The organism is Gynurincola endophyticus (genome assembly GCF_003991195.1).
GTDB lineage: Bacteria > Bacteroidota > Bacteroidia > Chitinophagales > Chitinophagaceae > Gynurincola > Gynurincola endophyticus.
Genome location: NZ_RCWL01000004.1, coordinates 288,356 through 386,257, shown reverse-complemented (window position 1 = coordinate 386,257; position 97,902 = coordinate 288,356). Strand labels below are relative to the sequence as shown.

At 38.8% G+C, this 97,902-nt stretch carries 76 protein-coding genes and 1 tRNA gene (1 of these 77 running past the window's edge); 40 read left to right on the top strand and 37 right to left on the bottom strand.

Features of this window, described 5'->3' with window-relative positions; all coding sequences use genetic code 11:
• Together D9O48_RS10540 and D9O48_RS10535 are read left to right on the top strand one after the other, a co-directional pair.
• On the top strand, positions 1–984 hold a 984-nt coding region (locus D9O48_RS10540), incomplete at its 5' end, for an RHS repeat-associated core domain-containing protein (RefSeq protein ID WP_148114543.1).
• A 4-nt stretch (positions 985–988) separates the two neighbouring features.
• The gene (locus tag D9O48_RS10535) at positions 989–1,438 is read left to right on the top strand and encodes a hypothetical protein (RefSeq protein ID WP_126972929.1); all 450 of its coding nucleotides are present in this window, start codon (positions 989–991) and stop codon (positions 1,436–1,438) included.
• A 433-nt stretch (positions 1,439–1,871) separates the two neighbouring features.
• Here D9O48_RS10535 and D9O48_RS10530 read toward each other — a convergent pair whose 3' ends face one another.
• Entirely contained in the window at positions 1,872–2,750 is an 879-nt protein-coding gene (locus D9O48_RS10530; protein ID WP_126972928.1) for a pirin family protein, read from the bottom strand.
• A gap of 388 nt (positions 2,751–3,138) precedes the next feature.
• Entirely contained in the window at positions 3,139–3,555 is a 417-nt protein-coding gene (locus D9O48_RS10525; RefSeq protein WP_126972927.1) for a DUF6157 family protein, read from the bottom strand.
• Between the two features lie 331 nt (positions 3,556–3,886).
• Here D9O48_RS10525 and D9O48_RS18740 point away from each other — a divergent pair, with 331 nt between their 5' ends.
• Positions 3,887–4,048, top strand: coding sequence for a hypothetical protein (locus D9O48_RS18740; RefSeq protein WP_158624866.1), 162 nt, complete (start codon positions 3,887–3,889; stop codon positions 4,046–4,048).
• A gap of 388 nt (positions 4,049–4,436) precedes the next feature.
• Here the strand turns inward: D9O48_RS18740 and D9O48_RS10520 are convergent, their stop codons facing one another.
• Positions 4,437–7,424 carry an AsmA family protein gene (locus D9O48_RS10520; protein ID WP_126972926.1) on the bottom strand — a complete coding sequence of 996 codons (2,988 nt, stop codon included), beginning with the start codon at positions 7,422–7,424 and terminating at the stop codon, positions 4,437–4,439.
• Between the two features lie 512 nt (positions 7,425–7,936).
• Here D9O48_RS10520 and D9O48_RS10515 point away from each other — a divergent pair.
• The 4 genes from D9O48_RS10515 (at position 7,937) to D9O48_RS10500 (ending at position 12,374) form a co-directional block, all read left to right on the top strand.
• Positions 7,937–8,959: an LLM class flavin-dependent oxidoreductase gene (locus D9O48_RS10515; protein WP_126972940.1), complete on the top strand. Its 1,023-nt coding sequence runs from the start codon at positions 7,937–7,939 to the stop codon at positions 8,957–8,959.
• Positions 8,960–8,968: 9 nt separating this feature from the next.
• Positions 8,969–10,054 carry an NAD(P)-binding domain-containing protein gene (locus tag D9O48_RS10510; protein ID WP_126972925.1) on the top strand — a complete coding sequence of 362 codons (1,086 nt, stop codon included), beginning with the start codon at positions 8,969–8,971 and terminating at the stop codon, positions 10,052–10,054.
• A gap of 564 nt (positions 10,055–10,618) precedes the next feature.
• Entirely contained in the window at positions 10,619–11,437 is an 819-nt protein-coding gene (locus D9O48_RS10505) for a DUF2490 domain-containing protein (protein WP_126972924.1), read from the top strand.
• Between the two features lie 13 nt (positions 11,438–11,450).
• Positions 11,451–12,374, top strand: coding sequence for an MORN repeat-containing protein (locus tag D9O48_RS10500; protein WP_158624865.1), 924 nt, complete (start codon positions 11,451–11,453; stop codon positions 12,372–12,374).
• 104 nt (positions 12,375–12,478) lie between these two features.
• Here D9O48_RS10500 and D9O48_RS10495 read toward each other — a convergent pair whose 3' ends face one another.
• Complete coding sequence (locus D9O48_RS10495) at positions 12,479–13,507, bottom strand: hypothetical protein (RefSeq protein ID WP_126972922.1); 1,029 nt, start codon at positions 13,505–13,507, stop codon at positions 12,479–12,481.
• Positions 13,508–13,891: 384 nt separating this feature from the next.
• Between D9O48_RS10495 and D9O48_RS10490 the strand changes: the two genes are divergently transcribed.
• Both D9O48_RS10490 and D9O48_RS10485 read left to right on the top strand, forming a co-directional pair.
• A complete protein-coding gene (locus tag D9O48_RS10490; RefSeq protein WP_126972921.1) occupies positions 13,892–14,767 on the top strand; it encodes a pirin family protein in 876 nt (291 codons plus the stop codon).
• Between the two features lie 59 nt (positions 14,768–14,826).
• Entirely contained in the window at positions 14,827–15,141 is a 315-nt protein-coding gene (locus D9O48_RS10485) for a GNAT family N-acetyltransferase (protein ID WP_126972920.1), read from the top strand.
• 75 nt (positions 15,142–15,216) lie between these two features.
• Here the strand turns inward: D9O48_RS10485 and D9O48_RS10480 are convergent, their stop codons facing one another.
• Both D9O48_RS10480 and xyl3A read right to left on the bottom strand, forming a co-directional pair.
• The gene (locus D9O48_RS10480; protein ID WP_126972919.1) at positions 15,217–16,242 is read right to left on the bottom strand and encodes an NAD(P)-dependent alcohol dehydrogenase; all 1,026 of its coding nucleotides are present in this window, start codon (positions 16,240–16,242) and stop codon (positions 15,217–15,219) included.
• Between the two features lie 380 nt (positions 16,243–16,622).
• A complete protein-coding gene (xyl3A, locus tag D9O48_RS10475) occupies positions 16,623–19,241 on the bottom strand; it encodes a xylan 1,4-beta-xylosidase (protein ID WP_126972918.1) in 2,619 nt (872 codons plus the stop codon).
• A 459-nt stretch (positions 19,242–19,700) separates the two neighbouring features.
• On the opposite strand from xyl3A, the gene D9O48_RS10470 reads away from it, so the two are divergent.
• The 16 genes from D9O48_RS10470 (at position 19,701) to D9O48_RS10395 (ending at position 36,664) form a co-directional block, all read left to right on the top strand.
• Complete coding sequence (locus D9O48_RS10470) at positions 19,701–20,048, top strand: hypothetical protein (protein ID WP_126972917.1); 348 nt, start codon at positions 19,701–19,703, stop codon at positions 20,046–20,048.
• A 264-nt stretch (positions 20,049–20,312) separates the two neighbouring features.
• Complete coding sequence (locus D9O48_RS10465; protein ID WP_126972916.1) at positions 20,313–24,011, top strand: DUF5977 domain-containing protein; 3,699 nt, start codon at positions 20,313–20,315, stop codon at positions 24,009–24,011.
• Between the two features lie 53 nt (positions 24,012–24,064).
• The gene (locus D9O48_RS10460; RefSeq protein WP_126972915.1) at positions 24,065–28,501 is read left to right on the top strand and encodes a DUF6443 domain-containing protein; all 4,437 of its coding nucleotides are present in this window, start codon (positions 24,065–24,067) and stop codon (positions 28,499–28,501) included.
• A 5-nt stretch (positions 28,502–28,506) separates the two neighbouring features.
• Positions 28,507–28,791, top strand: a complete 285-nt coding sequence (locus D9O48_RS10455) for a hypothetical protein (protein WP_126972914.1) — start codon at positions 28,507–28,509, stop codon at positions 28,789–28,791.
• Positions 28,792–28,802: 11 nt separating this feature from the next.
• Positions 28,803–29,093, top strand: a complete 291-nt coding sequence (locus tag D9O48_RS10450; protein WP_126972913.1) for a hypothetical protein — start codon at positions 28,803–28,805, stop codon at positions 29,091–29,093.
• A 254-nt stretch (positions 29,094–29,347) separates the two neighbouring features.
• On the top strand, positions 29,348–30,307 hold the full coding sequence (locus D9O48_RS10445) for an RHS repeat domain-containing protein (RefSeq protein WP_126972912.1): 960 nt from the start codon (positions 29,348–29,350) through the stop codon (positions 30,305–30,307).
• A gap of 11 nt (positions 30,308–30,318) precedes the next feature.
• A complete protein-coding gene (locus D9O48_RS10440; protein WP_126972911.1) occupies positions 30,319–30,777 on the top strand; it encodes a hypothetical protein in 459 nt (152 codons plus the stop codon).
• 360 nt (positions 30,778–31,137) lie between these two features.
• Positions 31,138–32,097, top strand: coding sequence for an RHS repeat domain-containing protein (locus D9O48_RS10435; RefSeq protein ID WP_199750551.1), 960 nt, complete (start codon positions 31,138–31,140; stop codon positions 32,095–32,097).
• A gap of 9 nt (positions 32,098–32,106) precedes the next feature.
• Positions 32,107–32,733: a hypothetical protein gene (locus D9O48_RS10430; RefSeq protein WP_126972910.1), complete on the top strand. Its 627-nt coding sequence runs from the start codon at positions 32,107–32,109 to the stop codon at positions 32,731–32,733.
• Positions 32,734–33,229: 496 nt separating this feature from the next.
• A complete protein-coding gene (locus tag D9O48_RS10425) occupies positions 33,230–33,658 on the top strand; it encodes a hypothetical protein (protein WP_126972909.1) in 429 nt (142 codons plus the stop codon).
• A 57-nt stretch (positions 33,659–33,715) separates the two neighbouring features.
• A complete protein-coding gene (locus D9O48_RS10420) occupies positions 33,716–34,165 on the top strand; it encodes an RHS repeat domain-containing protein (RefSeq protein WP_126972938.1) in 450 nt (149 codons plus the stop codon).
• A complete protein-coding gene (locus D9O48_RS10415; RefSeq protein ID WP_158624864.1) occupies positions 34,137–34,520 on the top strand; it encodes a DUF4329 domain-containing protein in 384 nt (127 codons plus the stop codon). The genes D9O48_RS10420 and D9O48_RS10415 overlap by 29 nt, the downstream gene beginning before the upstream one ends.
• A complete protein-coding gene (locus D9O48_RS10410) occupies positions 34,517–35,176 on the top strand; it encodes a hypothetical protein (RefSeq protein WP_126972907.1) in 660 nt (219 codons plus the stop codon). The genes D9O48_RS10415 and D9O48_RS10410 overlap by 4 nt, the downstream gene beginning before the upstream one ends.
• 62 nt (positions 35,177–35,238) lie before the next feature.
• Entirely contained in the window at positions 35,239–35,619 is a 381-nt protein-coding gene (locus tag D9O48_RS10405; RefSeq protein ID WP_126972906.1) for an RHS repeat domain-containing protein, read from the top strand.
• A gap of 44 nt (positions 35,620–35,663) precedes the next feature.
• Positions 35,664–36,197: a hypothetical protein gene (locus D9O48_RS10400; RefSeq protein ID WP_126972905.1), complete on the top strand. Its 534-nt coding sequence runs from the start codon at positions 35,664–35,666 to the stop codon at positions 36,195–36,197.
• A gap of 5 nt (positions 36,198–36,202) precedes the next feature.
• Entirely contained in the window at positions 36,203–36,664 is a 462-nt protein-coding gene (locus D9O48_RS10395) for a hypothetical protein (RefSeq protein ID WP_126972904.1), read from the top strand.
• Between the two features lie 298 nt (positions 36,665–36,962).
• On the opposite strand, the gene D9O48_RS10390 is transcribed toward D9O48_RS10395, so the two are convergent.
• From D9O48_RS10390 to D9O48_RS10375, 4 genes are all read right to left on the bottom strand, one after another.
• Positions 36,963–38,171, bottom strand: coding sequence for a retroviral-like aspartic protease family protein (locus D9O48_RS10390; protein ID WP_126972903.1), 1,209 nt, complete (start codon positions 38,169–38,171; stop codon positions 36,963–36,965).
• A gap of 157 nt (positions 38,172–38,328) precedes the next feature.
• Positions 38,329–38,721, bottom strand: a complete 393-nt coding sequence (gloA2, locus tag D9O48_RS10385; RefSeq protein WP_126972902.1) for an SMU1112c/YaeR family gloxylase I-like metalloprotein — start codon at positions 38,719–38,721, stop codon at positions 38,329–38,331.
• Positions 38,718–38,960 carry a hypothetical protein gene (locus tag D9O48_RS10380; RefSeq protein ID WP_126972901.1) on the bottom strand — a complete coding sequence of 81 codons (243 nt, stop codon included), beginning with the start codon at positions 38,958–38,960 and terminating at the stop codon, positions 38,718–38,720. The genes gloA2 and D9O48_RS10380 overlap by 4 nt, the downstream gene beginning before the upstream one ends.
• Positions 38,950–39,561, bottom strand: coding sequence for a hypothetical protein (locus D9O48_RS10375; RefSeq protein WP_126972900.1), 612 nt, complete (start codon positions 39,559–39,561; stop codon positions 38,950–38,952). The genes D9O48_RS10380 and D9O48_RS10375 overlap by 11 nt, the downstream gene beginning before the upstream one ends.
• Before the next feature lie 549 nt (positions 39,562–40,110).
• Between D9O48_RS10375 and D9O48_RS10370 the strand changes: the two genes are divergently transcribed.
• A tRNA-Leu gene (locus D9O48_RS10370) sits at positions 40,111–40,194 on the top strand.
• Positions 40,195–40,412: 218 nt separating this feature from the next.
• Here D9O48_RS10370 and D9O48_RS10365 read toward each other — a convergent pair.
• Positions 40,413–41,381 (bottom strand): winged helix-turn-helix domain-containing protein, encoded by a 969-nt coding sequence (locus tag D9O48_RS10365; RefSeq protein WP_126972899.1) that lies wholly within the window; start codon positions 41,379–41,381, stop codon positions 40,413–40,415.
• Between the two features lie 169 nt (positions 41,382–41,550).
• Between D9O48_RS10365 and D9O48_RS10360 the strand changes: the two genes are divergently transcribed.
• Complete coding sequence (locus D9O48_RS10360) at positions 41,551–42,216, top strand: YceI family protein (RefSeq protein ID WP_126972898.1); 666 nt, start codon at positions 41,551–41,553, stop codon at positions 42,214–42,216.
• 90 nt (positions 42,217–42,306) lie between these two features.
• Here D9O48_RS10360 and D9O48_RS10355 read toward each other — a convergent pair whose 3' ends face one another.
• From D9O48_RS10355 to D9O48_RS10340, 4 genes are read right to left on the bottom strand one after another with little or no spacing between them, the layout of a single operon-like run.
• Entirely contained in the window at positions 42,307–43,449 is a 1,143-nt protein-coding gene (locus tag D9O48_RS10355) for a DUF3322 and DUF2220 domain-containing protein (RefSeq protein WP_126972897.1), read from the bottom strand.
• The gene (locus D9O48_RS10350; RefSeq protein ID WP_126972896.1) at positions 43,449–46,832 is read right to left on the bottom strand and encodes an ATP-binding protein; all 3,384 of its coding nucleotides are present in this window, start codon (positions 46,830–46,832) and stop codon (positions 43,449–43,451) included. Before D9O48_RS10350 ends, D9O48_RS10355 begins: the two co-directional genes overlap by 1 nt.
• Positions 46,807–47,406: a DUF4194 domain-containing protein gene (locus D9O48_RS10345; protein WP_126972895.1), complete on the bottom strand. Its 600-nt coding sequence runs from the start codon at positions 47,404–47,406 to the stop codon at positions 46,807–46,809. Before D9O48_RS10345 ends, D9O48_RS10350 begins: the two co-directional genes overlap by 26 nt.
• 1 nt (position 47,407) lies before the next feature.
• The gene (locus D9O48_RS10340; protein WP_126972894.1) at positions 47,408–48,874 is read right to left on the bottom strand and encodes a DUF3375 domain-containing protein; all 1,467 of its coding nucleotides are present in this window, start codon (positions 48,872–48,874) and stop codon (positions 47,408–47,410) included.
• Positions 48,875–49,221: 347 nt separating this feature from the next.
• Here D9O48_RS10340 and D9O48_RS19030 point away from each other — a divergent pair, with 347 nt between their 5' ends.
• A complete protein-coding gene (locus D9O48_RS19030) occupies positions 49,222–49,470 on the top strand; it encodes a hypothetical protein (protein ID WP_233589230.1) in 249 nt (82 codons plus the stop codon).
• Positions 49,471–50,042: 572 nt separating this feature from the next.
• On the opposite strand, the gene D9O48_RS10330 is transcribed toward D9O48_RS19030, so the two are convergent.
• The 8 genes from D9O48_RS10330 to D9O48_RS10295 form a co-directional block, all read right to left on the bottom strand.
• On the bottom strand, positions 50,043–52,979 hold the full coding sequence (locus D9O48_RS10330; protein WP_126972893.1) for a DEAD/DEAH box helicase: 2,937 nt from the start codon (positions 52,977–52,979) through the stop codon (positions 50,043–50,045).
• Positions 52,976–53,764, bottom strand: coding sequence for a Hachiman antiphage defense system protein HamA (locus tag D9O48_RS10325; protein ID WP_126972892.1), 789 nt, complete (start codon positions 53,762–53,764; stop codon positions 52,976–52,978). Before D9O48_RS10325 ends, D9O48_RS10330 begins: the two co-directional genes overlap by 4 nt.
• Positions 53,765–53,779: 15 nt before the next feature.
• A complete protein-coding gene (locus D9O48_RS10320; protein WP_126972891.1) occupies positions 53,780–55,582 on the bottom strand; it encodes an ATP-binding protein in 1,803 nt (600 codons plus the stop codon).
• 3 nt (positions 55,583–55,585) lie between these two features.
• Positions 55,586–56,902: a hypothetical protein gene (locus tag D9O48_RS10315; RefSeq protein ID WP_126972890.1), complete on the bottom strand. Its 1,317-nt coding sequence runs from the start codon at positions 56,900–56,902 to the stop codon at positions 55,586–55,588.
• 50 nt (positions 56,903–56,952) lie between these two features.
• A complete protein-coding gene (locus D9O48_RS10310) occupies positions 56,953–60,687 on the bottom strand; it encodes an AAA family ATPase (RefSeq protein ID WP_126972889.1) in 3,735 nt (1,244 codons plus the stop codon).
• Positions 60,684–61,934, bottom strand: coding sequence for an exonuclease SbcCD subunit D C-terminal domain-containing protein (locus D9O48_RS10305; RefSeq protein ID WP_126972888.1), 1,251 nt, complete (start codon positions 61,932–61,934; stop codon positions 60,684–60,686). Before D9O48_RS10305 ends, D9O48_RS10310 begins: the two co-directional genes overlap by 4 nt.
• 318 nt (positions 61,935–62,252) lie before the next feature.
• The gene (locus D9O48_RS10300) at positions 62,253–62,768 is read right to left on the bottom strand and encodes a hypothetical protein (RefSeq protein WP_126972887.1); all 516 of its coding nucleotides are present in this window, start codon (positions 62,766–62,768) and stop codon (positions 62,253–62,255) included.
• 570 nt (positions 62,769–63,338) lie between these two features.
• Positions 63,339–65,027 carry an RluA family pseudouridine synthase gene (locus tag D9O48_RS10295; protein WP_233589229.1) on the bottom strand — a complete coding sequence of 563 codons (1,689 nt, stop codon included), beginning with the start codon at positions 65,025–65,027 and terminating at the stop codon, positions 63,339–63,341.
• Between the two features lie 274 nt (positions 65,028–65,301).
• Between D9O48_RS10295 and rmuC the strand changes: the two genes are divergently transcribed.
• Both rmuC and D9O48_RS10285 read left to right on the top strand, forming a co-directional pair.
• The gene (gene rmuC / locus D9O48_RS10290; RefSeq protein WP_199750550.1) at positions 65,302–66,837 is read left to right on the top strand and encodes a DNA recombination protein RmuC; all 1,536 of its coding nucleotides are present in this window, start codon (positions 65,302–65,304) and stop codon (positions 66,835–66,837) included.
• 381 nt (positions 66,838–67,218) lie between these two features.
• Positions 67,219–68,178: an arsenic resistance protein gene (locus D9O48_RS10285; RefSeq protein WP_126972885.1), complete on the top strand. Its 960-nt coding sequence runs from the start codon at positions 67,219–67,221 to the stop codon at positions 68,176–68,178.
• Positions 68,179–68,391: 213 nt separating this feature from the next.
• Here D9O48_RS10285 and D9O48_RS10280 read toward each other — a convergent pair whose 3' ends face one another.
• Entirely contained in the window at positions 68,392–69,783 is a 1,392-nt protein-coding gene (locus tag D9O48_RS10280) for an MFS transporter (RefSeq protein WP_126972884.1), read from the bottom strand.
• Between the two features lie 116 nt (positions 69,784–69,899).
• On the opposite strand from D9O48_RS10280, the gene D9O48_RS10275 reads away from it, so the two are divergent.
• Complete coding sequence (locus D9O48_RS10275; protein WP_126972883.1) at positions 69,900–70,385, top strand: Lrp/AsnC family transcriptional regulator; 486 nt, start codon at positions 69,900–69,902, stop codon at positions 70,383–70,385.
• Positions 70,386–70,526: 141 nt separating this feature from the next.
• Here D9O48_RS10275 and D9O48_RS10270 read toward each other — a convergent pair whose 3' ends face one another.
• Both D9O48_RS10270 and D9O48_RS10265 read right to left on the bottom strand, forming a co-directional pair.
• Entirely contained in the window at positions 70,527–71,072 is a 546-nt protein-coding gene (locus tag D9O48_RS10270) for a dihydrofolate reductase family protein (RefSeq protein WP_126972882.1), read from the bottom strand.
• Between the two features lie 19 nt (positions 71,073–71,091).
• A complete protein-coding gene (locus D9O48_RS10265) occupies positions 71,092–71,715 on the bottom strand; it encodes a GyrI-like domain-containing protein (RefSeq protein ID WP_126972881.1) in 624 nt (207 codons plus the stop codon).
• 326 nt (positions 71,716–72,041) lie between these two features.
• On the opposite strand from D9O48_RS10265, the gene D9O48_RS10260 reads away from it, so the two are divergent.
• Positions 72,042–73,247, top strand: coding sequence for an NAD(P)-dependent oxidoreductase (locus tag D9O48_RS10260; protein ID WP_126972880.1), 1,206 nt, complete (start codon positions 72,042–72,044; stop codon positions 73,245–73,247).
• On the opposite strand, the gene D9O48_RS10255 is transcribed toward D9O48_RS10260, so the two are convergent.
• The 3 genes from D9O48_RS10255 to D9O48_RS10245 are packed head-to-tail and all read right to left on the bottom strand — an operon-like array spanning position 73,244 to position 76,238.
• Positions 73,244–73,957 carry a tRNA1(Val) (adenine(37)-N6)-methyltransferase gene (locus tag D9O48_RS10255; RefSeq protein ID WP_126972879.1) on the bottom strand — a complete coding sequence of 238 codons (714 nt, stop codon included), beginning with the start codon at positions 73,955–73,957 and terminating at the stop codon, positions 73,244–73,246. The genes D9O48_RS10260 and D9O48_RS10255 overlap by 4 nt on opposite strands.
• Positions 73,957–74,961, bottom strand: a complete 1,005-nt coding sequence (tsaD, locus tag D9O48_RS10250; protein ID WP_199750549.1) for a tRNA (adenosine(37)-N6)-threonylcarbamoyltransferase complex transferase subunit TsaD — start codon at positions 74,959–74,961, stop codon at positions 73,957–73,959. Before tsaD ends, D9O48_RS10255 begins: the two co-directional genes overlap by 1 nt.
• Before the next feature lie 32 nt (positions 74,962–74,993).
• Entirely contained in the window at positions 74,994–76,238 is a 1,245-nt protein-coding gene (locus tag D9O48_RS10245; protein ID WP_126972877.1) for an ABC transporter permease, read from the bottom strand.
• A 116-nt stretch (positions 76,239–76,354) separates the two neighbouring features.
• Here D9O48_RS10245 and D9O48_RS10240 point away from each other — a divergent pair, with 116 nt between their 5' ends.
• From D9O48_RS10240 to D9O48_RS10220, 5 genes are all read left to right on the top strand, one after another.
• On the top strand, positions 76,355–77,224 hold the full coding sequence (locus tag D9O48_RS10240; RefSeq protein WP_126972876.1) for an aldose 1-epimerase family protein: 870 nt from the start codon (positions 76,355–76,357) through the stop codon (positions 77,222–77,224).
• 164 nt (positions 77,225–77,388) lie between these two features.
• The gene (locus tag D9O48_RS10235; RefSeq protein WP_126972875.1) at positions 77,389–78,981 is read left to right on the top strand and encodes a peptide chain release factor 3; all 1,593 of its coding nucleotides are present in this window, start codon (positions 77,389–77,391) and stop codon (positions 78,979–78,981) included.
• Position 78,982: 1 nt separating this feature from the next.
• The gene (locus tag D9O48_RS10230) at positions 78,983–79,486 is read left to right on the top strand and encodes a GNAT family N-acetyltransferase (protein ID WP_126972874.1); all 504 of its coding nucleotides are present in this window, start codon (positions 78,983–78,985) and stop codon (positions 79,484–79,486) included.
• Between the two features lie 45 nt (positions 79,487–79,531).
• Positions 79,532–80,107, top strand: a complete 576-nt coding sequence (locus tag D9O48_RS10225) for a Crp/Fnr family transcriptional regulator (RefSeq protein ID WP_126972873.1) — start codon at positions 79,532–79,534, stop codon at positions 80,105–80,107.
• Between the two features lie 77 nt (positions 80,108–80,184).
• Positions 80,185–81,315, top strand: a complete 1,131-nt coding sequence (locus D9O48_RS10220) for an FAD-dependent monooxygenase (RefSeq protein WP_126972872.1) — start codon at positions 80,185–80,187, stop codon at positions 81,313–81,315.
• 199 nt (positions 81,316–81,514) lie between these two features.
• Here the strand turns inward: D9O48_RS10220 and D9O48_RS10215 are convergent, their stop codons facing one another.
• A complete protein-coding gene (locus tag D9O48_RS10215; RefSeq protein ID WP_126972871.1) occupies positions 81,515–82,486 on the bottom strand; it encodes a TQO small subunit DoxD in 972 nt (323 codons plus the stop codon).
• Between the two features lie 525 nt (positions 82,487–83,011).
• Positions 83,012–84,355 carry an adenylosuccinate lyase gene (gene purB / locus D9O48_RS10210; protein ID WP_126972870.1) on the bottom strand — a complete coding sequence of 448 codons (1,344 nt, stop codon included), beginning with the start codon at positions 84,353–84,355 and terminating at the stop codon, positions 83,012–83,014.
• Positions 84,356–84,454: 99 nt separating this feature from the next.
• Here purB and D9O48_RS10205 point away from each other — a divergent pair, with 99 nt between their 5' ends.
• Positions 84,455–85,195, top strand: a complete 741-nt coding sequence (locus D9O48_RS10205; RefSeq protein WP_233589228.1) for a menaquinone biosynthetic enzyme MqnA/MqnD family protein — start codon at positions 84,455–84,457, stop codon at positions 85,193–85,195.
• 257 nt (positions 85,196–85,452) lie between these two features.
• On the opposite strand, the gene D9O48_RS10200 is transcribed toward D9O48_RS10205, so the two are convergent.
• The 4 genes from D9O48_RS10200 to D9O48_RS10185 are packed head-to-tail and all read right to left on the bottom strand — an operon-like array spanning position 85,453 to position 90,929.
• Positions 85,453–86,298 carry a glycosyltransferase family 2 protein gene (locus D9O48_RS10200; protein ID WP_126972868.1) on the bottom strand — a complete coding sequence of 282 codons (846 nt, stop codon included), beginning with the start codon at positions 86,296–86,298 and terminating at the stop codon, positions 85,453–85,455.
• Positions 86,299–86,308: 10 nt separating this feature from the next.
• Positions 86,309–87,247, bottom strand: coding sequence for a glycosyltransferase family 2 protein (locus D9O48_RS10195; RefSeq protein ID WP_126972867.1), 939 nt, complete (start codon positions 87,245–87,247; stop codon positions 86,309–86,311).
• Positions 87,222–88,418, bottom strand: coding sequence for a glycosyltransferase family 4 protein (locus D9O48_RS10190; protein WP_126972866.1), 1,197 nt, complete (start codon positions 88,416–88,418; stop codon positions 87,222–87,224). The genes D9O48_RS10195 and D9O48_RS10190 overlap by 26 nt, the downstream gene beginning before the upstream one ends.
• 39 nt (positions 88,419–88,457) lie before the next feature.
• A complete protein-coding gene (locus D9O48_RS10185) occupies positions 88,458–90,929 on the bottom strand; it encodes a YfhO family protein (RefSeq protein WP_126972865.1) in 2,472 nt (823 codons plus the stop codon).
• Between the two features lie 166 nt (positions 90,930–91,095).
• Here D9O48_RS10185 and D9O48_RS10180 point away from each other — a divergent pair, with 166 nt between their 5' ends.
• Positions 91,096–91,818: a queuosine precursor transporter gene (locus D9O48_RS10180; protein WP_233589227.1), complete on the top strand. Its 723-nt coding sequence runs from the start codon at positions 91,096–91,098 to the stop codon at positions 91,816–91,818.
• Here the strand turns inward: D9O48_RS10180 and D9O48_RS10175 are convergent.
• Complete coding sequence (locus D9O48_RS10175) at positions 91,813–92,313, bottom strand: GNAT family N-acetyltransferase (protein WP_126972863.1); 501 nt, start codon at positions 92,311–92,313, stop codon at positions 91,813–91,815. The genes D9O48_RS10180 and D9O48_RS10175 overlap by 6 nt on opposite strands.
• Before the next feature lie 72 nt (positions 92,314–92,385).
• On the opposite strand from D9O48_RS10175, the gene D9O48_RS10170 reads away from it, so the two are divergent.
• Complete coding sequence (locus D9O48_RS10170) at positions 92,386–95,202, top strand: hypothetical protein (RefSeq protein ID WP_126972862.1); 2,817 nt, start codon at positions 92,386–92,388, stop codon at positions 95,200–95,202.
• A 506-nt stretch (positions 95,203–95,708) separates the two neighbouring features.
• Here the strand turns inward: D9O48_RS10170 and D9O48_RS10165 are convergent.
• Positions 95,709–97,902, bottom strand: partial view of a valine--tRNA ligase gene (locus D9O48_RS10165; RefSeq protein WP_126972936.1) — the 3' portion only. The gene runs 407 nt beyond the window's last position; the window shows 2,194 of its 2,601 coding nt (coding positions 408–2,601); the start codon falls outside the window, past its right edge — the gene reads right to left on this strand; its stop codon occupies positions 95,709–95,711.

Below are 97,902 nucleotides of genomic sequence, written 5' to 3'. Positions count from 1 at the left end.
TTCAGTTTAAATGATTACTATGTATTTGGCGCTACCAAGCGTTGGAGTGGCAGTGAGGGGTACCGTTATGGGTTTAATGGCAAGGAGAATGATGATGAACTCAAGGGCGATGGGAATAGTTTAGATTTTGGATCAAGGATATATGATTCCAGGCTAGGTCGTTTTTTTAGTGTAGATCCAATGACGAGTAAATATCCAGATTTGTCTGCTTATAGTTTTGCCGCTAATTCACCAATATGGCTTATAGACAGAGAAGGTAAAGAACCTGATCGAAATCGAGCGGGAACGATTGAGCAGGCTACTGCTCAATGGTCAGGTTTAAAAGTTCAGACTGTAAGCAGTATTCGAGAGTATATTCAGAATGATAAAAATGCTGTAAGATATATTTATACTGAAGAAAGAGGTTGGATAGATCTTTTACACTATTTCGGTACTTTGCAATATGGAAAAATACCGATGGACATTTTAGAGCCCGTTAGTGGTAATCATTTTTTCCAGAATAAGTTTTTCGGACCTGGTGCTAATGAAAGTTATTATTCTTATGAAGATTTACCTTCTAATCAGTTTGCGTATGATTCAAAAAACTTATTTGAAAGAGAAAACGACAGAGTAGGAGCATATAAAAAGGGAGGTTCATTAATTGAGTCTGTAAGGGAGAATTTCGAAGTAGCTAAAGCTGTAGCTCCAGAATCTGCTCCAAACTGGAAACAGATACCTTTTATGGACCATGGAGAAAGAAAAAGGTTACCAGAAATAAAAGGTAACAAGGAATCTTATTTGAGCGTAGGAATACCTGGCGCATCTGCTACAGTGAAAAGTAGCACGCCTGTGTATTATACGAAAGATGAAAAAGAAAAATTACTACAAACAGGATTGTATGTTCCACAAAATCATAGTAGAACCCCCTACAATTTAAAAAACTTTCCAGCTGCACCATCTAGTATTGAAAAAGGAAATAAACAAAAAGGCATAACAGGCCACTAATTTTATGAAAAAAAATTTAACTTTTGCAATTATATTTTCTTTATGTTGTTACTCTTGTAAAGAGATTCAGTTTAATTTTGAATTTGAAATGAATAAAATAGAATATCAACAGGTTGTTGACTGCTTATTGGAAAATTATTACTATTTATATGATTCTACAACATTAGAAAATTCAGTATCCCTTTATTCTTACCAAATGATTGATCGAAATTTATGCCATCAAAAAGCCATATTTTTTGATAAAAGATTAATAAGTTATGTTAGTATAGATAGGGATAGTACTATATCTTTTTACTCAGAAGTGCAGAAAGGCATGATGTCTAAGCAGTATATCTTAATGTATGCATTAGATAGCTCTAATGTCTTTAAGAATGTTCCGAATACGGCTAAATTAATAGGAAAAAAGGATGAAGGGTGGTACGAGTTTTATAGAGTAATCACTATGGCTGATTAGTAATCCATTCTTTCCCCGATCGCGCCGAACTCTCCGGTGCTTAACTAAACATTCATCATCGTCAATAAATAATTTTTAAAACCGCTATACTATACCGGTTTTTCTATTGTATACAGGTAGGAAAGTGTACTAGGTAAATTGAAGAAAAAATTGTATCTTACAATAGTAGGCTATTCTTACCTTTTACCTATTATTTATATCTTATATTTCCTATCAATATCATTCAGCTGAATAGAATTATTGGTGTACCAGTGTGCGACGCAACCGGTGCAGCATATTGATAGGCAGTTGATATAAAAATATATATTGCTATAATCAGTTGTAGTAGCTATTCTGTTGTGATGAATGAGTACATTCAGAAATGAAGAAACCGTCGTATTACCGAGATAAAGCTAAATCTCTTCATTCCTTAATGGTTTCTTCTTCTGTTAACTTAAACTTTTCTTTCCGGAAGCGGTACAAAACCGGTTTCGCCAATCACTTTCGGAAAACGTTGTGCTTTCCAGTCTTCTTTTGCCTGTTCGATTCTTTCTCTGGAAGACGAAACAAAGTTCCAGTAAATAAAACGTTCTTCAGGAAACGGTTCTCCCCCGAAAATATACACTTTTGTTCCGGCAGCAATTTCAAAAGTACACAAATGAGCATCCTGTGTAATCAGTAAAAAACCAGGCTCGTAGGTATGACCCTGATTTTTAATACTGCCTTCTACAATGTATAAACCACTTTCGCCATATAATTGATCTACCAGATCTACGGTCGCATTTTTTTCCGCTTTTATTTCGAGCATGAATAGTTTGCTATGGGTTGGAACGGGCGATTTTTTACCGGCAATTTCTCCGGCAATTAATTTATAGGTAACGCCGTCTTCCTGCCATACCGGTAACTGATCGGCAGCGATATGCGCAAAGGAAGGGTCCATCTCTTCCAGGTCTTTCGGCAGTGCAATCCATATCTGTAAACCATGCAGGTATTTATCTTCGTGCCGGAGCCTGTCGGGCGTTCTTTCAGAATGCGTAATGCCTTTACCGGCAGTCATCCAGTTCACTTCGCCTGGTTTTATCTCCAGGGCGTTGTTAAGGCTGTCGCGGTGCATAATGGCACCGTCAAACAGATAGGTGAGGGTAGATAAGCCGATATGCGGATGGGAGGCTACATCGAGATTCTCATTGTCTTTCATACAGGCCGGACCCATGTGATCGATAAATACAAACGGTCCGACTGATCTTTTTTGTCTGAAAGGTAATAAGCGTCCCACCAGAAAATTTCCGATGTTAGCAGCCTGTTCGGGTAGAATAATATCAATATTTGACATAGAATAATCTTAATAAATAAACTTAATTCAAGTTACAATAAAATAATAAAAATTAATAATTAATAATGGTTACGCAGTTCTTGCGCTGAATATCCTTTGCTGTATTCAATAACAAAGAACGATTCTCTACTTTCAATTTTTATTCTCCATTTTCAATTAAAAGAGCCGGTGTTGTTTATTGATGTAAACATGAAGAAAATGAAGAGATGAATAATCCTAAGAACAGCTTCGCTGCTTCATTCCCTTCATCACCTTTAGTTTTCTTCATGTTTCAAAAAAATCAACCAAAAGGAATCTTAATTTATTCGTATTAATGCATGCATTCTCTTCCTCACAGATTTTGAAGAGTTGTTCTCCCCTTTCCCTTTTAAATTTTTCATTTTCCTCCTTAACTCTTCTTATTCCTCATTGCTTTCACAATTGTTACCATATCTCCGGATACAAAATTTTTATACTCTTCCGAGCCACATCCGTATATAGCCATTTTACCTTCTTCGTTAAAATGGATACCCCAACCGTACTTTTTTGTTAGTGGAGAGGCTCTTAAACAGGGTTGCCCTTTAGAGAATAGTTTTTCTCTTGCTTCGACATAATCTGCTTTGTTGATATTATTCTTTTGTGCGTACACCTGAAACACTACATCATCGGAAGTGTATTTATAAGGATTTTCCTGAATTAAATTGAATTGCAATGCTGCGATACTGGGCGCTTCTTCTTTCATCGGAGGAATTTTACCTTCTTCTTCGTTACAGTCTTCTGATATCGCAATAAAGGCATTGTAATAATTCGTCGTATGAACTTTCATGAACGTTGAAATTTTGAAATCGTAGGATCAAATGTTTCACACGGTATCCTATCATAGAATGATAAACATTTATCCAGCGGAATGAAAACAAAAATCCGTGTGGAGTTAATATACGATTTTTTTTGCTTTTATCCAAAAAAAGTGTTGATAGTGTGCATTTTACGATAAAATATTGATTTTAAGCATGGAAGATAATAGTAAGCTTCTTTCAATTCAACAATTGAGTCAGCGCAGATCTGCGCAGTGTTACATTGAAATGATACAGTAACCTATCTGCGAAATCAGCGGGCTGATTGCTGTAGCACTTTATTAACGATCAATTATACATAAGATGATTATTTCTTTTTTATTGGCGGCCAGCTGCTGGATGTTGAACACGTCTTACAAGAAGGCTATTCAGAAAACTGATACTGAAATTACTGTACCGGTCGATATTGCTTTTCAGAGTATGGTTACAGACGGACAAAGAGGTGTTGCCGGAGTGGTAGTATAAACAATAACCGGCTAAATTTCTTAATTTCTCCTGTGTTTGAAAATGGTAATGGGAAACATGAAGCAAATGGAGGGAATGAAGGTAAAGCGGTGCGGAAAACAGCACTTCATTCGCTTTTAATCTTCATTATCTTCATGTTTTAAATTGCAATTACCAGATAGAATTAAGTAAAGCGAAGCGACAGGAGTTTCTTAATTTCTCCTGTGTTTGAAAATGGTAATGGGAAACATGAAGCAAATGGAGGGAATGAAGGTAAAGCGGTGCGGAAAACAGCACTTCATTCGCTTTTAATCTTCATTGCCTTCATGTTTTAAATTGCAATTAACTAATAGAATGAATTAAGTGAATAATTGTTGATCGGTTTAAACTCAAACTATTTTTATTTCATCTAAAAATTCAGCTGATTGAGAATGTCTTCTTTCTGTTTGATAACAGAACTGTCAGCTTTCCTTTGTAAACGCTCATTATCGGTGAAATAACTTTTGTATTTAGCTTTGCTCAGCCTTATTTTGAAATTATCATAAACCCCTGTTACATCTACTCCTGTTTTGAATGGAATGGGAGATTTTAAAACTGAAATATGATAATCATAACTAAAGTCTATATTTTGTATCCCCCCGACTGCTAACTTGTAACGGTCGATCTCTACATAAGAAGGTAATAGTTCGAGCTTGTTGTCATGAATTAACATTTCCATGTTCAGTTCTTCAATCGGGTTCTTCTCCTTTGATTTGAACATTAAAGTTTTTGCCAGCTCTCTGAAAGTTTCACTATCGAAAACCATGATATTTTTTGCCTGTAGTGCGGCAATTCCATTGAGCGTCGGTGTATTGATCATCAGGTATTCATCCAACTTTGATTTTCCTTTGATTCTGAAATCAACCTGCCCTTCGAATGATTTTGTGATAGGAAAAAGTGTATCCAGAAAGGGAAGCATTTCACTGAGCTTGTCCATTTCGATATCATGAATGTTGAACTCGAAATTAACTTCCGCTTCTTTTTCATTCAGATAAGTATAAGTAATATTACTAGATAAATCGGCAGCCAGTGTTTTCATTTTGAAATCTGATAACTGAACGTTCCCGTCTTTAATAACTACAATGCCGTGAATATCTTCAAGGTCCATATGTCCGTAACGAAGCTTGTTAATATTGGTTTTGAAGGTAAAGTCAAGATTGCCAGGTAGTTTGAATACATGTTTTTCCTGTAAGCTGTCAGGAATTGCTTCGTTTACCAGTATTTCCGGTTCGTCGTTTAATGTTGTATCCTGATTGTTGTCTGTAAGTGTAGTGAACACGCCCATGAGTTCATTTGCATCGAGGTAACCGGATTGTACAGTTAATTTTCCGGTAGTTTTTCTGCCGTTGTTATTACTCAGCCCCATGGCGTTGTCAATAAAACCGGTTAATACAATATCAGAGTGTCCGAAAATAACATGTGAGTTTTTTAATTCTATCAGTTCCTTTTTAATGGTAAGCGTAGAGTTTTCCATCTTCACCGGCATTTTAAAGGTGGGAGAGTAGGCGATGAGTTTGGTGAAGTGTATACCACCCATGGGTTCCCATTGCTGATCGTTGTTTTTTTGTAGCTTCACTCTGTACTTACCATTGTTAATACCTACAAAACGTTTGTTGTAATAAACACCCAGGCTATCCAATTGAAATGTTGATGTAATTACATTTTTTAAGGGATCATTTTTATAAGTTTCCAGATTCGCTGTAATGTCTCCGCCCATCCATTTAATACGCTGTCTGCGCCCTTTGTTGTAAGTGATATTGCCGGTTTGTATCTTGGTTGATAAAGTAGATTTATTGGAATCTATACGATTCAGTTTAAAATCTAAACCAAGGCTATCAATGATTAATCTTCCGTATTGTTTACTCAAGGTAAGTGCATCCGTAATCTGGATATTTCCTACCGCCACTTTTTCACTTTCATAATGGCTGTCAAAATCCAGGCGTTTTATTTTTAAAGAAACAGAATCTTTGGGTAAATTGATGTTAAGATCATTGGCTATCATCGTTCCTTTAGCAAACAGCGAGCTCAGATCCTGCTCTTTGACTTCCTTCACATCAAAACTGGTTTCAATATTCAGATTTACGATTCCATCCGCTGTAATATCCGGATGAAAAGGAATTACATCATGTAATTTGGTTAAATCAATATTTCCTTTGAGTTTGGTTTCAAGAAAAGGATGTTGAAGCAGGTCGGTTACTTTTGCAGTACCGCTTAACCCGATTCCTAATCCTCTCACGTCAAGTGTTTTTAATGTCAGTTGCGATTTTTTCTTATTGTTAAAGTCGATAGTCAGGTTTAAATCGGTAGCAATATGGTTGATAGATCCGGGATAATCTTTGTATTTAAATTGACCGTCCCCGATACTCATATTCAGAACGGTAGTAGGGTAATCATCTTTGCCGTAATATCCTTTAATGGTGGTTTCAAAATTGACTTTTCCTTTTATATCGATTTTTTCTTTCTGAATAATTTTTTCAGGTATGAGCGCCAGTACCGAACGTAAATCAGGTGCTTTTAAATGCAGTACGAGATCGGTATTTATTTTATGTGCTATTGTATCTGTTTGCAATGAACCTTCAACTGTCAGGTCAATTCCATTGACGGTAATACCTCCTTTTTCAAAGATAAGTTTACGTTCTTTTTGTAAAAAATCTAAAGTAGTATTGATACCAATACTGCTGTGCCGCAACATAACAATACTGTCTTTCATCAAATCTATTGACGGTACGGAAGCCGTCAGGTCACACATAAAATGATCTTTGAGATATTTCATTTTAAACCCGGCCGTTAAACTGTCAATAGTTAACAGATCATGCGTTTGTTCGTTAATATAGTTGATATGTATATTGTCGAGCTTCAGTTTCTTGAGGTGTAGCTCCTGTATAGTGAAATCAGAAGTAGAATCAGTTTCGGTAGAATCTGACTTGAATGCAATGATATGATCCCAGTCACTGTTACCGTTTTCATCAATTGAAAGATTGAGGGTTGTATTGCGTAACGTGATATTTTTTATATCTATTACATGATCTTTATATAGTTTTTTGGCATTGAAAGTTGTTTTACAAGATCCGATCTCCAGTAAAGTACCACTTTCAGAACTTAGTTTGCCACCATGTATTTCTACCCCCAGATAAGGAAAGGTAGAAAAGAAAGTAAGCTCTGCTTTTGCACACTCAAATCGGCCGTCAATATTTTCATTAACAATTTGAACCAGTTGCGGTGTTAACTTTTCAGGTGTAACAATAAAGTGTATCAGAAAACTGATTCCTGCCACCAGTAACAGAAAAAGCGATAGGATAGTCCATAATGAGATGCGTAAAGCTTTTCTCCATTTACTGATTTTTTTTGTTTTTTTCATTGATATGCGGGATTGAGGTCAGCTAACAAAAATAGATGTATAAATGTTAAAAGAATTAAAACGTATTATTAGAATATGCTAAGAGCCATTCACTTCTTATTAAAATGGCAGAATGCTGATTTTATTATAAATTCAGGAGAAAATTAATAAAAGAATTGAAAATGATAGCTATATACGAAGTTATTTGTTAATACTGAGAAACTTTATCGGCAAATTGAGTGTTGGAAACTTTCCCGGGTCAGGTTTTGGGTCTGGCAGCAATTTGTTAGTAATATTGAATACCTGTACAATGTATACGCGATAAAAATGTGAAGCCATAAGCAAAGTGGTCACTGGTGTATGTTGTTGTATGGATGGTAATCAGGAAGCGATCGTGTAAGAACTATTTTTAAATAAAGTTGTTATATTGATGACGGAACAGGCATTATATTCTGCATCCGTTTGGAGAGATAGCGATCTCCGGTTGAAATTGATTTAATTTAGTACGGTAACATAAATTACATTGTGGAATGATGAAAAAGATTGGATTTTTATCGTTTGGCCATTGGGCCAATCATCCCGCTTATAGTACAAAGACTGCGAGTGATACGCTCTTGCAATCTATTGATCTGGCTGTAGCGGCTGAAGAGATTGGTATTGATGGGGCCTACTTCAGGGTGCATCACTTTGCTAATCAATTGGGTTCGCCGTTTCCTTTATTGTCGGCTATCGGAGCCAGAACCAGTAAGATAGAAATTGGTACCGGAGTCATCGACATGCGTTATGAAAATCCATTGTATATGGTAGAAGATGCCGGTGCTGCGGATTTGATTTCGAGGGGCCGGTTACAATTGGGAATCAGCAGGGGTTCGCCCGAGCAGGTAATTGATGGCTGGCGTTATTTCGGGTATGAGCCCGCTCAGGGAGAAACAGATGCTGATATGGGGCGCAGGAAGGGACTGGAGTTTCTTGAAAAGTTGAAAGGCGTAGGATTTGCTGAGCCCAATCCCAACCCTATGTTTCCCAACCCGCCGGGCTTGTTGCGGATAGAACCGCATTCAGAAGGACTACGTGACCGCATCTGGTGGGGCGCAGCATCTAATGCTACCGCTGTATGGGCGGCAGAAAATGGCATGCACCTTCAAAGTTCAACCTTAAAGTACGATGAAAGCGGAAAGCCTTTTCATGTGCAGCAGGCCGAACAAATCCGGTTGTATAAAGAAGCGTGGAAAGCTGCCGGGCATCAACGCACACCACGCGTTTCAGTGAGCAGATCTATTTTTGCGCTGGTCAATGATCAGGACCGTTATTATTTCGGACGTGAAAGAAATAGCGGTGACCAGATAGGTATGATCGAAAAAGACAGGCGTGCTATTTTCGGTAAAAGTTATGCAGCCGAGCCTGATCAATTGATTAAAGAATTGGCAGAGGATGAAGCCATCAGTGAAGCAGATACATTGTTACTCACCATTCCTAATACATTGGGTGTTGATTATAATGTGCACGTGCTTTCTGCTTTTCTCGAACATGTAGCTCCGGGATTAGGGTGGCGTTAAACACTTTTCATGGTAAATAATGTTCGTTTCAAAACACGTATAGTAATAATTGGTGCCGGGCAAGCGGGACTTTCCGCTGCCTATCACCTGAGGATGCTTGGCTGGGAAATCGGACGTGATTTTGTCATTCTCGATGAAGCACCTCAGCCCGGAGGAGCCTGGCAGTTTCGATGGCCTTCGCTCACTTTGACTACAGTAAATAAGATACATGACCTTCCCGGAATGTCTTTTAAAGAAACGCTCGGAAATAATGCAAAAGATGAAGTGCAGGCAAGTGTGGCCGTTCCCCATTATTATGACCTGTACGAGAAAAAATTTGGAATTAAAGTCTATCGCCCGCTAAAAGTAGAGAAAGTGTTTTTGCAGGATGAACGTTTTTATGTGGACACTCCTGAAGTATTGTTCTCATGTTTGGGAATCATCAATGCTACCGGTACCTGGGAAAATCCTTACATTCCTGATTATCCGGGTGCAGATTTATTCGAAGGCGAACAATTACATACGAAAGATTTTAAAACAGCCACTTATTTTAAGAATAAACATGTGATTGTTGTTGGCGGAGGAATCTCCGCCATTCAGCTTTTAGACCAGATTTCTAAAGAAACTACCACTACATGGGTTACCCGACGTGCTCCGGTATTCAGAGAAGGACCCTTTGATGATATGGCCGGACATGATGCCGTTGCGATGGTAGAAGAACGTGTGCGAAAAGGATTAGTTCCTTTATCTGTTGTTTCCGTCACGGGTTTGCCCGTAACACCTGCGATAGAGGCAATGAAAAAAAACGGTGTGCTGAACCGTTTGCCGATGTTTAAAGAAATTACAAGAAATGGGGTAAAATGGGAAGATGGCAGAGAAGAAAAAGCTGATGTGATACTTTGGAATACAGGCTTCAAAAGTTCTTTACAACATCTGGATGCAGTTTTACCCAGAGAAAAAGAAGGCGGTATTGTGATGAGTGGCAGACTGGCAACGATGGTAGCAAAAGAGCCGCGTATACATCTGGTGGGTTATGGCCCTTCTGCATCCACTATTGGTGCTAATCGTGCCGGCCGTGCTGCCGTAAAAGAATTAATAAATACACTAGGATTGTAAAAAGAGTAAATAATAATTATTTTGTATTTAAGTGATAGAAACATGAATAAAAATATAGATAACAATGAAGAGAATGAAGTTGCAGCTTAGCTGCACTTATCGTTGTTTTATTTGCTTCATTTTCTTCATGTTTGCATTGAAAAACTCTTGAATAATTAACTGCCGCTTTATACCAGCCCCAATAATATTTTTAAATTTCTTAATTGCTGAATGGTTTAAAACCCTTATACAAACTGCTAAGTATTATTAAACTGATTGCATTATCAAATTTTGTAACTTCTACGAAATATTCTGAACATCAGTACTTTAAATAGGTGTTCTCATCAAATTCTAATTATATCTTCATTAAAATCTTATAACTCCAACTAAAAACTGCTATAATTTCGTTTATGGCAAAAAAATTGTGGCCAAACAGCCTTGAATATTTTAGTCAGATAGTTGCTAATGAATGTGTGTTGCGTAACAGAATAACTATTTTGATAGATGATAAATATCAGCTGAATCTTATTAAGAAATTAATAAAGAGCACATAAAGGCGAACGATTTTTTGAAAATAAACTATCTATGAGAAGTTATTGTTGGCGAAAATTTATTTGTTTACTTGTTTTGTTTATTTGTTTTTCTATTGAGTCTGATGCGCAAACTGAAAGAGAATCAGAGTTGGAAGAAACCGGTTTATGGTTTGGTGCTTACATCCGTGTTAAGCTGTCTGATAAACTCGGGTATTATGGAGAACACCATCTTCGATACCGCAATAGCCTCGAAAATGTAAGTTCTTTTGTTGGCAGAACGCGTCAATCTTATAACAGAGCCGGATTAAGTATTCAGTTTAGTGAGCATATGGAAGCGATTATCGGACCAACATTAGTCTGGAACTATTCTCCCGATCCGGATAACCCGGAGCTTGTAAACTCTACTATAGAGCCGAGAATCTGGACGCAGTTATTGTATAAGAATAAAGTAGGTAAAATCAATTTTTACCATCAGATAAGAACCGAACACCGTTGGAAGAAACCTGATCATCTGAAGGACTCAGATTTTGATTATACAGATCGCTTCAGGTATAAATTTTTCCTTTACATCCCACTGAATAAACCGGTTATTGAAAAAAATACACTTTACTTTTCTCCCAGTGCTGAACTGTTTATGGAATTCGGAAAGAGTAAAGTCTTTAATCCGTTTGAAGATTTCAGAACGTATAACGGATTCGGTTACATCTTAAATAATAATGTAACTTTTTTTGCCGGGCATATGTGGACGTATGGACAAAAATCCAGCGGTTACCAATATAAAACCAATCACATTCTTCGTTTTAACGTATTTATTGGGCTGGATGCCCGAAAGGCCGATCAGAAAATGCCGCCGATTAATATGGGTTATTAAATTGCAGAAATTTATGAAGAGAAATATACTTTTTGTTGTTTTAGGTATGATGATAATTGCTTTAGGCGCACTCTCTTATTATTATCATGAGAGCAGTAAGAAAAATGCTATTGCTGTCACTTCTTTAAAAACAGCGCATCAATTATTATCCGATTCTTTACAGGTCATTCATCAAAAACAATCTGCCGTCATTGAACTGATCGATAGTTTGATGAAAGCTGAATTCATCAGTTACCAGGATGACAATAGTTCCTCTTTAACCATTGAACATGTTCGGGAAAGTCTTTATCAATTAGTAGATAGAATTGATGAAAAAGAAAATTCTCTTAACAAATTGCAAACGATCAACTTTCAGTTCGGGAAAGATCTGATTGCAGAGAAAAAGAAGTTACAATCGCTCGATTCAATATATAACAAAGAAAGTTTTGTGTGGCAACAGCAAAAGAATAATTTCCTGACCAGATTAGAGCGTGAAGAAATGACCAAGCAGACCTTACAGAACAGCAGAGATAGTATTCTGGCTTCATTCGGAAAACTGGTGTATAAAAATGTTGCAGGCATCGAAGTGACGTATGTCGGTAATAAAGTTCACAATAAAGCAGAAGGCTTTGGAATCGGACTGTACAGTGCAAAAGGTACTTATGTGGGAATGTGGCACAACGGCCGTCGTCATGGAGAAGGTATGTACAAATGGTTAAACGGTGATAAATACGAAGGACGTTATTATCAGGGAACCAGAGAAGGCTTTGGTATTTACTATTTCAGTGACGGTAGTCGCTTTGAGGGAGAATGGAAAAATGATAAACGAAACGGTGAAGGAGTATTTTATTCGGCAGATAATAAAGTGCTGGCTAAAGGAACATGGAAAGATGATAAGCGATTAAATGTAGAAACGATTAAAAAGCCTGTTTTGCCAGAAGACGTGGATCCAGCATAATACAGGGTTCAATACAGCTATTATTTGAAATAAGCCGGAGTGATTTTTATCACTCCGGCTTATTCATTTATAGTAGAACAATATATTTAGTAAACCACTTTCTGCTAGAAGAAAGGAGTTCCTACATGATTCCATTCATTTGAAATGAGGTCACCATGTACATATTGATAAATAGTACCGCTTAAACTTACTTCCCAGTAAGGGGTTGCTATAGGACGCGCATTACCTGCATAACCACCTAATACTACATCAACGTTAGACGTTGTGGTAAATGGTGCTGAAGACTGTATACCGGTAAAAGGTATAGTAGCTTCGAGTGTTCCGCATGGAGGGTATACATTTCTCAGATAGATATTCTTATTCAGGTTATATGAAACCGTTCTGCTTTCACCGGCAGGCCTGTAGTTGTTATTGTTACAATTTCTCCATTCCATTTTAATACGTAAAAGTATTCTTACGTAAAAGCTGTTGATAGTACCACATCCCGGATCAGAAAAAGTATTCCAGTTGTCTACTATTCCGACAATTTCATGTACGAACTTTCTGCAACCTGTACCCTGAGTAGAAGACTGTTGTGTGAAAGGGCGTTGATAACTGGCGTCTAAAAAGTTTAAAGGATAATTGATGGTTTCCTCTTTAGGGGCATCGAGAGTGGTAATGGTGCTTAAAGAATACTCACCTTTGCTGACTGCTAATAAAGTATTTCTTTTGATTTTTCTCAGCAGGTCGCCCTGATCAGCACCTACATAATATTTAACACCCTGGTTATACCATACAATCGTATCACCTACCTGAAATTCGCCGTCTTTATTTAATAATACCTGATAGGCAGTAGGTAAGGCTAATAAACTTTCTTCTTCTTTGCTAGGATTGTAATTGTCTTTCCAGTTGTGTGAATAAGTTCTGAAAGATGCATGCTGGCGCTGACTTTCCCAGTCTTTTAATTGCTGGTCATTTAGTTTTTCTACCTGTTCAAGTGTTTGAAAAAGTTCTTCCACATTGCTGAATACTAATCTGGAAGATACCTGTTGTTCCTGAACATATTCGTTTTTCTTACAGGCACTAAAGGTGAGCAGAGCTAAAAAAACGAAAGAAACATAAGAAAATGATGGGGCGTTTACAAGTTTTTTCATAATGATAATTTAGTTTTGAATGTTAATCATATGTACAGTCTAAGTTATCTAAATTCGGTTGTGTATGATCGGTATTTTGTGGAGATTGGTTCAGTTTACGTATTTTAATATGATCATTTAGTAAACACGAATACGATCCTGATAACAGCTGATGCAGTAATGTTGTATGACAAAATCTGCCTGTTGATTGTACCGGAAAGGATATTTACAGTATTATTAAGTGATTAATCTGAAATTATTAAATGCTTATACCTATCAAGCGAAGATTTATCTGAAAAATTTCAGCAAATGACGGTCTGATTGTCGCATTCTCCGGAAAATGGTAATTAACATAGGTCAATGTTTAGTTGATCTGCAACCGCGACCTTTGTAAAAAGGTAAATAATGAATACAAAAACTGTTAACAAAATAGTAAAGCCTCAGGCGCCTCATTTTGTAGGAGATGGGTTCAGAGTACATAATTTTATTCCGGGTATTGCCGGAATGGACATGAAGAGTATGGATCCTTTTATTATGCTCGATTACAATTCAAAATTCAATTTTCCTCCTTCTGCTATTCCGAAAGGAGTGGGCGTGCATCCGCATAAAGGTTTTGAAACCGTTACCATTGCATATAAAGGACGGGTTGAACACGGAGACAGCAGTGGTGGAGGTGGTGTGATAGGAGAAGGTGATGTTCAATGGATGACAGCAGCTTCCGGAATTTTACATAAAGAATTTCATGAAACGGAATGGAGTAAAAAGGGTGGTGAGTTTCAAATGGTACAATTGTGGGTGAACTTACCTGCAAAAGATAAAAAAACTGCGCCTAAATATCAGGCACTGAAAAACAACGACATTCATCGTGTTAAATTGCCAGAAGGATCGGGCGAGCTTGAAATCATTGCGGGTAATTACGATGGTGTTACCGGTTCTGCCAGCACTTTTTCACCCGTTCATTTGTATAATCTGAAGGCTAAAAAGGGAGCAACCGCTCAGTTTTCTTTTCCTGCTGATTATGCCACCTTGTTGTTGGTATTAGAGGGAAGCATTCTTGTAAACGGAGATAAAAGCGCACCAGCTGATCACGTTGCTTTGATGAATAAAGACGGAGAAGCGTTTAACGTAGAAGTTACTGAAGATGCTGTGGTATTAGTACTGAGCGGACAACCCATTAATGAACCGATTGCACATTATGGCCCGTTTGTGATGAATACCCAGGCTGAAATTTATGAAGCCATCGAAGAATTTAATAATGGAAAATTCGGTACATTGTCTTAATAATTCACGCAGTTTAAAAAACTGGTAATTAATTGTTTTAAGTCTTTAAAAAATTAATAATGAAAGAAGAATATTTACATATACCGCTAAACAGAAATGTTGAAGACGAAAGATTTGAATTAACTGTTGAAGGATATACTGCTTTTATTGAATATGATGAAAAGGAGCAGGGTTTGAGATTGTTACATACTGAAAGTCCTGAAGAATTGGCCGGCCGGGGCGTAGCCACCGCATTGGTAGAAAAAACACTTGTGTATCTGGAAGGGAATAATTACAAAATTGTTCCGCTGTGTCAGATGGTTTTTGCCTATATCAAAAAACACCCTGAATGGAAAAGAATCGTTGCAGATGATTTTTTACCTCGCTTTCATTAGGATATAAATATTTTATTTCAATAGTATTAAAAAGGTAAGCAGCTGCTTACCTTTTTATATATCTGTTAGAATATTTTATGGAACAAGCACTGCACGGCCTTTGATTTTTCCTTGTCTTAACTTGTCGTAAACTTCCAGTGCCTGATCTAATTTAAATTTTTCGATTTCAATATGGATTTTCTTTTGCCGTGCTAAACCGACCACTTCCATCAGTTCGGTACGTGAGCCCCAATATGGATTGCTCATATTGACACCAAATGGGAGTCCCATCATGTTGTACTGAAAAAGGCCGCCGCCAAGTCCAATGATGGTCAAATCACCGTCTAGTCCGACTATTTTTGTTCCTAACTCAATCGTTGGTGAAGCACCTACAAAATCAAGTACCACTTTGGCTTTTTTAATTCCTGTAATTTTATTGATTTGCGTTGCTGCGTCAGCATCTTTTGAATTTACTACGTGTGCCGCACCCAGGCTTTTTGCAAACGCTAACCGGTCGGCAGTAATATCGCAGGCAATGATGGTCGCACCTGACATTTCTCTTAAAATCTGTAGAGCTACGTGTCCCAGTCCGCCAATTCCGATGACCACAACGTATTCATCCGGCATAAGTTTGTTTAAAGAGCGTTTAATGGCTGCATAAGGCGTTAAAGCGGCATCGGTAAGCGGTGCGGCAATCACCGGATCAAGGTCAAAAATCGGCACCAGTAAGCGCGACGAAGGTACCAGCATGTATTCAGCCATGCCACCGTTTAAGCCTAATCCTCCGCCAAATGCCTGTTCTGATTGATGATCACAATAATTTTCTTTTGATTGCTGACAGGGTTTACAATGCCCGCATCCCCAGGGGCCATACACCAGAACGGCTTCGCCTTTTTTGTAGTCTTTAACAGCGGGGCCAACTGCCTCCACCCAACCGGCGTTTTCGTGCCCCAGAGTAAAAACAGCACCGGATACCACACCGTCATCAATGACGTGTAAATCTGAGTGACAAACACCGGCACCGCCGATTTTCAACAAAACTTCATCGCCCTGTGGTTGTGGAATTTCCAGATCATTGACTACTCTGACATCCTTATGTCCGAAAAAACGTACTGCTTTCATAATATTAGGTATTAAGTGATGGTGGTGTTATGCGGATAGGGTGGTTTCGATGGAAGGGATTATAAATTTATCATTTTTGTCTGAATCGAAATGTTAATGTGTTGTTGAGAGGCTAGCGGTGGTTATCATCCGTAATGGTTGTTGTGGATTAAGCCGATTCCGGTTAGCAGCACACCGGTTACCCAAAGGGAAATGCCTGCTAATGAGTAATACCGACAGATTTGGAAAATTCAATAATTTTTCGTATCTTATTAGAAGGGGCTGTAGTATTTTTTTATTAAGCATCGGACATCGTCCGGCACCAACTATTGGTGCCACACCAGACAAAGTTTGGCGCCAACTATTGAAATATTAGCGCCGCAGTGTCCGGTGTAATGCAATTAAAGAATTCTCATCTTAATTTTTTTCAGATCTTTATTGTCAGAACTGCCTCCCACATAAATATTGTAATTACCTGAATTCGTAGTCATTTCCTGCTGAAATTCGTCCCAATACTCCAACTCTCTGGCGGTTAGTTTGAAAGTAACCTGTACAGTTTGTCCGGCAGCAACCGATACTCTTTGTACACCTCGTAATGCTTTTACCGGACCATCTTTATCATTTTCGCTATGCACATACAGTTGTACAATTTCATCGCCGTTTCTTTTACCGGTATTGGTAACAGGTATGGTGAGTATTACTGAATCCTGTGCTTTCATGCCGGTTTTGCTCAATATGGGATTACCGTATTTAAACGTTGTGTAGCTCAATCCGAAACCGAATGGAAACAGTGGGGTAGCAGTAAGGTATCTGTAGGTACGCCCTTTCATATCGTAATTCTCAAAATCAGGTAACTGAGTGGTGTCTTTATAAAAAGTAACCGGTAGTCTTCCTGAAGGATTATAATCTCCGAATAGTACCTCTGCAACTGCTTGTCCGCCTGCCTGGCCCGGATACCAGGCCTGTAAGATGGCTTCACAGTTTTTGACTTCTTCGGTTAAGCCGATTGGTGAGCCTGAGCAGTTAACCATGATTACTTTTTTGCCTGCTTTTTTCAGTGCTGCGATGAAGTTCCGCTGGGTAGCGGGTAGTTCGATATCGGTACGGTCGCCGCCTCTGAAGCCCGGTAGATTAACACCCATTTCTTCTCCTTCCAGTTGTGGTGAAATGCCTCCCACAAAAATGATGACATTGGCGTCAGCTACTTTTGCTAATGACTTTTGAATATCAATAGCTTCTTTAAAACCGATGTCAAAATTCAGCTGCGCATCGCCCATGTTATGTGCAAAATCTATTTGTAAGTCGTAATTTTTTCCTTTTTCTACATTCATCGAATGAGTGAACTTTCTGCTTCCATGTCCGGTTTTGATATTCTTTACTTCTTTTCCGTTAACGAGCAGGCTGACAATGCCGTTGACATAAAAGTCAAAAACGACAGTTCCTGATTTATTCGGTTTAAATGTACTGTTGTATTGCGACGAGAATCCGGTAAGGTTTACATTCGGTGCAAAAACAGTAGCGCCAGAGGTACAGAAAGTAAAAGCATTGGTGAGTTGTTGGGTGGCTGCAACGGTACCGCTTTTGTTTTTAGTATTCCAGTATTTTGCTGTAAAGCCTTGCTCTTGATCAGAGAAACATTGATTCAATGCACTTTGCAGAATCATGTTTTCTACGAGGCCGCTCCCTTGTTCGTATATGAGTGGGTAGTTATCACCTAAAGCGTTGCGGATTCCTTCTAAAATTGTAATGGTATTGGGTGGAGTACCGGTGTAGTTGCCCCATTGCATTACTGAGTCGTCGGCGTTCGGGCCCATTACGGCTATTTTCATACCGGTGCGCTGTAATGGCAGGATATTGTTTTTGTTTTGCAGCAGTGTCATTGATTTGCGTGCCATTTCAAGGGCTATCTCATGATGTGCCTGTGAAGCGATGGTTTCAGCGCTGATAGAAGCCCACGGGCTCATCGATGGTGGATCCATTTCTCCTAATCTGAAACGTGCGAGTAAAAGTCTTCTTACAGAAACATCCAGTGCTTCTTCTTTGATATGTCCTTTATTAACAGCGTCCACCAGTGCTTTATAGCTGGTACCGCAATCAAGGTCAGTTCCACTTAAAACAGCTGCAGCTGAGGCGGTAGCGGCATCGGCATGTGTCATATGGGTATTTTCTTTGTAAAAGTCTGCGATGGCGCCGCAATCAGCTACGACGACGCCTTTAAAGCCCCATTTTTCTCTGAGTATATTAATTAATAGTTGATCGCTTCCGCAGCACGGATCACCTTCAAAACGGTTATAGGCGCACATAACTTCCTGCACATTTCCTTCTTTTACCAGTTTTTCGAAAGCAGGTAAATAGGTTTCATACAAATCGCGGGGTTTGATATTGGCTGCGTTGAAAGAGTGACGGTTCCATTCGGGGCCTGAGTGTACTGCAAAATGTTTGGCACAGGCATGCAGCTTATCATACCCGTTTTGAGATTTACCCTGTAATCCTTTTACTGCTGCTAAACCTAGCATACCGGTGAGGTAAGGGTCTTCACCGTAGGTTTCAATACCGCGTCCCCATCTGGGGTCTCTGAAAATATTAATAGTGGGTGTCCACATAGTGAGGCCTTCGTATCGCCCGTAACTGTTTTTAGCCGAATAAACATTGTATTTGGCACGTGCTTCATCAGACACTGCACTGAAAACTTTTAACACGGCATCCTGATCGAACGATGCTGCCATACCGATCGGTTGAGGAAAAACGGTGGCCAGACCGGCACGGGCAATGCCGTGTAAAGCTTCGTTCCACCAGTTATATTCCTGAATACCTAATCTGCTGATGGGTTTGGAAACATCCTGCATTAAAGTTACTTTCTCTTCAACAGTTAATCGTTTTAATAAATCTTCCACACGGGTTTCGAAATCGAGTGAACTGTTTTGAAAAGGGTATTGCTGACAAAAAGTAAATAAAGGTGCCAGGCATAAAAGTAAGCAATAAGCGAAAAATCGGATGTTCTTAGATGCAAGTGTCGTCATTGTAAAATAAATTTCTATAGCAGCGTTAAAAATAACAAAGATGTATTAGTGAAATACAGGAAGAATCATCTCTGTAAGAGTCAAACAAATTACGTATTTATTTTGAAGGGCAACCGATATAAAGAGAGAAATTACTGATTGAATAATAATTACTTTTTGTTGCATGTGATAGTTACAGAAATAGTATCTTTTGTTGCGTTGTGTTGCATTGGCAATATAACAGAAACTGAATACTCCGGTAATGTTTAAAATGGTGTTGATGATCTCTGAAAGTTTCTGTTATATAAGGTATTTTAAATTTTTCTTTGTGTAAGAAGTAATTTATTATAATCTTTATTATTTGAAGAATGAATGAGATTTTAAAAATGATCTATTATGTTTTCGTATTAGATATTGTATTGATATGAATGTTGTTTTTTTATGTTTATTACTTTTATATTTGTGTTAAATGGATTTGTTATGAGTAAAATGTTTTTAACCTTTTTTTTATTGATTGTTTCGTTTATTGGATATTCACAGTCAGATAATCCTGCTGTAATATATAGATCAAATCTGGTAACAGATAGAATGAATGATAGCCTGTTTTTAAGTCCGTCTCAAAAAGATAGTATTTGGAGTATGACTGCCAGATTATTAAGAGAGACTGAATTGCTTTTCAGTCAACAGATGAACAGCGATTCTCTGAAGAAGTCCATTCAGTTAGTTGAAAATAAACGGGATGGTTTATATAAGACTGTATTAACTGATGAGCAGTTTTTAAAGTATAAAAAACACAAAGTAAATATCGTGTATGGCGATAATCAATAGTTAGTATAATTTTTTATAGCAAAAAGCCGGTTTTCCGGCTTTTGTTACTTTTATATAGTATAGATTTTACCTTTTCGTGATCTTTCCTGCTGTTAATAAGATATGGGTAGATAAAGTATTTGTTATCATTTGTCAAGTATGTAATTATCTTTTTTAAATCTTACCTGTAAAGAAAGTGTTTTGTATATATTTGCGATGAATAATGTATTTATATGATTTATTTCATATGTGACAAATTTTTCTATCTATTTTCCAAAGTGTATTATGAAGTGTTTTTTGTATTCGTTAATATTTTTGTTGTTTACTGTAGTTTTGTTTCAGCAAAGTTTTTCCCAGTCTTCTCTTTCTGCTGGTATGAGTGGTGCCAAATCTTTCCCAACTCCGGATGTTGCAAAAATTTCTGAACATGGCCTGTATCCGGCGAGTCCTTTTAACGGAACTGTACAAATAGGTATTCCTTTGCATACTGTTTCTTATAAAGAACTGGTCATTCCGATCAGCATTAATTATTCTACCGGTGGAAATCAGGTAGAAGAAAGATCAGGCGTTGTAGGCCTTGGTTGGTCAATTATGACCGGCGGATCGATTTATAGAAAAGTAAACGGTCTTTATGATGAACATGGTAATAACAATCCTGCAGGGGGGCATGCTTTTAATCTTGGCTATTACTATAATGCCGGAGCGTTTACTACTGATTTGAAAGATACTTCAGAAGTAAAAAAATATGTAGCTGATTTGACAAATCAGGTTACAACACCTTATCAGCTTAAAGAATCTTCTCCTGATGAGTTTATATTTAATGTAAATGGAATGTCGGGAGTCTTCTTTTTTTATCAGGAAAATGCATCGGCTCCGGTCAGTATAAAAATAAGAACTAATGGAGATTATACTTTCAAGGCTGAAATTGTTGCTATAGAGAATAACATAACATTTTATGATTATAGAAATATTAATAACAATGTAGCGTATTTTAGGCAAAGCGAAAAAGCCATACGTCAGATAAAATTAACTGATGATAAAGGCGTTCAATATTTATTTGGAGGGGATTCCAGTTCTATTGATTTCAGTAACTCATCATCCGGTATAAATGATGATTATTATAATATACCAACAACGTGGCATCTTACAGAAATGATATCGCCCTATGGGTACAAAATTCAATTAGAATATGAAAAGAAAGGAAGAACAATTACGCACAAAAGGCAACGAATAGGTGATGCCTATCATACGGTGCATGATCTTACAGGAGTCTATTTTAATAATCACTTTTTCAAGTACAACGAATTTAACATAAATACGTATAATGAAATGGTGGTTACTTCGGATACGTATATTCTAAATTTTCCTTCACACATTAAAAGGATAATTGCTCCTAATCAGACGGTGGATTTTAATTTTTCAAGAACCAATGATTTGTTATATGATTTAGGATATGGAGATAACTCTTTTTCTAAATCATTTAATATTATTAATAATTTAATAGAATCAGCAAGTCAGTCTTATTGGCAAAAGTTAAATAGCATTGTTGTTAATGACAGCTTTAAAATTTTTAATTTTTATTACAGAGATACCAGCAATGCCAGGTTGAGACTGGATAGCGTTTCGTTTAAAGGTGAAAAAGCCTCTACTGTTGGTGAAGTTTATAAGTTTAAATATAATAATACGCAACTCCCTCCTTATGCTTCCAGAAAGAAGGATCACTGGGGGTATTATAATGATGTAGAGTATATCTATGATGCCAATTACTTTTCGATGCGTTCACCGGACGCTGAAAAAATGAAAGCTGAAGTTTTGGAAGAGGTTATTTACCCGACCGGTGGTTTTTTAAAACTGGAATATGAACCTCATCAGTATAAAAAAGTAGCCCAACAATATCCTTTTGTGGTTAGGGATACAGCAGATAATCAGATGGCAGGTGGCCTTAGGATTAAAAAAATGACCGCACTGGCAGATATACAAAGTACTCCTGTTGTGAAGGAATACTTTTATACTACTAATTATTTAAATGGAGGTCTGGCTTCTTCTGGTGTATTATCAGGAGTTCCCAGTTATACAAAGTCTGGTAAAGGTAGAAGTGTTTTTAGTTTTGACCGTTCCTGGTTAGACATTTATTTTACTGTTGAGTATTATTTTATGAAAGGGTTCGATAATAACCTGTATCCTTTATTTTCTACGAATGGTTCAAATGTTACTTATAGCGAAGTGGTTGAAAAAGTTGGTGATAGTAGCTATATAAAATACATATACTCGAATCTGGATAATGGTTATATGGATAAAGAACCTTATATGGTTTATGGTAATTATGATGCGCCTTATTATGACCAGGGATTTGTTAGCCTTGAACTCTTTCGGGGCCTCAACCTTAAAACAGAGTATTTTAATTCAGGTAAGCAATTGTTAAGATCTACTGAGTATGATTATTTTATAGATACCAGTTCTATATATAAAGTTCCTTACCTTCATAAAAATTATATTTCTGTCGGATCGCTGGTTATCTTGTCGAGGATCTCTTCTCTGGCTTTTTTTACTAAACCAGCTTTATTGAAGAAAACTACAGAAAAGGAATATATACCTGTGTCGGGTGTTCAGTTAGAATCTAAAGTTGAAAATATTTATCTGTTGCAGAAATATCCTTCGATGAACTACCTGTTAGACAATTATAAACCAGTTGAAGTACTTAGCATGAACGCTGTAGGGGATACGATTAAAACCACCGTGGAGTACCCCTATCACCTGGAAACCACATTTCCCTACTCTCTAATGGTTTCAAGAAATATTGTTTCTCCTGTTATCCGGAGCATTGACTCAAACATAACCGGACGGAAGGAAATTAGCCGTGCAAAAGTCGAATACTATTCTTTTTTCAATGATGCTTTTGTTGCTCCTAAGATTTTTAGTAAATCTAATGGAGGAGATACGCTTTCAGTAGAATTAACTATAGATGCTTACGATTACATGGGAAATATTCTGCAACAAACAGATAGAAGCAGCGTTCCGAATACTTTTTTGTGGGGATATCAGGGAGAATATCCAATAGCTAATATAATGGGTGCTAGTTGGGAAGTTACAAAAAATCATATTGATACTTCTTCATTTTATAAAATGAGCAGGCATCAGATTAATCATCAGATAAGTAATTTAAGAGCTGCTTTTCAGTCAAATCTTTTAGTGAATGCAACTACTTTCGATTTCAAACCTTTGGTCGGTATGATTAAATCTACTGATAGCCGGGGATTGAATACTTTTTATGAATATGATGATTTGCATAGATTAGCCCGTATTAAAGATAATGATGGAAATATTATTAAAAAGTATTATTATAATTTGGCTAGTCAACCGGATGAGAATTTAGCCAATAGTATTGTTTTTTATAATGCCTATCAGGAACAGTCTTTCAGGAAAAACAATTGTACTTCAGGCGGTATTGGTGATGATAAAGTGTATAAAGTACCTTATGGTATGTTTTCGTCTCTTGTGAGCCAGCACCAGGCAGACTCTCTGGCAATGAAATACCTTACTGATATGAACGGGCAAAATGATATCAATACTGTAGGTGGATGTACATGGTATAATATTGAGGAGGTTAGAACTTACTACAAGCAATGTGGCCTGAACTCGGATTCCGGAAGTGCTGTTATTTATACTGTACCAGCTAATAAATACAGTTCAAGGGTAAGCTATACTGCTGCAAGAAATCTGGCAATTGCTGAAATAAATGCCAATGGGCAGGCTTACGCAAATGCTAATGGTATTTGTATTTATAATTGTTCTGTAAATAGTTGTGATGAGGGCTTGATGAAGCGATGTGTAAATGGCAGTTGTGAAACAGGTATTCAAACAATGATTAATTGTGAGTATGATTTTATGATGGGGAGATATGTTGTTTGGTATGTGTACATGTTTAGCGATTTGCATCCTTCCCGAGCTTGGTTTGAGTACTCTGATGAACCTTGTGATTGGTAATTCTTTTTGTAAACTGACTACGTTTTATCCTAAACTCTTACAACCTTATTATAATGTTATTGAAGAAAAGTTTATTATCTTCTTTATTCCTATTCATGTTCAGTTCACCGTTATGGTCACAGGCACCACGCCCGCAACCTGCCGTGTATACAGATAGTGCAAAGAACTATGTGCGCAGCTGGACGGCCGTAAAACCCACAACGGATGCGGGCCAGTTTACAGTCACCACTCCTGTGACTACCGCTCAGATGCAAACGGTGTATTATGACGGCCTGGGCCGCCCGATTCAAACGGTGCTCAAACAAGGTTCACTGATCACCGACTCGCTGAACCCGACCAGTGCTGCCGGAGCGGTAGACCTGATCAGTATGCAAGTGTATGATGCATATGGCCGTGAGTCGTATCAGTACTTGCCGACGCCTGCAATGGCTACGGCTAACAATGCGCATGTGAACAACGGTTTTTTCAAAAGAGACCCTTTTGTACAACAACACAACTTTTATTCGAACAGTGATCCTCACCAGAACCCGATTGCGGGCCAGGGAGAAACTTATTATTATAACCATACAAAATATGAAGCCTCTCCGTTGAATCGTGTGCTGGAAAGTTTTGCGCCGGGTAATAACTGGGTAGGCACGAGCCACCTGACGGAGAAAAACAGCCGCCGTTCTGTAAAAGCTGATCAGTGGTTTAATACAGCTATTGATAGTGTACGCATCTGGCGGGTAACGGATGTGGCCAATAACTGGGGCACCTATCAATCACCGGGCGTTTATCAACCGGGACAATTATACAAAACGATTACCACCAATGAAAATGGCCATCAGGTGATTGAATTTAAAGACAAGCAGGGTTTATTAATTCTAAAAAAAGTACAAATTCTGGCCGTTGCTGATACAGGAATGGGAAATGGACATACCGGCTGGGCAAATACCTACTATATCTATGATGATTTAAACCGGCTGCGTTGTGTGGTACAACCGGTAGGGGTGAATCAGATTCGCTCTAATTTTATTTTGACCAATAGTGTGCTTTTAAATGAACAATGTTTCCGCTATGAGTATGACGGTCGTGGTCAGCTGATCCGTAAAAAAGTGCCGGGTAAAGGTGAGGAGTATCTGGTGTATGACAACCGCGACCGGGTAGTAATGACGCAGGACGCTAAGATGCGTGAGGAGAATGCGAACCGCTGGCTGGTGACGCTCTATGATGCGATCAACCGTCCGGTAGAAACGGGTATCTATACCAGTGGATCATCCATTAGTTTTGAACAACACCAGATCAATGCAAGAGCCACCACCGGTGCTTATCCTTTTGCGGTTGCGCCGGGCAGTGGGTGGGAATCGCTGAGTAAAACAGGTTATGACGGCTATGCCGGTATGCCTGTAGTAGCAGGTATGGATAGTACTTATCAGAGTAGCTGGAACAGCTATCTGCAACCAGCCAGTATGAGTGTGTACCCCTATGCCGTAAAGCCGGTAGCAGTATACATGGTAAAGGGATTAACCACCTGGACACAAACCAAAATACTGGGCACAAATCAATGGATGACCAGTGTATTGCTTTATGATGACAAAGGCCGTGTGATTCAAAGCAAAACAAAAAATGAATGGGGCGGGGTGGATGTGCTCACCACTCAATACAGTTGGGCGGGTGCAGTATTGGTAGTGGTGGATAAAAAAGCAAAAGACGGAACGAGTGCCAATGAAATCGTTTCTGTGAATTATCACACCTATGACGAGTTAGGGCGATTGGTACAAACAGAAAAGCAGGTCAAACAGCATGCAGTGGCCGTAGCGGGCAATGATGTTCGTAAAACGACCACTGAATTACGCTACGATGCTTTAGGGCAACTGCGGGTAAAAAGTTATGGAAAAAATCCGCGTAATACGTCCCGTGCACTCGAACAGCAAGTGTATGACTACACGATCCGCGGTTGGTTGCTGGGGGTGAACCGTGCAGAACTGAGTGCTAACAGCGATGGAACGGGCAGTTTCTTTTCGTTTGACCTGGGTTATGACAAAGCCGTCAATAGTACCAACCGTGATTACCAGTGGTTACAGTACAACGGTAACATCGCCGGAATGACGTGGGAGAGTAAAGGAGACGGTTTTAGAAGACGATATGACTTTACCTATGATGCCTCTGGGCGCCTGCTTCGTTCGCAATTTGCCCAGAGTTCGAATAACAATATTGCCTGGGATGCCAATAGTGTGAATTATTCGGTCAATATGGGGGGCAGTACCACTGCAACGCCTAACCAAGCGTATGACCTGAATGGTAATATCCTTCGCAGCACGATGTATGGTTACAAAATAGGGTTGCACGTAAATACACCGATTGATCAGCTGAGCTATACTTATGCGGAACACTCCAACAAACTGTTGAAAGTAACGGATGCGTCCACAACGCCGTTCAATGGGCGGTTAGGTGATTTCAAAGACGGTGAAAATAGCGGCGATGATTATGCCTATGATGTAAACGGCAGCCTGATCAAAGATGGGAACAAAGGCATCGATTCTATTCTTTACAATTACCTGAACCTGCCTGAGCGGGTGGTGATGAAAAATGGTCAGGGTCATATTGTTTATCAGTACAATGCCGGGGGCGTAAAGTTATCCAAAACGGTGGTGGAGTATAATGCCACGATCGACAGTTTACTGACCGATATAACCACTGTGACTTACTATAACAGTGGTACGATATATGAGTCGAAGCAATATAGCCATGCGACCTTAAACGATCGCCTGGGTTATTTAGCGCAATTGCAGTTCATCTCTTTTGAAGAAGGCAGAATCCGCTACACAGCGGCAAAGGGTAGTGATTCGGCACGGCTGTCGTATGATTATTTCTTAAAAGATCATTTAGGGAATATCCGTTCGGTGATCACCGAAGCACAACAAACGGATTACTATGTGGCCGCTACGATGGAAGAGGCGGCGGCTGTGGTGGAAGAAGCATTGTATTATAACCTGCCTGAAACGCGGGCAGATAAACCGGCGGGTTATCCTTCTACAGGGGGAACCAAAGTGGCTAAAGTGGGTGGCGGTACGGCAGAAGCGGTGATCGGTCCGGGTAAGTTATTAAAAGTGATGGCGGGCGATAAAATCCATTTAACGGCCACGAGCTGGTGGCAGAGCAGTGCTACGCCGGTGAATAGTTTAAGCCCTTTAACGCCGTTGCTCGATTTATTACTGGCAGCTATTCCGGGAGGCAGCAGTGGCAAGGTGGGAGTGGGTGATTTAACGGAAGGGATGTTAACGACTCCGATTATTAGCTTTCTGAATGGCCGCAATGCCAATACGCCTGCAAAACCGAAAGCGTATGTGAACTGGATATTGTTCAATGATCATATGCAGTATGTACCGGAAGGCAGTGGCGCGGTGGTGGTGGGCAATAGCGGTGTATTAACGACGCATGTGCGCAATAATATCGAAGTACCTAAAAATGGTTATATTTACGTATATGTGAGTAATGTATCGGAGAATATACCGGTGTATTTTGACAACCTGCAGGTAACCCATGAACGAGGGGCTTTGTTAGAAGAAACACATTATTATCCGTTTGGATTGGTGATGCAGGGCGTCAGTAGCAAGGCCTTAAAGTTCGGCGATCCGGTTAATAAGTTTAAATACAATGGAGGTTCAGAATTAGAAAATGAAGAATTTCTGGAACTTCGTGGTTTAGAGTGGTACACTACCGAACACAGGAAATATGACCCTCAATTGGGCAGATGGCACCAGATAGACCCCAAGCCGGAGAAATCCTTCAGCTTGTATGGTGGCATGCTGAATAACCCGATTCTTTACAATGATCCATTAGGAGACTCTATTCCTTGGGGAAGAGTATGGGGGGGAGTTCGTTTGGTAGGAGGAGCAAGTGTAGCGATATTCTCCTTGGGAAGCGCTTATGTTTCAGGAGGTACTGTTTCGCCTTTAGCAGCTGTAGGTTTTGGTTACGGAGTAGACCAAATGCGTGTAGGGTTTAATGAAATGGTTTATGGTAGTAAGGAGAAGACAATAGTAGAAACCGGTGTTTCCAGTGTGTTGCAGGCCGTAGGTGTCAGTGAAAACGTAGCGGACAAAGTAGGAGCAGTTGCGGATGTAGCTACCGGATTAGTACTAACCAGCGGGGTCGATTTGATGAAAGTCGGTGGATTAGGAAAAACCGCAGCACCCTTAGCTTCAACTTCTGAAGTTGCCGCTAAGAGGGGAACGGAAGCATTAGTTGCTACAGGAACTCAATGGAGTAAGCACTCTTTACAAAGATTAGCCGAACGAGGGGTTACTCAAAAAATGGCAGAAACAGCGATAAGTAAGGGACAGAAATTCTATGACCCGCTTAATAAATCAATAAATTATGTTTTGCCTAATGGTTTTGCAAGTGGAAAAAGTTTATTAGTTGGAACAAATCCTTTGACAGGTCAAGTAACAACGGTGCTTAGGAGTAGCAAAAATTTAATCAATAAAAGGTTCATACCAATAAAATAAATCCTATGAAATCTACAATTGAAATAATAGAAAGCCTCCATAAAATTATTTTAGAAAGAGAGCCTATTAGAATGGAACTTATCAAATCTTTCCAAAATAAAGTTTGGGAAGATGAAAGTATTAAAGATGAAACTCTAAATGAAATCTTATCAGGACTTGCCTACGATTTGGATTTTTATGAACCGAACGAGGATTGGAGAAATGAAGACCCAAGTTATTATGGAGATGATCGTTTGGAAAAAGAAATAAGAATAGCCATTCAAAAATTGCAAGCATTAAATCCCGAATAGAAACCTTAAAAATGAATTTACTTCTAAAAATATTATTTTTTGTACTTACAATATTTCAAACAAATATTTGTGAGGCAAAAGTAGTTGTTTTTGCAGGTGTAATTTTAGAAACAATATTTTCGAATACTTTAAATTCGGGAAAAAGTAATCTTGAATTAAAAAGAGTATTTTCAAGAAACGACTTAGCTAATACTTGTAAAAATGATAGCGGTTTAGTAGATTATAGAAACAGGGGTATAAGTACTGCACGAGTTGCCGCTAAGACGGGAACTCCCCCTCTCGCACCGGATTGTATCCGGTGAGCATAGAATAGTACTTTTTAAGTGAAAAGAATATCTGATTGTTAATGACGACAGGCTTGAAAGCCTGTCGTTATTTTTTTTTCGAGAGGATAAATTGTATAGTTGATATAGTATGACCGATTTTGATTTTTCAATATTTTTTTTGTATCTTATTAGACTGGGCTAACCCCACCGAAAGAACCGCAGTACAATCAATATCAAAATAAAAAACTTATATTAGTTGCTAAAGGCATTTCTATTTTTGGGGGTTGGTGATGCAGGGCATCAGTAGCAAGGCCTTAGGATTTGGAGATCCTGGAAACAAGTTCAAGTATAACGGCAAAGAAGAACAGCGTAAAGAGTTCAGCAATGGCAGCGGATTAGAGTGTTTAGATTATGGTGCCCGAATGTATGATGCGCAGATTGGGAGATGGGGCGTGGTAGATCCGTTAGCAGATCAGATGCGCAGGCATAGCCCGTACAATTATGCCTTTGATAATCCGATTAGGTTTATTGATTCGGATGGGATGGCGTCTGTTGATGATTACTATAGTAGGAAAAATGGAAAATATTTGGGTTCAGATGGAGCTACTTCTACTAACTTACGATTAATTGATGATGATAAATTTAACGAGCTAAGGTCAGGACATGGGGGCACTGTTAGCGAGACTGCAACAAGTGAATTACAATCCTCCAGTACTCTTATTACTATTGATGATGAAACTATTCAGTCAAATATGCAAGAGGTTAGGGATAAGTCAAGAGGAGGGAAAGAACATCAAATGTATATAATATTAGACCTGAAAGCAGCTAAAATAACATCTTTTATGGGTAATTCCGGTAGTAATAGTAAAACAGAATTTGAGTATTACCCTGCTCCTGGGTTAGGTACCAATATGCCTGTAGATCAGGCTGGAAACAAAATGACATTTAATGTTATTTTAGGAGGTGTGCATGGGCATCCTGATTCAGAAGAAGCAGGAATTGTGACTCTACCAACAATGTCTAAAGATTATGATCTACCTACTGCAGTTAATCGTCAGGTTCCCATTTATGGTATAGATGCAATGAAACATACTGGAAAAGCCGGCACTTCAGGTAGTATACATCGGGCCAACCCTGATGGAACAATAAACAATAATATAGGAAAGACAAAAGGGAAAGGTATTGATACATTTAATATAGGGAGAAATGCTCTGGAAATATGGGGAAGAAGCGGTAAGCCGAAAATTTAAAACAATTTATTATGTATAAAATTTTAATTACAGTATTTCTTTTTCTATATACTGATATAGCTAATGCTCAGAAAGGAAAGTTCATTAAATATTACTTTCCTGATAGTATCGAGATTTTGATAAATACACATTTATCTAGTAAGAACCAACGAAGTGATATTAAAAATATCTGTTTAAAACTAGATAGTGAGGATGATTTATACAGATTAATAATAATTGAAAACATAGATGTAAAATCTTCTACATTTTATTGGAAAAAAAGGACTAATAGATTTGCTGTTATTAATAGTAATTTAATTCCTCTCATCTTTGATTTGGATGAAAAATTTAGTGCGCCTTTTCCACAAACATTCGGAAATTATGGGAAAAGGGAAGGTGAGATTAGAAAAGTCTCAATAATTTATCATGGTCCAATTATTTACTTTAATAGTTATGGAGAAATAATAAAGGTTGCAGGTTTCTTAAATTGACTAACCCTCCTCGCTTGCGTTGGACTCGGGCTGCGTCCGGTGTATAATGTAAAAGCACTTTTATTTGGAGAAGTTTTCAGATAATATAATTTACTTTACAACGATAGGATTTATCCCCCCCTCCCCCCTCGCGCCGGATTGTATCCGGTGTGCATAGAATAATACTTTTCAAGTAAAAAATATCTGATCATTGAATAGCGACAGGCCATAAAGTCTGTCGTTGTTTTTTATACGATAGTGTAAGTGTTATAGTTTGACTGATGTTGAACTTCCATTATTTTTTTGTATTTTAGTAGAATGGGCTAAGCCCACCGGAAAAACCGCAGTGCAATCAATGTCAAAGTAGAAAACTTATATTAATTGCTAAAGGCATTACTATCCATTGGTTTAGTGATGAGGGGGATCAGTAGCAAGACCTTAGGATTTGGAGATCCTGGAAACAAGTTCAAGTATAATGGTAAAGAAGAACAACGTAAAGCGTTCAGCAATGGCAGCGGATTAGAGTGGTTAGATGATGGTGCCAGAATGTATGATGCACAAATTGGCAGATGGGGTGTGGTAGATCCGCTGGCAGATCAGATGCTCAGGCACAGCCCGTACAATTATGCGTTTGATCATCCGATTAGGTTTATAGACCCGGATGGGATGAGTCCTTTAGATTGGATAAAAAATAAAAGTACTGGTAAATATGAATGGAATAAAAGTGTTACATCCGTATCAAATACACCTGAAGGTTACTCTTATATAGGTAAAGAAGATAATTCAATATTAAAAGATTTAGGTTGGAATATAAATTCTAGATCTCAATCTACGACTACAATTGGATATATTGCTTCTGATGTTGAACCTGGTAGATATGTTGTCAATAATATGGTGAAAGTAAATGTAGAAACTACTGTTATGGTTGGAGCCTCAGTCTCTTTAGTTAGGGGGGCGGATGGAAGTTTTGTAAAAGAATTTGAAGGAGTTGTTATTGATCTAATTAATGTGAATAGATATACTGGTAGTGATGAGATTACGACAGTAGGAGATGCATTCCTTTCTTTTAATGGAAAAGATTATTCTACTAATCTTCAAAAAAATAAACCTGGTGAATCACAGATTAGAGGAGCTAATTCAAGTATTAGTAAAGAGAGTATTTTTCTGCCCGCTTCGGAGTTGTCTAGTGGTAAAGACTTCCCTAGTATTAAAAGTAGTGGTTCGTGGTGGCATACAAAAAGTAATGGTACTGGAATTACTCCATTAGTTTTAACTCATTTATTACCTGTTGCGAAGAAATATGAAAATAGGTTCCCTACTGTCTTTGCCGGAAACAAATAATAAAAAATAATGTTGAAAAAAAGAATAAACCAATTAGTTGCATTACTAGGATTATGTTTTATAATTGGTAATGGTTGTGGAGATCAATCAATAAATAGTACAGTCTGTCATGAAAGACTTAAGAGTTCCTCAATATATTTAAGTGAATATTATGCCAATAAAGTAAAAGATAATTTGATAAAGGGGTTAGTAGATGTAGAAATTGCTATCAAATGTTATGAGACAAAAGCTGCAGCAATTGAATATAAAATTATGATAATAGCCTTATTGGAAGATTATAAAAAAGGTTATGAGTTTCTAGACTCATTGAATACGGAGGATTTTTCCTACAGCTATAAAAGAGATATGGGAAAGTTTTACTTTCTTGCTAAAGAATATGAAAGAGAAAGTGATTTAGTGAATCGTAATCAAATGCTAGAAAAAGCAATAACAACGATTGATATATATATACAAAATGAAGCTAAGGAACATTTTGATGAAAAAGTATATTATGATTTATTTTTTTTAAAGAGAGAAATATTAAATAAAGATAGTATTCTTTTTGAACTAGACTCACTGATCGTAAGATTTCCAGAAGATAAAGAATTTATTAATATCTTGAAAGAGACGTTTACGATACCTCACAATTTTAATTAATTATGTATATTCATCCCTCGCGCCGGATTGTATCCGGTGAGCATAAAATAATACTTTTTAGTTGAAAAATATCTGATCATTGAATAACGACACGCTATAAAGTCTGTCGTTGTTTTTTTATACGATAGTGTAAGTGTTATAGTTTGACTGATGTTGAACTTCCATTATTTTTTTGTATTTTATTAGAATGGGCTAAGCCCACCGGAAAAACAGCAGTGCAATCAATATCAAAATAAAAAACTTATATTAGTTGCTAAAGGCATTTCTATCCTTTTTGGTTTGGTGATGCAGGGTATCAGTAGCAAGGCGTGTCTGGAGCCGGAGTATCAGCCCAAACAAATAAAAAAGAACGATGATGAGTTTATTTTTTTAAATTTCGGATAAAGATTTTCTGTCAATTAAGAATAATGTATTTGTTGAATCGAGTATTCCTGAGCTTAAAAAAAAGGGATTTCAAAAGTCCCCTTTTTCAACTTCTTGGTTTGGAAGAAACAATATGAGTGACTATACTTATGAGTTATGTCGAATCTCTAGTGATTCTCATTTGGAGTATATAATAGTTCATATTCCCAAAAAAGACCGTTGGATACAAATATATTTAAACGTTTTTCAATTATCACCAACTCTCACTGATATCAGAAAATTGAATGGAATAGACGGTCTAAATTACCGTTTAATTCCAAATTCTAACACAGAAATGAGACTTAGAGCAGATGAATATAAAGTACCACCTTTGATTCTTATACTATTTTTACCAAAATATAAAATTAGTAGAAGTTTGTGTAGTTATAGCTCTAATGGAAAAGTAAAGAAAATTACAAACTTAATTAAAGGAGATATGGCGAATATAGATTTTTTTATAAAACGTTGGCATGAACTTTATAAACCTGTAATAACAAATTGGGAGGGCGTTCGAATAAAATAGTTTGATATCCCCCCCCTCGCGCCGGACTGTGTCGGGTGTATGATGTAAAAGTGTTTGATGCAGGGCATCAGTAGCAAGGCTTTAGGATTTGGAGATCCTGGAAACAAGTTCAGGTATAACGGCAAAGAAGAACAACGTAAAGCGTTCAGCAATGGCAGCGGATTAGAATGGTTAGATTATGGTGCGAGGATGTATGATGCACAAATTGGCAGATGGGGCGTGGTAGATCCGTTGGCAGATCAGATGTGCAGGCACAGCCCGTACAATTATCCCTTTGATAATCCGATTAGGTTTATAGACCTGGATGGGATGACACCGAGTGATCCTGGCGATAAATTTAAAACTATAATTCTGGCGGCACTTGACTTCAGAAAATTGTATAATGATAACTCTATAGTTGAAAAAAGTGAATATGGTGCTACAATTTATAAGGGAAAAGATAAAGATGGGAAAGTTTATTATAGTTATTCAGTTCCTAATGCTGCGGAAGGTATCTGTAAGAGTTAGCGATGCTCCCGAAGGAACAGTTCCCAAGGCTGATATACATACACATGGAAACTCTTGGGGAAAAGGTACTGCACATAGTGATAATAATTTTTCAGGCCAGGACAAAGAGGGAAACCGTAATGCAGGTATTGATGGATATGTTGTTACACCTGATGGGTCATTGAAGAAATATGATCATAAAAGTGGTAAGGAAAGTATCATTTCTACAGATATGCCGAGTGATCCAAAAGACTTTATACGAAAAAATGGTCAAGGACCTTGGCCATACAATAAGAATGAACCTAAAGTTGACCTAAGAAAAGAGAAAGAAAAAAGACCATCAAAACCAATTATTCAATTAAATTTTTTTGAATGAGATTATTCATTGTTATAATTACTTTGATTACCGGATGTCAATACAAAAGCTCAAAAGTAATTGATAGATTTCAAGAAGAAATAACAGATATTAGAAAAGAAAATTATTTTTTGGACAATGCATTCCCCAGTTTATTAACTGAAGAAAATATTAGAAATGATTCATTTTTTACAAATTGGTTTTCTGAAGTTTTATATTCATTTAACGAACCTAATTTGTATAAGTATAAAGGGAGAGGAGAAAGTATACGATTTGTTTGGCTTCCCACATTGCGAAATCCTTTCTTAATAAGATTAAACAACTTCAATGACACCATTACAGTGAGTATTAAGAGAATACCTCCCTATCAAAATGAAAGTCAAAAAATTAATTTTCTTAAAGATACTGTTTACTCTGTAGTGTCAGATACATGGGACGAATATCTGATGCTGCTAAAGGATAATGATTTTTGGTCTGAATCAAAAACTATTGACTATTCTAATCAAACCAAAGACGGTGTTTTCTGGCTTTTAGAATGCCGACTCTCTGATAAATACCACTATATAATTAGAGAAGAGGAAGGCGATTTTTCATCTAAACATGTATCAAATTATGTAAGATTTATCTTAAGTCTGTTAAATGAAGAAAATGCTCTAAATAAGTATTTTTTAAATTAATTCTCATCGTGCCCCGCCGCTCGCGCCGGACAGTGTCCGGTGTATAATGTAAAAGCACTTTGATGCAGGGCATCGGTAGAAAGGCTTTAGGATTTGGAGATCCTGGAAACAAGTTCAATTACAATGGCAAAGAAGAACAACGTAAAGAGTTCAGCAATGACAGTGGTTTAGAATGGTTAGATTATGGTGCCCGAATGTATGATGTACAGATCGGCAGATGGGGAGTGATAGATCCGCTGGCAGATCAGATGCGCAGGCATAGCCCGTACAATTATGCCTTTGATAATCCGATTAGGTTTATTGATTCGGATGGGATGAGTCCTTTCTCTGCCCATACAGACAAAGATGGAAATGTGATAGCTGTAATTGATGATGTGGGGATAATGGTGTATATAGACATGGGGATAATCGTGACGGTAATGCTCCTACTGCATATCAGATAGGAAAAAGGCAAAAAAAACATGGAACATCTGCTAATGGTGAAAAAATGGGAGAAACCTGGACTAGTTTTGGCTTTGCAGATTTTGACCAGTATGAAAGAGGTAACATTGTTGCGGCAAAAGGTGCTAAAATTGATTTTAATTCTGACTGGGCAATGCAGGAAGTTAATAATATTCTAGATCAAGATCCTTCTGCGTTAGAATACGCTTACAATGCAAGAGGAGGCGAAGTTTGGGATATTAAACTTAAAGCCCCTAATAATAATGTTTCTTTTGGATCAAAATTATTCGGTAAACATGCGTCAGCCAGAGATGCAGGAAATTTTGCAGCTGGAGCAGTGGGCGCTAATTCATTTTTGACGGATAATCAACTTGATTATGTTTTTGGAACATATAATCAATCCGGTAATTCTGTTAAGAATAGTGTAATTAAAGTTGTATCAGATTTATTGTTTTCATTTTTTCCAGATACACAAGGAATGGCAGACTATAGGATTAATAACACTATTAAACATGGAGAACATCCTTTATCAATGGATGGTATTAAAGCTGGCCGAAATTATATAAAGAACAAAAAATAGAACTAATGAAAGTAAACTTGTTTTTCATTATTGTTATTATCATGTTTGGTTGCTCTGATAATAAAAAATTGGTTTATTACAATTTTAATAATATCTGGCTGACAAGAATTGATGATGGGGGGAATTCTAAGTTTTTTTATGGTATAGTTTCAGATTTATCTATCGATGAAAATTTTAATGTAGACTATTTTGGGATAAATAATGGAATGCAGGCTTATTTTATTTTTGATTCAGATAGTAGTATTTGTATAATTCCCGTAATGGGTGAATTTAAACAAATAAAAAAAGATGATAAATTTAGGGTGTGTAATTATACTAATCTGGAATTTATTTTGTTAACAGACAGTATCTCGGGTAATTATAAGAATACTTTATTTATTTCAAATATATTGTCACTTGAGAGAACGCATAATGCTAAAAATAAATCTAGTGTTACAATAATTGATAAAGGATTACCAAAAAAATAAGTTATTATATTAAAAAATCCCCCCTCGCGCCGGATTGTATCGGGTGTGCATAGAATAATACTTTTTTAGTTGAAAAATATCTGATATTGAATAACGACAGGCCATCAACCCTGTCGTTTTTTTTGTTAAACGCATTATTGTCCTTTTGAATGGGAAATGCATGATATTATTAACCTCATGGATTTAAGGTTAATTTCCTGTATATTTTGAATAAAAAACTCCGGCTGAAAAACCGGAGATAATTGTTAAAAACAAAAACTAACAATTTATACGAATGAATGCTTATAGAATGCGAATTTTATTTTGAGAATTCTTTCAGGTATGCCGCATAATCAGAATAAGGGGTATTGGTTCTTTTGTTAGGAGACAGATAAATAGCTCCATTCAGATTATCAAGAATCACATTGAATTTACTCAACACCTGGTTACCCAACAAACTGCCTCTTCCTCCAGGCTTTGACGGATCGGCTGCATTGGTAACAATATCATTAATTTTTACACCACCCACTATCGCATCTAAACGGATAATTTTTTTTCCATTGATGAGCTGCAACTCTTCCAGCTCTTTCCAGTATTTCTTCTGTTGTGTGAAGTCTTCACCGATTAACATCGTTCCTTCACGGCCTGTATCGAATAAAAACCAATGGCTATACAATTTTTCTTCGTGTTGAAAGTATACTTCCAGTTTAGGGCGGTGTTGTTCAAACAATACCGGTTGGGTAGCAAATCTTTTAGCCTTCTTAGGTAATCGTTCATGTACTGTCAGCAATTGAAGGTCATAGTCAATTTCGATGACCTTGTCTCTGAATAAACTATTACCGATAATCAGGTCTTCATGCGATTGCATATTACTTACTTCTGTAAAAGGAACTTCCTGCCAGCTAAGTGCTCCGATTGTTAATTGATTACCCGTACTGGTTTTGGAGAGGTTCGTGCCCTGTGTATTGTTTACCAGCGTTTGTGAATTGAAAGTAAGTCCGGATTGGCTAGCAATGGCTTTATTAATACAGGTAGTACCGGCACCTAAATCAAACTGAATCTTAACGGAGCGCTCGTTGTTGAGTTTCCCCTGCAGATAAATGCGTGAACCGATGATCTCAAAAGGAATACTTACAGGATATTCTTGTTCAGTATTCGCTTTAATTGCAGTAGGCTCATCTGCTGCTTTAAATTGAATATGACAGGAATCTTTTTCATTCAGCAGTACAATAAAGTTAAACGATTTACCATATTTACTGTTAAAATTGATCTCACCCTGATCGGTTTTGAGCGTGGTAATTCCTTTTTTACGGGGAATATTTATATAGTAAATGTCAGGATTAGCCGAAGGTTCTAACCGCCAGTTCAATCGAATGTTTTTACCGTCTTTGATCACAACGTTGTCGATTGATGATTTGATAACGGGAACCTTTTTTTGTGCTGCTAAAAAAAAGGGAATGAGTATTAATAAAAATATTAACGGTAATGAATAAGTGGTATGCTTAAATGTGTATTTGTTGTTTTTCATTGCTATACTGAAAGGTGTTTTGTGCCTTCCGGAAGCTAAATTAGCAACAACAAATGTTGTATTTTAATGAATGTGACGAAACAGGGTGGAATGATGTCGAGCTGTACTACAATTGTGACAAGTGAAAAACCGGCGGGGTAATTTTTTATTCATCTATTCATGAAGGGATCTCGTAAAATTCTATCGGCAGATTATCGGGATCACTGAAGAAAGTGAATCTTTTTTGTGTAAACTCATCTGTTCTGACCGGTTCGGGTTCTATATCGTGTTGCCGGAGGTGTTCAATAGCCGCTTCTATATTATCAACCGCAAATGCAATGTGCCGCAGACCGGTAGCTTCAGGACGTGATACCCTGGCCGGGGGATCCGGAAATGAAAACAGTTCTATCAGGTATTGTTCGTTCAGCGACAAATCAAGTTTATAAGAATCTCTCTCAGCTCTGTAAACTTCCTGATCAATCTGAAAACCCAGTACTTCGGTATAGAAGCGTTTGGATACTTCGTAATTACTGCAGATAATAGCTATATGGTGAAGCCCGGTGATTTTCATTTTCGTGATTTAATTTCATGGTTCAGTTGTTTCCAGCGGAATAATACCGGAAACAGCGACAACATACTGGCCGGTAAAATCGCTGCTAAAGTATACTTTTTAGTGGTTACTATGAGGTATAAAAGGACGCAGAATACCAATATTAACACTACTGCAATACCGATCATGGCACTTTTAAGAGTTTTTTGTTGCCTGTGCAGTTCTTCAATGCTGTATTCAGATAAAGGGTTACTTTTCATATTTTAAAGCTTTATTGTTGACGAGTTCAATGGTTCTGATTGCTCCAACCGGAGAAATTTTTATATGCCGGTCGCCTTTTGAAACATAGAAATAATAAATACTGTTAGAACCTACCAGATAAATATCTTCCACATCGCCATTATTGAAATTCATTTTTCTGTCATATTCGAGTTGATTACCGACAATTTTTTGAGAAACTTTTTTCCCTTCACCAAATCCAATACCTACAAAAAAAGTAAACAAGGTAACCGCCAGAAACGGAGTGAACAAATCGCTGAAGTGTGTTTTGATTTCGTTGTCGCTCAGGTTTTGTTTATTGTATAATCCTGAAAAGATCTGTGCCCATTTATGATTGCTCTTTTTTGATAGAAGAGTAAGGAATAAGTAAGAAAAAAGTAGCATAAAAACAACGGCTCCCAGTAACACCGGATGTGCAGCCATATCTGCAATCGGACTGATCAGGATATCCGTAATGGTTGAATAATTGAGAATATTAATACCTAACTGATAATAAAAGATACTTTCTTTAAAAATTCCGAGTATGATCAGGAAGAGGTATCCGAAGGAAATTAGTTTTTGCAGGTTAAGCGACAGTTTCATTGAAAAGGGGCTTGCTTTTTTTCCAAGCGAACTAATATACGATAAAAATGAAAAATTAAGAATGGAGAATTAAGCATTGGGGAAAATGGAAAGTGTAGAATAACCCTTAGTAATTGTGTACGTCCCTGATCCATGTTGACCGTTTCCATTTTTTAACTTTCAACTCTCCATTCATCTGCGTAGCCATTTTCAATTTCCCATTAAAATATTATGATTTACAAGCACCTATACATGCACAACATTTATATTCGTTTAAATGCCTATAAATTAGTATCTTATTATAATAGACCTGTATCTTTCAGTACTGCTGATAATGTATTTATCTACAGCCTGTCTATTCTCCGGCATTTTCTCTAGAATTTACTCATTTGAACAATTTGTTTCCGCTTCGCCAAAAGAGGGCGAAAGCAGTATATTAGCTTTCTTACGGCTGGTAGGGGAGGTTTGTTACCAATTCAGTTCCAATAAAATAGGACCGGAAAAATGAAAAAAAATTTGGCTGAAAAAGAATTGGTTTGTAATATTGCATCCCCTACAATTAGAGAATGAGCCCAGATGGCGGAATTGGTAGACGCGTCAGACTCAAAATCTGGTTCTCGCAAGGGAGTGCAGGTTCGATTCCTGTTCTGGGCACGCTAAAAGCCCCCGAAGTATACTTCGGGGGCTTTTGTTTTAAATATCTTCAATCAATTGATAAAGTTGCATTGAGCGTTCAAATACTTATAAGTATTTGCTGTATTTTCCACTTATCCTGAAAAGAATAAAAGGTATTTGTATGAACGTTTTGAATAGGTATTGTACGATACATTAAACTGAAAAACTATTCAGGGGTATTATTGTATGGAGGTCGATCAGAATGGACGTATGACCAGCTTGTAGCCTTTGCCATGCACATTCAGAATCGTTACCTGTGGGTCAGCCTGCAATTTTTTTCTCAATTTCGAGACGAACATATCCAGGCTCCGGCCAACGATGACGCCTTCATCTTCCCACACTTCTTTCATCAATTGATCACGATCTATTATTTCCTGCTGGGCGTTGGCAAATACATGCAACAATTTGGCTTCTTTCGCTGTAAGCGCAATGATAGCAGAGCCGGCTACCAGTTGCTGACTTTCCCGGAAGAACAGCAGGTGCCCAATAGCAATGCCGGTTGGAGTAACAACTTCCTGCGACAAATCTGGCTGAGAATTTATAGGTGCCGGAATATTCATCTTTATACTGTCAGAGGTATCCGGAGATGGCATATTGCCTGCCCTGACGGCAGTTTTTCTTTTTCTGTACAGGACGCTGAATAATAAACTTATTGAAATAGCTGCGAGGCTACCTGTCAGCAAGCCGCTTGAAAACAGATTGATGCTGCCGGCTTCGGTTGCTGTAAACCTGATCCTGATATTATAACAAGCTTTTTCCTGCTGGCGACCCAGACAGGGTACGAGATCGCGGGTACTGTCTTTATATACCTGGAATCCGAAGATCACTTCGGAAGAGGGGGAGCAATGGATTACTTCTACGACATAACCGGAAGGCAGGTTGTTGGCAGCTATTACCTGACGCACAGTAGCCACCAGAGTATCGGGCACAAAAGCAAAAGGTGCGGCAAACCGGATCAGGTATTCGTTACCCGCCAATTCTTCCACAGGGAAGATACGCGAAGAAGAGTCACCGGCTTTTAACAGCAACTGGTGACCAATCTGCCGCATCACCAGGGTTTCAGTTGCCTGATAGGTGTTGGGCAGGGCCGCCCGGCCACGAATGGCTGTCCAGAATACAAGCACAATAAGCACGGTGCCTATTGCCAGTAAGGTTTTCCTGTTCATACTTAAAATTACATCATTCCATGCGAGCCCCGGCGGCGCTGAAAAGATTTTACATTCGTTTACAAAGTTTTTACGACGTTTTTACTACTCCCGCTGCCAGACATTGTAGGTTTGTTTCAACAACCTTGTCTCCTTTGTTTTCACTTTCATCATCACATAAAAACTTTTTATGAGGTCAATCTTATTTTTCGTCTGTGCACCCTTTTGTCTGCTCCTGGGCGTCGCCTGCCGCGATCGCTCAACGGCGGCTATTGCTATTACAGCGTCGGCTCCTTCTACGCCGGTAGGAAATGCAGTAGGTTATTCTCTTGTTATACCGGAAAGCTTTGTTAATTGGAAAGGCATGAATGTTCTGGGAACAAATGAACATCAAGGCTATATCAAACCACTGACAGGCAACCTGGCTTTCGATGTTAATGACATCATTGTAGGAGGCTATTTTGAACTGGATATGAATACAATTACCCTTACTGACAGGAAAGACACCAGCAGCGATAACGGGCTGGTATCGCATCTGAAAGACCCTGACTTCTTTGATGTGGAGAAGTACCCCAAAGCTATTTTTCAATTAACCAAAGCAATTAAAGGTTCGAACGATTCCTCTTACGATATTACCGGCCAACTAACTTTGCTGACCATCACGCAGGAAATTCGTTTTCCGGCTACGATTGTCAGGAACTTAGAGGATATCGTTGCAACAGCTTCGCTCACAATAGACCGTACGAAATGGGGGATAACTTATCAGTCAGGTAGTTTATTAGGATTTGTGAAAGACGGGTTGCTGCAAGACAAGATTCCCGTGTCACTGTTTTTACGGTTTCACCGGCAGCAATAGCGGGCCTACTTAAGGTAAAGCCGGAGATTTTCTCCGGCTTTACCTTGAATAAAGTATTATTTATTGTCTTAATATTGATACTCTTAAATTTTAGACTGGTAAACGGTTTATAATGTTTTGAACATGCAAGTGGGTAATTCGTTCTTGTTCTAATCTTGTATTGTTTTGTATTAAAAAATGATACATATCTGCCTCCTCTGAATTTAAAAGAGGTAAACTAATTTGCCTGTATTCAGAATGCACAGAAAATGCTGAAAATTCACTGTAGGTATTTTCATCCATTAAAAAACTTCTGGCTTGACTATAATATTGTCGTATCATATTCAACATTTCAAAACCTGCTGCGTCTAGGTCAAACCAACAATATAACTCACAATCAGCCAGCCAGGGAATATGTTTACTGATCCGGCTTTTAAATCCTTCCCCAAAGATGGCCACGCTGTTTTTTATTTTAGGAAAGGAACGAAAACAAGCTCCATTTTCAATAATAAATACTTTTTCTGGCTGCCAGGAAAGTAAGGCTGCATCATCTATAGTAAGTGCCAACTCATTGAACCCAAGGGTAGATTTTAGTAAGTCATCCAATACCCTGACCTGAGTATAGATATTGGGACGTTTTATATTGTATCTGCCAGAGAAGTCATTTTCCTTTACGTTGATTTTTTCGGCAGGTAAAATCTTATCCAGCATTTTTTTTAAAGGCTTATTATTATCCTCAATAAACTTTGTGTGCACCTGTATGGGCAATTCACGAAGATAAAGCGAATGTGGAGGGTCATAATCCCAAAAATAACGGACTACTTTTAGCAGGTCGGGCATTATGTCTGCATAAGTTAAAAGAAAAGCAGGTTCTTCTTTTACCCAGCCTGCATTGAGCGGAAAGAAATCTGCAATGAGTTCGTATGCTTTTTTTATTTTTGAAAAGTCTTTTTCCCGCTTCGTAAAAAAGAGATAATCCTCCAGGTTTTCGTAGTATATTTTAGCAGGAATTTTTTGTTGAGATCCTTGTATTTTTTTCATTTTCCATGTTACAGTATATCCTTTACCCTTTACTTCTTTTGATTGATTATAAAGAGGTACAATAGCACTGTGCAGGTCATTAAAGCCGGTTTCTTTTATCTTTTTGTCAGATGGTATAACCAGTGGAAAAGGATTTTCTCCCTTTAATACAGCAGCTGCTATTTTAAAGAAATGTTTACCGGATTTATCAAAAAGTTCCTGGGGTGTTATCATTATGGATCTTGTTTAAAGTTTTCTTTTTGTTCATAATATTGTTCCATCGTCAGGTTATACAGCACTGAATTTTTTTTATTTTTAATCTCTACAAAATGCACCGCATGAATATAAGGTTCTGCTATATTTATTTTGTCTAATGGAGTTACTACCAATATCTGAAGATTTAGCTGTTCACAGAATTCCATTAAGAAACGGCTTTTCTCAGGATCCAGCTTGCTGAAAGCCTCATCTACCATTATGAAGCGGAGGCTTTTGTGTTGTCGCCCCTGCTGAAAAATACCAAACTGATGTGCAATGGCTGCTCCCAGGATGGCATAAGTAAATTGTGCCTTTTGGCCACCCGAATAGCTGGCGGTGTTGTCATGGTATTGTTCTGATTTATTCTCTGCCATGGAGTATTCTCTTGCCCCAAAAGTGAGCCAGTTACGTACATCACTTACCTTCCTGCGCCAGGTTTCCTCTTTTTGCAATTCTGTAATGAGTTTTTTTATTTGCTCAAATACCTGTTGCCGGTAATTATCGTCTTGCTGGGTAGCATACTCCAACGCATTAGGAATCGCAGCACTGAGCTGTCCACGAAAAATATTGATTTCATTTTCTCCGCGCAGTGTACGGTATTCCAGTTGAAGGTAAGTATCCGGGTTGCGATTGAAAGTTATTTTCTTTAAAGGAATGTTTAGCTCATCGATCATACTCTGAATCTTTTCCAGTTCCACGTTAAGCCAGGTACGGTAGCTGGTGAGCGCGTCCAACATGCTTTTATCCATGTATTCGCGGAACCTTTTTTTATGCTCAACCAGGCGCTGCGTTTGTATAGTGTTGTAGAGCTCTTCAATATCCTCTATACTTTTAAGATCAGCGCTGATGTTGATCACATCGCCCTGCCAGGTGGGAAACTCTCGTATTATTTTTTCATCCGGGTGTACAAAAGCTGCGATGTCCTTTATAATCTTTTGCTGCAGTTGGTTAATGGTATTAGTAGCGCTTTTTTGTCGGTCTGCCAGCATTCTTGCAATCTGCCGCATCTTAGTTTCAAATGCTGCCAGGCTCTGTTCCTCGCTGATGTCCATTTCTTCTTCCTGCAGAAATGCCCGGATCGATTGCTCTCCTGCACCAGTTAGGCCATCAAAATCAAGACTTAATAACCGGGCATTTTTTTCATTATAATCAGTTTCCAGTTTGGTCGTTTTCCTCAGCAAAGCATCTCTTACTTCATTTTCCTGTTTTAATGAGATTTCTGTGCTGCTTATCTGCGCTACAATAAGCTCATAAGCCTGCGATGATTTTTTTAGCTCCGTTATCTGTTTATTTAACGATACTATTTTTTCTGCATGCCGCTGCCAGTCTATCTCGTCGTAGTTTTGGTACCGAAGTAAGTGAGTAACAGCAAGTATGGTTTTATTAATGGTGTCAATGCGTGGGCTTATGTCCCTGATTTTGTCGCCAAAATGCTGATAATTCGATTCTTCCTGCAGTTTCTGTTGTTGCAGGTATTTTATGGTTTCCCGGTTATCCCATCCCAGGCGGTATTTTCCTTTATGCCATTTGCCGGGACGATCATCTTTTTCATGGCGGTTTACATTCCGCATCAATCCATTGGAAGTGATGGCTTTTGGGGATCCATAAAACACATCCAGGTCATCGGTACAGTAATAGTTGAATCGTTCCAGCAGGGCGGTTTCCATCCAATCTTTATAAGCCGATTCCTTAAACTCAAGTTTACTGACCAGGTCGTTACCATCAGTAGACCATCGGACTGGTTGTATCCTTTTCTGTTCTATTTTCTGGTACACTAATTTGGTTCGCATATCATTGTTGTAAATAAAATGATTGACAGCCTTTATAAATTTTTCCGGTACCAGTAATTGCATGGAAAAGTTATGTAACAGCCGCTCAATAGCATCTTCCCATTTTTGTTCTGCCGGTGTTACCTTTATAAGCTCCCCCGCAAAAGGAAGTTCCGTTTCTATTACACTCAGCAATTCCGTAAGGCGTTTCCTGGCCTGTACGAGTTCATCGGGAATACGGTTTTTCCGCTCCAGCAGCGAGTCAATTTGCTGTTGCAGCTCCTTTATTTTTGTTTCTGCGCTTTCCTGTTCAATTTTCCATCTCGTTTTTTGTTCCGAAAGAGCTTCCTGTTCTTTGGGCAGTGTTGTACTTAGGTGTTCGGCCTGGTTATAATTGCCATTAAACGCGTCGCTGCCGGCAGGCAGGTCCAGGTTTAGTTGTTTGCAAGTGGTTTCATAGTGTTTGCATGCTGCTGACTTATCATTCTTTTTACCCGTCTCTGCTTCTATACTCTTGTTCAGCAAGGTCACCTGGTGGTCTATGTTAAGGGCAGCTCTCTGGGAGATCAGCTGGTCTTTTTCCCGGTCCAGCTCCTTTATTTTTTCTGTAACCAGCCGCTCTTCTTCGCGGGCTATTGTCGTATCCCGCTCTATCTGGCTGATATGTGCGGCCAGCAGTCCATACTCTAATTTATCGCGGTAAAAAGGCATTTGTTCTTCCACAAAATCCAGGCTGGATTTCCGGCTGTGTTCGGTATACAAGGTTTCTTTACGGGTAATAATAGGCGTAAGCAGCTCCAGTTGTTTTTCATCTTTCTGTATGGCTTTATGGCTGATCAGCAGATCACTGTAATGCTCGTACAGATTCTTAAACTGCTCTTCAGCATCTGATTCTTCCAGCATTTCCTGCCGGATAAAGTTAGTAAGGTCGCCCAGCACTTTAATACCCACTGTCTGACTAAAGAGCGACAACGCTTTGTCTTTTAAACCAAACAGGTCGCTAAAGCGGGTAGCATATTCTTTAAAGCTGTTGTAGAGTTCTGTTTTGGGAAACTGGTTTTTAAGTTTCTTTTTCCAGTCGCCCCGCATATCAAAATGGTCTTTTCCGAAATGGTCGTTAATGTTGATCAGGTAGGGAGCAATAATGAATACCTTTTGCAGGCCTCCATTGTTGTACCACCTTATTTGTACCAGCGTTATAGTGTGCTGCGTACCCGAATTTTGAAAACAGGCCAGCAGCACGGAGTAAGGGTTATCTGCTTTTTGACGCAGTTGCTCAGTTTTTGATTTATCTTCTGCTTCGGAAAAAGTTTTACCATAGTAGCCCCAGAAGTAGGAGCTTTCATCTCTTTCCTTCTTCGATTCTGCTCCTGATGATTGGTTGTAAAACCGCTTGCCGGTGGGCACTAGTAGGGTAAGCAGCGCATCGATCAAGGTAGTTTTTCCACTGCCGTTGGCACCGGTCAAGAGCGAAGTACGACCATCGGGCTGCAATTTGTAGACTTTGCCATTAAAGGTGCCCCAGTTAAATATTTCGAGGTACCGCAGCCTATAGCCATTATCTGCATTATTGTTGCTGAATAGTGTGGACATAGTCGGCGAGCTTTTGTTTTATTTCTTCCAGCTTTTCGTTGCTGATGAATGCTTTTACGATGCGTTTTATTTCGTACTGGTTATTGTCTTTATTTGCGGTATCTTCTCTATTTAGTTTGAGAATTCCGATATTAAGAAGCGCAGTGATGGGTTTGGATAAATCGCGCCACAACTTGCTTTTGTTGGTTTGCTCTTTGTAAAACAATTCAATACGCTCCTTCATCTCTTTTTGTGTAAGGAAATATTTGTTTCCCTCACTGCGCACATCAAATTCTTCCAATCCTTCCCGCAGCATTACCGCCAGAAGGGTTGCCTCGTAATTCAGCGCCTGTTTTTTCATCAGGCGGGGTAACGGATTTTCTTCGTCTTCCGCTGCGTCCGGTTGTACCAATCTTGCAAATCCGTCCTGCTCTGTTATAATTAATTCTATTCCGATTTTTCCAAAAAACTCCTGTATAGCTGATTGCCATCCCAATATATCTCGCCAGGTATTTTTATCATCAGCATAAACGGGACCCTGCAATAATTTGATGACGGCAGCAGCATAAGGTGACCGTTGTATTTTCGGTTCCATATCACTGTTTTATTGGTTTTGTATAAATAATCATAGGCACATTTACCCAACGTTCGCCCACCAGTATCGGCTCTTTTGCATCCTCGATAATAATGTGGTGACTACCCTCGGTTGCCAGCGAAAAGTAACCCACCACTTCACTCAGGCCATTCTCTATACCATAAGTATCAACAATTTCTTTTAAAGTTGTCTGGTCTTTTGTTTCCAACATTTGGTCTATTCGCTGTTGCAGCTTTTTCTTATCAATGGTAAACTGGTCAAACAATACTTTAAAGTCAACGGTTTCTTCCTCGTCGTTATTGTTATCAGGAAACAGTATATTAGTGGTAGTATTCCGTTCCTCACCGGGTTGCCAGCGGTCAAAAAGGTTGATATTGGGTTTATCTTCAACGAAAAAAAAATCGTCGTCTTTTAACTTCACATCAATCAGTTCAAAAGCCATTTGCCGTATGTCGCCAATCAGCTCCATAGCCCTTCTCCGTTCCAGGAGGTTTTTTTCTGATAATACGCGGCTTATTTTTTCACTTAGTTTTTTGTTGGCATCAATTACTTTTCGACCGGATACGTGCAGGTAGCGTTTCAGGTTTTTGAGGAATTTGTCGTTGTTATAGTCAATATTGTTTTCGGAAAGTATCTGGTACAGCCGATCGGTAAGTGCGTTAAATTCCTGCTGTCGCTTTTCGTTCATCAAAAATTCCCAAAAAGCTTTAAAGCTTTTTCCCTGCGGCTTTTGATCTATATCGTCTAACGCGTCCAGTGCAAATACCAGCAGGGTACCTTTGGCTACGTCGCGTTCGGTATATTTTCTTTGAATGTCTTTACGTATCTGTTCAAAATTTTGCTCCACTTCCGAAAAATCCGCCAACAGTTCACGAGACATTTTATTGAGGTCGTAAAACTGCTCTTTAATTTCTGTTTCGTCAAACACGCTGGGCTTTTTACCCAGCCTGATCAGGTTAATTTCGTTTTCTATTTCCCATTTCTTTTTCTGCAGTTCTTCTATGCGGGCCTCGGGATCTTCATTGGTTTGTTCCACCATTTTTTGCAGCTTAAAGAAAATATCTTTAAACCGGCTGTTGGTGCCTATGTATTCGCGTGGTGCCAGGTCTTCGAGCCATTTCAGTACTTTAATGGTGTCGGGTGTGAGTTCATGCAGGTCTTCGCCATCGTCGCCGGGATATTTGCGTAAATAACCGCTGTTGCTCCATTTGTCAATGTATTGTGCTGCTCTTAAGGCGAAGTCGTCAAACAGCGTGGCAGCATCCAACTCCTCATCTTTTTCCTGATAAGACAGGTCTTCCATATACCCTTCCAGTTTGCTGCGCAGTTCACTGTTGGCAATAGTGGTAGTATTAGCATCGGCAAATACTCTGTGCAGGAAGGATATTATAAAAGGCGCATTACGGGCCCGCAGCAGCAGCAGGGGCCTGGCCGTTTTAAATTGCTGAATGAGTGATTCGAATGTCATGTTTACAAATTTTAGCTTACCGGTTGGGTGATGAATAGCATGGTAAACTGTTTTACAAGTAAGGGTTTAATCATGAGTAACAATGATTGCATAATCATTTGTACACTGCCCGCCTGCTGGTTATTTACACAGAAAATACGTAGTTTACATGTCAAATAAATTTAAAATTTACTGCTATGATACATACCGCTACTCCTACTAACAAAATATGCGAATGACGCAATGTAAAACGTTTCTGAGAAATACTTGGCATCAATCAGGATGCACTGGCTGCAGAACTGGGCGACGACTGGAACCAGCAAAAGGTATCGCTGCTGGAACAGAAAGAAACTATTGATGCGCCCCTGTTGCAACAAATTTCTGCGGTACTAAAAATACCCGTTGAGGCTTTCCGGAATTTTGATGAGGAACAGGCGGTGAATGTGATTGCTAATACTTATTCTTTCCAAGACTTTAAAGACAATGCCGTTGCATCAGGATTTACCTTTCAGCCATCTTTCAACCCTGTTGATAAGATGGTTGAGCTATACGAACGTATGCTGCAACAACAAAAGGAAATGATCGACAAGCTGGAGAAGTTGATTGAAAAGAAATAGTTTCTTTACCAGGGCGTGCCCCCTGCCCGTTTTACATTTATCAAAGAACTACAAAAATAGTGTGGGCAGGGGTCGGGCTATTCGCTGCAAGTCCTCGCTCGTCCCTCGCTGCGGGCTTTCCGCTGCTATCCCTCACGCAGGTGTGTGTGTAATTATATCCTCTCCAGAATAAACCGCCGCACATACTCTCCCATTGCTTCCGTTCTATAGTTCAAAAACAGGTTCTCATCCTTTTTATCATAATAGTTCCAAATGGTGTCACAGTTAGTGCTGTCCAATATAAACTCTTTTATGTGGTAGTCATTCCCTCTGAGAATTCGGATGGTATTTTGGTATTCTGCCCCATTAAGTTGTTCGGCCATAAATAGGAAATCTGAGTACCATTCAAATGAATCAAATATTGTAAAACTTCAACGTGGTAGTCTTTCCCGAATTTTGATTTCTCACCAAAAGAACAGCTAAACGATTATGTCTTTTTAATTTTTCTATTTTTTTTATTGGGGTTATTACTTTTATCCTATTGCCCTATTTTCTAAAGTTCTTAAATTAATTTTCATATACTACCTATAATTCTATTCAAAATAGTGTTCTAATAAAGTCAAAGACATTATCGGCACCCTCGTTTCCAAATAAGTTAATAATGACGTTTGATTGCTTAAAATAATTGTTTTAAGTTCCTCCTGATCGGCATAGTTTATTTCATTTTGAAGAAACCAATCCGCTATTTGCAATACTAATATCCTGTCAGGAATATTGATTTCTGTTAAATCTAATTTCAGGCGGTCATTTAACCCGTATATCACGTAGTTGGACCAATTAAGAATGGCTTCAGAAGTGCCTTCTTCATTATCTCTACGTTTTGTTTCAATGTACTTTATTATAGATGCAGCTAGGTTTTGTAGTTCATACTCAAGAAATTTTATAAAAATCAGAGTTTCGTCAACGGTTTTGCCCAAACTTTGAGCTACTTGATGGTACCAGCCTCCATTCATCCATGTTATCAAAGCTTCAATAAACCTATCTCTTGATATCTCCAACGGGATAGCACCAGTGAAATCATTAAGCTGGTACATAATATCGAATATGAAGTCTATCCATTGATTATCTAACGGACTAAGTGTTTGTGAAAGAAAATCTTGCTGGTAGTTCACTAATTCCTCAATTCTACCAAACGATCTTAGGGGAATACCGGTGTACCTTATCAGTCCGATACTTCCATTTTCGATTGTAGGTCTTACTCGTTCCGTCCGTAAAGTAAAAAGCTCTCTTAACCTGTTTTGTAACGCATTGTCACTTTGGTAAAAAGTCAATGTATTTTCAATTAATGTATTGATTTCCTGCTCCAGATTTTCAACAGGAACATCCTCAGCTAGCAATTGAATAATTGAGTTATCAATATAGTTAGCCTCTTTTAACTGGTCTAATAGTTCATTACTTAAAGTAGTCTTGTTTCTTGTTATATAACGTTCAATTATCTCAACAACATGGTATAAAAACCCCTTAACTTCCTCCAGGTTTCTGTTGGTCAGTACATCAGAGAGTATAGCCCGGTCATTAGGGTTAACGACTATTACCGTACCCTTGGTTTCCTTCCCTGCTCTACCGGCCCGACCTATAAGGTTTTTTAAATCCCTTTTTTCTAAAGGCACAATTCGTCCTAAATGTTGATTGAATCTCCGTGCTGTGCTAATTACTAAGGTTTTTATAGGTAAATTGACTCCTTCCGCTAAAGTATTGGTACATATTAAAAGTTTAATCCTCTCATTTCTTACAGAACTTTCTATAAGTTCTCTGACAAATTGAGGTAAATCGCCGTGATGATATAAAAAGCCCTGGCTTACACATAAAGTCAGTAAAAAGTCGTTCCCAAAAATGTATTGAAAATACTGCCCCAATATTTCAACTTCTTGAGCTATACAAAAATCAATAGGCTTCGGCAACGAAGTGTTAAGTTGAGAAATTACTTCCGATGCGATGCCGGACACACCTTGCGTTGAACCTTTAGTTGGAGCAAATATTGCAACAGCTCCTGAGTTTAACGACTTAAGCGCCACCGCAACAGTTTTCGATTTATACGTTCTTGCTTTATAAGTACTGTCGGAGGTAATAAAATCTTGTGGAGATAGAAAGCGGTTTAAAATATATCTTGTTGGTAGTTCTTCATGAGGATTTACATCCAGATTAAAACGAGTTTCATCTATTTCATCCAGAAACGCCAGTTCAATTTCGGTAGGTCTGTAATTTGAACGGGCAATGTCTTCTTCTGTTCCGCCAAGCCATGAGTTTATTACTTCTATGTTGGGAATAATTGCTGACAGGAAAACAAACCTCCTTTCTACAGATTCATTATTTTTTAGTCTTGAAAGAAGCAATTCATAACTGATCCCTCTTGACGTATTATCTATTAAATGCCCTTCATCACAAATTACTGTCCGAAAAGTGTCAAGAATTCCTGATAAGCCCAGCTCTATAGCCATGAATTTTTCAGGCGTGGATATCAATACATTTGACTGTTCAATACTAATACGATCCGAGTCTGTTACAATATTACCCCCATAAATAGTTTTGACCTTTATTCCCAACTTAGAAGTAAGGTTGCGGCCCAAATTGTTTTTTAATTCTGATGCTAAAGCACGAAATGGTGCTAAATAGAGTATTTTACTCTTAGGGTTTCTCGACACCTCGTTGTAAATAACTAATTCTGCTATGGAGGTTTTGCCAGAACTGGTGGGGGTCTGTAAGCTGAAGGCCCGACTAAAAGTTAATAGGCCTTTTCTTATCGCCCCTTGTTGGGATGGAAAGAAACTCCAAACCTGAGGGTTTTTTGCTACGTTGAAACGGACATACGCCTTCCAGTCTATTCCGTCTGCATTTTCCGTCAGGTCATGCCAAAGATTATTGGTAGAAAATTTCTTAAGAACAGCTCTTGCAATGTAAGTAAGGACAAATAAATGACTTTCAATTTCATGGTTGGGACTAAGAATATTATCGAAAGTCTCCTGCAAATTTGCAATTGCTTCTCTATTTCCTTCTCGCAAATATTCCAGAATATAATGAAAGTAATGATTCTCCTTAGCTTGTTTTCTTGTATAATTTCTTGACAAAAAATAGTAAATAAATCTCTCTATATGTGTCTGGAAATAATCTTGCGAAAATGGTTTTAATAACAAAAATGAGGTAGCCGGGAAATCGGCAAGATAATATAATGAGGCAACGTAGAGCATATTACGACTATAATTCACGCCGGAAAAATTCTCTCTTTTACCACGTAACGAATATACTTCAAGCCCTTTGGCTAGCGAAAGCAAATCTTTTTTTACCTCTTCTGATTCTTCTTCTCCAAATTGTTCAAGAACGTCTTGCAATTTGGTCAAAAGCGAAATATAAAAATCGTGGGGCCTGTTATAAAAAGTATAGTTTGCCTGATCTTCATTAGCAACATTATAATCGATAAATGCCTGCCATGACTCCGACTGTGCAATCCACCGCTTAAGCTCTTGGTAAATCATGTGTTTGGTATTTGGTTATAAGTAAGTTCGTATCCTCCTTTTAAGTCTTCTATTCTTATAAGTATTACCTCAAAAGTATCTTTAATATCCTCTGGTATTGCCGTTACATGCTTAAGATGGTCATCTGCAAATGCGCCATCGACTGTTGCAATAGCCTTGAAGTGTTTTAGAAAAGAAGGATATTTGACCACATCCATAAAACGCTCTAATTGATTTACAGCTTGGGCATTTCTATCATCCTTGTAACGCGTTTTTATATGGAAAAGACTTTCACTCAATCTACTTACGTAGTCTTTATACGCATCATCAATTGCTTTTTGGAGTGAACTTTCAGTGCCATTTGGTTTAGTCGCTCGAGCCTTGGATTCAATCGATACTAAACAATCATCCGGACTTGGTGATTTATCGTCATTTTGACAAAAAAGAATTACATCGGTAAAGTGGGCAGGGTTATTTTTACTCTCTTTCCATTTCCACTTTGGTGGTCTTAAATGTGATGCCGGTAAATATTTTTCAGGGATAATGTAATAACACAAAATTTCTGAAAACTCTCCGGACATGATAGAAGGGTTATCAGGAATTTTTTCAAGAATTTCTTCTGTCGAGGATGTTGCAAAATTACTAATGCGCCAATTCAAATCTTCATCTGTCAGATACAACTCTCTATAGGGGTGGGGCAACTTATCGAAAAAAGCTTCCCTTTCCGCTTCTTTCAATGTAAAAATGGTTATTCCATTTTTGGTTATTGCCTCTTCAAAATGAGTTAATATATCAATGTTTCTCATGCTTTTGTCTCTGGATTATTTTTTATCTTCTTCTTTTTCCACATCCTCTTTTTTCCATCTTTTAATAATATTATCAAAACTCAACTCCTTCCAGTCCTTTTGCCATTCATCCTGAAACTTTACAGATTGTGACTTAGGTTGCGGATCTGGCATATCCAGTTTGACTACAGAGGGTATCAAGGCAGCGTCTCCTACAATTAAACATTCACCTGAACCAAGATTAGGTAAAATGTCTGCTATTGCATTTGAATTCTCCGGCATTAGGGCCTTCACATAATTTTGATCATTTACATTAGTCAGTCTGAGTGAAATGAAATTGTTGCATTGCGAAAAAATAGTTTCGGATACCTCGGATGGTCGTTGACTTACTACCATTAGACTTAACCCATATTTTCGCCCTTCTTTTGCTATCCGTTCTATTGATTTCTTCGAGGCCTTATATTCTACACCTCCGGTTTTAGGAATATAATTGTGAGCTTCTTCACAAACAATCATAAATGGTATGTCGTTTTGCTCGTCTTTCAGATGTTTGATTTTAGAATAGTGAAAGGCAAAATCAAAAACCAGACGGGAAATTAAACTTACGGTTATACTTAATACTTCGAATGGTATGCCGCTCAAGTCTATTATTGTGACATTGGCTTTGTCAAGATATCCCAAAAATTGTTTCAGAATATCTCCGAAGTCTTCTGTTTTATAGAAACTCCCGCCTTTTTTTTGTGGGTTTAAAATGAAGTTTAATCTTTTATCTGATAGCTTCGTTTCTAGTCGAGAGATAAATCTATCGAATTCGCCATTAAATCCACCTGCTTTTGATACTTTAACACCAAGCTTCTCATGTTTGCTATTTCCAGTAGACTCCTCAAAATTAAGAACTTCCCAAAGTCTGTCAGGATTAGATTCAATTTTGGTTTCATCCAATGTAGCGAAATATGTCTTACCCCCTTCGGTGAAAATAGTTAAGCTGTTTATATTTTGTATATAGTTAAATACCTCCTTTATATCGAAAAATACAGGAGTATCATAATTAACCTTATCTTTCAGTGACGGGTTATGTTTTTCTTTATTCAGAATAACAGCTTTTTTGAACTGCGAGACCTGATTATGATGATTATTTTCATTCCCCTCAATGAATAATGTTTCTAATTCTTCTGAACTCATCAACCAATATGGAAGTTTTAAAGTATCCACATCAAGAGTATTGAGATTAAACTTTTCTTCTTTTTTCAGGCTGAACGCCGATTTGTATTCGGAGTGAATGTCGAATATAATGATGTGTGCATTTTTTTGTTTTGCAGTATTTTTATTCTTTTGCGTATTAATACCAACGGCATCTTGTAAGATTTTAGCTACCGTACATGATTTACCGGAACCTGTAGATCCTACCAAGGCAACATGTTTGCCAAATAGTTTATTGGCATCGATTTTAAAATCAATACTCTTATTCTGTACTAGCTTACCGAAAGGAAAATTAAAATCCTTATTGGAATTATAAATCAACTTAATGGTTTCTTCATCAACCATATATGCTGGCTCGGTCGGACTAGGTATAAGAGTACTGCCACGATGAAATTCATCATTTTCTATATATCCAATTGGTTGTGTTTGAATAAAAAACTTTAATTCCGATCCATTATCGGCTGAGTTAGATTTAATATTTTGAATGACAGCTACAACCTTATTTAAATTTCCTTCCGAAATTTCCAAGTACTTTCCTATTTGAAATCCTTTCTTATTTCTTTCAAAAACCTTTTCATCTCTTACTTCAATAAGTATAGAATCTGGAGAGCTTTCTAATACTTTGCCTATTTCTTCCATGCTTTATATAGTTTTAGTTAATGATAACAGATATCTAATTTCGTTAAATTCAGAAGTCTTTATTTTTTCTATATTACAGGTTACTTGTTCTTCAAATGGAAATTTTTTATCGGAGATAAGTAATAAATCGTCAAAATCCTCCTTTGTTAGAACTGTTTCAAAATCATTATCATGATTACATAACTTCATGTTGAATTCAACATTACCCCCGTCTTTAAATGATTTCATAGGTTCTCTTAAAAAATGATTTATGTCAAATACTCCAGCCACAATCCCTCGCTCTACACGCATTTTTTTTGTATTTAGAGCCGCCCATATTTTATTTAAAGTTCCTTCATTACATATCAAACTAAATACAGGACATTGATGTAACCTAATCTTGTTGTTGTATTTGTCTATATATTCTTTCATCAACATAGGAATTTTATCTTCAGAACCAGACAGGTAATGAGTATCTAATACGATAGCTCTTTTCCTTGTATTTTCCTGTAAAATGTTATATAATTGTTTTCTTCTTTGGGTCAATAGCTTTTCGTAACTTTGCAACTCTTTTGTCCATCTGCTAATAGCGGTTTTCTTTTTCTTCCTAAGCTCATTTAAAAAGGCTGTCTTCTTTATCTTGCGTTTGTTTTCTTCATGCTGAATACTCAGTTCGGCTATTGTATGTATAGCGTTTGGGTAAAAGATTTCAGTTACATCTTCTGTTGTAAATCCTTCGCTGGAAAGACATACGATGACCGTCTTCTCTGTATCGGCCAGCGATGCCCCAAACTCGATAGTAAAACGCTTTAAAAATTCATTACCTCCCTTAAAGCCACTGAGTTCAGTAATGTATGTTTTTAAATCCACGGCTTTCGATTCCAGTATTGAATCCAATTCCTCTTTGGTGAGAACTTTATTTGAACCGACCGTTTCATTCGGGAAATGTGCATGAAGCCGATATTTAATATTGGCGGTCGGATTTTTCTTGTAATGGCAGAGCATCTGTAATACTGGCTTGTAAATAGTAGACAGAGTAAACTTTTGCTTGCTCTCGTGATACTTACATTGGATTGCTTCCTGACCTGTTGGGGTCGTTATATCAATGTCTTCTATTATTCCTTCAACAGTAATTTCCTCATCATTAACCGAAACTAACAGCTTGTGAAATGTTACGATAAACTGATAGATAAATCCTTGGATAGTATAATCTGCCGTTCTGGTACTCATGATTTTTATTTTTTGAATACAAAATTTTCTTGCGTGAGGGATAGCAGCGGAAAGCCCACAGCGTAGCGAGGACTTGCAGCGGATAGCCCGACCCGAAGGGGCACGCCCCATAAATAATTTGTTTTGTTGTTTTGGTTCAGGTGCATTGTTTTTATATTGTTTTAAACGCCAATTACTTCCACTTTGCTTTTCCCACTCTGCTGCTTACTCACCTTAATCTGCACCGGTATCCGTTCCGTCATTTCCTGCACATGCGATATCACACCCACCTTACGCCCCTGGTTGTGCAGGCGTTCCAATGCATCCATCGCAATATTCAGCGTAGTAGGGTCGAGGGAGCCAAAGCCTTCGTCAATAAACAAAGACTCCACCTGCATGCTGCTGCTGGACAGCGAGGCCAGCCCTAATGCCAATGCCAGCGAAGCCAGGAAGGATTCGCCACCCGAGAGGGAAAACACGGTACGCACTTCATTGCCCATATCCTGGTCTATCACCTGCAGGCCCAGGGTATTGGGTATGCGCTGCAGCAGGTAGCGGTTGCTGAGCATGCCCAGGTGTACATTGGCATAACTGAGCAGTACATCCAGCGTATATTCCTGCGCTATGAGCCGGAATTTTTTGCCATCTGCCGAGCCAATGATATCGTTGAGCTTTGCCCAGTTTTCTGTAATCAGCCACTGGGTCTCTATGATAGCCAGCAGGTCGCCGATCTTTTGCTTGTTGGCCAGGTCCTGCTGCAGTTGGAAACCTATCTCGTTTTTTTGCTGTACCTGTTGTTGCAGGTTTGTTTTTACGTTGGTTAGCAATTCATTTAACTCTTCGGCATTTCGCTCTGAAAGCCGCTGCTCTTGATGCTTCTGCAGTTGCGTGGTACGTTCCTGCAATACCGATTGCGCTTTTGTAATGGTATCAGCTATCGTTTTTAATTCGGTACGTTCTGTTTCTATCCAGTCGCTGCTATACGCCAGCAATTGTAATAACCGCTCTTCGTCTACTACCGGGTTATTGCGGCTATTGAATGCAGCAATCCAGTCCTGTATTTTTTGATGGAAGGTTCCGGCCTGTTGCTGCAACAACAGTATATCCTTTTCGGCCTGCTCTTTTTGTGTGGCTGTACGGGTAAGGTTTGTTTGCAACAGCTCCCTGTCTGCCTTTATTTTGTCCACCGCCTGCTGTGCTGCTGTTACGGCTTGTTTTAAATGCTGTTCTATAATTGCGGCAGCCTCGCCGTTAAAGATGGCTTTCCGCTTTTGTGTAAGGGAATCCTGTTGTTCCTTCGCAGCCTTCAGTGCGGCTTGCTTCTTTTCTACTTCCACTGAAGCGTTTTGTAGCTGACCACTTGTGGCTTCCAATGTTGCCGTTAGTACGCTGTGCTGCCGGGCATCTCTTTCCAACTTTTGAATAGTGGCGTTCCATTGTTCGGTGAATTCGCTGATGCGCTGCACGAATGCCGCAGCATCATTTTTCCAATGCGTAAACCAACCAGGCGTGGTAAAATAAGCAGACAAGCTTTGCTCTATGGTGGCCAATGCCTCGTTGTGCTTCTGCTGTTCTTTATGGTATTGCGCGGCTTGTTCCTGCAGAGATTGGAGGCGCCGGTCTGTGTCTTTTACGGTATTGCTGTTTTCATGCTGTTGCCGTTCCAGGTCATTTGTTTTTTGCTGCAGTGCATCCAGTTCCTGTTTTTTTGCAGCATATAATTGTATTTGCTGTTGCAGGTGTTTTTGCTGTGCTTTCGCATCTTGTAATTGCTGTGCCAGCCAGGTGGCTTTTTGCTCATCGGGTATTTCAGCAGCATGCGGGTAGATGGCAAAACTTTCCCAGGTTTTTTGATGCGCTGCCAATGCCGTTTTTTTTGTACCTGTTTCCTGCTCCTGCAAGGCGATGGTTTCTGTTAGCCCTTTGATGGTTTCCTGCAAACTGCTTTCTGTTTGCAGGCAGGTGGTATATGCTTTATCATTTTGCTGGTGTGCCGCTTTCAGCTCTGCCAGCACATGATTCAATTGCGGCTGTTCGGTAACATAGGGATGCGCTGTGCTGCCACAAACGGGGCAGGGTTCTTCGGGTATTAGCTGTGAGCGCAGGGAGGCTACATTTTCCGCAGCAGCAAGGCGTGCTTTATCCAACATACGCAGTGATGCATCCCGCTCTGCGGCAGCAATCACCACTTGCGCTGAGGCCTGTGCCAGTAAGGGTGTTGTACTGTTTAATTCGCTTTTATGCTCAGCTAGTTTTTGTTTTATTATATTAAGGTCTGCCTCGCTGTGGGATACTATTTTCCACTGCGCTTCTGCCGCAACCATGTCCTCTATGCGGGAGTCTATAGCTGCCTTTTCCTTTTCTGCAGTTGCAACAGGTATTTCCGCCAATGCTTGCGATGCTGCGGTATGCAGTTCCTCCTCTGCCTGTAATTGTTGTGCAATAGTTCCTGATGTTGCTTCCAGGTTAGCTTTTGCCTGCTGTGCTTCGGCTATAGCTGTTTGTGTACGTTTCAGCTCCGGCAACAACGATTGTGCAGCATCCAGCAGCGCCTGTGCATCGTCCAGCTTTGCGCTGATGAGGCCGTAGTTTTCGGCAATGGGCTGCCGGGTGCTATTGTCTGCCTTCCATTGTTGTGATTGCGTAATGGAAGCCAGTAACTGCACGGATTGTTGCTGTTGTTCCTGTAATTGTTGCTCCAGTTGCTGCTCGGTTTCTTCAACCGTTTTTACCTCTGTTGCTGCCTGGGTTACCTGTAGTGCTTTTTCTTTGATTTGTACATCCAACGCCCTTGCTTCTTCCAGGTGCGGTAGCGCTGCTTCCTGTTTCTGTATAGCGGCGGCCAATGTTTCTTTTGCGGTTTGCAATTGCTTATCCAATTCTTCCTGCTGCTGTTGCAGGCTATCAAGCGTTGTCTGTAAATCTTGCAACGATGCAGTTTTTTCGGCCAGTTGCTTTTCCGCCGCCTGTTGTCCCTCCACCCATGCCCTGGTAGCCTGCACTTGTTCCACCTGCTTTAATTGTTGCTCACGGCCTGCGGCATTTTGTTTGGCCTCTATGGCCTGTGCCTGTGTTGTATATGCGGCATTCACACTACTTTGTAACACCCCAAGCTGGGTATGCCATGCAATTTCATTGGTTAACGCTTCTGCTTCTTTTTCCTGTATAGCTATGCTTTGTTCCAGTATTACTTTTTGTTGCTCCAGCTCTTCCAATTCTTCTGCTGTCAATGTGGTAACGCCTTCCCGTTTTAGGTTTAAATCTTCCAATTCTCTTTTTTCTTTACTGTAATTGACAAATATCTGTTTAGATATTTCAGAATAAATACGGGTTCCCGTAAGCTTTTCCAGCAGGGCCGATTTTTCGTCTTTAGCTGCTTTTAAAAATGCCGTAAAGTCGCCCTGGGCCAGCAGCACGGAACGGGTAAATTGTTCGAAATTCAAGCCTACCAGTCGTTCTATGGTTTCCAGCACTTCATTTTTCCTTCCGGGAATATCCGTATTGGTATCGATGTTTTTTAAGCCAATGCTATATTGCTGCAGGCTTCCCTCGGCTTTATCCCTTGCTCTTCGCGCCCGCCAGGTGGCCCTGTAGCGTTGCCCATCCACGCCTGCAAAATCTACTTCGGCAAATCCTTCGCCGGTACCGTCTCTTAATATGCCCCGTACATCGCCCTGGCTTATAGCACTTCCCTGAGCATCCGTTATTTCAATCCCGGATTCTTTGGCCTGCAGGTACCGGGGCGTCTTGCCATATAAAGCGAGGCAGAGCGCATCCAGGATAGTAGATTTACCGGCACCGGTAGGACCGGTAATAGCAAAGATGCCTGCGGAGGATAAAGGCTCCTGCGTGAAATCAATTTCGGTTATCCCTTCCAGCGAGGCCAGGTTTTTGATGCGGATGCTCAGGATTTTCATTCAGCTACCGTTTGCGCCACCTCCTGGGTTGCCTGGTTAAATAATTGGAGCAGCTCTGCCGGAACGGCATTGTTATATTTAGCCTGGTACACTTTCGCAAACACATCCTGCGGTTGTAGTTCCCGGAGATTGTCTTCCGAAACGGTTGCTGTTGTATTGCCGGCATCAGCAGCCACAGGGTATTTCACATCTATTTTTGCCAGGCGCACATTTTTGCCGCTTAGGGCTGTTTCTATCTTGTGGCGCAGCCCGGGTTCGGGCCCATCCAGCAGCACCCGTACTTCCAGGTAGGGCGCTGATTGGAGATCGCTACCTGCTGCGGGCAATTGTTGTAATGCATTGATTACTTCGGTAAGTGTACTATGCACCGAGGGCACTCTTTTCAATGGTACCGATATGGGTACTTCAATAGCTTTCAGATTGCTGATACCTTGTTCTTCCAGGTCGAACACAATGACCTGGTGTTTATAGTTGAGTTCTGAAAACGACATGGGGAGCGGGCTGCCGCAATACCGGATATGATCTTTACCGCCAATGCGCTGGGCCTTGTGAATATGTCCCAGGGCCACATAGCGAATATTTTCATGGAAAGCCATTGCGCCAATACATTCCACGCCACCCATGATGGCACGTTCGACGGATTGATCGACATCGGTCATATCGGTTTGCTGAGCATGTAAGTGTCCCATACAAATAATGGGTTGATTGGCCTGCTTATTAGCACAGGTAGAATTGTAAGCCTCAGCATAAAATGCGGCAACCCCTGCTGAATAAGAGTTCCCTGCTTCAGCAATAACAGGATAATCGCCCATGCGCAGAAAAGGAACGGCCAGGCACCAGGCCTTAGTCGTTCCATCTTTATCCTTCAGCGGGATGATGAGTTTAGCATAGTCAATGCTACCATCCTCCTTTTTCTCTACCAAACCAATGATATGTATGTTGGATGATTCAAGCAAGGGTTTGGGTGATTCCAGGCGTGCTGCCGAATCGTGATTTCCTGCTGTGATCACTATTTGCAAATTCAGATTGCCTTTAACCGCATTGTTCAGAAAACTATAAAACATTTTAACAGATGACGCTGAAGGATTGGACAAATCGAATACATCCCCACTGATGAGCAGAACATCTATCTGCTCACTTATAAGCGTTTCCAGCAGCCAATCTAAAAACTGGTGGTGTTCATATGTGCGGTCATACTCATGAAAGAGTTGACCAATGTGCCAGTCGGCAGTATGGAGAACTTTCATTGGCACAATCATTTAGACAATTATGTTTATACCCGTTCCGGGTTTGTTCAAAGGCTTTACAAATTTCAGAATACACTGTGGCAACATCACAGAACATTATCATTTATTCATCTTAGTGATATCATGTCACCATTATTTAATAAGATATAAATTTTCTCAAACACTAACGAACATATCTTTATAGAAAATATAAAAATTGACAAATGTCATCTATTTGGTCATTCCTAATACTACTTTCGTGTTACTGTCATAGTTACAAAATACTAATGTCTGAACCCAAAAGAGTTTATAATTCATTATATAAATGATATCACAATGTTATTTTACAGATTTTAATACCGCTATAAATTGCTCAAACTCCCCTTTACTCATAAAGACCAGCGAATCATTACTATACTTATCTAACTGAATAAAATACGCCCATTCACCTTTACTCGAAAAAGATCCGGCTTTAAATCCTTCTTTACTAGTGAACTGAAACTCAGTATAAATTTCTCCCGGAGCATCCATCTTTAGAACAAAATTTGAAGATTTTATAATCTCCTCTATCTCGTCGAGATCAAGAAAGCAAGAACTTTCAGAAGTAGAATATGATTTAACTACTGAGGTTTTAATTTTAACTCCGGTAAGTTTTACTTTAGTAAGAACATCAGTAAGTACCAATTTGTCTATTGAAATTTTTTTTACTGATCCTAGAGGAAAAAACTCTTTTTGAATCATACTGCCTGTTTTCAAAGAGAAGTTCTGAATTTTGGATTTATCAGAGGTTGTCTTTTCCTGTGAATAAATATTGGTAGAAACTAAAATTAAAATAGCAAATATTAAGTACTTCATAAATATGTTTTTAGGATTAGCGAAGATGAGTTCATTACATAATGCAGATAAAGTATAAATATAGAATAAGTGTTAATGGAATATTTACGGGTTACCGTAATTACTCTAAAACATTTCCAGGAGTAAAATACTTTTACTAATCAAAGAAAATAGTAAAAATAGATATGCACGAAGTAATACGCTACTATAGAAGAAATATTAATGCGTAAAAGAGGATTAGTAGCCTAATTTCTAAATGATAAATAGTATTTGAGAGCACTTTTTCATCATTAAGAACATTAAGGCTGCAAGAGTGGAGAAGGGAGAATTGAGAGAGGAAAATGAAATTACTTTCGGGGTTTGATTATAAATCTGAAGCTGGCTATATCTTTTATGACTGCAATGTAAACATGAAGGGAATGAAGAAATGAAGCCGATAACGGTCTGAAGGGAATGAAGGGGGAAGTAACTTCGTTACTTTGGGAACAAATCCTCTGGCGGATCAGTGGTGGATGTCTCATCCACCACATACTGGAAAGAACTTAATTCCTTAATGGTGAATAACCAGTCTTTCTGATTTACAAACACTCGTTAAAACCCACTCTCAACCTCAAATTTCATTAGTTTCTTCGTTTTAGGATGTATAAACTCAAGATAAGCCGCATGCAGGTACATTCGTTCGGCAGCAGTGCCATAAAGGTCATCACCAACAATAGGCGCGTTTAAGCCGAATTCGTGCGCAGCGTGCATTCGCAGTTGGTGTGTTCTGCCGGTAAGTGGCCAGAAATCAATTCTGGTAGTGGAATCATAACGCTCCGCCACCTTCCATTTCGTCACACTTTTTTTGCCGGTTTGAAAACATACAATCTGCCTCGGACGGTTTAGCAGATCAGCCGCTAGCGGAAGCGTAATTTCTCCTTCGTTTTCATGTATCACTTTTGAAAGCAATGCCGTGTAACGTTTGCTGACAGTGCGTTGTAAAAATTGTCGTTGGATGTGTTTGTGCACTTGCGTGTTTTTGGCAATCACCAGCAAACCGGAAGTATCCATATCCAACCGGTGAATCATCAACGGCTCGGTGTTTTGCAGCGTATCTTTTAAACGGGTATAAACTGAATCTTTAATGTTTACACCCGGAACAGAACGTAATCCTGCCGGTTTGTTCACCACCACCAGACTTTCATCCTCATAAACAATTTCAAGCGGTGCGATAGCGGTTGCATCCTGCAATAAAGGATTTTCATCTACCGGTATCCCCTCCAGCATATGTGCCAGAATTGGTTTGCACTTGCCGGTACAGGATGGGTAAAACTGCCGGTGTTTACGGATCTCCGATTTCGGTGAAGCTCCCCACCAGAACTCCGCCATGGCAACAGGAGTGTATTGATGCCTGAATGCATACTGCAATAACTTGGGCATCGCACATTCACCTGCTGCAGAAGGCGGTCTGCCTAATGGTGTTGCGCTGAATATCTCGTGTAAACTTTTAGTTTGCCCGGCTTTATTCAAAAAAACATATTGATCAAAAAGCTGTTGTTGTAATATGGCAGATCTTTCCTTCCGTTCATTTTTCAATGCTTCAATATCAGCTTCATATACGGCTAATTTTGTACGGATGTCTTCGAGTGTCTCCTCCCAATTAGCAGTGAGTTTTCTGAGCAGCCGTTTATCGTATAAACTTTGTGCGATGAGATGGGCTTCTTCAGTTTCATACGCTTCCTGACACAGGTTTTTGCTGAGGGTTGCTCTAAGATGTTTACGATGATCTTTATTGGCTTTTAACTGATTTTTCAGTTCATTTATCTCCTGTATCGATTGAGCGGATAAACGTTCAACATCCCGGCTCAGGCGCTGATAAGATTCGTTTTCGGTGAGCTCTTTTACCCGGGCATTCAGTGCATTGATAACATGTACGCCTTTAAGAAAAAAACTGCCTTCCTCCAGCATATCAAATACCGGTGGAACAAATGTTGGATGATGATTGGAGTCGGCCAGTTTACCCGAAAAAGCTGACAAATAGCCTAACCGGCCGTTCGTATCCTGTACGACCAGTACACCAAACATTTTGCCGATAACAGTACCTTCCTGGCCGGGAATGAGCCCAAAGTTATGATCGGATCTGGTTTGTGTTTCAAGGTATTGTTGTAGTTGGGCAGCAGCCAGCTTTGCCAGTGGATGCGGCTCATAATAAAAAGGAAAAGTAAACCGTTCGGGTAATGCGATATCCCTGATTAAAGCTTCCGGAAAATAAGAAATCATGCTATGACGAAGGTCTGCCAACTTTTTTGGTTTATTTAGCTGCAAAATTATCGTTTCTGCTTCAATAGGATGAAAAAATAACAAAATAGATTGTTACAATGATAGGATGTATTCTTTTTCCTGTGGTACGGATTGAATGTTACAGCGTAAATTTATAGTACGGTTTTCCGTACTTTTAACCTGTTTCCGGTAATTATCTTACAGAACATTATCATTCACTTCTTGTTACTATATTATGATTGAAATATTATTATATATCATTTTGATTTTATTGGTAATTAATTTGCTTTTTTCTGTGATCAGAAAGAATCAACCGGCACAAGTTACGCAGGATTTATATCAGCTCGAACACCGGTTAAGAAGCGAGTTTGCCAGCAATCGTGAAGAAAGTCAACGTTCTTTTCAGCATAACCGTGAGGAGCTCAATCATTCTATTTTAAATTTTGGAAAAAATGTTTCTGAGAATATAACCACTCTTTCTGCTCTGCAGCAACAACAACTTGAATCCTTCTCTCAAAAAATTCAGCAGTTTGTTACTTCCAATGAAGAAAAAATAGAAAAGTTAATTGCCTCTAACGAAACCAAGCAAAATCAGTTCAAAGAATTAGTGAGCGTTACTCTTGGAGAAAACAGAGATGAAAATATCCGTTCAATAAAAACAATCAGAACGGAGATCTCGGAATCACTCAAATCTTTTCAGGATGTTTTCATTCAAAATGTAAGGGAATTTAATGAATTGCAACGGCAAAAGTTTGGTGATATGCAGCTGCGTCATGATCAGTTAAAAACGGATCTTGATGCAAAACTTGAAAAAGTTCGTGAAACTGTAGAGATGAAACTGAGTCATATTCAGCAGGAAAATGCTAAAAAGCTGGAAGAAATGCGACAAACAGTGGATGAAAAATTACAATCCACCGTTGAAAAACGGTTCAACGATTCCTTCAAGCTAATCAGCGACCGGCTGGAGTTGGTTCATAAAGGGCTGGGAGAAATGCAGACGCTGGCAACAGGTGTCGGCGACCTTAAAAAAGTATTATCGAATGTTAAAACACGCGGCAGCCTTGGTGAGATACAATTAGGGGCTATCCTGGAAGAAATGTTCTCTCCCGAACAGTATGAATACAATGCCCTTGTGGTAACGGGTAGTCAGGAAAGAGTGGAATACGTTATAAAACTTCCCGGAAAAAATGAAGACAATAAACCATTATTGTTACCTATTGATTCGAAATTTCCTAATGAAGATTATCAACGCTTATTGGAAGCATATGACAGAGCCGGAAATATGGATGCTAAAGAATTGGAAAGTATCGGCCGGCAATTTGAAAATGCAGTGAAAAAAAGTGCAAAAGATATCAGAGATAAATATATTCATCCGCCGGTTACCACCGATTTTGGAATTATGTTCGTTCCTACTGAAGGTTTGTACGCAGAAATTCTTAGAAGAACCGGTTTGTTTGAAAGTTTACGGAAAGACTTTAAAGTAACAGTAGTTGGTCCAACAAACCTGGTAGCTTTTCTGAATAGCCTGCAGATGGGCTTCAGAACCCTGGCGATAGAAAAACGGTCGAGTGAAGTGTGGGAAGTGCTGGGTGCAGTTAAAAGTGACTTTGGTAAGTTTGGTGATATATTGGAAAAAACAAAAAAGAAACTACAGGAAGCTACCAATACGATTGATAAAGCCGGGGTAAGAACCCGTGCAATTGAACGGCAATTACGTAAAGTACAGGAATTGCCGCAAGAGCAGGCAACTGCACTCATTGGTGATTCGTTGAACGATGAAGTGAATCAGATCATGGACGAGGCCACCGACGCTACTCAGGATAATGAGTGATGTTTATAGATAAGATGTTAACACCCGGCATAAGCCGGGTGTTTTTATATCCGGGAAAATAGTTGCTGAAAGACTTGAGTACCAGATCAGGTGACTTGTTTTGCGGTGATGGTTCAAATCTACAACCAATCAGATTTTCCCTGTACTGCCTTTTAATGTGATTGATGCTTTAAAAGAGAATTATGAATTTTATATCTGGCAAAAAATAAACGCTGAAGTTGCTGCTATACGGCTCGTCACCAGCTGGGCTACGCAAGTACATCACGTGGAGCAGTTTGTTAATGACCTGAATAATACAAAAAAAAATAAGTTTTAAATGCATACAAAGATGCTTAACTATGTGCTGTTAAAACCCACGCTGCCAATAAAAAATGACAGATAATGATGAATAGGGAAATACTCGAAGAAAAACAAATCTATATTTATATAGCAACACTTGTGGTGAGTGTTGTAACAGCACTCATCTGGAATAACAGCCATTTACTGGAGAAAGCGATTGAACCGGTTATTGCAGTGTTACTCTATAGTATGTTTTGTCAGATTCCTTTTCTGGAATTAAAGAAGGCCTTCAGTAACCGCTCATTTTTCAAAGCGCTGTTGTTAGGTAACTTTGTATTGATTCCGTTTTTGGTATGGATTCTGATCAGTATCTTTCCTTTGAGTCAGATAACCACCATCGGCGTATTGCTCGTGTTATTAACTCCCTGTATCGATTATGTAATTATTTTTACGCACCTGGGTAAAGGTGATGCTAAATCTGTGTTAGCGTCTACTCCGTTATTGTTTATATTTCAACTGTTGTTGTTGCCGTTATATTTATGGCTCTTTTTAGGAAAAGAAACGATCAGTATCATTGAAATTAAACCTTTTGCTCAGGCATTTATTTATTTGATTGTGCTTCCGTTTACACTGTCTGTAATCACTCAGTTATTTTCACAACGCAGCAATCAAACCGGTAAAGCCTTGCTCAACTTTTCTTCCTGGTTGCCGGTTCCTTTAATGGCCCTCACTTTTTTTGTTGTTATCGCCTCTCAGATCGGGGTTGTATATAACAATGCAGATATTATATATACCGTACTTCCTGTTTATATACTATTTGCTATACTGGCTCCTCTGGCAGGTAAATTATCTGCTCGTTTATTCAGGGTAGGTATAAAAGAATCAAGAGCGATTTCATTTTCAACTGCTACCAGAAACTCGTTAGTAGTATTACCTTTAGCACTTTCGCTACCGGTACCTGTTAATCAATTGGCGGCAATAGTGATTGTAACTCAGACTATTGTTGAAATTTTTTTTGAACTTATCTATATTAAAGTAATTCCTGTATTAACAAAAGAATAGGTTTAAAAAACAATTTGCTTGAATTTATATATATCATCTGTAAAGGTGCTATGATATTCATGTGATCGAATGCTTATGCCTGTTAGTAGTATTTTTTTATTTTTTTTTGTTGTGTAATTTTCGTAATTGCTTTTTTATTTAATTTGACATAAAGATTATTTCTATTTGCTGCGTGATTTGAAATATTTACCCTTCCGGAAAGTAATAAAATGTTTAGTTAAGATCTTTCCTTTTTTGTACCTGAATCGCTGCCTCAATTGATTGTTTGATTTTATTATTCGGCCTCATTAGTAAAACTAATATACTACACAGCGCAAAAATCATTAATATCATTAGCGGGATACTGTTTAGCTTTCCTGTATCCTGACTCATAAATGCTGACAGTAATGGTAAACCGATGCCGCCTCCTAAAAAGTACGCAGTATTGGTTAAACTGCCTCCAACCCCCAAATGTTCTACCGGAACTTTTTCCATGGCAATTACCGAATAAGCTGTAAAACATAAGGTCATTCCTACACCTGCAATGAGTGCTCCCCCTGTTAATAAAAAGAATAAATGGTTGTATTGTACCGCCATCACCAGTGAGAATGCACCGGTCAGCATGGCCAGTGCACCAAGTGATGCAATTTTTTTAGGTGATAATTTCAGCGATAATACCGGTATTCCGAATCGGCCGATGAGTATGGAAAGGATATTGAACGGCATCATCAGAAAACCTGCTTTTGCAGCAGAAAAATTAAAATTATGTTGTACCAGAAAACTCATCAGAAACAGATACCCTGAAAACAATGCACCTAACAGCAGAAACAACAGATTGCCTTTTCTTAACGAACTTAAAGCAAATAGTTGCAGGTTAATTAATGGAACAGGTTGTTTTCTTAAACGTCTATACAGATAGTAACCTGATAAAATAAAGGCAGTGAATGATAACAAAATATCTAACCATTTATCCGGCGTTTTTGCCAGTAACTCAGTCACCCAGGTTAATGACAACATTGATACGACCAATGCTATGGCAGAAGGAATATCAGGCTTGCCGGTAGTGGCTTTGGTATCTTTCTCCAGATGTATATATGCAATGAAAATAATCACCAGTAAAACCGGAATGTTGATCAAAAATATCCACGACCAACCCCAATAGCTGGCAATGATACCACCCACCGATAACCCCGCAGCTGAACCCGTTGCCGCAAAAGAGCCGAATATTGCAATCGCTTTACTACGTTCGTAAGAATCTGTAAAGTAATAGTTCACAATTGAAAAGGCCGAGGGCATTAACAAAGCAGCTCCTAACCCCTGTAATAGCCTGAATGTTAATAATGCTTCGAAAGTAGAGGAGAGGCCCGCACCTAATGATGTCAGAAGAAAGATAATGGATCCTGCTAAAAAGATGTTTTTTCTGCCCAGATAGTCAGATAGTTTTCCGCCTAAAATCAAAAAACAACCATAAATCAATACATATCCGCTCTGAAGTTTATAGCTCGATTCATTTGTTAATCCCAAATCTTTCTCAATGACCGGCAATGCCAGATTCACAATGGCAATATCTAAAGCTTCCACAAAAATCCCCATCGACGCAATTGCCAGTATTACTTTCTTATTCATCCGGCAAAGTTATCAGGAATGATTCATTTGTGTGCCGGAAAGCAAAAAAATAATACATTTGATTTGTTTTAACCGGTTTACCCGGTTGTTTGTACTTTTAAAACTATTTATAAAAGATGACTGTAGAACATTTGAATACCCATCAGGCAGTTCCGGATGATAAGGACATGGAAATTCTGCAGGTTTTACAGGAAAACGGCCGGCTTTCTATCAGGGAAGTGGCTGCGAAAGTAAATCTGAGTGCAACGCCGACCCAGCAACGTATCCGCCGTTTGGAACAGGAAGGCGTTATTTTACAATATGGCGCCTTGCTGAATCATAAAAAAGTCAATAAAAGTATTATCGTGATCTGTGAGATTACATTGAAAGAACATAACAAAAAAGCAGGCCAGCATTTTATCGATCAGATCATGTCATTTAAAGAAGTGGTGGAATGTTATAATATTGCCGGCGACTTTGATTTTATGCTCAAAGTAGTGACCGAATCAATGGAGTCGTACCATCGCTTCTATGTTAACAAATTAAGTGAAATTGCCTATATCAGTCAAACGAAAAGCATCTTTGTGATGGATGTGATTAAACAAACACACAAATTGGTATAGTGAATCTTGGTCTTAGTTTCTTCTGTTTTCTGGATGAAATTTTTTGTTATTCTTACTTTAAATCAAAATATAACAGATACAAAATACAGGTATAGCCGGAGGTACCTGTATTTTATATTGCCGGGATGCAGATGTCAGTGCTCAGTATTTCTTCTCATACACTAATTGCACTACTCCTGATTTGAATATGTTTGTTTGTAACAGCTGTAGATTTAATCTTTGTTGCAGTTCTTCAAATAATGGTTTTCCGCTACCCAGCGCAACCGGATGTACCGAAATACGGTAAATATCAACTAGGTTCAACTGAACAAATGTTTTAATAAGACTGGCACCACCATACAACCAGATATCTTTCCCTCCTTGTTCTTTGATAGAGGTTACCTGTTCAACAATATTACCATTGATATAAGTTACATTTTCAGCCTGCTTACTTTGATGCGAGAATACCAATTTGTTTTTTGAATGAACAGCCTTCCATAGATTCTGTTCTGTTATACCGGCGTTTTCATCCGGTTGAAAGTTTCCCCAGGCATCATAACTTACACGGCCGTAAAAGATGGTATCGATACCTGAAAGAAAACCATCGAAATCCATGTCTTCATCCATGATACACCAGTCTATTTCTCCATTTGGCCCTTCAATAAAACCGTCTAGCGTAACAGCTAAATCTAAAACTACTTTTTTCATATGTATAGAGTCGGGAAGATTATTTTACAGGTTCTCGCAAAATTGTTTTCAATTTATCCGGGTCAGTTTTTCTGAAGTCGGATAAATATATTTCATGATGTTCGCCATTTTTCTGAAACCCGTGTTGCTGTATCAAAACATTCATTTTTTCTAATGTTTCTGGTTCCGTTGAAAAGGGTCCTACGTGTAACATCTGCACACACTTGCCTTCTGTCATGGTATAAAATTCAACAGATTTTGCCAGTTCTATCTGTTTCTTCGCAACTACTGTCTGAATCGCGTTTTTTACATCCTGCTCAGTAACATACCCGGGCATTCTGATCAATAAACGATATTCCCATTCGTTGCGTGGTATTTTCTGAGGAGCTTCAGATAGGGAGAATGCCCCGAAACGAGCCTGGTCAAACCACCACAATGCTTCCAGTTTTGAAACGGTAAAATCTTTATCAAGCTGTTTAAACACAAACTTGATCGTATAAGCGGTTGAATAAAGCGCCTCAATGTTTTTTGCAAAAGGTTCTCCTGAAGGATCCCCTTTTCCTGTTAACGATAAAAATTGAGCAGCTTCTATTTCTACAATTTCAGGTTTAATTTTGGCGGTAAAATAAGTTTTGTACTTTTTGGTCAGGTCTAACTTTTCCATACTGAATGCAATTGGTGATTAGTGGAACAAAATAAATTCAGGGGTGTGACAACCTTATGGCAGTAGAATTTCTTTTTTTAATTTTTAATGGCATGCGCTACCAGTTGCCAGAAGTAAGCAGGGGAGATTTTTAGCAGCCAACTATTCCAGATGTGTTGAAGCTTATTGACAACACTTCTTTTTGCGGACAAACACCTTTTTAAGTATCCAGACAAATCCTTGCCAGATCTTTTTCATACGCTTCTTTTTTATTTCAACAACAACTATTTAGTCATTGTGTATCACTGGTTTTTAGTTAAATTTGTTTTACTAGTTAATTCAAAGGTATGATTAAAATCGGACTCATTAAGGAAGGGAAAACGCCGCAAGACAACCGGGTAGCTTTTTCTCCGCAGCAATGTAAATTTTTGAAAGAGAAGTATCCGTCGCTCACCATTCAGGTACAAAGCTCTCCAACCCGCTGTTTTTCTGACCAGGAATACATCAAAAAAGGAATAGAAGTAGTCGAAGACCTTTCAGACTGCGATATCCTCTTCGGTATTAAGGAAGTGCCTGTTGAACAGTTGATTCCTGGCAAGACCTACTTTTTCTTTTCTCACACGATAAAAATGCAGCCCTATAACCAAAAGTTATTCAAGGCAGTGATAGATAAAAAAATCACCTTAATCGACTATGAACGGCTGGTACATGAAGATGGACAGCGTATACTCGGCTTCGGATTTTTTGCCGGGGTGGTCGGAGCTCATAACGGAATGATGGCTTATGGTAAAAGAACCGGAGCATTTGATCTGGTAAGGGTTTATCAGCAGCGAAATTTAGATATGCTGATGCATACTTATTTCGGACTTAAAATTCCACCGGTAAAAATCGCTGTTACCGGTAGTGGAAGAGTGGCACACGGAATTCTTGAAATCATGAACCTCATGGGAATTCATGAAGTGGAACCGGCAGATTATCTGAAGCGTTCTTTTACTTATCCTGTTTATACGCAATTAAAGGGGGCTGACCTCTATCGCCATAAAAAAACCGGTGAATATACCAGAGACCATTTCCACGAAAATGCCGATGATTATATCTGTAAATTCAAAGACTATATTTCTGAAACTGATATTCTGATGAACGGCATTTATTGGGATCAGCATTATCCCCGTTTGTTTGAGAAACAGGATATCAAAGAAGATTGGTTCAGAATCCAGACGATTTCTGATATTACTGATGATAAAGATGGTTCGGTGCCGATTAACTTGGGTGATCAGACCATTGAAGACCCGATTTACGGAGTAGATAAAAACACTATGGAGAAAACAACTCCTTACGCAGCTAATTCGGTAGATATTGTAGCGGTAGGTAATCTTCCCAACGAATTACCAAGAGATGCTTCAAAATATTTCGGCGAACAATTAATTAAATACATTCTTGAAGATTTGCTGGAACAGCCTGATTCGGATGTGCTTACCCGTGCAACCATCGTAAAAAACGGTATTATTACCACCGATTATGATTACCTGAAAGAATATGGTGGCCAGGTTTAAAGATGTAAATAAAATGCACGCATTGTATCTTGAAAGGCCGTGGTATATTGTTGATCCGGTTCTTTAATGATAAAATGCTGTGGTGCCTCAAAGTTTGAGCTAATACGGTTGAAAGTCAAAATTGACCGAAATGCAGGCCTGTTAGCCTGATGATACAAATAAATAACTTCTTCTGTATAAAAGGCGGCTTTTTCGAAAGCTGCCCTTACTTTTTCCGTTGCTGTAAACGGAATCAATAATGCTACCTTCCCTGTTGATAACAGGTTTCTTGCAATAGCATCAATCCATACTTGCCAGCCGTCTGCTTCTAAATGTTTTGCCAGCTGCTCTTCTGTGGTTTGTGAGCGAAGTACATTCTCAAAAAAAGGAGGATTGGTAATGATCCAGTCGAACTTTACCGCACCGGTGTAATTGTTGACGTCGGCCTGTAAGGCTTGTAGCCGGTTGCTCCATTTACTCAGTGAAAAATTTTGAGTAGCCTGTTCTACTGAGGGTTGATGAATATCTATACCTGTAATGATCGCCTGATTAAATTGGGCAAGCATTAAACTGAGCAGGCCGGTACCACAGCCAAGGTCAAGAATGTTTTGTGCTTGTGCTGCTTTGGGAGCAATTAATGCTCCTAAACAACAGGCATCCGTACATACTTTGAGTGCGGCTTTGTTCTGATGAACAATAAACTCTTTAAATTGAAAATAGGTGTTGCTCATTACCAGATAGCTCTTGCGCTGGGAGTGGTCGTTAATGGTGCAAAATCATTCGCCATAAACTTATGATAGGCGGTAATGGCGATCATACCGGCATTATCAGTACAATACTGAAAGGCAGGGATATAAGTTTTCCAGCCTTCTTTACGGCCCATTTCTTCAAATGCTGCACGCAATCCTTTATTGGCAGAAACCCCTCCGGCTATACATAAAGAACTGATACCCGTATCCTGCGCGGCTTTTTTAAGCTTATCTAACAAAATTGTAATGATTCTATGCTGTATCGAAGCGCATATATCCGCCATATTTTGTTCTATAAAAGCAGGGTTTTCTTTTGTGTTTTGCTGTAAAAAATAAAGAATAGCTGTTTTTAAACCCGAAAAGCTGAAATCGTAATCAGGAATATTCGGTTTTGGAAAAGCATAAGCTTTCGGATTGCCGTTTGCAGCATACTTGTCTACCAAAGGCCCTCCCGGATAAGGCAATCCCAATAATTTGGCAGATTTGTCGAATGCTTCACCGGCTGCATCGTCTCTGGTTTCTCCCAGAATACTGAGTTGGGTAGGGGAGTCGCAACGAACAATCTGTGTATGCCCGCCACTGACGGTTAAACATAAAAAGGGAAATTCCGGACGATCTTCCGGTATCAGGTTGGCCAGCACATGTGCCTGCATATGGTGTACGGCAATGAGTGGAATGTTTTGTACCAGAGCGATGGATTTCGCAAACTGTGCACCTACCAGCAGTGAGCCGATTAAACCTGGAGCCTGCGTAAAAGCGATGGCATCGAGTTCGCTTAGCTGAACGCCTGCTTTGTTTAAAGCAGTATCAACCACCGGTACAATTTGCTGAATATGCGCTCTGGAAGCTAATTCAGGCACTACACCACCATATTGTTCATGTACTGCCTGAGTAGCTATTATATTGGATAGAATCGCTCCATCTACACATACCGAAGCGGATGTTTCATCACACGAGGATTCTATTGCAAGTATTTTGACTGACAAATTCTGAAAGTTTAGAATGCAAAGATACCTAATTAGCTTCTAATTGCTTTCACCGGATCCATTCTGGAGGCATTCCGGGCCGGAATTATTCCAGCACAAACACCTACTACAATACAAATAGTGAGGGCTAACAGAATAATATTCAAAGAAATTATAAATGTAAAGCCCATCAGGTTGGCAGCGATGGCAATCAATACAACCATCGATAACCCTATTGCTCCACCTATAATACACATGAAGGCCGATTCCAGTAAGAATTCGGTTAACACAATACTGTTTTTGGCACCGATCGCTTTTTTTAAGCCGATCTGTGAAGTACGTTCCTTTACTGTCACAAACATGATATTCGCCACCCCGAACATACCCACTACTAAACTTAATGCGGCAATTCCCCAGCCAACGAGGTTCATATAAAAGAATACATCGTCAAAAAATGAAGCTAATCCTTCAATGTCGTTCAAACTGAAGTCATCATCTTCATTGATTTCTAAGCGGCGGATGGCACGCATCGCACCTCTGGTTTCGCTCAGTACATACTCTGTAGGAATATTCTCTTTAGCCTGTACAATAATTACCGGACCTGAAGCTCGCTCACTGTTGAACGAACGCATAAATTTGGTCGATAAAATAATACAGTTATCGAAATCAAACGCCTGTAAAATACTTTTACCCTGTTTTTCGATAATACCAATAATATTTACCAGCTTACCATTTTTGATACGGATGGTTTTTCCCAACGCCCTGTCGGTAGAACCAAACAGGTCGGTTGCAGCCTGACTACCCATAATAACATTATTGGTAGCCTGATCAAAGTCCATATCAGTTAATGTACGCCCCTGGGCAATCTTGATATTCTGAATATTAAAGAAAGGCTCCTCCACGCCATAGAAACGCACGTTGTTTACACGGTCGTTCCCATATTGGATGTAAGAAGCAATATCATAATACATCGTTACATTCTGGAACAGATCAACTTTTTCTTCCAGTAAACGGGCTTCACTGGTTTTGATATCCGGGCGCTTCATATACTTCCACCAGGGGTAGTCTTCTTCATTCCCGTAGTTCCATTTGTCAATATAGATGGTGTTTTTTCCTAATGCTTCGATATCCTTTTTAATCGCATATTCCAGACTCTGAATAGTGGCTAACACAGAAATAATACAAAAAATCCCCAATGCCACACCGGTTAAGGAAAGGATGGTTCTGCTTTTGTGCGATTTAAATTCCTGCCATGTAAGACTCAAGCTACTTTTTAATATGACGTACAGTTCACGCATATCCAAATATAATAAATGAAGAATGATTTTCTAATTTGTCGTCGAAAATTACCAAATATTACAAGATTACCTTTGATTTGGATGTTGTAATTTTATCGGCATTTAAATAAAATTCTATGTATACCATTCAATCGGATCAGATCATTGCCGGTTTTGAAGCAAAAGGTGCTGAATTAACCTCTCTGAAACAACTGCACCTCCCTCTTGAATACATATGGCAGGGTGATCCTGCTTTCTGGGGTAAACACTCGCCGGTATTGTTTCCTATTGTGGGTGGATTAAAAGCAAATGTTTACCGCTACGAAGGTAATACATATTCTTTAGGTCGTCACGGATTTGCGCGCGACCGCGAGTTTATAGTGGAAAAACAACAAAAAGACAGTATTACTTTTCTTTTACGCTCCGATGAGATATCTAGAAAAGTTTATCCGTTTGAGTTTGAATTCAGGATACGTTATGCCGTGTTTGAAGCAACACTCATGATCACCTACGACATTGTTAATACCAGTAACTTCCAGGCTATGTATGTGTCAGTGGGAGCTCACCCCGCTTTCAATGTACCTTTGGAAAAAGGATTGAATTATCAGGATTATTTTCTGGAATTCGAAGAAGAAGAAGATGCACCCCGCTATTTGCTGACCGAAGACGGCTTAATCAAAGAAAATCCGGTTCCTTTCTTACAGGGAAACAAACTGCCACTGGATAAGTCTTTATTCCGGCAAGATGCATTGGTATTTAAAAATCTTCAATCGTCTACTATCCGTCTGGCAACGGAAAAATCAAAACACGGACTTGATTTTAGTTTTGATGAGTTTCCATTCTTCGGAATCTGGGCTGCTAAAAATGCCGATTTTGTTTGCCTCGAGCCCTGGTGCGGTATTGCTGATCATGAAAACCATGATCAGAACCTGATCAATAAGGAGGGAATCAATACTTTGCCCCCAAACGAAGCTTTTACCAGAAATTGGTCGGTAACAGTATTCTAAAACGCGGGAAACTGACAAATTTGCAATAATTTTGCCGCTTCTAAAAAGAGGAAAAGCCTATTCTAATAAGATACGAAAAAAAATCCACAACAAAAAATGGTAACTTTTTCATATCTGTTTTTATTTGAAAATGATAGGCTTATAACAATTTATTCAAAATATTCATGAAGTATATCAACGAAATAGAAAAACGTAGAACCTTTGCGATTATCTCTCACCCGGATGCCGGTAAAACCACTTTAACGGAAAAATTCCTCTTATTCGGGGGGGCCATCCAAACAGCCGGCGCCGTTAAGAGCAATAAAATTAAGAAACATGCGGCATCTGACTTCATGGATATCGAACGTCAGAGAGGTATCTCTGTGGCTACTTCTGTGATGAGCTTTGAATATAAAGGAACATTGATTAACCTGTTGGATACACCGGGCCACAAAGACTTTGCTGAAGATACTTACCGCACACTTACCGCAGTTGACTCAGTAATTCTGGTGGTAGATTCTGTAAACGGGGTAGAGGAGCAAACCCGCCGTTTGATGGAAGTGTGTAGAATGCGCGATACACCGGTAATTGTATTTATCAACAAAATGGACCGTGACGGTAAAAACCGGTTCGACCTGTTGGAAGAAATTGAAAAAGAACTGAACATCTCCTTACACCCTTTAACATGGCCGATTAACAGTGGTAAAGAGTTTAAAGGAGTGTACAATTTAAACGATAAAAACCTTTTGTTGTTTACACCGAATACAAAAGCTACTGATGCAGACCTGCTGGAAATGGATGACCTGAATACACCGCTGCTGGATGAGAAAATCGGTGAAAAAGATGCTGCTATTCTTAGAGAAGACATCGAACTGATTGACGGTGTGTATGGCCAACTGAATGTTGAAGATTACCTTGCCGGAAAAGTTGCACCGGTATTCTTCGGTTCTGCCGTTAATAACTTTGGTGTAAGGGAAATGCTGGATAATTTTATCCGGATAGCACCGATACCGCGTGCCCGCCCGACAACTGTCAGAGAAATTAAACCGACAGAAGACAAATTCAGCGGTTTTATTTTCAAAATTCACGCGAATTTAGATCCTAAACACAGAGACAGGATTGCGTTCTTACGAGTATGTTCGGGTAAATTCGAAAGAAATAAGTATTATAAACATATTCGTTTAGATAAAGACGTTAGGTTTAGTAATCCTTATACCTTCCTCGCACGGGATAAAGATGTGATTGAAGAAGCATATCCGGGCGATGTAGTAGGTTTGTTTGATACAGGTAACTTTAAAATCGGCGATACGCTAACCGAAGGTGAAAAATTTTACTTTACCGGAATTCCTAGTTTCTCACCTGAGATCTTTAAAGAAGTAATCAATAAAGATCCGATGAAAACGAAACAACTTGAGAAAGGATTGATGCAGTTAACCGACGAAGGAGTTGCACAGTTATTTACACAGTTCGGCGGAAACAAAAAAATCATCGGTTGCGTGGGTGAGCTACAGTTTGAGGTAATTCAGTATCGTTTGTTACAAGAGTATGGCGCTTCTTGTGAATTCAGAGCTCAACCTTATTACAAAGCCTGCTGGTTAACCAGTAAAGATCCTAAAAAGGTAGACGATTTTGCTAAATTTAAGTCAAACAATATTGCCACTGACAAAGATGGCTATACTGTTTATTTAGCACAGTCTGAATGGTTCCTGAATACTGAAAGAACGAACAATCCGGATATAGAGTTCCATTTTACTTCAGAAATTCATAAAGATCATTAATATGCTGACATCCTCTTCTTTAAATATATTACCGTTGAATAAAGAAGATCTGGTTTTATATCTGATGGGAGATGATGTATATGAACAAAAATATAGTTTAAATGCCTGGGGGCGTACGATTCCACCTGTTATGCAGGAAATGATGGTGGAGGGTACACTTCCGGGCATTGATATTTGCTCTCCGCAACAACTTTATTTTTTTACACTTTGGATTGCTATCGAAAAAGAAACGGCTTCCATTATCGGTGAATTTCAGTTGAAAGGTTTGCCTGATAAAGAAGGGTGGGTAGAAATCGGCTACGAAACCTTTGAGCCGTTTCAACGCAATGGATATATGTTTGAAATGGTACAATACATGAAAAACTGGGCGGTTGATTATGGCATTACCGGCTTTATTGCAGAAACTCACCAATCCAACACTCCTTCCATACAACTGCTCAAAAAGATGAACTTTACACCCGTTAAGCAAGAAAAGCACCTGATACGCTGGAAATGTAAACTGTAATATATAGCAATTGTCTACCTGATTATAAATGATTATATAACTGTTATGGATATTACTCAAAAATCTTCGATTGCTCAGTTATTCGGTATTGAATTGTCAAGGTTCGATGATTTTTTGCAGATCGCCGAATGTAAACAGGTTCTTAAAAATCAGCTACTGTTAACCGACCGTGACGTGTGCAATGGTTTCGGTATTATTTTATCAGGAGCCCTGCGAACGTTTACCGTTAATGATGCCGGAGAAGAAATGAGTTACCTGCTGCAGGTCAACGGCGACTTTTTCGGCGACTATGAAAGTTATATCACCCGGAAAAAAGCAGCCTTTAATGTACAGGCAGTGATAGATTCTGAAGTGTTGGTTTTTGAAAAAAACGAATTAGAACGGCTTATTGAAACGGATTTATATTGGCTGAAATTTGCCAAACAGATGTCTGATATTGCTTTTCTGGATGCTAAAAGAAGGCTCGATGAGTTTCTGTTTCACACACCGGAACAGCGATATCTGAATTTATTGAGAAAATCACCGGAAATTATTCAGAAAATACCTCAGAAATATATTTCTTCTTACCTGGGTATTACTCCTCAATCGCTCAGCAGAATCCGTCACAGAATTAAAGACTGATAGTTTCTTTAATTAACTTAAGTGAACGTTCTTCTTTCAAAGCCCTTGTAATTTTGCATTACAATAAATGCATAATTATGAAAGTGGCAGTTATAGGTGCTGGCATCGGTGGATTGACCGTTGCAATGGCTTTAAAGAAAGCAGGTATTCCTTTCCGGATCTTTGAAGCTGCCCCGGTTATTCAGCCGGTGGGAGCCGGTATTATCATCGCAAATAATGCCATGCAGGTATTTCGTTATTTCGGTATTGATCAGGCGGTGAGCCAAAAAGGAAATCCCATCCGGGTAACCAATCTGGCAAAACCTGATTTTACTCCTTTGTCTTATATCCCCCTCCATAGTTTTGAAAAGAAGTTTCAGTTACAGAATCATGCGATTCACCGGGCCGATCTCCATCGCATACTAATGGATACAGTTGGCAATGAATATATTGATACTAATAAAAAGCTTACAGATATACGTCGTAATCTTTCGGCATATGAACTTTTTTTTGAAGACGGTTCTGTTATAACAGCTGAATTTATTATTGGCGCAGATGGAATTAAGTCTATAGTAAGACAACTACTTTTTAACGAAAATGTTTACCGGAATGCCGGGCAAAGCTGCTGGCGCGGCGTGTTGAATTTTCAATTACCTGAATCTTACCGCCATGAATTGGTAGAAGCCTGGGGGAGAGGCCGGCGCTTTGGTTTTGTGCAAATCAATGAGCGGGAAGTTTACTGGTATTTACTAACAAATACTGATTTATTGGTACACAATGCGAGTCTGCCGGATCTTGTTCATTCATTTCATCCTTTGGCTACTCAGTTAATTAAAAATACTTCTGCTGATAAAATTATCCGTGCAGATTTATACGATATAAAACCTGTACATCGCTGGTATAATAATAAAGTTTGTTTATTAGGAGATGCCGCCCACGCTACCACACCTAATTTAGGACAAGGAGCTTGTCAGGCAATTGAAGATGCGTATGTATTATCGCGCCTGCTGGAGAAAAATTCTATAGAAAAATCAATGCGTTTATACCCTGAAATCCGGCGAAAAAAAGCACATGGTGTAGTGAACTTGAGTTGGAATTTTGGTAAAATAGCACACTTAAACCATCCTTTTGCTGTCAGTGTCCGAAATATGCTGTTGAGAGCTACTCCTCTCAAAGCAAATCTTCGGCAAATGAATGGACTGTTTACGTTGGATGAAGTAGAAGAGTGAAATATATCTACCGTTAAGAAATTAAGAGAATGAATGCAATGGAGAGTTGAGAATTAAAAATTAAGAATTAAAAATGGCTACGCAGTTCTTGCACTGAATACAATTTGTAGTGTTCAATTATAAAGAACTATTCTACATTTTCCATTTTCAATTTTCCATTATAACAGGCAATTTTCCACTCTCCATTAAAAATAGAATTTTAGATATTTTTCTTCCATTCTTTTCCACTGATATCAATAAAATGTATGGACTGTATATCTGATGCAATTACTTCTGCCGGAATTTTGAAATGCAGGAGAGCTTTTGCGCCTAAAGGAATTTCAAGACTATATTTACCGGGTTTGATTTTGGCAACGTAAAAGTTGGAAATATTTGTCTGATCTAATCTTGATAAATCTTCCGGTTGCAATTGATAAATAATATTACCTTCTTTGTCTTTCAGATGTATTCCTATTAAAAAAGATCCATACACATCAGCTCCTTCAACTCGCATTATTTCGGTATTGACTGTTTTGTCGGTTACTGTAAATAAACTAATGGCTAACTCCGGGCGCACCGATTTGTTGTGCAATGTTCCCCAAACACCACCGTGGAACACCTGGTTTGTCATTAGCGTAAGCCCTAATACGAATAGAGCTATACAGAGCATAATTTTGGGTGAAAGTCTTTCTAACATTCGTTGCCAGAAAATATCGGCCCTTCCTTTCAATAAATAATGGTCCAGTGAATAATTACCGCCACCGGTATAGAAGATAGTGAGACCTCCTGCTATTCCTAAAACGCCTATCTGCCATTCATCCAGACAAGTGGTACCAATCCATCCGGCACTGAATAAAATGCCCAATGCCAGTAAAGAGGTAGCAATGCTCATCCAGCGGGTGAGCAGTCCCAACATGAGCAAGAGACCAACAATAGCTTCTACGATGGTGAAAATAACCATCGTCCACCAAAGCTGTTCAGGGTTACTGACGAGGTGTTCAATAAAAGGTTTTACAAAGAGCGCATTGGGTAAAAAGTGGTTGAACTTTTCACCAATATATCCTGCCTGTTCTTCAATAAGTTTATTTTCGAGGATGAGACGGCGCCAGAAGGCGGAGAAATAAGTCCAGCCAATAACCAGCCGGAGCGCAAGGCTAGCCTGCGCCAAATATTTTGTATCTGATGATTTCATTGTGCAAATTTTTTATGATTGAATAAAAGTGAGCTATTTGCACTTACGAAGGAATCTTTAACTGATTATAGGCTAAATATAATTTATCCCGGAATACGATTTCCCGGGTCTGTTTCAGTATGTATTGTTGTTGAGAAACGGAGCATAAAAAGGCCTGTTGAAAAAGAACAGGCAGAATATATTTGTGATTTATCTGCTGAACCGGGGCAGATACAAGCTTATCGGAAGAAGCAGTTGTACAGGTGAGGCTGTTACTATTATGTTTGAATTGATTTTGCTGATATTCTATCTGACCTATTTCCAGCAGATTCTTCTTGATTACACAAGGATTCAGAAGTGTAACAAGAACGAGTACAAGAGTTTTTATTTGAGCTGGAATATGCATGGATGATATGCTGCAGGGAAAGATAAAGAATTTACTGATCAGAAAAGTAAGCGGCCGCAAATTTTAATAAACTATTAAATAAAAAAACTCTCCCCAACAAGGTTGGGGAGAGGGCGTGTGATGTATCTCAATGTAACAACTTACTTAGGTGAAACTCCGGTATAATTGTGCGGAGTAATCTTTCTCAATTCCTGCTTTACAGCTGTTGATACTTTTAAAGTGCTGATAAATTGATGAATTGATTTTTTATTGATTCCTGCTTTACCTCTGGTTAATGCTTTTAACGCTTCATAAGGTTGAGGATAATTTTCTCTTCTTAAAACTGTTTGAATTGCTTCTGCCACAACAGCCCAGTTGTTTTCAAGATCTGAAGAAAGTTTTGACTCGTTCAGTACGAGTTTTGAAAGGCCTTTTTCTATTGATTTGATCGCTAAAATCATATGAGCAAAAGGCACACCGATGTTTCTCAGAACGGTACTGTCTGTTAAATCTCTTTGTAATCTGCTGATCGGCAGTTTCGCGCTCAGGTGTTCCAGTAAAGCACTTGCTATACCCAGGTTTCCTTCAGCATTTTCAAAGTCAATAGGATTCACTTTATGTGGCATTGCAGATGAACCTATTTCTCCTTTTTTGGTTTTTTGTTTGAAATAATCCATTGAGATGTAAGTCCAGATATCTCTGCACAAATCCATCAAAATGGTATTAATTCTTTTCATTGCGTCAAAATGAGCGGCTAAATTATCATAATGCTCAATCTGAGTAGTATATTGCTGACGTTGGAGCCCAAGAATATCTTCTACGAATTCATTGCCCAGTTTTACCCAGTCTTTTTTAGGGAAGGCAATATGATGGGCGTTGAAATTACCGGTGGCGCCACCGAATTTCGCTGAAATAGGTACTTCCAGAAATAATTGAATCTGATTGTCGAGTCTTTCAACAAATACTTTCCATTCCTTTCCTAAGCGGGTAGGAGAGGCTGGCTGTCCATGGGTACGTGCTAACATCGGAATATCTTTCCAATCGGTAGCAAACTGATCAAGTAAACGATTCAGATTTAAAATTGCGGGTACATATTCCGCTTCAATAGCTGCTTTCCAGGATAACGGAATGGCAGTATTGTTAATATCCTGAGAGGTTAAGCCAAAGTGAACCCATTCTTTCAGGTGTTCCCCTTTAGCAGAATCCAATACTTCTTTTAAAAAATACTCAACTGCTTTTACATCGTGGTTGGTAACTTTTTCGGTTTCCTTAATCTTTTGAGCAGCGGCGATGTCAAATTTTTCTAATGATTCTTTCAAAGCATTTCTCAAGGCTGCCGGAGCGCTGAAGAACTTTTTATCTGCCAGAAAGAGAAAATATTCAACTTCTACCAGAACACGAAACTTCATCAAGGCATATTCAGAGAAGTATTCGTCCAGATGCTGTACTTGTGAGCGGTAGCGCCCATCAATAGGAGATATAGCCGTTAAAGCGTTTAATTCCATGATTGTTTGTTAAATTACCGGTGTTATTAACACCAATGTCGTTTAATATTGGTCGCAAAGTTAATTTTTCCTATAACTTTGCGGATAAAATTAAAGGAATTGGACAAAATTAAGGTTGGAATCGTTAATTACCTGAATACTTTGCCATTAATTTATGGTTTAGAGAGAGATTCCGTACGCGACAGGATACAGTTGGAAGGCGATTATCCCGCCAAAGTAGCTCAAAGGTTAATTGAGGGGGATATTGATATGGGCCTGGTTCCTGTGGCAATTATCCCTTACCTGAAAGAATACCATATTGTAGGCAACTATTGTATTGGTGCAACTCAGGCGGTGGCTTCGGTATGTATCTTCTCAGAATGTCCCATTGAAGAAATTGATACCATCTTACTCGATTATCAGAGCAGAACCTCTGTAGCATTGGCACAGGTACTGTTGAAGCATTACTGGAAACTAAATCCCGAAAAAAAGGCCGCAGAAAAAGATTTTCGTAACCAGATAAAAGGTAAAACAGCCGCCGTAGTGATTGGTGACCGTGCTTTGGAACAAAATCATATCTCTCCATATGTTTATGATCTGGCAGAAGCCTGGCAAAACCTCACCGGACTTCCTTTTACATTTGCTGCCTGGATCAGTAATAAAAAGCTACCTGAAAGTTTTATTCAGGAGTTTGATGCAGCCAATGCGCTCGGTTTGCAACATATTGATGAAATTGTAGCATCGCACCCATACCCACATTATAATCTGAAAGAATACTATACTAAGAATATATCCTATCTATTGGATGAACCTAAAAGAAAAGCGATAGAGCTGTTTTTAGAGTATCTTAAAAACTTATAGGCTGATTCATATTTTTGAGGTCTACCATTAAGGAATGAAGAAACTTCTGCCGCTTAGCTTTGGCTCATTCTATCTGTTAATTGCAATTTAAATAGGAAGAGAATGAAGCTGAAAAGTGAATGAAGTGCTGTCTTCTGCGCTGTTTTACCTTCATACCTTCATTTTCTTAATGTTTCAAATTCCATCCTCAAACATAGAAGGAATTAAGCGCATTGAGAATGATGAGCGGGAGTTTATCCCTCATGCTTATAAGGATGCTATTTTGTGTGGAAGAGTGCTTTTAGCTCTTTGCCGAGTCCCAGTATATAATCTTTTTTCATTTGACGGGCTAGTTTTTTATCAAATGAAGTTATCTGATGTGCCTCTTTTCGTTTTTCGAGGTATCTTTTTTTTGTGTCGTATAGAATGAAGTAAGCGTTTCTGCTTCTATATTCACGTGTAGTAGTATTATTGGTGTGAACGCGATAGTCTAATAATTTTTCGTTTAGCTTATCAATGATAAAGTCATCGCTGAGCGTGTGTAGCCAAAGTGGGTAATCTTCTACCGCATAAGAGTTACTTCTGATCTGATTTAAATCGTATCCATATTGATCGATGATAAACGAACGCATCATGACTGTTGAATGGGTAATACAGTTTTCAATGAGCATCTGTTTTTTGATAGCGGTAGGAGTAAGTGTTTTTTCGTCTAATTCCCATCCGGCTATTTTTTCTCCTTTTTCATTGATATGTTGTGTAATGGTTGATAATACTGCTACTTCCGGATTGGCTTCTAAATAATCATGTTGTTTTTGAAGCCGGGTTGGATGAGCGATATCATCGGCATGCATGATCGCCACATATTTGTGGTGCGATTGAATACTGGCGGTTAAAGAGTTCATTGCGCGAACAACGCCCATATTCACAGGGTGTTGTAAAACGGTAATCCGCGGGTCTTTAAAAAGTTCAATAACATTGAGTGTATTATCGGTAGAACAGTCGTCGCAAATTACAAAATCGAAATCTTTAAAGCCCTGTTGCAAAATGCTGCTGATGGCCTCTCCGATATATTGAGCTGCATTATAGGCAGGCATTAATACGATCACTTCATTTTTTTTCGCCATGGTTCACTATTTAATAACTAAGCCTTGCGTCTACACTTTTTAAATACGCTAATGTATTATACGATATTTTAACCCTCTTTTCCGTCCGGGAAATATTAATTATTTTTTTCCATCCCTGCCACCAGCCTTTTAAGTCAAAACCGCTTGATTTGAGATATTGTAACGACCATAAAATACTGGTACTATAAAAGTATTTCATAGGTAAATAACGAAAGGCTACTTTTGATTTATTCACCCACATCATTTGCCACTTCTCGGCTTTTGTAGTTCTTCCCAACGGAGACTCTTTATGCAGCATGACCACTGAATCTGTAAAAGCAATCGACCAGCCTTTTTCAAGCATTCGATAACTGAAGTCATATTCTTCCATTCCGTAAAAAAAGTCCTGAGAATAAGATCCCGTCTGATCTAAAACCTCTCTTAAAATAGCATGGGCTCCACCGGCATAATAATAGGTAAAGAAAAAACTTTGATCTTTATATTTATCAAATTGTTTATGAGCGAAAGCATTTTTTTGAATCTGGTTGTTTTCAAAATATCTTACCAGAAATGAAACTATACCAATTCTTCTGCCATCTTTGCCAGACTGGGAAAATGCTTTTGCAATCTGTACTAAACTGTTTTTTCCTTCGAGTTCAGCATCATCGTCTAATAATACCAAAATTGGCGCGTCGGTAAATTGTAATGCAAAGTTACGACCTTTAGACACACCCAGATTTTGAGGTGAATCAATATATTTTATAGAAATCTTACGCTCTGATTCTATGAACGATTTTACTGAACTATAATCACTTGTTGAGGCATTGTTTACAAGAACAATATCTCTTAACAGCCGCTCCGTTTCTTCTAATGCACAAAGATTTCTCAATAATGCTAAAGTATCCTCCGGCCGATTGTAAGTAATAATTACAAAACTGATAGGTTTATGATATGTTGAATAATCGTTCATATTTTTTTTGAAAAGTGCGTAAGCCGAATTTCTGATAAGCTTTTTCCATATTGGTATAACTCATCTCTGCCAATAGTTCGCGGTCTTCATTTAATTGTTTTATTTTACTGACGGCTTCTTCTATAATCAATGTTTCTTTGTCTGACGAAGATAGCACAAAACCATTGATGTAATTTTCTATTTCCAGTGGAATATCACCTACAGGCGTTGCGATGATAGCCAAACCATTCATCATTGCTTCCTGTATTACAATGGGCATTCCTTCGGTAGAAGAACTGATGATCAGTATATCATGTTGCTGATAAATTTGCTCGAGTATTTTCGGGTCATTGATATTCCCATACAATTCTATATTCGAACTTATGTGTTTGGGCAGGGCGGCCTGTACCTCTCCGGCGAATCCGAAAATAATACCGTCTTTTTCCAGTTTTTTTGCCATTGCTGCTACCAGATGAACTCTTTTTTCTCTGGTTCCACGACCTACATACAATACTTTCAGGGAAGTTGTTTTCCGGTTGCGGTTTCCGTTCTGTGCCGGTGCTGCTACAGCATTTTGAATTAACTCTATATTTGAATAGAATCTGTGTGGCACATGAAGACGTTCATATTGACGAAAATGGTCTTCAATTCTGGATTGTGCAATCATCACCGTTTTGGTGTAATATTCAATATACGGAATTCTTATTGCTGAAAAACTATTATAAGAATGGATTAGTTCGAACTGAGGAATTGATTTTTTAATCCACGGACTGATTTTATAACCAAAGTTTGATTGTCCGTTGAATACAAACCGAACTGAACTGTCGAGGTTTATTTTAGTGGAAATAAAACCCCTCATAATCAAATTTGTAAAATACCAAAGTTTATGATCTGTCCATTTTGATAAATCTGTGATATCCCAGCCACTGTTTTCAAATAATGACCGGTATTGATCGTTTTGTGATCTTCGGGTAAAATATATTTTACCTTTTACACGATGCTTCAGCACCTGTGTAATTTGTGCATGTACATATTCGGCACCACCTGTATGATAAAAAGGGAAAAAGAAATAACAATCGTAATGCCGGGTCTGATTGCCGGTCATACGTTGTAACACTCGTCCCGTTATAATAAACGGGAGCAATAAAACGTGTTCAATTTTTCTTTTAAGAATCCATCTGCTATATCGCATATTAAAACTGCCCGGTATATTTACCGGGCAGTTACAAATTTAAGCTTTTGTATGATTTTTATTTCTTTTCCACTCTCCAAATATGGCTCCTAACATTAATATTAGTGTTAATACGGTAGCCGTTGTGGTTAATGTTTTGCTGCCATAGTAACTTTGAGGCTCAAACTTCAGCTCAATTTTATGATTACCGGCCGGAAGGTTGATACCCCTTAAAGCATAGTTGACATTGAAAATAGGAGTCTCCTGTCCATCAACAAATGCCTTCCACCCACCAGGATAGTATATTTCACTTAATACGGCAAACTGCGGTTGTTGTGTATTGGACTCGTACAAAATATAATCATTGTCGTTATTAATCAAACGGATATTGGCAGTACTGTCTGTCAATTGAGGTGTATTGATCTGTGAACGGTCTTTTTCATAAGCAATCACAGTTCCTGCATCCTCCAGATTTGTTAACGCTGCCATTGCTGCTTTCGGAGAATCGGCAAATTCAATCTGACGTGCTATCCATGCTGGGCCGGCTGCTCCCGGATTTACTGTAACTCTCGGTTGGCCGGTTTGCTGGTCTTGCTGAATCACATATTTCGCATTCAGCATATTGACTACGGTCGGATTGATATTACGGCTGAGCTGTTGTTCTATCAGATCCTGATAAATCAGCAATTTAGCAGCTGAATATCCTCCTACCGAATTATGATGCGCGGAAGTATAGTTTTCATTATACGTATTGCCTGCAAGGTTGAGTACTCTGTAATAGGAAGTATCTTGCTGAATCTGACGGTTTACATTGCTGAGCGGAATATCAATATTGGATTTCGGTACATAGTTCTCTTTATTGAGATAACGCACATCTACCATCATCAGATCAATAAACACCAATATGGTCATTGCAATAATGCCATACTTTACCTGTACTTTATTTTTAATAATCAGATAGATGATTGCCAATGCTAACAACACGTAAACTAACCCTTTGGTAATATCTGTCATTAACATGCTCTGACGGTCTTCTTTCAGGGCATTGATATATTGTTGAATTAATTCAAGTAACTGGGGTTGATTCATACTTTGTACAGACTGTAATATCTGATGATCCATTCTTCCCATATATTCGAAGTTGAAATAAAGGAGAAGCATTAATCCAAATACGCCAGCTGTGGCATACAGCCCTTTCTTTAATTGCGGTAATAATTTAGGATCGTTCCAGCGGCTTACGATCTGCTCTAACGATAACATCGCCATTACCGGTAACAGGAAGTTGGCAATCACCAATGCCATTGATGGAGCCCTGAATTTATTGTAGAATGGTAAATGCTCGTACAAGAATGTGTTGAATCCATCGAAGAACGAACCCATTGCGAGGAATATGCTCAACACCGTACCGGCAATTAACCACCATTTGTATTTATTTTCTATCAGGAATATACCCAGAATTGCCAGAAAACAGATGACTACTCCGGAATAAGGCGGACCTGATGTTCCGATACCGGTTTCTGTTAAACCACCCCAATAATAAATTACAGGAAGTTGTTGCTGCAATTGCTGCGGAAATGATCTTAATACGCGAATAGTACTTGATTTTTCAGGATCCATTTCCTGTTTTTCATTCGAACCGCCATACATGTGCGGGAACATTAATACCAATGGTTCTGACTGCTTCATGCTATAGCTAAAAGCGTATTCTTTGTCTAAACCGTTCTGTTTATTGTTCTCATCCACTTCGGCTAATGGAGAAGCTCCACCTCTGATCGTATATTTCTGATAATCGTAGGTTGAAGAAATTGATGTATAATTCGTACCAACTCCCACCAATGCAGCAATTAAGGTTAAACCTATTACTGCACCAATATGTTTATAGTCTTTTTGACGAATCCAGCTGACCATAAATCCTAAGCCCATTAATACCAGCGACAGCATCAGGTAATAATCAATCTGTAAGTGGTTCATTGCTACAATGATGCCCACAAACATGGCTGTTAACGCCGCACCGGATAAGTATCTTTTTTGGAAAATTAATAATACACTGGCCGTTACTGCCGGCATGTACGCGATCGACCACATTTTGGTATCGTGTCCTACTGATATAATCACCGGGTTATAAGTGGCGTAGGCAAAAGCTAATGCTCCCAGTACACCCACTAACGGACGAACCCGCAGTACCTGTGATAAAAAGTAAAAACAAATACAGGCCAGGAAAAAAAATTGAATCGGCGTTGGTAACCCCAGTGTAATTACTTTATGAAAAAACCAGGGTAAATCATTACCTGGTTCATATGCAATCATGAAAGTAGGCATACCACTAAACAATGCATTTGTCCATAATGGATAATGGCCATTTGCCTCTTTATAAGCCAAAGACTGCTGATTGGCAGCATTCCAATGGATAACATCATTTTGTTGAACGGTTTTTCCCTGAAGGGCAGGACTGCAATATATGATTGCCACTACCAAAAACACCAATACCGCTATCAGATGCGGCAAAATTTTCTTAAGAAGGCCTCTATTCATGATCTAAAATTATAAAACAACAAAATAAGGGAAAAATGTGATGGATGTGAAAAAATATGACAATTTTTCCTCTACAAAATGAAACTTCTATTCATTGAAAACCGCTATTTTAGCAATTAAAATTTAATGAATCCTTCTTATGCTGGATAAACCCACAAAACTTTTTATGCTACTGGGCGGCTTTTTCATCGCTAATGCGTTGATGGCCGAAGTCATCGGAGTAAAGATTTTTTCGTTAGAAGCTTCTTTAGGGCTAAGTCCGGCTAATTTTAGTTTATTGGGTGAAGGCGGACTTTCTTACGATTTAACGGTAGGAGTGGTTACCTGGCCGATAGTATTCATTATGACTGATATTCTGAACGAATATTATGGCGTAAAAGGAGTAAAGTTTTTGTCTTTTCTGGCTGCGGGAATCATCGCTTTTGCTTTTTTGGTTTTTTACGGTTCGATTCATACTGCTCCAACTACCTGGTGGGTTGAATCGCAAGCCGATAAAGGAGTACCGGATATGCAGGCTGCCTATACGCAGATTTTAGGACAGGGAATGAATATTATTGTTGCGTCTTTAACTGCTTTTATTATCGGGCAGCTGGCTGATGCCACTATCTTTCGTAAAATCAAATCCATTACCGGAGGCAAAAAAATCTGGTTGCGTGCTACCGTCAGCACCCTGATTTCACAACTGATTGATACAATAGTGGTTTCTTATATTTATTTGTACTTTTCACTCGGCTTTTCTTTTCCTAAAGTAACCGCTGTTGCCTTAGTAGGGTATACCTATAAATTTGTAATTGCCATTTTATGTACACCGCTGATCTATCTGGTTCATGCTGCAATCAGAAAATATCTTGGTAAAGACCTGGCGAATAAAATGAAATTAAATTCATAAATCGAGCTGATATATGTAGTCTTCCATCAGGTAACCATTACCAATAGGTACATCAATGGTTTCGATTCTTTTAAATCCGTACTTTTCGTAAAAACCAATTGCACCGGCATTGTAACGATTAACATTTAGTATTAAACGTGTTGCACCCAGTTCTTTTACTGTTTGAATCATATGTGCTAATAACGATTTGCCTGCACCCTTGCCCTGCGTGGAAACATGAACGTAGATTTTATGCAGCTTGTACGTGCCTTTGTCGTCATGTAACCCATAACTGGCAAATCCTAAAGGCTCTTCTTCCTGTGATAAAATATAGTAGACTTGTTCTTTTGAGTTCAGCTGTTTTTCCAGTACAGGAATGGAATACATTTGGTCAAGCATATAATCCAGCTGCGTGTTCCCTAAAATTTCTCCGTATGTTTTAGGCCAGATGCTGTAAGCCAGTTGTTGGATAACCGGTGCATCTTCTTTTTTGGCAAGGGAAATCGTCCACTTCATATTAAATCATTAAATTATGTATGAAGGTAGAGAAAATTATCGCATTTAACAGATATAACCTATATTGATCTTATGAAAAGCAGAAAGGAATTTGTATTACTCCCTCTTTTGTTAATGTGGTGCCACTGGTTAGCTGCACAACCAGCTTATTTCGGTGGTCATCCCGTTAAACAAAAATGGGAAAAAATTCAATCGGCATCTACCAATATTTTCTATCCTAAAGGATGGAACCGGTCTGCTCAGCTGGTTGCCGGCTATATTCACCGGTTCGATTCCCTTTCTGCTGCTACTTCACTCGGCCCGCAATCCGTACAGGCAAATATTGTTTTACAACCTTATACCACTCAATCAAACGGTTATGTTGCTTACGGTCCGTTCAAAAGCGAATTCTACTTAACCGGCAATCCGGATATTTACAGCCAAAGCAGTACCGACTGGTTACAACAACTTACTTTTCATGAATACCGGCATATTGAACAGTTCAGGGCATTCAGAAAATACCCGATTCCTAAAGCTTTTTACATTCTCTTTGGTGAGTTTGGCCTCGATTTTTACAGCAATATGGTTATTCCGAATTACTTCTGGGAAGGAGATGCCGTTTATCACGAAACAAGATTTACCAATGCCGGAAGAGGCAGAACGTCCAATTTTTATAATCCCTTCAGGGTGATCTTTGAAAATAATAAACACTACTCCTGGATGCAATGGCGAAATGGCTCTATGCGTAAAAATATTCCCAACCATTATGCACTCGGATACATTATGGCCAGTTACGGATATGAAAAATACGGTGATGATTTCTGGAAGAATATTACCGGAGGCGCACTGAACCTGAACGGTCTTTTTTATCCTTTTCAACGCTCTTTTAAAAAACACTATCAAATAAGTTATAAAGATTTTAGAAAAGAAGCTTTTCAATATTACCGTTCAAAACTGGTGGGGCAGGATACAAGTGTGCAACCAACTTCTGATCTTTTCCGCTCTAACCAATACTGGTCATACTGGTTAGACGAAACCCGCTATCTCTATCTGGAGAACTCCTATAAAAAATTACCACGCTTTTTTGTAAAAAACAATTCAACAAAAGAAGTAAAGGAATTGAAGTATCAATGGATTTCCAATGAACGCCAGTTTCATTATAACAATGATAAAATAGTATATACCAGTTATACTGTTCACCCGAGATGGCACTGGACAACCTTCCAGGATATAGTACTCTATGATTTACAAAAAGAACAACAAACGAAAATTACACACAAAGGGAAATACTTTCAGCCGGCTTTGAATGAAACCGGTAACCAGATCATTGCTATTTATCAGGATGCCGATCAGAATAATCTGCATCTGCTCTCAAAACAGAACGAAACGGAGTGGACTACTCAGGAAATAAAAAACGAAGAAACATTCACTTATCATCATCCACGAATTTACCGGAATGATATTTATACCGTTGTGCATACAAAAGATGCAAGAATGTCTATTGCTAAAGTGAGTGAAACCGGACAACACGATTTATTGTTTGAACCTCTCTTTGCCCAAATAGGAAACTTTGTAATAAAAGAAGATACACTTTATTGCAACATGAATTACCAGGGACGTGATCGTTTGTTTGCTTATACCAACAATAATTTTTATTTACTTGATCATGGTAAACCCAATGAATCTTTTTACTTCATTGACCAACGTCACCATCAATTTATATATTCAGATTATGAATTGCAGGGTTTCACTACTCAAACCGCAGCTTTGGAAGAGTTTAAATGGATTGCTATTGACAAAGAATATTGGTCTGCAAAAGATAATTATTTTACTGCAGCTGTTTATAACGGAGTCGCTGCAAGTACGGTAAATAAAGATTCTCTTCCTGTGCAAAAGGTAGCAGCAACAGGATCGCCTTTCAGAGTGTATAGCTGGCTTACCAGTCCGGCTGCTGAAGATGAAATCAATATCAGTGTGGAAGGTGCCAATATTTTGAATAATTTATATGCATATGGCGAGTATAATTATAATTCCACCAACCGGATCAATAAGTTTAACGCCGGTGTAGGATTCGGTGCCTGGCTGTCACGGCTCTCACTGAATTTCCAACACCAGGGAAGAAGCGATACTTATACATTAAGTGCTGATACTACATTAACAGCTATCAGGTTTAAACAAAATGAAGTAAATATATCTGCCGCTGTACCGTTAACCTGGTATAGAAAACGCAGTATTAAAACTTTGATAACACAGGCAGGTATATCGAAAGTCAATCGCGAAAATACCGACCTGCATACAACGTTAAATTATAATAGCGCCCGTTTCACGGCGCAGTTCACCTCTTATATTCCTCCTGCTCAGAATAATATACAAACCAGATGGGGGTATTCGGTACTGGTCCGGTTTGACCGTAACTGGGGTGGTGCCAAAGCAAACCGTGAAGCTTTTGTCGGAACACTCTTTTTACCGGGCCTGAGTGCAAATCATGCATTTGATTTATCTGTAAGTCACCAAAATATCGGTAAGCAAAATCAGATTGCATTAACGGAATATATCACACTGGCAAGAGGATTCAGGCAGGTATTTGTACATCAGATTTATAAGTTTGCTTCTAACTATCATCTGCCACTTGTATATCCTGACTGGGGTTTTGGAAATATCGTTTATGTGCAGCGGATCCGCACACAATTATTTTATGATGCATCTACTTATAATTATCAATATAATAGTCCGCAAGGTACACGTGCCATCAGTGGAGATGCTTTATCGGTAGGAGCATGGTTGTGGCTAGACGGTAAAATATGGAACCAACATCGCTTATCACTCGGTCTTAGATATGCTCATGCGGTGAAAAATGATTACAACCTGCCGTTCGAACAGTTTATCGTTTCATTACCGATAAATTTTTAAGAAGCAGTTGGCCGCAAATCTTGAAAATATGAACCATTAAGTAATTAGTAGTTGCTTTCGTTTTACTGCTAATCAGATATACCAGAATTATTTATGTTGAGCAATGTGAAATATGAAGGAAATGAAGAAAGGAAGATAATATAAGGCAGCGTAGCTGCAGCTTCATTTCCTTCATCCTTACTATTTTCTTCATGTTTATATGGGCATATTATAATAATAGATACTGTTCATATTATTACAATAACCACTTTTTCGCTGCATCTATAACAGCATCTTTTGTTGTGGGTAGGGTATTGCTACCGGTAAATCTAATATAAACTTAGCCTGCAGATAGTCTCTTTTCTAACTCAAAGATTGAATCAGTGCAGATCAGTGTAGTGTTGTACTTATGTTGTATGGTAAGTTATCCGCATAAATCAGCGCGAAGGGGGCTACGATAATTGACCATACTTATAAAAAACCTCCAACTTTTGGGGTTCAGTCCACTTTGTTGGAGGATTTTTATTTTATAAAAGCTTTAAACTGTCTTCAATAATCTGAATTTTTTCTAAAGCATCCGCTTTTTTCTTTTGTTCAAGTGCTACCACTTCAGGTTTGGCATTTTGCACAAATCGCTCATTACTCAGCTTTTTATCTACACTTACCAGAAAGCCTTGCAAGTGTTCCAGATCTTTTAGTAAAGCTTCTTTCTGAGCTGCTACATCTATTTCTCTTTCTGCTGCCAGATAGAACTTATCTTTTCCGATAACGGTTGTAATACAATTATCCTGTACTTTATCTACAAACTGAATGCTTTTCGTAGCCGCCTGTTTTGATAAGATGCTCATGATCGGCTCATATACCGGTTGTTCTGCTGTTTGAATAAACAGATCAATCTCTTCTTTAGGCTTGAGCTGGTTTTTATTACGGGCATCTCTTAAGCCTGAAATCACTGTCTTCAATAAATCACCTTGTGCCAGTATAGCGTCATTAGGTGTTTCAGCAGCCGTGAATTGTTTAACACATAAATCGTCATTTCTCTCTGCCAGTAAGTGGTAAATTTCTTCCGTCACGAACGGTGTGAAAGGATGTAATAGCTGCATCAATTCACTGAAGAATCCGATGGTTTTATTATACACTAACGGATCCATCTGCTGATCCTGGCCAGGTTTTATCCACTCCAGATACCATGAACAGAAATCATCCCATATCAATGAGTAAATAGTTTTCAGTGCTTCACTTAACTTGAAGTCTTTATAATATTTCTCTACATCAATTTTTGCCTGTTGTAAACGATTCTGGAACCATTCAACGGCAAAAGGGGTTTCGTTGTTCGACGTTTCTGATAACCTGCCTTCCCAAAGTTTTACCAGTTTTAAGGCGTTCCAGATTTTGTTGTTAAAATTTCTTCCCTGTTCAGGAGAGGTTTCGTCAAACAATAAATCATTACCGGCAGGAGAGGAAATCATAATTCCGAAGCGAACGGCATCTGCCCCGAACTGGTCAATCAATTGTAACAGGTCAGGAGAGTTTCCTAAGCTTTTACTCATTTTCCGGCCTTGTTTATCTCTTACCATTCCGGTAAAATAAACATCACTGAAAGGTTTCTGGTTTTTATATTCCATACCCGCCATGATCATGCGCGCTACCCAGAAGAAAATAATATCCTGTCCGGTTACTAATACTGCTGTAGGATAGTAGTAGTTAATTTCGGGGTTATCAGGTTGTGTAATTCCTTTGAATACCTCCATCGGCCATAGCCATGAGGAGAACCATGTGTCCAGTACATCTACATCCTGTGTCAAGGTCACACCTGCACCTGCTAATTGTTGTGCCTCTTCTGCTGATTCGGCTACATAACAATTACCGGCTTCATCGTAGTAAGCAGGAATTCTTTGTCCCCACCACAACTGACGTGAAATACACCAGTCTTTTACATTTTCTAACCAATATTTGTATGTAGCAAGAAACTTATCTCCGGGATGAATTTTCACTTCGCCACCCACCACAGCGTCTAATGCTTTATCAGCAAGATGACGCATTGATACAAACCATTGGGTAGAAATGCGTGGTTCAACCACTGCACTGGTACGCTGAGAGTAGCCTAGTCTGGTTTGATAAGCCTCTTCTTTGAGGTAAAGGCCGTCTTCTTTCAGTTTTGCAATCACTGCTTTTCTGGCAGCAAAACGATCCATACCTACAAATACTTCTGCTGCTTCACTCAATGTACCGTCTTCATTCAGGGTGTCGATGATCGGTAAATTGTGTTTTAAGCCGAGGTTATAGTCGTTAATATCATGAGCAGGAGTAACTTTTAAGGCTCCTGTACCAAAATCTTTGTCTACATATTCGTCAAAAATGATCGGAATAGGACGGTTTACCAATGGAACCAGTACATTTTTCCCCTTTAAATGGGCGTAGCGCTCATCATCAGGGTGTACACAAACTGCTACGTCACCCATAATCGTTTCAGGGCGTTGCGTTGCGATGGTAATAAAATCATCCGATTCTTCAATCTGATACTTCACGTGGTATAAAATACCCTGGCCTTCTTTATATTCCACCTCTTCATCGCTCAGTGCTGTTTTTGCAACCGGATCCCAGTTGATCATTCTTGCACCACGATAAATGAGGTTCTTTTTATATAAGTCAACAAATACTTTGATTACAGCACGGTAGTAATCCGGATCCATTGTAAATGATACCCGGTTCCAGTCTACA

Coding starts and splice junctions, on each gene's coding strand:
- D9O48_RS10505 (WP_126972924.1), top strand. CDS start 10,619: ATGAGAAGTTATTGTTGGCGAAAATTTATTTGTTTACTTGTTTTGTTT.
- D9O48_RS10225 (WP_126972873.1), top strand. CDS start 79,532: ATGGATATTACTCAAAAATCTTCGATTGCTCAGTTATTCGGTATTGAA.
- D9O48_RS10425 (WP_126972909.1), top strand. CDS start 33,230: ATGAGTGACTATACTTATGAGTTATGTCGAATCTCTAGTGATTCTCAT.
- D9O48_RS10380 (WP_126972901.1), bottom strand. CDS start 38,960: ATGAAAAGTAACCCTTTATCTGAATACAGCATTGAAGAACTGCACAGG.
- D9O48_RS10285 (WP_126972885.1), top strand. CDS start 67,219: ATGATGAATAGGGAAATACTCGAAGAAAAACAAATCTATATTTATATA.
- D9O48_RS10280 (WP_126972884.1), bottom strand. CDS start 69,783: ATGAATAAGAAAGTAATACTGGCAATTGCGTCGATGGGGATTTTTGTG.
- D9O48_RS10310 (WP_126972889.1), bottom strand. CDS start 60,687: ATGAAAATCCTGAGCATCCGCATCAAAAACCTGGCCTCGCTGGAAGGG.
- D9O48_RS10490 (WP_126972921.1), top strand. CDS start 13,892: ATGAATACAAAAACTGTTAACAAAATAGTAAAGCCTCAGGCGCCTCAT.
- D9O48_RS10265 (WP_126972881.1), bottom strand. CDS start 71,715: ATGGAAAAGTTAGACCTGACCAAAAAGTACAAAACTTATTTTACCGCC.
- D9O48_RS10520 (WP_126972926.1), bottom strand. CDS start 7,424: ATGAAAAAAACAAAAAAAATCAGTAAATGGAGAAAAGCTTTACGCATC.
- D9O48_RS10515 (WP_126972940.1), top strand. CDS start 7,937: ATGAAAAAGATTGGATTTTTATCGTTTGGCCATTGGGCCAATCATCCC.
- xyl3A (WP_126972918.1), bottom strand. CDS start 19,241: ATGACGACACTTGCATCTAAGAACATCCGATTTTTCGCTTATTGCTTA.
- D9O48_RS10405 (WP_126972906.1), top strand. CDS start 35,239: ATGCAGGGCATCGGTAGAAAGGCTTTAGGATTTGGAGATCCTGGAAAC.
- D9O48_RS10525 (WP_126972927.1), bottom strand. CDS start 3,555: ATGAAAGTTCATACGACGAATTATTACAATGCCTTTATTGCGATATCA.
- D9O48_RS10400 (WP_126972905.1), top strand. CDS start 35,664: ATGGGAGAAACCTGGACTAGTTTTGGCTTTGCAGATTTTGACCAGTAT.
- D9O48_RS10345 (WP_126972895.1), bottom strand. CDS start 47,406: ATGGAACCGAAAATACAACGGTCACCTTATGCTGCTGCCGTCATCAAA.
- D9O48_RS10255 (WP_126972879.1), bottom strand. CDS start 73,957: ATGAGCAACACCTATTTTCAATTTAAAGAGTTTATTGTTCATCAGAAC.
- gloA2 (WP_126972902.1), bottom strand. CDS start 38,721: ATGAAAATCACCGGGCTTCACCATATAGCTATTATCTGCAGTAATTAC.
- purB (WP_126972870.1), bottom strand. CDS start 84,355: ATGGAATTAAACGCTTTAACGGCTATATCTCCTATTGATGGGCGCTAC.
- D9O48_RS10190 (WP_126972866.1), bottom strand. CDS start 88,418: ATGCGATATAGCAGATGGATTCTTAAAAGAAAAATTGAACACGTTTTA.
- D9O48_RS10470 (WP_126972917.1), top strand. CDS start 19,701: ATGAGTAAAATGTTTTTAACCTTTTTTTTATTGATTGTTTCGTTTATT.
- D9O48_RS10365 (WP_126972899.1), bottom strand. CDS start 41,381: ATGAACAGGAAAACCTTACTGGCAATAGGCACCGTGCTTATTGTGCTT.
- D9O48_RS10460 (WP_126972915.1), top strand. CDS start 24,065: ATGTTATTGAAGAAAAGTTTATTATCTTCTTTATTCCTATTCATGTTC.
- D9O48_RS10215 (WP_126972871.1), bottom strand. CDS start 82,486: ATGAAATCATCAGATACAAAATATTTGGCGCAGGCTAGCCTTGCGCTC.
- D9O48_RS10450 (WP_126972913.1), top strand. CDS start 28,803: ATGAATTTACTTCTAAAAATATTATTTTTTGTACTTACAATATTTCAA.
- D9O48_RS10230 (WP_126972874.1), top strand. CDS start 78,983: ATGCTGACATCCTCTTCTTTAAATATATTACCGTTGAATAAAGAAGAT.
- D9O48_RS10465 (WP_126972916.1), top strand. CDS start 20,313: ATGAAGTGTTTTTTGTATTCGTTAATATTTTTGTTGTTTACTGTAGTT.
- D9O48_RS10445 (WP_126972912.1), top strand. CDS start 29,348: ATGCAGGGCATCAGTAGCAAGGCCTTAGGATTTGGAGATCCTGGAAAC.
- D9O48_RS10500 (WP_158624865.1), top strand. CDS start 11,451: ATGAAGAGAAATATACTTTTTGTTGTTTTAGGTATGATGATAATTGCT.
- D9O48_RS10455 (WP_126972914.1), top strand. CDS start 28,507: ATGAAATCTACAATTGAAATAATAGAAAGCCTCCATAAAATTATTTTA.
- D9O48_RS10300 (WP_126972887.1), bottom strand. CDS start 62,768: ATGAAGTACTTAATATTTGCTATTTTAATTTTAGTTTCTACCAATATT.
- D9O48_RS10495 (WP_126972922.1), bottom strand. CDS start 13,507: ATGAAAAAACTTGTAAACGCCCCATCATTTTCTTATGTTTCTTTCGTT.
- D9O48_RS10260 (WP_126972880.1), top strand. CDS start 72,042: ATGATTAAAATCGGACTCATTAAGGAAGGGAAAACGCCGCAAGACAAC.
- D9O48_RS10200 (WP_126972868.1), bottom strand. CDS start 86,298: ATGGCGAAAAAAAATGAAGTGATCGTATTAATGCCTGCCTATAATGCA.
- D9O48_RS10315 (WP_126972890.1), bottom strand. CDS start 56,902: ATGGGGCGTGCCCCTTCGGGTCGGGCTATCCGCTGCAAGTCCTCGCTA.
- D9O48_RS10530 (WP_126972928.1), bottom strand. CDS start 2,750: ATGTCAAATATTGATATTATTCTACCCGAACAGGCTGCTAACATCGGA.
- D9O48_RS10375 (WP_126972900.1), bottom strand. CDS start 39,561: ATGAAACTGTCGCTTAACCTGCAAAAACTAATTTCCTTCGGATACCTC.
- D9O48_RS10485 (WP_126972920.1), top strand. CDS start 14,827: ATGAAAGAAGAATATTTACATATACCGCTAAACAGAAATGTTGAAGAC.
- D9O48_RS10195 (WP_126972867.1), bottom strand. CDS start 87,247: ATGAACGATTATTCAACATATCATAAACCTATCAGTTTTGTAATTATT.
- D9O48_RS10320 (WP_126972891.1), bottom strand. CDS start 55,582: ATGGAAGAAATAGGCAAAGTATTAGAAAGCTCTCCAGATTCTATACTT.
- D9O48_RS10355 (WP_126972897.1), bottom strand. CDS start 43,449: ATGATAACACCCCAGGAACTTTTTGATAAATCCGGTAAACATTTCTTT.
- D9O48_RS10245 (WP_126972877.1), bottom strand. CDS start 76,238: ATGCGTGAACTGTACGTCATATTAAAAAGTAGCTTGAGTCTTACATGG.
- D9O48_RS10395 (WP_126972904.1), top strand. CDS start 36,203: ATGAAAGTAAACTTGTTTTTCATTATTGTTATTATCATGTTTGGTTGC.
- D9O48_RS10240 (WP_126972876.1), top strand. CDS start 76,355: ATGTATACCATTCAATCGGATCAGATCATTGCCGGTTTTGAAGCAAAA.
- D9O48_RS10360 (WP_126972898.1), top strand. CDS start 41,551: ATGAGGTCAATCTTATTTTTCGTCTGTGCACCCTTTTGTCTGCTCCTG.
- D9O48_RS10235 (WP_126972875.1), top strand. CDS start 77,389: ATGAAGTATATCAACGAAATAGAAAAACGTAGAACCTTTGCGATTATC.
- D9O48_RS10480 (WP_126972919.1), bottom strand. CDS start 16,242: ATGAAAGCAGTACGTTTTTTCGGACATAAGGATGTCAGAGTAGTCAAT.
- D9O48_RS18740 (WP_158624866.1), top strand. CDS start 3,887: ATGATTATTTCTTTTTTATTGGCGGCCAGCTGCTGGATGTTGAACACG.
- D9O48_RS10440 (WP_126972911.1), top strand. CDS start 30,319: ATGTATAAAATTTTAATTACAGTATTTCTTTTTCTATATACTGATATA.
- D9O48_RS10340 (WP_126972894.1), bottom strand. CDS start 48,874: ATGACATTCGAATCACTCATTCAGCAATTTAAAACGGCCAGGCCCCTG.
- D9O48_RS10510 (WP_126972925.1), top strand. CDS start 8,969: ATGGTAAATAATGTTCGTTTCAAAACACGTATAGTAATAATTGGTGCC.
- D9O48_RS10185 (WP_126972865.1), bottom strand. CDS start 90,929: ATGAATAGAGGCCTTCTTAAGAAAATTTTGCCGCATCTGATAGCGGTA.
- D9O48_RS10430 (WP_126972910.1), top strand. CDS start 32,107: ATGTTGAAAAAAAGAATAAACCAATTAGTTGCATTACTAGGATTATGT.
- D9O48_RS10220 (WP_126972872.1), top strand. CDS start 80,185: ATGAAAGTGGCAGTTATAGGTGCTGGCATCGGTGGATTGACCGTTGCA.
- D9O48_RS10180 (WP_233589227.1), top strand. CDS start 91,096: ATGCTACTGGGCGGCTTTTTCATCGCTAATGCGTTGATGGCCGAAGTC.
- D9O48_RS10420 (WP_126972938.1), top strand. CDS start 33,716: ATGCAGGGCATCAGTAGCAAGGCTTTAGGATTTGGAGATCCTGGAAAC.
- D9O48_RS10330 (WP_126972893.1), bottom strand. CDS start 52,979: ATGATTTACCAAGAGCTTAAGCGGTGGATTGCACAGTCGGAGTCATGG.
- D9O48_RS10170 (WP_126972862.1), top strand. CDS start 92,386: ATGAAAAGCAGAAAGGAATTTGTATTACTCCCTCTTTTGTTAATGTGG.
- D9O48_RS10390 (WP_126972903.1), bottom strand. CDS start 38,171: ATGAAAAACAACAAATACACATTTAAGCATACCACTTATTCATTACCG.
- D9O48_RS10535 (WP_126972929.1), top strand. CDS start 989: ATGAAAAAAAATTTAACTTTTGCAATTATATTTTCTTTATGTTGTTAC.
- D9O48_RS10325 (WP_126972892.1), bottom strand. CDS start 53,764: ATGAGAAACATTGATATATTAACTCATTTTGAAGAGGCAATAACCAAA.
- D9O48_RS10275 (WP_126972883.1), top strand. CDS start 69,900: ATGACTGTAGAACATTTGAATACCCATCAGGCAGTTCCGGATGATAAG.
- D9O48_RS10410 (WP_126972907.1), top strand. CDS start 34,517: ATGAGATTATTCATTGTTATAATTACTTTGATTACCGGATGTCAATAC.
- D9O48_RS10350 (WP_126972896.1), bottom strand. CDS start 46,832: ATGTCCACACTATTCAGCAACAATAATGCAGATAATGGCTATAGGCTG.
- D9O48_RS10415 (WP_158624864.1), top strand. CDS start 34,137: ATGCTGCGGAAGGTATCTGTAAGAGTTAGCGATGCTCCCGAAGGAACA.
- D9O48_RS10305 (WP_126972888.1), bottom strand. CDS start 61,934: ATGAAAGTTCTCCATACTGCCGACTGGCACATTGGTCAACTCTTTCAT.
- D9O48_RS10175 (WP_126972863.1), bottom strand. CDS start 92,313: ATGAAGTGGACGATTTCCCTTGCCAAAAAAGAAGATGCACCGGTTATC.
- D9O48_RS10270 (WP_126972882.1), bottom strand. CDS start 71,072: ATGAAAAAAGTAGTTTTAGATTTAGCTGTTACGCTAGACGGTTTTATT.